This is a genomic window from Streptomyces lavendulae subsp. lavendulae (genome assembly GCF_002803845.1).
GTDB lineage: Bacteria > Actinomycetota > Actinomycetes > Streptomycetales > Streptomycetaceae > Streptomyces > Streptomyces lavendulae.
In genome coordinates, this window is the sequence record NZ_CP024985.1 from 2,463,193 (window position 1) to 2,578,535 (window position 115,343).

85 protein-coding genes and 1 riboswitch (2 of these 86 only partly in view) are annotated in these 115,343 nt (G+C 72.6%); of the genes, 30 read left to right on the top strand and 55 right to left on the bottom strand.

What is annotated here, in order from left to right:
* The 13 genes from SLAV_RS10250 to sbnA all read right to left on the bottom strand — a co-directional run.
* Nucleotides 1–15,708, bottom strand: partial view of a non-ribosomal peptide synthetase gene (locus SLAV_RS10250; RefSeq protein ID WP_100660855.1) — the 5' portion only. 7,923 nt of this gene lie to the left of the window's left edge; 15,708 of the gene's 23,631 nt are visible here — the first part of the coding sequence; its start codon is at nt 15,706–15,708; its stop codon lies off the left edge, out of view.
* On the bottom strand, nt 15,705–20,714 hold the full coding sequence (locus SLAV_RS10255; RefSeq protein ID WP_051841202.1) for a non-ribosomal peptide synthetase: 5,010 nt from the start codon (nt 20,712–20,714) through the stop codon (nt 15,705–15,707). Before SLAV_RS10255 ends, SLAV_RS10250 begins: the two co-directional genes overlap by 4 nt.
* Before the next feature lie 152 nt (nt 20,715–20,866).
* Nucleotides 20,867–21,097, bottom strand: a complete 231-nt coding sequence (locus SLAV_RS10260) for an MbtH family protein (protein ID WP_030235092.1) — start codon at nt 21,095–21,097, stop codon at nt 20,867–20,869.
* Between the two features lie 132 nt (nt 21,098–21,229).
* A complete protein-coding gene (locus tag SLAV_RS10265; protein ID WP_030235094.1) occupies nt 21,230–22,288 on the bottom strand; it encodes a MupA/Atu3671 family FMN-dependent luciferase-like monooxygenase in 1,059 nt (352 codons plus the stop codon).
* 132 nt (nt 22,289–22,420) lie between these two features.
* A complete protein-coding gene (locus tag SLAV_RS10270) occupies nt 22,421–23,788 on the bottom strand; it encodes a condensation domain-containing protein (RefSeq protein WP_051841203.1) in 1,368 nt (455 codons plus the stop codon).
* The gene (gene fabG, locus SLAV_RS10275) at nt 23,785–24,534 is read right to left on the bottom strand and encodes a 3-oxoacyl-[acyl-carrier-protein] reductase (protein WP_030235100.1); all 750 of its coding nucleotides are present in this window, start codon (nt 24,532–24,534) and stop codon (nt 23,785–23,787) included. Before fabG ends, SLAV_RS10270 begins: the two co-directional genes overlap by 4 nt.
* A 63-nt stretch (nt 24,535–24,597) precedes the next feature.
* A complete protein-coding gene (locus tag SLAV_RS10280) occupies nt 24,598–25,713 on the bottom strand; it encodes a beta-ketoacyl synthase N-terminal-like domain-containing protein (protein WP_030235102.1) in 1,116 nt (371 codons plus the stop codon).
* Nucleotides 25,710–26,975 (bottom strand): beta-ketoacyl-[acyl-carrier-protein] synthase family protein, encoded by a 1,266-nt coding sequence (locus SLAV_RS10285; protein ID WP_030235105.1) that lies wholly within the window; start codon nt 26,973–26,975, stop codon nt 25,710–25,712. The genes SLAV_RS10280 and SLAV_RS10285 overlap by 4 nt, the downstream gene beginning before the upstream one ends.
* The gene (locus SLAV_RS10290; RefSeq protein ID WP_051841204.1) at nt 26,972–27,241 is read right to left on the bottom strand and encodes an acyl carrier protein; all 270 of its coding nucleotides are present in this window, start codon (nt 27,239–27,241) and stop codon (nt 26,972–26,974) included. The genes SLAV_RS10285 and SLAV_RS10290 overlap by 4 nt, the downstream gene beginning before the upstream one ends.
* Nucleotides 27,242–27,457: 216 nt before the next feature.
* A complete protein-coding gene (locus SLAV_RS10295; protein ID WP_030235120.1) occupies nt 27,458–29,968 on the bottom strand; it encodes an ABC transporter permease in 2,511 nt (836 codons plus the stop codon).
* Between the two features lie 42 nt (nt 29,969–30,010).
* A complete protein-coding gene (locus SLAV_RS10300) occupies nt 30,011–30,721 on the bottom strand; it encodes a DUF4097 family beta strand repeat-containing protein (RefSeq protein WP_158740771.1) in 711 nt (236 codons plus the stop codon).
* A 67-nt stretch (nt 30,722–30,788) separates the two neighbouring features.
* On the bottom strand, nt 30,789–31,802 hold the full coding sequence (gene sbnB, locus SLAV_RS10305; RefSeq protein WP_030235125.1) for a 2,3-diaminopropionate biosynthesis protein SbnB: 1,014 nt from the start codon (nt 31,800–31,802) through the stop codon (nt 30,789–30,791).
* Nucleotides 31,796–32,920, bottom strand: coding sequence for a 2,3-diaminopropionate biosynthesis protein SbnA (gene sbnA / locus SLAV_RS10310; protein WP_078950494.1), 1,125 nt, complete (start codon nt 32,918–32,920; stop codon nt 31,796–31,798). The genes sbnB and sbnA overlap by 7 nt, the downstream gene beginning before the upstream one ends.
* 254 nt (nt 32,921–33,174) lie before the next feature.
* Between sbnA and SLAV_RS10315 the strand changes: the two genes are divergently transcribed.
* The 4 genes from SLAV_RS10315 (at nt 33,175) to SLAV_RS10330 (ending at nt 37,807) form a co-directional block, all read left to right on the top strand.
* On the top strand, nt 33,175–34,779 hold the full coding sequence (locus SLAV_RS10315) for a tryptophan halogenase family protein (RefSeq protein WP_030235131.1): 1,605 nt from the start codon (nt 33,175–33,177) through the stop codon (nt 34,777–34,779).
* Nucleotides 34,780–34,881: 102 nt separating this feature from the next.
* A complete protein-coding gene (locus SLAV_RS10320; protein ID WP_051841205.1) occupies nt 34,882–35,460 on the top strand; it encodes a flavin reductase family protein in 579 nt (192 codons plus the stop codon).
* A complete protein-coding gene (locus tag SLAV_RS10325) occupies nt 35,447–36,763 on the top strand; it encodes a cation:proton antiporter (protein ID WP_051841206.1) in 1,317 nt (438 codons plus the stop codon). Before SLAV_RS10320 ends, SLAV_RS10325 begins: the two co-directional genes overlap by 14 nt.
* Before the next feature lie 9 nt (nt 36,764–36,772).
* Nucleotides 36,773–37,807 (top strand): hypothetical protein, encoded by a 1,035-nt coding sequence (locus tag SLAV_RS10330; RefSeq protein ID WP_030235139.1) that lies wholly within the window; start codon nt 36,773–36,775, stop codon nt 37,805–37,807.
* Between the two features lie 523 nt (nt 37,808–38,330).
* Here SLAV_RS10330 and SLAV_RS10335 read toward each other — a convergent pair.
* Both SLAV_RS10335 and SLAV_RS10340 read right to left on the bottom strand, forming a co-directional pair.
* Nucleotides 38,331–39,662, bottom strand: a complete 1,332-nt coding sequence (locus SLAV_RS10335; RefSeq protein WP_030235142.1) for a class I SAM-dependent RNA methyltransferase — start codon at nt 39,660–39,662, stop codon at nt 38,331–38,333.
* Nucleotides 39,663–39,769: 107 nt separating this feature from the next.
* Nucleotides 39,770–41,824, bottom strand: coding sequence for an APC family permease (locus SLAV_RS10340; protein ID WP_030235145.1), 2,055 nt, complete (start codon nt 41,822–41,824; stop codon nt 39,770–39,772).
* A 211-nt stretch (nt 41,825–42,035) separates the two neighbouring features.
* Here SLAV_RS10340 and SLAV_RS10345 point away from each other — a divergent pair, with 211 nt between their 5' ends.
* Together SLAV_RS10345 and SLAV_RS10350 are read left to right on the top strand one after the other, a co-directional pair.
* Nucleotides 42,036–42,704 (top strand): potassium channel family protein, encoded by a 669-nt coding sequence (locus tag SLAV_RS10345; protein WP_030235148.1) that lies wholly within the window; start codon nt 42,036–42,038, stop codon nt 42,702–42,704.
* Nucleotides 42,701–43,363, top strand: a complete 663-nt coding sequence (locus SLAV_RS10350; protein ID WP_030235153.1) for a potassium channel family protein — start codon at nt 42,701–42,703, stop codon at nt 43,361–43,363. Before SLAV_RS10345 ends, SLAV_RS10350 begins: the two co-directional genes overlap by 4 nt.
* A 98-nt stretch (nt 43,364–43,461) precedes the next feature.
* Here the strand turns inward: SLAV_RS10350 and SLAV_RS10355 are convergent, their stop codons facing one another.
* From SLAV_RS10355 to SLAV_RS10385, 7 genes are all read right to left on the bottom strand, one after another.
* Nucleotides 43,462–44,199 (bottom strand): DUF3159 domain-containing protein, encoded by a 738-nt coding sequence (locus SLAV_RS10355; protein ID WP_030235156.1) that lies wholly within the window; start codon nt 44,197–44,199, stop codon nt 43,462–43,464.
* 3 nt (nt 44,200–44,202) lie between these two features.
* Entirely contained in the window at nt 44,203–44,622 is a 420-nt protein-coding gene (locus tag SLAV_RS10360; protein ID WP_078950496.1) for an OB-fold nucleic acid binding domain-containing protein, read from the bottom strand.
* 24 nt (nt 44,623–44,646) lie between these two features.
* Nucleotides 44,647–45,333, bottom strand: coding sequence for a response regulator (locus SLAV_RS10365; protein ID WP_030235163.1), 687 nt, complete (start codon nt 45,331–45,333; stop codon nt 44,647–44,649).
* Nucleotides 45,330–48,065, bottom strand: a complete 2,736-nt coding sequence (locus SLAV_RS10370; RefSeq protein ID WP_078950497.1) for a DUF4118 domain-containing protein — start codon at nt 48,063–48,065, stop codon at nt 45,330–45,332. The genes SLAV_RS10365 and SLAV_RS10370 overlap by 4 nt, the downstream gene beginning before the upstream one ends.
* A 230-nt stretch (nt 48,066–48,295) precedes the next feature.
* Nucleotides 48,296–49,072, bottom strand: a complete 777-nt coding sequence (locus SLAV_RS10375) for a DUF3710 domain-containing protein (RefSeq protein ID WP_030235180.1) — start codon at nt 49,070–49,072, stop codon at nt 48,296–48,298.
* A gap of 1 nt (nt 49,073) precedes the next feature.
* Nucleotides 49,074–49,610 carry a dUTP diphosphatase gene (gene dut, locus SLAV_RS10380; RefSeq protein ID WP_030235184.1) on the bottom strand — a complete coding sequence of 179 codons (537 nt, stop codon included), beginning with the start codon at nt 49,608–49,610 and terminating at the stop codon, nt 49,074–49,076.
* Nucleotides 49,610–50,194 (bottom strand): PaaI family thioesterase, encoded by a 585-nt coding sequence (locus tag SLAV_RS10385; RefSeq protein WP_030235187.1) that lies wholly within the window; start codon nt 50,192–50,194, stop codon nt 49,610–49,612. Before SLAV_RS10385 ends, dut begins: the two co-directional genes overlap by 1 nt.
* Nucleotides 50,195–50,252: 58 nt before the next feature.
* On the opposite strand from SLAV_RS10385, the gene SLAV_RS10390 reads away from it, so the two are divergent.
* A complete protein-coding gene (locus tag SLAV_RS10390; RefSeq protein ID WP_030235189.1) occupies nt 50,253–50,726 on the top strand; it encodes a DUF3093 domain-containing protein in 474 nt (157 codons plus the stop codon).
* A gap of 68 nt (nt 50,727–50,794) precedes the next feature.
* Here the strand turns inward: SLAV_RS10390 and SLAV_RS10395 are convergent, their stop codons facing one another.
* The 4 genes from SLAV_RS10395 to SLAV_RS10410 all read right to left on the bottom strand — a co-directional run bounded on the left by SLAV_RS10395 (nt 50,795) and on the right by SLAV_RS10410 (nt 54,320).
* Entirely contained in the window at nt 50,795–51,727 is a 933-nt protein-coding gene (locus SLAV_RS10395) for a hypothetical protein (protein ID WP_030235193.1), read from the bottom strand.
* 9 nt (nt 51,728–51,736) lie between these two features.
* Nucleotides 51,737–52,033: a DUF4193 domain-containing protein gene (locus tag SLAV_RS10400; protein ID WP_030235196.1), complete on the bottom strand. Its 297-nt coding sequence runs from the start codon at nt 52,031–52,033 to the stop codon at nt 51,737–51,739.
* A 384-nt stretch (nt 52,034–52,417) separates the two neighbouring features.
* Nucleotides 52,418–53,662 (bottom strand): sensor histidine kinase, encoded by a 1,245-nt coding sequence (locus tag SLAV_RS10405; protein WP_030235200.1) that lies wholly within the window; start codon nt 53,660–53,662, stop codon nt 52,418–52,420.
* A 4-nt stretch (nt 53,663–53,666) separates the two neighbouring features.
* The gene (locus tag SLAV_RS10410) at nt 53,667–54,320 is read right to left on the bottom strand and encodes a response regulator transcription factor (RefSeq protein WP_030235203.1); all 654 of its coding nucleotides are present in this window, start codon (nt 54,318–54,320) and stop codon (nt 53,667–53,669) included.
* A 282-nt stretch (nt 54,321–54,602) separates the two neighbouring features.
* Between SLAV_RS10410 and SLAV_RS41510 the strand changes: the two genes are divergently transcribed.
* A complete protein-coding gene (locus SLAV_RS41510) occupies nt 54,603–54,770 on the top strand; it encodes a hypothetical protein (protein ID WP_167456789.1) in 168 nt (55 codons plus the stop codon).
* An 89-nt stretch (nt 54,771–54,859) separates the two neighbouring features.
* On the opposite strand, the gene SLAV_RS10415 is transcribed toward SLAV_RS41510, so the two are convergent.
* Nucleotides 54,860–55,663, bottom strand: a complete 804-nt coding sequence (locus tag SLAV_RS10415; RefSeq protein ID WP_199922201.1) for an inositol monophosphatase family protein — start codon at nt 55,661–55,663, stop codon at nt 54,860–54,862.
* A gap of 12 nt (nt 55,664–55,675) precedes the next feature.
* Nucleotides 55,676–56,836 carry a ferrochelatase gene (locus SLAV_RS10420; protein WP_030235209.1) on the bottom strand — a complete coding sequence of 387 codons (1,161 nt, stop codon included), beginning with the start codon at nt 56,834–56,836 and terminating at the stop codon, nt 55,676–55,678.
* Between the two features lie 184 nt (nt 56,837–57,020).
* Here SLAV_RS10420 and SLAV_RS10425 point away from each other — a divergent pair, with 184 nt between their 5' ends.
* Together SLAV_RS10425 and SLAV_RS10430 are read left to right on the top strand one after the other, a co-directional pair.
* Nucleotides 57,021–58,277, top strand: coding sequence for an MFS transporter (locus SLAV_RS10425; protein ID WP_030235212.1), 1,257 nt, complete (start codon nt 57,021–57,023; stop codon nt 58,275–58,277).
* Nucleotides 58,228–59,556, top strand: coding sequence for a D-arabinono-1,4-lactone oxidase (locus tag SLAV_RS10430; RefSeq protein ID WP_030235215.1), 1,329 nt, complete (start codon nt 58,228–58,230; stop codon nt 59,554–59,556). Before SLAV_RS10425 ends, SLAV_RS10430 begins: the two co-directional genes overlap by 50 nt.
* 32 nt (nt 59,557–59,588) lie before the next feature.
* On the opposite strand, the gene SLAV_RS10435 is transcribed toward SLAV_RS10430, so the two are convergent.
* Nucleotides 59,589–60,425 carry a hypothetical protein gene (locus tag SLAV_RS10435; RefSeq protein WP_063760336.1) on the bottom strand — a complete coding sequence of 279 codons (837 nt, stop codon included), beginning with the start codon at nt 60,423–60,425 and terminating at the stop codon, nt 59,589–59,591.
* 531 nt (nt 60,426–60,956) lie between these two features.
* Between SLAV_RS10435 and sepH the strand changes: the two genes are divergently transcribed.
* Entirely contained in the window at nt 60,957–62,018 is a 1,062-nt protein-coding gene (gene sepH / locus SLAV_RS10440; protein ID WP_030235220.1) for a septation protein SepH, read from the top strand.
* Between the two features lie 46 nt (nt 62,019–62,064).
* Here the strand turns inward: sepH and SLAV_RS10445 are convergent, their stop codons facing one another.
* Complete coding sequence (locus SLAV_RS10445) at nt 62,065–62,898, bottom strand: sulfurtransferase (RefSeq protein ID WP_030235224.1); 834 nt, start codon at nt 62,896–62,898, stop codon at nt 62,065–62,067.
* A gap of 175 nt (nt 62,899–63,073) precedes the next feature.
* On the opposite strand from SLAV_RS10445, the gene SLAV_RS10450 reads away from it, so the two are divergent.
* Nucleotides 63,074–63,868 carry a VOC family protein gene (locus SLAV_RS10450; RefSeq protein WP_030235227.1) on the top strand — a complete coding sequence of 265 codons (795 nt, stop codon included), beginning with the start codon at nt 63,074–63,076 and terminating at the stop codon, nt 63,866–63,868.
* A 25-nt stretch (nt 63,869–63,893) separates the two neighbouring features.
* Here SLAV_RS10450 and SLAV_RS10455 read toward each other — a convergent pair whose 3' ends face one another.
* Together SLAV_RS10455 and SLAV_RS10460 are read right to left on the bottom strand one after the other, a co-directional pair.
* Nucleotides 63,894–64,679, bottom strand: a complete 786-nt coding sequence (locus SLAV_RS10455) for an SGNH/GDSL hydrolase family protein (RefSeq protein ID WP_030235230.1) — start codon at nt 64,677–64,679, stop codon at nt 63,894–63,896.
* The gene (locus tag SLAV_RS10460; RefSeq protein WP_030235232.1) at nt 64,666–65,235 is read right to left on the bottom strand and encodes a PadR family transcriptional regulator; all 570 of its coding nucleotides are present in this window, start codon (nt 65,233–65,235) and stop codon (nt 64,666–64,668) included. Before SLAV_RS10460 ends, SLAV_RS10455 begins: the two co-directional genes overlap by 14 nt.
* A gap of 116 nt (nt 65,236–65,351) precedes the next feature.
* On the opposite strand from SLAV_RS10460, the gene SLAV_RS10465 reads away from it, so the two are divergent.
* The 6 genes from SLAV_RS10465 to SLAV_RS10490 all read left to right on the top strand — a co-directional run bounded on the left by SLAV_RS10465 (nt 65,352) and on the right by SLAV_RS10490 (nt 68,494).
* Nucleotides 65,352–65,792: a nuclear transport factor 2 family protein gene (locus tag SLAV_RS10465; protein WP_030235235.1), complete on the top strand. Its 441-nt coding sequence runs from the start codon at nt 65,352–65,354 to the stop codon at nt 65,790–65,792.
* A gap of 121 nt (nt 65,793–65,913) precedes the next feature.
* Nucleotides 65,914–66,330 carry a hypothetical protein gene (locus tag SLAV_RS10470; protein ID WP_030235237.1) on the top strand — a complete coding sequence of 139 codons (417 nt, stop codon included), beginning with the start codon at nt 65,914–65,916 and terminating at the stop codon, nt 66,328–66,330.
* Entirely contained in the window at nt 66,327–66,683 is a 357-nt protein-coding gene (locus SLAV_RS10475; RefSeq protein ID WP_030235239.1) for a winged helix-turn-helix domain-containing protein, read from the top strand. Before SLAV_RS10470 ends, SLAV_RS10475 begins: the two co-directional genes overlap by 4 nt.
* A 126-nt stretch (nt 66,684–66,809) precedes the next feature.
* Complete coding sequence (locus tag SLAV_RS10480) at nt 66,810–67,214, top strand: DUF11 domain-containing protein (RefSeq protein ID WP_100660856.1); 405 nt, start codon at nt 66,810–66,812, stop codon at nt 67,212–67,214.
* Nucleotides 67,215–67,937, top strand: coding sequence for a DUF11 domain-containing protein (locus SLAV_RS10485; RefSeq protein WP_030235245.1), 723 nt, complete (start codon nt 67,215–67,217; stop codon nt 67,935–67,937). It begins immediately after the preceding gene.
* A 371-nt stretch (nt 67,938–68,308) separates the two neighbouring features.
* The gene (locus SLAV_RS10490; protein ID WP_030235248.1) at nt 68,309–68,494 is read left to right on the top strand and encodes a hypothetical protein; all 186 of its coding nucleotides are present in this window, start codon (nt 68,309–68,311) and stop codon (nt 68,492–68,494) included.
* Nucleotides 68,495–68,583: 89 nt separating this feature from the next.
* Here the strand turns inward: SLAV_RS10490 and SLAV_RS10495 are convergent, their stop codons facing one another.
* Complete coding sequence (locus tag SLAV_RS10495) at nt 68,584–68,955, bottom strand: cupin domain-containing protein (protein WP_030235251.1); 372 nt, start codon at nt 68,953–68,955, stop codon at nt 68,584–68,586.
* 150 nt (nt 68,956–69,105) lie between these two features.
* Between SLAV_RS10495 and SLAV_RS10500 the strand changes: the two genes are divergently transcribed.
* Entirely contained in the window at nt 69,106–69,735 is a 630-nt protein-coding gene (locus SLAV_RS10500) for a TetR/AcrR family transcriptional regulator (RefSeq protein WP_051841210.1), read from the top strand.
* Between the two features lie 14 nt (nt 69,736–69,749).
* On the opposite strand, the gene SLAV_RS10505 is transcribed toward SLAV_RS10500, so the two are convergent.
* The 4 genes from SLAV_RS10505 to SLAV_RS10520 form a co-directional block, all read right to left on the bottom strand.
* Nucleotides 69,750–70,400, bottom strand: coding sequence for a thymidine kinase (locus SLAV_RS10505; RefSeq protein WP_030235256.1), 651 nt, complete (start codon nt 70,398–70,400; stop codon nt 69,750–69,752).
* Nucleotides 70,401–70,461: 61 nt separating this feature from the next.
* On the bottom strand, nt 70,462–71,667 hold the full coding sequence (locus SLAV_RS10510) for an alkaline phosphatase family protein (RefSeq protein WP_030235259.1): 1,206 nt from the start codon (nt 71,665–71,667) through the stop codon (nt 70,462–70,464).
* Nucleotides 71,667–72,266: a DUF5998 family protein gene (locus tag SLAV_RS10515; RefSeq protein ID WP_030235262.1), complete on the bottom strand. Its 600-nt coding sequence runs from the start codon at nt 72,264–72,266 to the stop codon at nt 71,667–71,669. Before SLAV_RS10515 ends, SLAV_RS10510 begins: the two co-directional genes overlap by 1 nt.
* Before the next feature lie 47 nt (nt 72,267–72,313).
* Entirely contained in the window at nt 72,314–75,130 is a 2,817-nt protein-coding gene (locus SLAV_RS10520; RefSeq protein WP_030235265.1) for a bifunctional acetate--CoA ligase family protein/GNAT family N-acetyltransferase, read from the bottom strand.
* Between the two features lie 210 nt (nt 75,131–75,340).
* Between SLAV_RS10520 and SLAV_RS10525 the strand changes: the two genes are divergently transcribed.
* Complete coding sequence (locus tag SLAV_RS10525; protein WP_030235267.1) at nt 75,341–75,622, top strand: HPr family phosphocarrier protein; 282 nt, start codon at nt 75,341–75,343, stop codon at nt 75,620–75,622.
* Between the two features lie 268 nt (nt 75,623–75,890).
* On the opposite strand, the gene SLAV_RS10530 is transcribed toward SLAV_RS10525, so the two are convergent.
* The 4 genes from SLAV_RS10530 to SLAV_RS10545 all read right to left on the bottom strand — a co-directional run bounded on the left by SLAV_RS10530 (nt 75,891) and on the right by SLAV_RS10545 (nt 80,685).
* Nucleotides 75,891–76,556, bottom strand: a complete 666-nt coding sequence (locus tag SLAV_RS10530; RefSeq protein WP_030235270.1) for a GntR family transcriptional regulator — start codon at nt 76,554–76,556, stop codon at nt 75,891–75,893.
* A 197-nt stretch (nt 76,557–76,753) separates the two neighbouring features.
* Nucleotides 76,754–77,554 carry a M23 family metallopeptidase gene (locus SLAV_RS10535; RefSeq protein ID WP_030235273.1) on the bottom strand — a complete coding sequence of 267 codons (801 nt, stop codon included), beginning with the start codon at nt 77,552–77,554 and terminating at the stop codon, nt 76,754–76,756.
* A gap of 12 nt (nt 77,555–77,566) precedes the next feature.
* A riboswitch (cyclic di-AMP (ydaO/yuaA leader) is annotated at nt 77,567–77,725 on the bottom strand.
* Nucleotides 77,726–77,953: 228 nt separating this feature from the next.
* On the bottom strand, nt 77,954–79,321 hold the full coding sequence (locus SLAV_RS10540) for a M16 family metallopeptidase (RefSeq protein ID WP_037687912.1): 1,368 nt from the start codon (nt 79,319–79,321) through the stop codon (nt 77,954–77,956).
* Nucleotides 79,322–79,341: 20 nt separating this feature from the next.
* Nucleotides 79,342–80,685: a M16 family metallopeptidase gene (locus SLAV_RS10545; protein ID WP_030235279.1), complete on the bottom strand. Its 1,344-nt coding sequence runs from the start codon at nt 80,683–80,685 to the stop codon at nt 79,342–79,344.
* Nucleotides 80,686–80,923: 238 nt separating this feature from the next.
* Between SLAV_RS10545 and SLAV_RS10550 the strand changes: the two genes are divergently transcribed.
* Both SLAV_RS10550 and SLAV_RS10555 read left to right on the top strand, forming a co-directional pair.
* Nucleotides 80,924–83,380 (top strand): DNA gyrase/topoisomerase IV subunit A, encoded by a 2,457-nt coding sequence (locus tag SLAV_RS10550; RefSeq protein WP_030235283.1) that lies wholly within the window; start codon nt 80,924–80,926, stop codon nt 83,378–83,380.
* A 102-nt stretch (nt 83,381–83,482) separates the two neighbouring features.
* Nucleotides 83,483–85,654 carry a restriction endonuclease gene (locus SLAV_RS10555; RefSeq protein ID WP_030235286.1) on the top strand — a complete coding sequence of 724 codons (2,172 nt, stop codon included), beginning with the start codon at nt 83,483–83,485 and terminating at the stop codon, nt 85,652–85,654.
* Nucleotides 85,655–85,685: 31 nt separating this feature from the next.
* On the opposite strand, the gene SLAV_RS10560 is transcribed toward SLAV_RS10555, so the two are convergent.
* The 3 genes from SLAV_RS10560 to SLAV_RS10570 all read right to left on the bottom strand — a co-directional run bounded on the left by SLAV_RS10560 (nt 85,686) and on the right by SLAV_RS10570 (nt 88,844).
* The gene (locus tag SLAV_RS10560; RefSeq protein ID WP_030235288.1) at nt 85,686–86,462 is read right to left on the bottom strand and encodes a hypothetical protein; all 777 of its coding nucleotides are present in this window, start codon (nt 86,460–86,462) and stop codon (nt 85,686–85,688) included.
* A 67-nt stretch (nt 86,463–86,529) separates the two neighbouring features.
* Nucleotides 86,530–87,678: a CobW family GTP-binding protein gene (locus SLAV_RS10565; RefSeq protein ID WP_051841207.1), complete on the bottom strand. Its 1,149-nt coding sequence runs from the start codon at nt 87,676–87,678 to the stop codon at nt 86,530–86,532.
* 14 nt (nt 87,679–87,692) lie between these two features.
* Nucleotides 87,693–88,844 carry a citrate synthase gene (locus SLAV_RS10570; RefSeq protein ID WP_100660858.1) on the bottom strand — a complete coding sequence of 384 codons (1,152 nt, stop codon included), beginning with the start codon at nt 88,842–88,844 and terminating at the stop codon, nt 87,693–87,695.
* 70 nt (nt 88,845–88,914) lie between these two features.
* Between SLAV_RS10570 and SLAV_RS10575 the strand changes: the two genes are divergently transcribed.
* Nucleotides 88,915–90,165 carry a citrate synthase gene (locus SLAV_RS10575; protein ID WP_030235296.1) on the top strand — a complete coding sequence of 417 codons (1,251 nt, stop codon included), beginning with the start codon at nt 88,915–88,917 and terminating at the stop codon, nt 90,163–90,165.
* A 94-nt stretch (nt 90,166–90,259) separates the two neighbouring features.
* On the opposite strand, the gene SLAV_RS10580 is transcribed toward SLAV_RS10575, so the two are convergent.
* Nucleotides 90,260–93,901, bottom strand: coding sequence for an ATP-binding protein (locus SLAV_RS10580; RefSeq protein ID WP_100660859.1), 3,642 nt, complete (start codon nt 93,899–93,901; stop codon nt 90,260–90,262).
* Between the two features lie 152 nt (nt 93,902–94,053).
* Between SLAV_RS10580 and SLAV_RS10585 the strand changes: the two genes are divergently transcribed.
* From SLAV_RS10585 to SLAV_RS10605, 5 genes are all read left to right on the top strand, one after another.
* The gene (locus tag SLAV_RS10585; RefSeq protein ID WP_051841406.1) at nt 94,054–94,743 is read left to right on the top strand and encodes a hemerythrin domain-containing protein; all 690 of its coding nucleotides are present in this window, start codon (nt 94,054–94,056) and stop codon (nt 94,741–94,743) included.
* Between the two features lie 33 nt (nt 94,744–94,776).
* Nucleotides 94,777–95,232, top strand: a complete 456-nt coding sequence (locus SLAV_RS10590; protein WP_030239637.1) for a DUF4267 domain-containing protein — start codon at nt 94,777–94,779, stop codon at nt 95,230–95,232.
* Between the two features lie 13 nt (nt 95,233–95,245).
* The gene (locus SLAV_RS10595; protein ID WP_030239635.1) at nt 95,246–95,740 is read left to right on the top strand and encodes a cupin domain-containing protein; all 495 of its coding nucleotides are present in this window, start codon (nt 95,246–95,248) and stop codon (nt 95,738–95,740) included.
* A gap of 81 nt (nt 95,741–95,821) precedes the next feature.
* A complete protein-coding gene (locus tag SLAV_RS10600; protein ID WP_030239633.1) occupies nt 95,822–97,438 on the top strand; it encodes a sensor histidine kinase in 1,617 nt (538 codons plus the stop codon).
* Nucleotides 97,435–98,142 (top strand): DUF7342 family protein, encoded by a 708-nt coding sequence (locus tag SLAV_RS10605; RefSeq protein ID WP_030239632.1) that lies wholly within the window; start codon nt 97,435–97,437, stop codon nt 98,140–98,142. The genes SLAV_RS10600 and SLAV_RS10605 overlap by 4 nt, the downstream gene beginning before the upstream one ends.
* Nucleotides 98,143–98,146: 4 nt before the next feature.
* Here the strand turns inward: SLAV_RS10605 and SLAV_RS10610 are convergent, their stop codons facing one another.
* From SLAV_RS10610 to SLAV_RS10620, 3 genes are all read right to left on the bottom strand, one after another.
* On the bottom strand, nt 98,147–99,739 hold the full coding sequence (locus SLAV_RS10610) for a monocarboxylic acid transporter (RefSeq protein ID WP_030239630.1): 1,593 nt from the start codon (nt 99,737–99,739) through the stop codon (nt 98,147–98,149).
* Nucleotides 99,736–100,221, bottom strand: a complete 486-nt coding sequence (locus SLAV_RS10615) for a DUF485 domain-containing protein (protein WP_037688777.1) — start codon at nt 100,219–100,221, stop codon at nt 99,736–99,738. The genes SLAV_RS10610 and SLAV_RS10615 overlap by 4 nt, the downstream gene beginning before the upstream one ends.
* Nucleotides 100,222–100,370: 149 nt before the next feature.
* Complete coding sequence (locus SLAV_RS10620) at nt 100,371–102,491, bottom strand: DNA gyrase/topoisomerase IV subunit B (RefSeq protein WP_030239627.1); 2,121 nt, start codon at nt 102,489–102,491, stop codon at nt 100,371–100,373.
* A gap of 448 nt (nt 102,492–102,939) precedes the next feature.
* On the opposite strand from SLAV_RS10620, the gene SLAV_RS10625 reads away from it, so the two are divergent.
* Nucleotides 102,940–103,176: a DUF7455 domain-containing protein gene (locus SLAV_RS10625; protein ID WP_030239625.1), complete on the top strand. Its 237-nt coding sequence runs from the start codon at nt 102,940–102,942 to the stop codon at nt 103,174–103,176.
* 199 nt (nt 103,177–103,375) lie between these two features.
* On the opposite strand, the gene SLAV_RS10630 is transcribed toward SLAV_RS10625, so the two are convergent.
* From SLAV_RS10630 to SLAV_RS10660, 7 genes are all read right to left on the bottom strand, one after another.
* Nucleotides 103,376–104,230 (bottom strand): S1 family peptidase, encoded by an 855-nt coding sequence (locus tag SLAV_RS10630; protein WP_030239623.1) that lies wholly within the window; start codon nt 104,228–104,230, stop codon nt 103,376–103,378.
* Nucleotides 104,231–104,462: 232 nt separating this feature from the next.
* Entirely contained in the window at nt 104,463–106,040 is a 1,578-nt protein-coding gene (locus tag SLAV_RS10635; RefSeq protein ID WP_030239622.1) for an RNA polymerase sigma factor, read from the bottom strand.
* Between the two features lie 360 nt (nt 106,041–106,400).
* On the bottom strand, nt 106,401–107,342 hold the full coding sequence (locus tag SLAV_RS10640) for a FadR/GntR family transcriptional regulator (protein ID WP_269470899.1): 942 nt from the start codon (nt 107,340–107,342) through the stop codon (nt 106,401–106,403).
* 147 nt (nt 107,343–107,489) lie between these two features.
* Nucleotides 107,490–109,700 (bottom strand): ATP-binding cassette domain-containing protein, encoded by a 2,211-nt coding sequence (locus SLAV_RS10645; RefSeq protein WP_030239613.1) that lies wholly within the window; start codon nt 109,698–109,700, stop codon nt 107,490–107,492.
* Between the two features lie 158 nt (nt 109,701–109,858).
* A complete protein-coding gene (locus SLAV_RS10650) occupies nt 109,859–110,605 on the bottom strand; it encodes an NUDIX hydrolase (protein ID WP_030239611.1) in 747 nt (248 codons plus the stop codon).
* Nucleotides 110,606–110,716: 111 nt separating this feature from the next.
* Entirely contained in the window at nt 110,717–112,777 is a 2,061-nt protein-coding gene (locus tag SLAV_RS10655; protein WP_394298634.1) for a glycogen debranching N-terminal domain-containing protein, read from the bottom strand.
* A 440-nt stretch (nt 112,778–113,217) separates the two neighbouring features.
* Nucleotides 113,218–114,498 (bottom strand): DUF4192 domain-containing protein, encoded by a 1,281-nt coding sequence (locus tag SLAV_RS10660; protein WP_051841405.1) that lies wholly within the window; start codon nt 114,496–114,498, stop codon nt 113,218–113,220.
* Between the two features lie 124 nt (nt 114,499–114,622).
* Here SLAV_RS10660 and SLAV_RS10665 point away from each other — a divergent pair, with 124 nt between their 5' ends.
* On the top strand, nt 114,623–115,343 hold the beginning of the coding sequence (locus tag SLAV_RS10665) for a RecQ family ATP-dependent DNA helicase (protein ID WP_030239600.1). Its footprint extends 1,439 nt past the window's final position; the window shows 721 of its 2,160 coding nt (coding positions 1–721); it begins with the start codon at nt 114,623–114,625; its stop codon lies off the right edge, out of view.

Sequence of the window (115,343 nt, forward strand, 5' to 3'; positions counted from 1 at the left end):
TTCCTCGTCGTCCGCCCGGACCACGTAGGCGGCGATCCTAGGGTCGCCGGGGGCGGTCGAGTCGGTGACGACGGTGGCCTGACGGATCGCCGGGTGGGCGATCAGGACGGCCTGGATCTCCCCGAGTTCGACGCGGTAGCCGCGGATCTTGACCTGGTCGTCCACGCGCCCGAGGAAGTCGATGCCGCCGTCGGACATCATCCGGCCGAGGTCACCGGTGCGGTAGAGACGGCTGCCGGGCTCGCCGAACGGGTCCGGCACGAAGCGCTCCGCCGTGAGGGCGGGCCGGTTGACGTAACCGCGGGAGACCTGGGGGCCGCCGAGGTACAGCTCGCCGGGCACTCCCACGGGAACCGGGTGGCCCTCCTGGTCGAGGACGAGGACGGTGGTGCCGGGCAGCGGGTGGCCGAGCGGGATGCCGGTCGGAGCGGCCAGGTCCTCCTCGGTGATCCGGTGGTGGGTCACCTGGACGGTGGCCTCGGTCGGCCCGTACAGCTCGACGAGCTGCGGGCGCTCCAGCCCGAACTGATCGGTCCACGCCCGCAGATCGGCTCCGGTGTGCTTCTCGCCGCCGAAGAACATGGCGCGCAGGTTCAGCCGGGCGATCCGGTCGTCTCCCTGCTGGGCCGCGGCCGCCATGCCCCGGAAGGCCGACGGGCTGTTGAGGAGGATCGTGAACCCCTCGGCGACCGCGAGGTCGAGCAGCGCGTCCGGGTTGCGCGCGGTGTCCGCGTCGACGACGACGAGCCGGCTGCCGTGGGCCAGCGCCGACCAGATCTCGAACACGGAGACGTCGAAGGCGTAGCTGTGGACGAGCGGCCACACCTGGTGCTCGTCGAGCGGGAACCGCTCGTGGGTGGCGTTCATCAGCCGCACCGCGTTGGCGTGGCTGACGCCGACGCCCTTCGGCGTCCCGGTGGAGCCAGAGGTGTAGATGATGTAGGCGAGCTGTGCAGGGTCGGTGGCCCGCGCGGGGGCGGTGGCGGGGAGGGCGGCGAGCCGTCGTTCGTCCTCCTCGCCGTCGATAACGAGCAGGGCGCCGGTGTGGGCCGCCGCCGCGACCGCGACGTGCTCGGTGTCGGTGACGACCACCTTCGGGCCGAGGTCCTCGGCCATGAAGGCGAGCCGGGCGGCGGGCTGCGCCGGGTCCATCGGCAGGTAGGCGGCGCCCGCCTTCAGCACGCCCAGCAGGGCCGGAACCAGCGCGGCCCCGCGGCCCACGCACAGGCCGACGACGGACTCGGCGCCGACGCCCAGCTCCAGGAGCCGGTGCGCGATGCGGTTGGAGCGCGCGTCGAGCTCGGCGTAGCTGAGGGTGACACCGTCGGCGGTGACCGCCCCGGCGTCGGGGCGCAGCGCCGCCCGGGCCGCGAACAGGCCGTGCAGGGTGTCGGTGACCGGTGCGACGGTTGCCGCTGCCGGATGGATCAGCTCCCGGTCGGTCTGTGCCAGGAACGTGACGCGGGCGTCGCCGTCCGGGTCGCCGGCCATGGCCTCCAGTACCGCCCGGTACGTCTCGGCGAGCCGGGCGGCCTGGGAACGGCCGAGGTGGCGGGTGTCGGAGCGGAGCCCGATGTGCCCGCCGCGGGCCACGACGGCCAGCGGGAACTCGGTCGAGCCGATACCGGTGCTGGCTTCCTCGTCGACCACCGCGGTGTCCACCTGGTGGAAGTCGAGGTAGTTGAAGACAGCGCTCAGCAGCCGGTTGCCGCCCACCGCACGCTGGATGGCGGGCAACGGGTGGCGCCGGTGGGGCCACAGGGCGCTCTCGTGGGCGAAGACCTGCGCGACGAGCTCGCGCCAGGTGGCGGCGGTGCGGTCGTGGGCGAAGGGGACGGTGTTCAGGTGCATGCCCGCGACGCGGTCGGCTCCGAGCAGCTCGGGCCGGGCGTCGAAGGCGAGCCCGGTGAAGAAGGAGGTCTCCTCGGTGAGCTGGCTGAGGACCTTGAGGTGGGCGGCCAGGATCACGCTCTTGTACGAGGCACCGGCGGTCGTCGCCAGCTCGCGGAGCTTCGGCGCGAGGTCGTGGACCGGCACGTGGATCTGGTACGACTCGTACGCTTCCGGGTCTGCCCCGAGCTGGTCGCCCCAGGCCTCCGGCAGTTCGAAGCCGGCGTGGTCGGTGACGATGCCGCGCCAGTACGCCTGGTCGTCCTCGTCCTGGAGCGAGGCGAGCTCGCCCGCGATGAAGTCGGCGTACCGGCCGGGAGTCGGACGCGCTTCCTCGAAGGTGCCGGTCTCCACCAGCTGCCCGTAGAGGGAGACCAGCTCGTCCATGACGGAGTGGTAGCTCCAGCCCTCCAGGATCGGGTGGGCGTGGGTGAGCACGAGCCACCAGGACTCCTCGTCCTGGAGCACGGCGCGCACCCGGAGCAGCGGAGCCCGCTCCAGGTCGAACGGGGTGGCGCTCTCCTCCTCGTTCACCGCGCGCAGCGCGGCGCCGAACTCCTGCCCGTTCAGGTCGGTCAGGTCGGTGACCGTGACCGGGTTGGCGACGTCGACGCGGACGATCTGGAGGGGGACGGAGTATCCGGCCAGAGCGAAGCCGGTACGCAGGACCTCGTGGCGGGCGGTCAGTTCGTCCGTGGCGCGCTGGAGGGCCTCGGCGTCGAAGGGGCGGTCGTCACGGATCCGGAAGGCGTCCACGTTGTGGTAGGCGGCGCGCTCCTCGCCGAGGGACATCTCGACGAGCATGCCCAGCTGGACCTGCGAGACCGGATAGGCATCCGCGGCGTCGGCGGGCAGGAGCTCCTCGTCCTCGGCGCCGATCAGAGCGAAGGGCCGCACGTAGGTGAAGTCCTCGACGGGGGTGTCCTGGCCGGCGACGTGGCGGGCCAGTTCGGCGACCGTGCGGTGCTCGAAGACGTCCTGCACGGCCACCTGGAAACCGGCCGAGCGGATGGCGCCGACGAGGACGATGGCGCGGATGGAGTCACCGCCGAGGTCGAAGAAGCTGTCCTCGACGCTGACCTTCTCCAGCCCGAGCGAGGCGGCCCAGGCTTCGGCGATCCGCTCCTCGGTCTCGGTGCGCGGAGCGACGTACTCGGCCTGCACGGAGACCTCGGGGGCGGGGAGTGCCTTGCGGTCGAGCTTGCCGGCGGTGTTGAGGGGCCATGCCTCCAGCTCCACGAACGCGCCCGGAACCATGTAGTCGGGCAGGGACTCCCGCAGGAAGGAACGGACCTCTCCCTGGTCGACAGCCCCCGACCCGCCGCCGGGGATGAGGTAGCCGACGAGCCAGGTGTCACCCGACTCCTCGGTACGGGCGACCACCGCGGCGTCCTTGACCGCCGGGTGCGCCAGCAGACGGGACTCGATCTCACCCAGCTCGATCCGGTAACCACGGATCTTCACCTGGTGGTCCGTACGGCCCAGGAACTCGATCTCCCCGTCGGCCAGACGACGGGCGAGGTCACCCGTCCTGTAGAGACGGGTGCCCGGCGCACCGAACGGGTCCGGCACGAACCGGTCGGCGGTCAGGCCGGGCCGGCCGACGTACCCCTGGGCGACACCGTCACCGGCGATGCACAGCTCACCGACCACACCGACCGGGACCGGCTCCATGAACGAATCCACGATGTACAGCTGCGTGTTGTCGATCGGCGCACCGATCGAGACCGCCGCCGGCCCGGCCGGGACCTCCCAGGTCGCCGACCAGATCGTCGTCTCCGTCGGACCGTAGACGTTCACCAGCCGCGAAACCCTGCCGCGGAGTTCTCGGGCGAGTTCCACCGGCAGCGCCTCGCCACCGACCAGAGCGGTGACGGACGGGGTCGCGAATCCGGCCTCCAGGAGCAGCTTCCAGCCGGAGGGGGTCGCCTGGACGTGGGTGACCTGCTCGGAGGCGATCAGCCCGGCCAGGTCCTGGCCGTGCTCGGCGATGACGACGCGGTGGCCGCCGATGAGCGGCAGATAGAGCTCCAGCCCGGAGATGTCGAAGGACACCGACGTCGAAGCCAGCCACGACTCCACACCCCGCGCCTCACCCAGCACACGGCGCATACCCACCAGCAGATTCCCCAGGGCACCATGCGTAACCGCGACACCCTTCGGCCGCCCCGTCGAACCCGACGTGTACAGCACGTACGCCACCGACGCCGGATCCGTGACCCGGACCACGGACGGCACCGAAGCCGCACCGATCACCGCAGCATCCGCGTCCACCAGCACCCGCACACCGGAATGAATCCCGGCAGCCACCTCGGAAAGAGAACCCTGCGTCACCAGCACACGCGGAGCCGCATCCTCCACGATCCCCGCCAGACGGGCCACAGGATGCCCCGCATCCATCGGCAGATACGCGGCACCCACCTTCTGAACCGCAAGCAGAGCCACCAACAGCTCCACCCCACGCTCCAACAGCACACCCACCACATCACCAGGCACCACACCCAGCGAACCCAGGTGCGCCGCCAAACGCGACGAACGGGCATCCAACTCCCCGTACGACAACGACACCCCACCCGAGGACACCGCCACCGCATCCACCGACCCGGCAACCCGAGCCGCGAACAACTCCGGCACACAACCCGCCGGCTCCTCGGTGGCCGTCCCGTTCCAGTGGGAGACGACCAGTGCGTCCTCGTCTCCGGGCAGCCGCGCGGCGAGGGCGTCGCCGTCGGGGTCGTCGGCCATCGCCTCCAGCACCGCCCGGTACATCCCGGCGATCCGCTCCGCGTTCGGCCGCGCCAGTTCCTTCGCGTCGGCGGTCAGCATGAGGTGGCCGCCGAGCGTGGTGACGGCGAGCGGGAACTGGGAGGTGACGTCGCCCTGTTCGGCAGCGCCGTCGACGTCGATGAGGCCGGTGTCGACCTGGTGGTAGTTCTGGTACGTGAAGAGCACCTCGACCACGGACTGGCCGGTGTCGGCGAGCCGCTGGATGGACGGCAGCGGGTAGCGGCGGTGCTCCCACAGGTCCATCTCCCGCTCGAAGACCTGGCGCACGAGGGTCTTCCAGGTGGTCGCGCCCCGGTTGTGGGCGAAGGGCACCGTGTTGAGGTGCATGCCCAGCACCTTGTCGGCGCCGAGGAGCTCCGGCCGGGCGTCGAAGACGAGGCCGGCGGTGAAGGAATCCTCTTCGGTGAGCTGGCTCATCACCTTCAGATGGGCAGCGAGCAGCACGCTCTTCATCGAGACGCGGGCGCGCTCGGCGAGCGTCCGCAGACCGTCCTCCAGGTCGCCGTACGACACGGGCAGCCGGTAGGAGGCGGCATCGGTGGAGCCGTCGCCCCAGCCGGCGGGAAGGGTCACGGCCGGGTGGCTGTGCACGGTCTCCGCCCAGTACGCACGGTCGGCCTCGTCAGCGAGTGATGCGAGCTCGCCCGCGATGAAGTCGGCATAACGCACGCCTATGCTTTCGCGACCGGCGTCGGGGTCCCGCCCGTCGCGCACGGCGCGGTACACGTCGAGGAGTTCCATGAGGAGGGAGTGGTGGCTCCACCCCTCCAGCACGAGGTGGCTGTGCGTGAGCGCGAGTGACCAGGCGTCGTCGCTCTCCACCAGACCGGCCACCCGCAGCAGCGGGGCCGTCCCGAGGTCGAATCGCTGCTCCTCCTCGCCCTTGATGAAGGCGCGGACCGCGTCGGTCGTGGCCTGCTCGCCGAGGGCGGTGAAGTCCAGGGTCCTGAAGGGAATCCCGGCCTCGGCGTGCACCAGCTGCATGGGCACGGAGTACGTGGTCAGGTCGATGGACGTACGGAGGATCTCGTGACGGGCGACGACGGTACGGGCCGCGGTCTCCAGCGCCGCGTGGGAGAAGGCGTGGCCGTCGCGGATCCGGAAGGTGGTCACGCGGTGGTAGTCGTCTCCCGCGCCCTCCAGCAGTACCTCGACCGCCATGCCCGTCTGGACCTGCGACAGGGGGTAGGCGTCCGCCAGCCCGGCCGGTATTCGATCGCGGTCCTCAGCCGGTACGAGGGCGAAAGGGGCGGTACCCGCCTCCCCCCGGCCGTCGGTGGCCGCAGCAGCCACCGGCTCCGGAGCGGTCTGCTTCTGCTGGAGCAGGGCCAGCAGGTCCGCCACGGAGGTGTCTCCGGAGAGACCGCCGGACTGGAGGTCGATGCCGGCCGCGCGGAGCGCACCGGCCAGCGCCTCCGCCGCATCGGCGGGGGCCGTACGGATGTCGTTGTCCGACGGTGACACTCGGTCCTCCTGAGTTGCTTGTGCCGCGAGGTGATCGGCCAGCTCGGCGACGGTCTGGTACGTGAAGATCGTGCGGACGGTCAGCGTGTAGCCGATCGCCTTGAGCGCTCCGACCAGCGACACCGCACGGATGGAGTCGCCGCCGAGGTCGAAGAAGCTGTCCTCGACGCTCACGCGCTCAAGCCCGAGAGCCGTTTCCCAGGCACTGGCGATCCTCGCCTCCGCGTCTGTGCGCGGGGCTATATATGCCGATTCGTCACTCCGGTCCGGGGCGGGGAGTGCCTTGCGGTCGAGCTTGCCGGCGGTGTTGAGGGGCCATGCCTCCAGCTCCACGAACGCGCCCGGAACCATGTAGTCGGGCAGGGACTCCCGCAGGAAGGAACGGACCTCTCCCTGGTCGACGGCCCCGGACCCGACAGCGGGGATGAGGTAGCCGACGAGCCAGGTGTCACCCGACTCCTCGGTACGGGCGACCACCGCGGCGTCCTTGACCGCCGGGTGCGCCAGCAGACGGGACTCGATCTCACCCAGCTCGATCCGGTAACCACGGATCTTCACCTGGTGGTCCGTACGGCCCAGGAACTCGATCTCCCCGTCGGCCAGACGACGGGCGAGGTCACCCGTCCTGTAGAGACGGCTGCCCGGCGCACCGAACGGGTCCGGCACGAACCGCTCGGCGGTCAGGCCGGGCCGGCCGACGTACCCCTGGGCGACACCGTCACCGGCGATGCACAGCTCACCGACCACACCGACCGGGACCGGCTCCATGAACGAATCCACGATGTACAGCTGCGTGTTGTCGATCGGCGCACCGATCGAGACCGCCGCCGGCCCGGCCGGGACCTCCCACGTCGCCGACCAGATCGTCGTCTCCGTCGGACCGTAGACGTTCACCAGCCGCGAAACCCTGCCGCGCAGGGTCTGCGCCAGCTCGACCGGCAGCGCCTCGCCACCGACCAGAGCCGTCACCATGGCACCCTCGAACCCGGCCTCCAGCAGCAGCTTCCACCCCGAAGGCGTGGCCTGCACATGAGTGACGGACTCCGCGACGACCAGGTCGGCCGGCTCCTCGTCCGCCTGGGCGATGACGACGCGGTGGCCGCCGATGAGCGGCAGATAGAGCTCCAGCCCGGAGATGTCGAAGGACACCGACGTCGAAGCCAGCCACGACTCCACACCCCGCGCCTCACCCAGCACACGGCGCATACCCACCAGCAGATTCCCCAGGGCACCATGCGTAACCGCGACACCCTTCGGCCGCCCCGTCGAACCCGACGTGTACAGCACGTACGCCACCGACGCCGGATCCGTGACCCGGACCACGGACGGCACCGAAGCCGCACCGATCACCGCAGCATCCGCGTCCACCAGCACCCGCACACCGGAATGAATCCCGGCAGCCACCTCGGAAAGAGAACCCTGCGTCACCAGCACACGCGGAGCCGCATCCTCCACGATCCCCGCCAGACGGGCCACAGGATGCCCCGCATCCATCGGCAGATACGCGGCACCCACCTTCTGAACCGCAAGCAGAGCCACCAACAGCTCCACCCCACGCTCCAACAGCACACCCACCACATCACCAGGCACCACACCCAGCGAACCCAGGTGCGCCGCCAAACGCGACGAACGGGCATCCAACTCCCCGTACGACAACGACACCCCACCCGAGGACACCGCCACCGCATCCACCGACCCGGCAACCCGAGCCGCGAACAACTCCGGCACACAACCCGCCGCGGACTCCGTCGCAGAAACGTTCCAGCGGTCCAGCACCAGCTCACGCTCACCCGCAGGCAACAACACCGCCCGCGCGTCACCACCACCGTCCGCCGCCATACCCTCCAGCACCAACCGGTACATCGCAGCGATCCGCTCCGCATTCGCCCGGGACACCGAACGGCCGTCCGTGGTGAGGACGATGTAGCCGCTACGGGTGGCGACCATCAGCGGGAACTCCGTCGGGACCTCGTCGATGTCGCCGAGCTCGTCGACCTCGTCGCCGTCGACCTTGCTGAAGTCCTGGTAGTTGAAGTACACGTCCAGCAGGCGCGTGCCTCCCGCGTCCCGCTGGATCGCCGGGAGCGGGTAGCGGCGGTGGGGCCACAGCTCCGTCTCCTGGTCGAAGACCTGGGCCACCAGCTCCCCCCAGGTGGCGGAGCGGCCCGCGTCGAACGGGAACGGGACGGTGTTCAGGTGCAGACCGTAGACGCGGTCCGCACCCGGCAGTTCGGGACGGGTGTCGCACACCAGGCCGGTGTGGAACGCCGTCTCCTCGGTGAGCTGGCTCATCACCTTCAGGTGGGCGCCGAGCAGCACGCTCTTCATCGAGACGCGGGCCCGCCCGGCGAAGGCGCGCAGCCGCTCCTCCAGGTCGTGGACCGGGATCGGGATGCGGAACGCGGTGCCCTCGGCGACGGTGCCGTCGCCCCAGCCCGCCGGGACGGAGAACGAGGCGTTGTCGGCGACGATCCGCTGCCAGTACGCCCGGTCGGCTCCGGCGCCGACCGATTCCTGCTCGGCGGCGATGAAGTCCGCGAAGCGGCTGCCCTCACCGGTGGCCGACTCCGGCCGGCCGCCGTCCCGGAACGTCCGGTACAGGTCGAGGAGTTCGGTGAGCAGAGAGTGGTAGCTCCAGCCCTCCAGGATCGGGTGGGCGTGGGTGAAGACCAGCTGCCAGTCGGTGTCCTCGTGGACCAGGGCGTTGACGCGGATCAGCGGTGGGACCGCGGTGTTGAACGGGGTGGTGCGCTGCTCGTTCTCGCAGGCAGCGGCGGCCTCCTTCCGCGCGGCCTCGTCGAGGCCGGTGAGGTCGACGACGCCCACGGTCGCCTCCACCGCGGCGTGGACGATCTGGAGGGGGACGGAGTATCCGGTCAGGTCGAAGCCGGTGCGCAGCACCTCGTGGCGGGAGGTCAGTTCGTCGGTGGCCCGCTGGAGGGCCTCGGCGTCGAAGGGGCGGTCGTCACGGATCCGGAAGGCGTCCACGTTGTGGTAGGCGGCGCGCTCCTCGCCGAGGGACATCTCGACGAGCATGCCCAGCTGGACCTGCGAGACCGGATAGGCGTCAACTGCGCTTCCGGGCAGCATCTCCCGGTCGAGCGGGTCGATCAGAGCGAACGGCCGGACGAGCTCGACGGCCTCGACGGGGGTGTTCTGGCCGGCGACGTGGCGGGCCAGTTCGGCGACCGTGCGGTGCTCGAAGACGTCCTGCACGGCCACCTGGAAACCGGCCGAGCGGATGGCGCCGACGAGGACGATGGCGCGGATGGAGTCACCGCCGAGGTCGAAGAAGCTGTCCTCGACGCTGACCTTCTCCAGCCCGAGAGCCGTGGCCCAGGCTTCGGCGATCCGCTCCTCGGTCTCGGTGCGCGGAGCGACGTACTCGGCCTGCACGGAGACCTCGGGGGCGGGGAGTGCCTTGCGGTCGAGCTTGCCGGCGGTGTTGAGGGGCCATGCCTCCAGCTCCACGAACGCGCCCGGAACCATGTAGTCGGGCAGGGACTCCCGCAGGAAGGAACGGACCTCTCCCTGGTCGACGGCCCCGGACCCGACAGCGGGGATGAGGTAGCCGACGAGCCAGGTGTCACCCGACTCCTCGGTACGGGCGACCACCGCGGCGTCCTTGACCGCCGGGTGCGCCAGCAGACGGGACTCGATCTCACCCAGCTCGATCCGGTAACCACGGATCTTCACCTGGTGGTCCGTACGGCCCAGGAACTCGATCTCCCCGTCGGCCAGACGACGGGCGAGGTCACCCGTCCTGTAGAGACGGGTGCCCGGCGCACCGAACGGGTCCGGCACGAACCGGTCGGCGGTCAGGCCGGGCCGGCCGACGTACCCCTGGGCGACACCGTCACCGGCGATGCACAGCTCACCGACCACACCGACCGGGACCGGCTCCATGAACGAATCCACGATGTACAGCTGCGTGTTGTCGATCGGCGCACCGATCGAGACCGCCGCCGGCCCGGCCGGGACCTCCCAGGTCGCCGACCAGATCGTCGTCTCCGTCGGACCGTAGACGTTCACCAGCCGCGAAACCCTGCCGCGCAGGGTCTGCGCCAGCTCGACCGGCAGCGCCTCGCCACCGACCAGAGCGGTGACGGACGACGCCCCCTCGAACCCGGCTTCCAGCAGGAGCTTCCACCCCGAAGGGGTGGCTTGCACATGGGTGAGGCGCTCGGTCTCCACGAGCTCCACGAGGTCCTGGCCGTGCTCGGCGATGACGACGCGGTGGCCGCCGATGAGCGGCAGATAGAGCTCCAGCCCGGAGATGTCGAAGGACACCGACGTCGAAGCCAGCCACGACTCCACACCCCGCGCCTCACCCAGCACACGGCGCATACCCACCAGCAGATTCCCCAGGGCACCATGCGTAACCGCGACACCCTTCGGCCGCCCCGTCGAACCCGACGTGTACAGCACGTACGCCACCGACGCCGGATCCGTGACCCGGACCACGGACGGCACCGAAGCCGCACCGATCACCGCAGCATCCGCGTCCACCAGCACCCGCACACCGGAATGAATCCCGGCAGCCACCTCGGAAAGAGAACCCTGCGTCACCAGCACACGCGGAGCCGCATCCTCCACGATCCCCGCCAGACGGGCCACAGGATGCCCCGCATCCATCGGCAGATACGCGGCACCCACCTTCTGAACCGCAAGCAGAGCCACCAACAGCTCCACCCCACGCTCCAACAGCACACCCACCACATCACCAGGCACCACACCCAGCGAACCCAGGTGCGCCGCCAAACGCGACGAACGGGCATCCAACTCCCCGTACGACAACGACACCCCACCCGAGGACACCGCCACCGCATCCACCGACCCGGCAACCCGAGCCGCGAACAACTCCGGCACACAACCCGCCGCGGACTCCGTCGCAGAAACGTTCCAGCGGTCCAGCACCAGCTCACGCTCACCCGCAGGCAACAACACCGCCCGCGCGTCACCACCACCGTCCGCCGCCATACCCTCCAGCACCAACCGGTACATCGCAGCGATCCGCTCCGCATGGGCAGCCGACACCCAACGGCCGTTGGCCGTGACGATGATGTGGCCGCCGCGGCTGGAGACCGTCAGCGGGAATTCCGTAGGACTGTCGTCGATCGCGGCCTCGTGGTCGACGAGGTCGGTGTCGACCTGATGGAAGTCCTGGTAGTTGAAGTACACGTGCAGCAGCTGCTGGCCGCCGGAGAGTCGCTGGACCGCGGGCATCGGGAACCGGCGGTGCGGCCACAGTGCCACTTCGGCCTCGAAGACCTGGGTGACCAGCTCGCGCCAGGTGGCGGAGCGGCCCGCGTCGAAGGCGAAGGGCAGCGTGTTGAGGTACATGCCGTACACGCGGTCCGCACCCAGGAGTTCGGGGCGTGCGTCGCAGACGAGGCCGGTGTGGAAGGCGGTCTCACCGGTCAGCTGGCTCATCACCTTCAGATGGGCCGCCAGCATGACACTCTTCATCGAAACGTGGGCTCGGCCCGCGAAGGACCGCAGGCGCTCCTCCAGGTCGTGCGTCGGGATCGCCGCCTGGTGCGTGGCGCGCGGGGAATCCTCGCCGTCGCCCCAACCGGCCGGGACCTCAAGCGGGGCGTACTCCCCCACCACGTGCTTCCAGTAGGCCAGGTCGTCGGCGTCCTCCAGGGACTCCAGCTCGGCCGCGATGAAGTCGGCGAAGCGGATCGCGGGCAGTTCGTCCTGACTGGGGGTGCCGCCGTCGCGCAGGATGCCGTACACGTGCAGGATTTCCATCAGGAGGGAGTGGTGGCTCCACCCCTCCAGGACGGGGTGGCACTCGGTGATGGACAGCCACCAGCTGCCGTTGTCCGTGTCGTGTGCGTACAGCCGCATCAGGGTCGGTGCTGAAAGGTCGAAGACGTCCGCACGCTCGCTGCTCGTGTAGGCGCGGACGGCGTCGCGGATCGCCGCTTCGTCGAGTCCGCGCAGCGACCGGTGGCCGACCGGCATCTCGGCGCGCGCGTGGACCAGCTGCATCGGTACGGAGTAGCCGGTGAGGGAGAGCGAGGTGCGCAGGACCTCGTGGCGGGCGACGACGAGGCGGGCGGCCTCGACCAGCGCCCAGTGCTCGTAGGGGCGCTCGTCACGGATCCGGAAGCTGGTGACGTTGTGGTAGTTGTTCTGTCCGTTGTCGATCGCCATCTCGAGCACCATGCCGGCCTGTACCTGCGAGAGCGGGTAGGCGTCGGTGATCCCGTCGGGCAGCAGGGCTCGGTCGGCCTCGCCGATCAAGGCGAAGGGCCGGACGGGATCGGCGACGACCGCCGGTGCCGGGCGCCCGGTGAGGAGTTCGGCGAGCCGGGCGACGGTGCGGTGTTCGAAGACGTCGCGAACGGCGATGTCGTAGCCCGCCGCGCGGACCGCGCCGACGAGGGCGACAGCGCGGATGGAGTCGCCGCCGAGGTCGAAGAACCCGTCGTCGACGCCGACGCGGTCGGCCCCGAGGACCTCGGCCCAGACGTCGGCGAGCCGCTCCTCGGTGGGGGTACGGGGGGCGGTGTAGGTACCTCCGGCCCTGCGGGAGGCGCCGGCCGGGGCGGGCAGGGCGCGCCGGTCGAGCTTGCCGTTGGTGGTGAGCGGCAGCCGGTCCAGGTTCACGAAGGCGGCCGGCACCATGTAGGAGGGCAGGCTGCCGCCCAGGAGCTCGCGCAGTACGCCGGGGTCGTAGGAGGCCCCGGGGGCGGGCACGGTGTAGGCGACCAGTTCCTTCTGGCCGGGGCTGTCCTCGCGGAGGACGACGACGGCGTCGCGGATCCCGTCGAGTTCCATCAGCGCGGCCTGGATCTCGCCGAGTTCGACGCGGTAGCCGCGGATCTTGATCTGGCCGTCGGCGCGGCCGAGGAACTCCAGCGAGCCGTCGGCGCGTCTGCGGGCTATGTCACCACTGCGGTAGAGGCGGGAGCCGGCCGGACCGTACGGGTCGGGGACGAAGCGTTCCGCGGTGAGCGCGGGGCGGCCGAGGTAGCCGCGGGCGACGCCCGGGCCGGCGACGTGGATCTCGCCATACACGCCGATGGGCACCGGCCGGCCCCACTCGTCGAGCAAATGGACCCGCAGGTCGGCGAGCGGGACGCCGATGGGGTTGCCCGCGTCGGCGGCGAGGTCGGCGGGGCCCACCTGGTAGTAGGTGGTGTGGACGGTGGTCTCGGTGATTCCGTACATGTTGAGCAGGGCCGGCTGGTCGAGACCGACCCGGTCCACCCACGGTTGCAGGTCGGGGACCTGGAGCTTCTCGCCCGCGAAGACGACGGCGCGCAGCTTCAGCCGGCCGATGCGCTCGTCGCCGTCGCCGGCGGCGGCCACGAGGGAGCGGAAGGCGGACGGGGTCTGGTTGAGCACGGTGACCTGCTGTTCGACGAGCAGGTCGAGGAACTCGTCGGGCGAGCGGGTGACGGCGGCCGGGACCACGACGAGCTTGCCGCCGTGCAGCAGGGCGCCCCACATCTCCCAGACGGACACGTCGAAGGCGTAGCTGTGGAAGAGCGGCCAGACGTCGGTGGCGGCGAAGTCGTAGTGGCGGTAGGCCGTGGTGAGCAGCCGCAGGACGTTGCGGTGGCTGAGGCATACGCCCTTGGGGCGGCCGGTGGAACCCGAGGTGTAGATGACGTAGATCAGCTGATCAGGATGACCAGCCAGCGCCGGATTCGAGTCCGGAAGAGCGCTCCACTGCGGAGTCTCGCGTTCCTGGTCGAGTACGACGAGCTGCCCGTCATGGATGGCCTCCAGCATCGGAGCATGTGCGGATTCGGTCAGGACGACGGTGGCACGGGCGTCGCCGAGCACGTAGCCGAGCCGGTCGGCAGGGTTGGCCGGGTCCAGGGGCAGGTAGCCCGCGCCGGACTTCAGTACGCCGAGGATCGAGGGCAGCAACTCGGCGCCGCGCTCCACGCAGATGCCCACGAGCTGGTCCGGGCCGGCGCCCAGGGCCCGCAGCCGGTGGGCGATGCGATTGGCGCGCGCGTTGAGTTCGGCGTACGTGAGTTCGATGCCGTCCGCGAGAACGGCGACGGCGTCGGGAGTGGCTGCCACCTGGGCCTCGAAGACCTCGTGGACGAAGCGGCCGTCCGTGTCCTCGCTGTCCAGCCTGTCGACGACCACCGCCAGTTCGTCGTCGTCGAGGACGGCCAGTTCCGACAGCCGGGCCTGGGGGGTGGCGGCGACGGAGTGCAGCAGCCGGACCAGGTGGCGGGTGAAGCGTTCGACGGTCGGTGCGTCGAAGAGGGCCGTGGCGTACTCGAACTGTCCGCGCAGGGAGCCGTCCGGCGCCTCCTCGACCTGCAGCTGGAGGTCGAAACGGGCGACTGAGGCCCGGACGTCGAACGGCTCGACGCTCGCTCCGGGCAGGTCGTAGGCGGCGGTGCGGGACTCGTGGAGTGTGAAGGCGGCCTGGAAGAGGGGTGTACGGGAGAGGTCGCGCTCGGGCTGGAGTTCGTCGACCAGCCGGGCGAAGGGCATCTCCTGGTGGTCGAAGGAGTCGAGGACGACGTTGCGGTTGCGGTCCAGGAGTGCGCCGAAGCGCGGGTCGCCGTCCCAGGTGGCCCGCATGACAAGGCTGTTGATGCCGTAGCCGATGAGCTGTTGCAGCTCGGGGCGGACGCGTCCGGAGACGACTGTTCCGACGGCTATGTCGTTCCCGCCGCAGTACTTGGCGAGCAATGCCTGGTAGGCGGTGAGCAGGACCGTGAACAGGGTGGTGCGGTGGTGGCCGGCCAGGTCCCGCAGCTGAGCGGAGAGGGTGTCGGGCAGGGCGAAGCGGGCAGTGGCGCCCGCTGTGTCGCGGACGGGCGGGCGGGGCCGGTCGGTGGGCAGTTCCAGGGGGGTGATGCCGTCGAGGGTCGTGCGCCAGTGGTCGAGGTGTGCCTGGAGGACGGGGCCGGCCGTGCGTTCGGCCTGCCATTCCGCGTAGTCGGCGTACTGGAGCGGCAGGGCGGCGTCAGGAATCTCGCCTCGGTAGTAGGTGCTGAGGTCCCGGGCGAAGATCTGGGTGGACCAGGCGTCACAGGCGATGTGGTGGAAGACCAGCGCCAAGACGTGGTGTTCGGGGGCCAGCCGGACGAGGTGGACGCGCAAGGGCCATTCGCCGGCCAGGTCGAAGGGCCGGCGGGCGTGGCCGGCCAAACGGCGGGTGGCTTCCGCCTCGCGGGTGTCCTCGGGCAGACCGGTGAGGTCCTCCGTGGAGAAGGGCACGGGCCCGGCGGGGTCGACGAGCTGAACGGGCTGTCCGGCGAGGAAGTCGTAGCGGGTCCGCAGGATCTCGTGGCGGGCGGCGACGGAGTCGACGGCGCGGCGCAGGGTGTCCTCGTCGAGGGGCCCGGTCACGCGCAGGGTGAGTGGTACCAGGTACTCGTGGCTGTCGGGCTCCAGGCGCTGGAGGAACCACATCTGCTGCTGTCCCGGGGAGAGCCTCAGGGGCAGCTCCCGGTCGGCGGTGGGGATGGTGCTCGACGGGGCGGCGGTGCTTGCCGTACGGCTGCCGGAGAGGCGGCGCAGCAGTTCAGCGCGGAGCCGCTCGCTGGTGTGGGTCTGCTCGGCGCTGGTGGTCATGCGGACTGCTCCTTCGACTGCGAAGAGGTGACGAGCGTGTCGGGGGTGTCGAGGCGGTCGAGTTCGGCCTGGACCTGGGCCTCGACGGCGCGGGCGAGACGGGCCACGGTCGGGCCTTCGAAGAGGGCGCGCAGGGGCAGCGCGACCTGGAATTCGTTCTGGATGCCGGAGATCAGGCGGATGCCGAGGATGGAGTTTCCACCGCCGGTGAAGAAGTCCTCGTCCATGTCGGGTTCTGTACCGAGGAGTTCGGTCCAGATGGCGGCGATGCGCTCCTCGACGATGTCGCGGGGGCCGGTGCGCTCCTTCGCCTGGGCAGCCTCGGCCACCGGGTCGGGCAGGGCCGCGCGGTCGAGCTTGCCGTTGGCGGTGAGGGGGATGGCGGTGAGCTCGGTGAAGGCCGCGGGGACCATGTACTCGGGCAGGGTGCGGGCGCAGTGCGCGGTGAGTTCGGCACTGTCGGGCAGCCGGGCCCCGTCGGCGGGCACGAGGTGGGCGGTGAGGCCGCGGCCGGCGATCACGACGGCCTCGCGGACGGCGGGGTGGGCGGTGAGGACGGCCTCGATCTCACCGGGTTCGATGCGGTGTCCGCGGATCTTGATCTGGTGGTCGATGCGGCCGAGGAACTCGACGGTGCCGTCGGCGAGCTGGCGGGCCAGGTCGCCGCTGCGGTAGAAGCGGTCGCCGGGCGCGCCGTAGGGGTCGGGCAGGAAGCGTTCGGCGGTCAGTCCGGGACGGGCCGTGTAGCCGCGGGCGACTCCGGTGCCGCCGACGTAGAGTTCGCCGACCGCGCCGAGCGGTACGGGGCGCAGTTCGCCGTCGAGGACGTACATGGACAGGCCGGGCAGCGGCCGCCCGATCGGGACGGTGCCCTCGACGGGGGCGTCGACGGGGTGGATGCAGGTGCCGACGGAGCACTCGGTGGGGCCGTACTCGTTGACGAGGCGGCCGGGTCCGAGGAGCTTCAGCCAGCGGGAGGCCGCTTCGCCGGGGAAGGCCTCGCCGGCGACCAGGACCACTTCGGCGAGGCCGACGGCCTGCTCGTCGGTGAGCTGTTGGGACAGGATGTCCAGGTGCCCGGGTGTCAGCTTGACGAAGCTGTAGGGGGCGCGTGCGGTCAGGGCCGCGCCGAGGTGGGCGAGGTCCAGGTCGGCGGGCAGCAGGTGGAGGGGCTGTCCGGCGACCAGGGCGGCGTAGAGGTTGGGGACGACGAGGTCGAACGCGGTCGACGAGAAGAGGGCGGCCCCTCCGGTGCCGCGTGCGGCGAGGTCGCGGGCGGCCCAGGCCACGTGGTTGGCGAGGCCCCGGTGTTCGACGCGGACGCCCTTGGGGCGGCCGGTGGAGCCGGAGGTGAAGATGACGTAGGCGGTGGCCCGCGGGTCGAGTCGGCGCGGCGGGGGGCTCGTGGGCAGTGCGCGCAGGAGGTCGTGGTCGCGGTCGACGACGACGAGTTCGCCGGGGAAGACCGGGGCGAGGCGGGCCCCGTGCTCGGCCGAGGTGATCAGGACGCCGGCGCCCGCGTCGGCGAGCATCCCGGCGATCCGCTCGGCGGGGTGTTCCGGGTCCAGGGGCAGGTAGCCTCCGCCGGTCTTCCAGGCGGCGAGGAACGCGGTGATCTGCTCGGTGCCGCGGTCGAGGAGCACGCCGACGACCGACTCGGTGGTGGCGGCGGACGCGCGCAGCCGGTGCGCGAGCTGGTTGGCGGCGGCGTCGAGGGCCGCGAAGGTGACCTCGCGGGTGCCGGTGAGCGCGATCGCCGTGGGGTTCTCTGCGGCTCGTGCCTCGAAGAGTTCCAGAACGGTGATGCCGGCCGGTTCGGCGACGGTCCCGCCGGCGCCCTCGTTCCATTCGACGAGGTGGCGGTGGCGTTCCTCGGCGGTGAGCAGGTCGAAGTCGGCCAGGCGGGTGGACGGGGCCTGGGCGGCCTGCTCGGTCAGGCGCAGCAGCTGGGCGGCGAGCCGCTCGACGGTGGCCGTCTCGAAGAGTGAGGTGGCGAACTCCAGGACGCCGGCCACGGCCCCGTCGGGGCGGGGCCGCAGGAAGAGGCTGAGGTCGGTCTTGGCGATGCGCCAGGAGTCCGCGAGGCCGGCGAGGTCGCTGAAGTCGACTCCTGCGGTGGTCAGTTCCGCATCGAGGAGGTCGAAGGCGGCCTGGTAGACGGGGGTGCGGGACGGGTCGCGCCCCTCCTGGACCTCCTCGACCAGCCGGTCGAAGGGCAGTTCCTGGTGGGCGAAGGCGCCGAGGGTCACGGCACGGACCCGGTCGAGGGCCTCGGCGAAGGTGAGGTCGCCGCTGAGGTCGCAGCGCAGCGGAAGCGAGTTGAGGAAGAAGCCGACGAGGTTCTCCGTCTCGGGCCGGGTGCGGCCGACGACGGGGGTGCCCACGACGACGTCGTGTTCGCCGGTGTGCCGCGCGAGGAGCGTCGCGAAGGCGGTGAGCAAGGTCATGAAGAGGGTCGCGCCGTGTTCCCGGCCCAGTTCGGTCAGCGGCCCGGCCACGGATGCGGGGATGGTGAGGGGGACCACGGCACCGTGGTGGTCGCGCTCGGCGGGACGGCGGTGGTCGGTGGGCAGCGCCAGCGGGGTGTGTCCCGTGAGGGCCTCGCGCCAGTAGGCGAGGTCGTCGGCGAGGCGCTCGTCGGTGAGGCGGGCGCGCTGCCAGGCGGCGTAGTCCACGTAGCCGTGGGTGGCTTCGCGCAGCCGGGGCTCGAGGCCGGCGGCGAGGCGGTCGTGCAGCTCGGTGAACTCGCGCTCCAGGATCACCGAGGACCAGCCGTCGCAGGCGATGTGGTGGATGGTGACGACGAGCAGCGGGGCGCCGTTCTCGAAGCGGACGAGGGCGGCGCGCCACAGCGGGCCGTCGACGAGGTCGAACCCCTGGGCAAAACGGTCTGCGAGCAGCTCGGCGAGGTCGCGGCGGGCGATGGTGGTCTCGGTGAGCGCTACGGCTGCGGGTGCCGCGATGCGCGGCCCGTTCTCGGCGGCGTCGGCGGGGAACCGGGTGCGCAACGCCTCGTGGCGGGTTTCGAGGTGGTCCAGGGCCTGCTGGACGTGTTCGGTGCGGGCGCCCTCGGGCAGGGTGATCAGGAGCGGCGAGACCCATTCGGATCCGCCGGGGTTGAGCTGGTCGAGGAAGGAGAGCCGCTGCTGGCCGAAGGAGAGCGGGAGCACGCCGTCGCGGGGAACGCGCACGATGGGCAGGTCGGCGGAGGCCCCGGCGAGCAGCTGGGCCTGGGCCTCCAGGGTGGAGGCCGTGAAGAGGGAGGCGAGGTCGATCGCCCCGTCGGACAGTTCACGCAGTCCCGCCGCGAGCCGGGTCAGGACCAGGGAGGTCCCGCCGAGGTGGAAGAAGTCGTCGTGGACCCCGGGGTCGGTGACGCCGAGGAGCCGTTCCCACACCCGGGCGACGGCGTGCTCGTGCGCAGTGCGGGGTGCGACGTGGTCGGCGGCGCCGGTGTGCAGTTCGGGGGCCGGGTCGGGCAGCGCTCCGCGGTCGACCTTGCCGTTGGCGGTGAGCGGCAGCCCGGTGAGGGGAATCAGCTGGGCGGGCACCAGGGCCGCGGGCAGCCGCGCCGCGAGAAAGCCTCGCCAGTCCTGCGGGGCGCGACCGTCGGCGGTGACGGTGTACGCCACGAGGCGGTGGCCGCCGTCCGGGCCGGGAGCGGCGACGACCACGGCCGCTTCGATGCCGGGGTGCTCGACGAGGGCGCTGGTGACCTCGCCGGGCTCGATGCGGACGCCGTTGACCTTGACCTGGTCGTCGGCGCGGCCCCGGTACTCCAGGGTGCGGTCGGTGCGCCAGCGCACGAGGTCGCCGGTGCGGTAGAGACGGGAGCCGGGGGGGCCGTACGGGTCGGGGACGAAGCGTTCGGCGGTGAGGCCGGGGCGGCCGAGGTAGCCGCGGGCCACGCCCGCACCCGCGGCGTACAGCTCGCCGGGCACGCCTACGGGGACGGGGCGGCCGTTGCCGTCCAGGACGAGGACGCGCATGCCGTCGAGGGGGCGGCCGATGGGGACGGGGCCGCTCGTCTGTTCGGTGTCGTAGGGCTGCGCGGTGATGTCGATGGAGCATTCGGTGGGGCCGTAGGTGTTCCAGATGTGCAGGCCCTCGCTGCCGGTCCGGGCGAGGGCGCGGCGGCACAGTTCGGCGTGCAGCGGCTCGCCGGCGGAGAAGAGCAGGCGCAGGGTGGTGACATCCTGCCACCCGGGTTCGTCGACGAGGAGGCGCAGTACGGACGGGACGACCTGGAGGACGGTGACGTCGTGCTCGGCGGCGGAGGCCACGAGGAGGGCCGGATCGCGCTCCGCGCCGACGGGCGCGAGGACGAGGGTGGCGCCGCTGACGAGGGGGGCGAAAACCTCCCAGGCGGCGGCGTCGAAGCCCATGGTGGTCTTCTGCAGCACGCGGTCCCCGGCGCCGATGCCGTGCTCGCGCACGCTCCACTGCACCCGGTTCGCGATGCCCTCGTGGGTGACCAGGACGCCCTTGGGGCGGCCGGTGGAACCCGAGGTGTAGACGGCGTAGGCGACTCCGTCCGGCTCGGCGTAGGTGTCGGGGGCGTCGCCGGGCAGCGCGGCGAGCGTCTCTCGGTGCTCGGCGAGGCCGACGGCGGGGGTCCCGAAGACGGTGCCGCCGGAGGCGGTGGCGGTCACCACGAGGGTGAGGTCCGCGTCGCCCGCCATCCACTCCAACCGCTCGGCCGGCAGGGACGGCTCCAGCGGCACGTAGGCTGCGCCGGCCTTCCAGACGGCCAGGAGGGTGACGACGAGGTCGAGGCCGCGGTGCAGGTGGACTCCGACGAGGGATTCCCGTCCGACGCCGCGGCCGCGCAGCAGCTGCGCGAGGCGGCGGGCCCGGGCGTCGATGTCCGCGTAGCCGTGGGCCGTGCCGTCGGCGGTGAGGACGGCGGTGGCGTCCGGAGTCCACGCAGCCCGCCGGGCGACGATCTCGGCGAGGGTCGCGAGGTGGATGTCGGTTACATCGTCCTGACGTATCTGCGTGGTCATCGGATTTCCTCTACTGGACTGCTGCGGCCGAACGGAGACAAAGGAAGGCGGAACGAAGGAAGGCGGGGCGTGAAAGGCGGGGGGCGAAGGACGGGGCGAAGGAAAAGGGGGCGCCGGCCCGAGGGGGGATCCCGGGCCGGCGCGGTCAGGGGTCAGATGGCGATGAGCGCCTGATCCTGCTGCTGCATGCGGCGGCGCAGGCTCAGCGGCCGCATGTCGGTCCAGACCTCCTCGATGCGCTGGAGGCAGGCGTCCTTGGGGCCCTCGGTGCCCTCGGCGTGCCATCCGGCGGGGAGGTCGCGGTCGGCCCACCAGATCGAGTACTGGTCCTCGTCGTTGCGGACCACGCGGTAGGCACGCTCATCGTTCTGGCTCTCGCTCATGGGGAATTGCTCCTTGTCGGAAGGGTGGTGTGGTGGCCGGCTGCGCGACCGGCGCCCAGGACGACTGTTCTGGGCGGGGCTATATGAGGCCCATACGGCCGGGGCTGCGGAGCGGGGGCGCCGCGGCTCCGTTCAGGACCCGCAGCGGTCCTTCAGCCGGGCCAGGAACTCAAGGCTTTCGAGGGTCTGCTTGGTGCTGACGCCGAAGTCCACGAGGCAGCCGATCTCGTCGACGCCGGTCCGCGCCAGCAGTTCCACCACGCGCTCGCCCTGCTCGACGGTGCCGAACATGCCCTGGCGTTCGAAGAACCGGGCGAAGCCCCGTTCGACGAGATAGTCGACGTCGGCGTCCTGGATCTCGGCAGAGTCGAAGGTGCCGGGCTTCTTGCTGATGGAGCCGGAGATCAGCCCGAAGGAGGTCTTGAGGTACTCCGACAGCGGGCTGCGCACCAGTTCGCGCACCTCGTCGGTGCTGGATCCCAGGAAGGTGTGCAGCATCAGGACGACATGACCGGCGCGGCCGTCGCGGTTCGTGCCGTGGTGCTCCCGATAGGAGTCGCGGTAGGCCGCGATCTTGACACGGAGTTCGTCGATGTCCTGGCTGAGCAGGTGCGTGAGGATGCCACCGCCCTGGGCGCCGGCTTTGCGGAACGTGTCGACGCTGCCGGCACTGGTGATCCAGAAGGGCAGTTCGCGCTGGACCGCCGGAGGGAAGACCTTCACCTCGGCCGGTGCGCCCTTGCCATCCGGGAGGGTCACGGACTCGCCGCGCCACAGGGCGCGCACGGTCTCGACGGTCTCGTCCATCACCTCGCGGCGGCCCTCGTACCCGTCCGGGCGCATCACGAAGTCGGCGGGGTGCCACCCGGAGGCGAACGAGATGCCGACACGGCCTCCGGAGAGGTTGTCGACGACCGACCAGTCCTCGGCGATCCGCAGCGGGTGGTGCAGGGGGGCGACGACGCTGCCCGCCCGGATCTGGACCCGCTCGGTGGTCGCGGCGAGCGCGGCACCGGTGACCGCCGGGTTGGGGTAGAGGCCGCCGAAACGGTGGAAGTGGCGCTCGGGCGTCCACACGGCCGTGAAGCCGTGCTCGTCCGCGAACCGGGCACCGTCCATCAGCAGTTGGTATCGGCCCGCATCACCTGATTCGTCACTGTCGTTGGCGAAATAGAAAAGACTGAAATCCACCCCGGCTCCTCGGTCCTTGTCGGGCGCGGAAGGTGTTTCCGTTCCCGTCGAAGACCGTAGGAGCCGGGGCTTTCGGCTTGATTTCGCTTCTCTTTCAGGGCGTCCGGCGGTTCGGGCGGGCGGCCCGGGGCATCAGCCGCCGCCGAGGGCCAGGAGCGTCGCGAGCTCGTCCTCGTCGGTCATGGGGACCTCGCGGGTCTCCCGGCCCGGGTCGTCCGCCGCGGCCCGCAGGAAGCGCTCGTAGCAGCGTGCGAAGCGTTCCACCGTCTCGTGCTCGAAGAGGTCGCCGTCGTAGGTGAGGACCCCCGTCAGGCCGTGCACCCCCTGGTGCAGGGTCAGCATCAGGTCCAGCTGCCCCTCCTGGTTGGGCTCCGCGAGCCGGCTGACACTGAGCCCGCAGAAGCGGGCGGGTTCGCCTTCGTACCGGCCGGGCGCTGGCTGCGGGAACTGCGCGTCCAGCCCGTCCATCTGGAGCAGCAGCGCCCCCATCCGCACCAGCGGCCCCCGGCCTCGCTGCCTGGCCTCGACGCTGGGCAGCCGGGAGTGGCGCATGCCCTGGAGCAGCTGCCTGCCGGTCTCGGCGGCGAGGGAGGCGAAGGTGGTGCCGGGACCCGGGCGGGTACGGACCGGGATGGTGTTGAGGTAGCACCCGAAGACGCCGCGGTCCGAGCGGGTCCGGGTGCTGGCCGGGGTACCGATCACGACCTCGCTCTCTCCCGTCCAGCCGGCGATGACCGCCTGGTAGGCGGCCACCAGCAGCGGGAAGGGGCGTAAGCCTGCGGACTTGGCGGCCCGCTGAAGGTCGTCGGAGAGCGGGGCGAGGTCGAGCTCGACGGTGCCGCCGCGGTGCCGCGGAACGGCCGGCCGGGGCCGGTCGGTGGGCAGTTCGGTGGCGATGGCACCGTCGAGGACCCCGGACCAGTAGGCCAGGTCGCGCTGCCCGGCCGGGGTCGACGGATGCGCGGCCTCCTCGGCGACGTACTCCTCGTAGGTCCGGCCGGGCGGGGCGAGGTCGGGCTCCTCCCCGGTCACCAGGGAGCGGTAGAAGGTGAACAGTTCGCTGAGCAGCAGCCAGTACGAGGTGAAGTCGCCGGCGATGTGGTGGGCCGCGGTGGACAGCACGAAGTCCTCGGGCGTGCGGCGGTACAGCACGATCCGCAACGGCCCTCCGGACTCCAGGACGAAGGCTCGTCGGCCGGCCTCCCGGGCCAGCCGGCGCAGCTCCTCCTCGGAGGCGCCGGGTACCTCGACCACCTCCAGCCGGGCCGGCGGCACGTCCTGCGGCAGCCGTACCGGCACCCCGTCGATCTCGTCGAAGAGCGAACGCAGCACCTCGTGCCTGCGGGCGACCTCCTCCACGGCCCGGCCCAGCAGCGCGGTGTCGAGGGGGCCGCGCACGCGCAGCGGCAGGATCATGTTGTAGGCGGAGCCGTCGGGTGCCATCCGGTAGGCCGTCCACAGGGAGCGCTGTGCCGCGCTGAGCTGTCGTACGGCGGTCACCAGGCCAGCCCCCCGTCGACCTGGATCACCTGTCCGGTGATGTAGCCGGCCCGGGGGGAAGCGAGGAACGCCACCAGGTCGGCGACGTCGTCGGGCCGGCCGAAGCGGCGCATCGGGATCGAGCCGAGGATGTCCTTGGTGACCTTCTCGGAGAGCCCGGCGGTCATGTCGGTCTCGATCAGGCCGGGGGCGACTGCGTTGGCGCGCAGGCCGCCGCGGCCCATTTCCTTGGCGAGGGCCTTGGTGAAGCCGATGATGCCCGCTTTGGAGGCCGAGTAGTTGGTCTGGCTGGCGTTGCCGTTGACCCCCGCGACGGAGGACAGGGTGACGATGGAGCCGGCACGCCGGCGCATCATCGAATAGGCGACCGCACGGCAGAAGTTGAAGGTGCCGTCCAGGTTGGTGCGCAGGACCTGGTCCCACTGCTCGTCGGACATCCGTACGAGCGGTGCGTCGCGGATGATCCCGGCGGCGGTGACCAGGACGTCGACGGGACCGAGCACGCGCTCGGTCTCTTCTGTGAACTCCTTGACCGCCGCCCGGTCGGTGACGTCCACACGGCGCACGAGGACACTCGCCCCGAGCTCGCGGGCCTCCTTGGCCGCCGTCTCGGCGGCCTCGTGGTCCGAGGCGTAGCAGAACGCCACGTCGTGTCCGTCGCGGGCGAGCCTGAGTACGACCGCACGGCCGATGCCGCGCGATCCGCCGCTGACCAGCGCTACCGGTCGGTTTCCGGTCTCGCTCATTTCGTACCTCTTCCTGTGTGTGGTGTGTTCGGTGTGGTCTGGGCGGACCGCGCTCGGATCGGCTCAGTCGGTGGGCGGGCCCAGCAGGACGGCCGCCACGCGGCCTTCCTCCACCGAGGTGACCAGTACGGGTGCCCGCAGCGGCCCGTTCCCGTCGGCGCCGAGCGCGGCCGCCGTCTGGAAGGCGGAGGCGGCGCTGCCGCCGTGGCCCATGCGGTGCCGCAGGGCGATCCGCCGGCGGGGTGCGCCGGCCTCGGCCCCGGGACGTGCGAACACCTCGGCCAGCGCCGCCGCTTCCTCCTCGGCCAGCGGTCCGGCGGGTTCCGAGCAGACCGTGAGGACGATGTCCGCCGCGTCGGTCCCGGTGTCCCCCAGCAGGTCGGTGACGCAGCGCAGGAGAGCCCCCGCCGCGCTCCCCCCGCGCTGCCGGTGGTACGCCCTGAAGCGGGAACCCCGCAGCACGGCCAGGGGGGTACGGCCTCGGGCGGCGGCCCCCTCAGCGGTCTCCATCAGGAACAGGGCCCCGCCCTCGGCGAGCGGCGGGGCCTGGCCGGGGCCCCCGTGCAGGGCGTCCTCCAGCAGGACGCGATCCTCGCTGTACTCCTCCCCGGCCCCGGCGAGCAGCACCTCGGCCCGGCCCTGGCCCAGCAGTCTGGCCGCCTGGGCCAGCGCGAGGAGGCCACCCGCGTCCCCTCCGGTGAGGGTGGTGTTGGGGCCCTTGAGCCCGTACCAGATCGCGCTCCGGCTGGACGCGCAGTTGGCCGCGGTGGACGGGAACCGGGCCGGGTCCACGTGGAAGGGCTTCGCCTCGGCGTAGGAGGCCGTGGTGAAGTCCAGGCCCGACTTGGCGCTGCCCGAGGTGGCGAACACCATGCCGGTGTCCTCCGGTTCAGTGCCGGTCGAGCCGCCCAGCTCGTCGAGCAGCAGTCCGCTGAGCAGCAGGGTGAGGCGGGTGAGCCGGTCCAGGGAGCGCACCCCTCGGGTACCGGCGTACTCCATCCGTACGCCCGGCACGATGCCCGCGCGTACGGGTGTCCCGGGCCAGTGATGGCTGTCGACGAGGGTGACCGCCTCCCAGCCGGTGTCCAGGCCTTCGCGGAAGGCGGCGGCTCCCTCCCCCCAAGGCGAGAGCGCCGACCACGCGGTGATCACCGGTCGCCCGGCGGTGATGGGCCTCATGTCCCCTCCTGTGGCGTGGCCGCCGGTACTGGCAGGTCGAAACGTGCCAGGACCAGTACGGCGTTGTTGCCCCCGAACGCCATGCCGTTGTTCTGGGTGATCACCGGCTCGGCGGCGACCGCGACGTTGGGCACGCAGTCGACGGCACAGTCCGGGTCGGTCTCCCGGTGGTTGGCGGTCGGCGGCAGGAACCGCTGGTTCATGGCCAGGACGCAGGCGATGGCCCCCAGTGCGCTGGCGGCCCCCATGCTGTGTCCGAGCATGGACTTGATCGCACTGGTGGGCGGCAGCTCCGCGCCGAACACATCGCGCAGGGCGGCCGTCTCGACCTTGTCGTTGGCCTTCGTCCCGGTGCCGTGGGCGCAGATGTAGTCGATCTGCGCGCCCGTCACCCGGGCGTCACGGTGAGCGGCCGCCACCGCACGGGCCACGCCGTCCCGCTCCGGCGCCACCGGATGGGACGCGTCGCAGCTGAGTCCGTAGCCGAGCACTTCGGCGTGGATCCGGGCGCCGCGCGCCAGTGCCGACTCCAGGGTTTCGAGGACGAGCATTCCGGCGCCCTCGCCGACCAGCATGCCGGCGCGGCCGGTGTCGAAGGGCCTGCACAGGTCCGGCGCCATGGCGCCGAGCCGGTAGAACCCCGCGAACGTCTTGCGCGTGAGCGCGTCCGCGCCACCGCACAGGGCCAGGTCGTACTCTCCCGAGCGCAGGGCGTCGACGCCCTGTCCCACCGCGTAGTTCCCGGCGGCACAGGCGACGGGCACCGTGACCGACTCGACGTCTTCCAGGTCGAGTTCGTCGACGACCGCGTCCGAGAGGCGCTGCGCCCCCGTCTTGGCGGCGATCTGCGGGTCCGGCCTGATCTCCCCCGTGGTGAAGCGGAGTTCGGCGAGCCGGTCGAGATCGCGGGTGCCGCCGTCGGTGGTACCGACGGAGACGAGCATCCGTCGTGCGCGCAGTTGCCCGTCCTCCAGGCCGGCGTCCTGAATCGCCTGCCGGGAGGCCGCCACCGTGAACTGCGCGGCCCTTCCGTAATCCTGCGGGTCAGCTCTGCGGAACCAGTCCGCCGCTTCGAAGTCACCGACTTCGCCCGCGTTGCCGTGGGCGAAGCCGGTGGGGTCGAATGCCTTGAGGGGGCCGATGCCACTGCGCCCCGCGCGCAGTGAATCGGCGAAGTCGGGGATTCCTGTTCCGAGGCTCGTGACCGCGCCCATCCCAGTGACCACGACCCGCCGGTCGTCCGCCCGCTGGCCGACCGTCACTTCGCTTCGGACTCCGCGACGACGGCGTAGACGCCGTCCAGGTTGACCATGCCTTCGATCGGCGCCTCGGCGAGATCGATGCCCAGGGTCCGTTCCAGGCCGGCGAGCATCTCGATGGTGCGAAGCGAGTCCGCGTCGAGCTCCTCGATGAAGAGGGTGGAGTCGAGGACCTCGGCGGGGTCCACCTCCAGCACCTCGCAGACGATCTCCTTGACCTGAGCCTTTCTCTCCGGGCTCAGCTCCACGCCGGATCTGGTCGCGCTCATGTCTGCCTCCAGGTTTCCTGAGATCGAGCTCGGGATGAGCTCATGGAGACAGTGTGGGATCCGGAGCTATGACTGGCCTATAAATGGCTGAGAACCACCTTGCATTCAGGCCAAGTTAGATAAATGCACCATACAATCGAAAGAGAGCGGCGACCCTTTCGGCAGGGTCGCCGCTCTTCGTCGTCCTTCCCGTGGCCGGCGTACGCCGACCACGGCTCATTCCGTCGCCGTGAGCCTCACCGCGGGAGTGCGCAGCGCCACGAAGGCGGGCACGACCGTGGCCAGCAGGGCCACGACGGCACAGGCGGCCGCGGTCGCGGCGAACGGCAGCGTCGGCACGGTGACCTCCGTGCTCACCACCAGCCGGCTCAGTCCCGCCCACAGGCCGGCGAGGTTGAGTGCCACCACGCCGGCGGCCATCAGCACACCGGTGCCGACAACCAGCAGGCTCTCCCCGGCCACCATCCGCAGCAGCTGCCGCGGGGTGGCGCCGCCCAAGCGGAGCACGGCCAGTTCGCGGGCCCGTTGACCGGTCGACATGACGAGGGTGTTGGCGACCGCCACCCCGGTGTAGAGCATCGCGATCCCTCCGACGATCAGCAGGGCGAGCCGGGTCTGCTCGTTGATGGTGTCGTCGACCGCCGCGGTGAACTTCGCGATGGGGAGGGTACGTGCCGCGGTGCCCCGGGTGGCCTCGGTCAGGGCCCGTTCGACGGCGCCCCGGTCGGCGCCCTCCGCGACCTTGGCGAAGACCGCGTCGGGCATGCCGCGGCCGGCGTACTTCGGCGTGAGGACCGCACCGCCCGCGCCGGAGCTGGCCTTCATGACGGCGGCGACCTTCAGCTTGGTCTCGGTCCCGTCGGCGAGCCACACCGTGACCCGTTCACCGGCCCGCCGGTTCCAGGTCTCATCGACCACGATGGAGTCGTCGTCCAGCTTCGTCGGGTCGCCCTCCACCACCGGGAGGGTCAGCAGGCCGCCGATCGCCTTGGGATCGACGCTCAGCGCGGTGTAGGGCAGCATCGGCGCCCCGGCGGGAAACACCAGCAGGTTCGGGCCCGGGATGGTGTAGATGCCGGTGCGCACTGTGGCCGCCGTCTCCAGGCCGGGTACCGCCTTCACCTTGTCCAGCACGTCCTGGCCGAGGCCCGGGGCGTGGTCGGGGGCGACGACGTAGTCACTGGTGCGGACCCGTTCGTACGCCTCGCTCTGCGCCACGCCGCTGAGGGTGCCGGAGGTGCTCCACAGCGCGGAGAAGAGGCCGACGGTGATCAGGACGGGTGCGGCCGTGGCCGCGGTGCGGCGCAGCGCGGTCACGGTGTTGGCGTGGACCAGCAGCGGGACGGCCCCCCGCAGCAGGGCGAACGGAGCCGTGGCGATCCGGGCGAGGACGGGGATGACCACCGGGCACAGCAGCGCGCCCGCCAGGATCAGCGCGGGGGCCGCCATGGGGGTGATGTCGCCCCAGTAGGCGGGCGGCAGCAGCGGGGTGGACACGAGCAACAGACCGCCGACGGCGAGGGCGGCGATCCCGAGGATCCAGCGCAGCACGTTCATGGCACGCTTCTCGACGACGGATTCGCGCAGGGCCTCCAAGGGGCGGATCCGCCCGGCCCGAACGACGGCCACTCCGGAGCCGAGGACGGCGAGGACCACGCCGATGACGAAGGCGAGGAACAGCACCAGGAGGCTGCTCCAGCCCAGTTCCACCTCGAACCACTCGGGGGCCAGACCCCAGGCAGTGATCCGCCCGGCCAACAGCGGGCCGCCGACGAGGCCGAGGAGGCTCCCGGTACCGGCGGCCAGGACACCGACGAGGACGGCCTCGGCGAGGACGAGCTTGCCTACCTGCACGGGGGTGGCCCCGTTGGCGCGGAGCACGGCGAGTTCCCGGCGGCGCTGGGCCACGGAGAAGGCGAAGGTGGTGCCGACGACGAACACGGCGACGAAGGACGCGACGCCGGTCGCCATGCCGAGCATGGTGGTGACGCCGATCAGCGCGACCTGGTCGGCGTGGGCCCGCGGGTCGGCCTGCGCCCGGTCGTCGCCGCCGAGCACCTGGCCGCGGCCCTTCAGGGCGGTGCGGACGCGGTCCTCCTCCCCGTAGCTGACGAGGGCGTCGACACGGGGGGAGAGTGCGGCGGCCTGCTGGTCGGAGAAGAACAGCGCGGACTCGAATGAGACGTCGTCGGTGACGCCGGAGACGGTGAAGGGACGCGGGCCGGCCTGGGTCAGCACGGTCACCCGCTGCCCGGTCCGCACGCCGGCGGAGCGGGGCACGGCCACCTGGTCGTCCGCTGCGGGCGCGGCGCCCTCGGCGAGGCGGTAGCCGCCGTACTCGGCGGAGGACCAGGGGTGACCGATCTGCTCGGCGGGCCCCCGTCCGCCGTCGGGTCCGCCCGCGAGCTGGGCGTAGAAGGTGCGATCGGGCACGACGCGGCCGACGGCGGAGAGATCGGCGACCACGTCGGACGGCAGGCCCCGGGGCTGCACCAGCGGCTCGCGCTGGGTGCCTCCCCAAGGGTCCGCCATGCTCAGGTCGGGCTCGGCCCGGACGATGAGCGGCGCCTGGGCGAGCCGGCCGGGGCCGTGCTGCGAGGAGGTGACACTCGCCGCGAGCACGACCCCCATCGTGGACAGCAGCGCCGCTCCGAGCATCAGCGCTATGAAGGTCCCGGTGAAGGCGGACCATCGGCTCCGCAGTGTGTACCAGGCGATGTTCAGCATGAAGAGGATTCTCCAGATTGTTCCGGGCGAGGACTACCGCCGTCAGCCGGCTACGAGGACCTTGACGTCTCCGGCGAACGTGTGGGCGACGATCCTGCGCGAGGCGGTGGAGCTCGACTTCACCTCGACCTTCTCCGAGCCCAGCGAGGTGTTGGCCGAGACGTTGTAGCTGTCGTCCGGGACCCGCACCGTCACGTTGCCGCCCTTGGCCTCGACGTTGACGTCGTCCGGGGGCTTGACCCAATTGACGTCGATGGTGCCGCCGCTGGAGACCGCCTTGAGCTTCGAGGCCGCCAGCCCCTTGGCCTTGACCTCACCGCCGCCCGAGCTGACGTCCACGGCCCCCGTGACCCCGGTGAGCCCGACGGTCCCCCCGCCGCTGCGCACCGTGACGGCCACGCCGCTGGGCACCTCCACCTTGTAGTCGACCGAGCAGTCGGCGTCCGAAATGCCGTCGCGGCAGTCGCTGCCCACCTTCAGCGTGAGCTTACCGTCCGTCACATAGTGTTCGGTCTTGGGCTTCTTGCCCGAGGCGTACTTGGCGTCCTCGGTCACCTTCACCGTCTCGCCGTCGCCTTGGACGACCTGGACGTTGCCGCCACCGGAGTCGACAGACACGCTGGTGGCCTTCTCGCTGACGTCGAAGGTCTTGGATTCGGACTCGTCGTACTGCTCGCAGGCGGTGAGGAGGGGAACCAGGACACCGAGGGTGACGACCCCCGCGACCAGGGACATGCGCATACGGATCTTCATTGACCGGAACTCTCCATGTGTGGGGTCGGATGGTCCTGCCATCCGCTGATCATGGGGGTGGCGCGCCTCACGCTGCCGAACGCACCACGTCGAGTGGCAGGAAGTCGTCCACCTTTGTCCCGATCGAGAACTCCTCGGCCTGCTGCTTGACCCACTGGGCGAGCGCGAGGTCGAGGATGCCGAGACCGAACGGCGAGAAAACGGCGACACGGTGGGGATCACGCCGGAAGGAGTCGGGGGCGCGCAGCATCCCGCCGATCGTCGCGTCGACGAACTCACGTCCCCCCGTGGCCTGCTCGGCGAGGTGCAGCGAGGTCCGCTCGCGGCAGACGTGGTCCGCGTCGTCGACGACGTTCTGGGCGCCGAGGATCGACTCGACGGTGAGGTCGCGCAGCGAGACGTGCAGCACGGTGGTGCCGGGTCCGGCCGCGCCGAGGTCCAGGTGGGGGGTGCCGGCGGTGGTGGCGAGGGAGACCAGGCGGTGTGCGGCGACGGCCTCGCCGGCGCTCGCGGCGTAGTGCACTGCGGCACCAGGGATGATCTTGCGGACCTTGGATCCGAAGGCGTGGGCGCGCTCGGTGTCCAGGTCGAAGAGGGTGACCTCCAGCAGCGAGGGCAGCTGCGCCTTGGCGAAGCGCAGCACCTCCAGGTTGATGGGACCGAGGCCGATCAGGGAGATGCCGGAGGGCTCGCGCTCGGTGGAGAGCAGCCCGGCGGCCACCGCGGCGGAGGCGGCGGTCCGCTTCGCGGAGACGAGGGAAGCCTCGATGAAGGCCTCGGGGGTGCCGTCCGCCATGGAGTTGAGCACGATGCTGGCGCTGGCCCGCTCCTTGCCCTGGGCCACGTTGCCGGGGAAGCTGGCGATCCACTTCATCCCGGATACGGGCTCCTGCCCACCCAGGTGGGCGGGCAGGCCGATGATGCGGTTGCGGTCGTCGCCGGGGAAGCGCAGGAAGACGGAGTGCGGCAGCGCCGAACGGCCCTCGTCGTGCAGCCGGTAGGCGTCCGCGACGAGCGAGATGATCTCCCGCTCACGCCCCTTGAGGATGTCACGCACCTCGCGGTGGCCGATGATCAGCACAGCACTGTCTCCTTCTTCGTGTTCTTCACGGTGTCGTCGAGCAGCGGACCCCACGGGCCGGCGTGCCGGGGTGCGCCGGGGCCGCGCTCCGGCTCCTTCCAGAGGTGGAAGATCTCGCCGAAGTTGGCGCGCACCCAGGTGTCGTCGTAGATGGTGTCGAGGTACCTGTCGCCGCCATCGGGCAGCACGAGCACCACGTTGGAACCCGGCCGGATCGTCGGTGCCAGCCGCTCCAGGGCGGAGACGACGGCGCCCGAGGAGCCGCCGGCCAGGATGGCTTCGCGGCGCACGAGCCTGCGGCACCCCACCACGCACTCCATGTCCGTGACGTGCAGGACGTCGTCGGCGTCGGAGCGGTCAAGCAGCGGGGGGACCACGGAGGCCCCGTGACCGGGGATCAGCCGGGAGCAGGAGACGGGCGATTCGAAGAGCCGACTGCCGACCGCGTCCACGGCGTGGACGGTGGTGCGCAGGCCGGCCGTGCGGATGTACTCGGCGCAGCCGCTGAGCGTTCCGGTGGTACCCACCGTGAGGATCAGGTGGTCGACCTCGCCGTTCAGCGCGTCCGCGATCTCCCGCATGGTCGTCTCGTGGGCGCGGGTGTTGAGCGGATTGGAGTACTGGTCGGGGCAGTAGGCGTACGGGATGCGCTCCAGCAGCTCCGCGACCCGTCGCAGCCGTTGCGGCAGCAGCTCTCCGGTCTTCGGGTCGGGCTGCGTCACCACCTCGACCTCGGCTCCGTAGGCGCGCAGGATGGCGATGTTCTGCTCGGTGGTGCGGGCGTCGACGACGCAGATCAGCCGCAAACCGAAGTACCCGCAGATCTGGGCGAGCCCGATGGCGAGGTTCCCCGAGCTCGACTCGACGACCGTGGACCGGCCCGGCACCAGCTCGCCCGAACGGATCCGGCCGAGCACCATGCCGAGCGCCGAGCGGTCCTTGATGCTGCCACCGGGGTTGAAGCGTTCGGCCTTCGCGTAGACGCGCGAGGTGAACCCTGGAACGAGACGCTCCAGCTCAATCAGCGGAGTGCCGCCCACGGTCGAGAGGATGCCCTTCACCCCCGGGGCGGGGTGCTGGCGCTCGACTGCTGCGGCTTTCCCTTCGTCGTACGGCATGTGATGGAGCCATCCTCTGCTGCGGGGTCCGGGAGGTCGGCTGACTCGGCCCGTCGCTGAACGGATCTTCAGCCCGTACAGGTTCGCCGGGGGGGCTATATCCCCTCCATACGGCCCGGCCCCCCTGCGGATAGAGGCGTCATAGCCGCACTGACGAGGGTGGCGTCCATCGGTTGCTCCGCTGCCCGCCGTGGGCACGCACGGAGCCCACACCCGTCCACCTTCCCGCTCTCACCCGAAGAAATGAGCCGTACATGACCGGCACCGACAACCGCATCCAGAAAGTCGTCATCCTCGGTGGAGGCACGGCAGGCTGGATGACGGCCGCCTACCTCGGCAAGGCACTGCAGAACACCGTGGAGATCACGGTTCTGGAGGCGCCGACCATCCCCCGCATCGGCGTGGGCGAGGCAACCGTACCCAATCTCCAGCGCGTGCTTTTCGACTACCTCGGGATCAACGAGGACGAGTGGATGCGCGAATGCAACGCCAGCTTCAAGATGGCGGTCCGCTTCGTCAACTGGCGCACCGGCGGCCAGGGCGAGGCCGAGGCCCGTGAGCTGGAGGAGGGCGGCCCGGACCACTTCTACCACCCGTTCGGCCTGCTCCCCGACTACGACCAGACGCCGCTCTCCCACTACTGGTACAAGCGCAAGTTCGAGGGCGAGACGAACGAGCCGTTCGACTACGCCTGCTTCCGCGAACCCCCGGTCATGGACGCCAAGCTGGCCCCGCGCTGGATGGACGGCCGCCCCGCCACCCGCTACGCCTGGCACTTCGACGCCGCGCTCGTCGCCAAGTTCCTGCGCAGATTCGCCACCGAGAAGCAGGGCGTCCTGCACGTCGAGGACGAGATGACGCGCGTGGAGCAGGACGAGCGCGGCTTCGTCACCGCCCTGCACACCAAGTCCGGCCGGGTCCTCGACGCCGACCTGTTCATCGACTGCTCCGGTTTCCGCGGCCTGCTGATCAACGAGGCCATGGCGGAGCCCTTCATCGACATGAGCGACCACCTGCTGTGCGACTCGGCCGTCGCCACGGCGGTGCCGCACGACGACGAGGCCAACGGCGTCGAGCCGTACACCTCCGCCATCGCGATGTCCTCCGGCTGGGCCTGGAAGATCCCCATGCTGGGCCGCTTCGGCAGCGGTTACGTGTACTCCAGCAAGTTCGCCTCCCAGGACGAGGCCACCAAGGAGTTCAGCGAGCTCTGGGGCCTGGACCAGGAGAACACGAAGTTCAACCACATCCGCTTCCGGGTCGGCCGCAACCGCCGCGCCTGGGTCAAGAACGTGGTCAGCATCGGCCTGTCCTCCTGCTTCCTGGAGCCGCTGGAGTCGACCGGCATCTACTTCATCACCGCGGCCATCTACCAGCTCGCGAAGCACTTCCCGAACAAGGACTTCAACGAGTCGCTCATCGGCGCGTTCAACAACGAGATCGAGCTGATGTTCGATGACACGCGCGACTTCATCCAGGCACACTTCTACTACGCGCCGCGCAACGACACGCCGTTCTGGCGCGCCAACAAGGAGCTGACGCTCCCCGACAACATCCAGAAGAAGATCGCCGCCTACCGCGCCGGTCTGCCGATCAACTCGCCGGTGACCGACGAGTCCACGTACTACGGCAACTTCGAGGCCGAGTTCCGCAACTTCTGGACCAACGGCAGCTACTACTGCATCTTCGCCGGCCTCGGCCTGGTCCCGGACGAGCCGCTGCCCGCGCTCGCCTACAAGCCGGAGTCCGTCGCCGGGGCCCAGCCGCTCTTCCAGACGGTCAAGCGCCAGCAGCAGGACCTGCTCGACACCCTGCCCAGCACCTACGACTACCTGCGCCAGCTGCACGGCGCCTCCTGAATCCGGCACAGCCCGTCGAAACCCGTCCTCCAGCGGCCCGTACGCCCCGCACGGCGCACGGGCCGCTGGCTCCCTTCCGGAGTGACCCCCACGGAGTCAGCCATGCCGAGACCGGTATCCGCACCGACCGAAGAAGCCGACATACGCCCCCTGATGGCCTCGTTCCCCTCCGGGGTGTCCGTGGTCACCGCCCTCGACGCACACGGCACCCCGCGCGGTATGACATGCAGCTCGCTGGCGAGCGTCGCGCTCTCTCCCCCCACGCTCGTGGTCTGCCTGCGCAACGGCAGCCCGACCCTCGACGCCGCCGTGAACAGCGGCCGGTTCGCCCTCAACCTGCTCCATGAGGAAGCCCGTTCCGTCTCGGACCTGTTCGCCTCCGCGGTGCCCGACCGCTTCGCGCGGGCCGACTGGCGACTGCCGCTCGGCGCCGGCGGGCCGCACCTGACCGAAGCCGCACACGCCACCGCCGACTGCGCCGTGGCCCGCACGGTCGTCATCGGTGACCACACCGCCGTCTTCGGCGAGGTACTGCGGGTCACGGTTGCTGAATCCGCCCCCGATCCCCTGCTCTACGGCAGGCGCCAGTACGGCAGCTGGTCGGCGGCTGCGGCCCGGGTACCCGGCGCGTCGCCGGTACCGGCGGCGGCGTCCGATGGAGTCGGCCATGGCCGCGGCTGACCCGTTGCCCCTGCTGCTGGTGGCGCTGCCCGCAGTGATCCTCGCCTGCCGGGCGGGCGGCGCCCTCGTTCAGCGGATCGGCCAGCCGCCGGTGGTGGGCGAGATGTGCGTCGGCATCATGCTGGGCCCCTCGCTCCTGGGTTGGCTGTGGCCATCGGCTCAGCACTGGCTGCTGCCGCCCGCGGTCCTGCCCTTCACCGGTGTCCTCGGCCAACTCGGCCTGCTCGTCTTCATGTTCCTGATCGGCCTGGAACTGGACCTGCCGTCCCTGCGCGGCAACCGCCGCGGAGCACTCGCCGTCAGCCAGGCCTCCATCGCCCTGCCGCTGCTGCTCGGGTCGGCACTGGCCCTGGTGATGTACGGGCCCCTGGCACCTGAGGGGGTCGGGCGGCTCCCCTTCGTCCTCTTCATCGCCGTGGCCATGAGCATCACCGCCTTCCCGGTGCTCGCCCGCATCCTCGGCGAGCGGGGTCTGTACGCCACGCCCACGGGCGCGCTGGCCCTGGCCTGCGCCGCCATCGACGACGTGACGGCGTGGTGCCTGCTCTCGCTGGTGGTCGCCCTGACGGTGAGCAGCTCCCCGCTGGACGCGGCGGCCACCGCGGCCCTCACGGCGGCCTTCACCGCCGCGATGGTCTGGGTGGTGCGGCCGCTGCTCGCCCGCCTGGCCGCCCGCAGCGCGCGGCCCTCCGGTTCCGGCGAGCACCACGAGAGCACGCTGATCGTGGCCCTGTTCAGCGCCATCTGCCTGGCCGGTCTGGCCACCGACCGGATCGGCGTGCACACCGTTTTCGGGGCGTTCCTGCTCGGCACGGTCATGCCGCGCGGCTCGCTGCCGATCGAGCGCGCCGCCAGCCGGATGCGTTCGGTGGCCGTACCGGTGCTGCTACCGCTCTTCTTCGTCCAGACCGGCCTGCGGACCGATCTGGCGGGCCTGACCGAGGCGTCCCAGTGGCTGTGGGCCGCGGCGGTCCTGGCCGTGGCCGTGCTCGGCAAGTGGGGCGGCGCGACCCTGGCCGCCCGCACGGTGGGCCAGGACTGGCGCTCCTCCCTGACCATCGGCGCGCTGATGAACTGCCGCGGCCTCACCGAACTGATCATCCTGAACATCGGCTACGAGCTCGGGGTCATCGGCCCCCAGCTGTTCACGATCCTTGTCGTGATGGCCCTCGTCACCACCGCGATCACCGGCCCGGCCCTCGGCCTGCTGCACCGTCCGTCGGCCAAGAGCACCCGGCCGACGCCACCGGTCCCGGCCGGTCGGGGAACCGGCCGCCCGAAGAAGCAATTCGAAACCCGCTGAAGGAAAGTCATGCCCCAAAAGCGCGTCCTCGCCCTGTCCCTCTCCCTCGCGGCGGCCGTGGCCGTATCGGGTCTCGGGGCCCCGGCCGCCCACGCCGCCCCGGCGGCCGGCTGCGTCTACAAGCCAACCATCCTGCCCCTCCCGGCCGGCGCCACCGGCGGCAACGCCACCCGCTCCGGCGCCAAGGACGTCTTCGGCGGCACCGTCACCATCGCGGGCGCGGCGGACGCCCATGCCGCGGTGTGGAAGGACGGAACGGTCACCGACCTCGGCACGGTCCCGGGGGCCAACACCGCCCCCAACGTCAACGCCGTGAACAGCAGCGGCGTCGTGGTCGGATCCGCCTTCAACATCACCGGCGGCGACGACGGCTGGCCGAGCGGCTACCTCGTACCGTTCCGCTCCCGTGACGGCAAGCTGGAAGCCCTGCCGCTGCCTGGAGGAGTCTCGGGCCTCGCCCCCACGGCCATCAGCGACGCGGGCGACATCTACGCCAGCACGCGCAGTGAGAACCCGAACCTCGACACCGTCTACGTTTGGCCGGCCGACCGGCCCGGCACCGTGATCAAGGCCCCGGGCTTCCCGGCCGGCAGCAAGGTGAAAGGGGTCGACTCCGACGGCACGGTGGCGGTCACCGTCGAGTCGGACGTCGACGCCACCTGGCGCCCGTACACCGTGAAGAACGGCGTCGCCAAGGCCCTCCCCCTGCCGGTCGGTGCCCCCAACGCACAGGTCACGGGCATCTCCAACGGCCGCGCGGTCGGCATCGGCCTGACCTCGCGCAGCTCGTTCGGCGTCGTGTGGGACCAGGACGGCACCGCAAAGAAGCTCACCGGCAGCATCGAGGCCTACGGCATCAGCCCGACCGGCCTGATCTTCGGCTACGGCAAGAGCAACACCCTCTGGCAGCTCACCACCCCCAAGGGCACCGTCCCCGGCGACGGCTACGTCAACGCCCTCACCCCGGACAACGCCCTCATAGGCCACGCCCCCGTCCCGGGCACCCCGGACAGCATGTACCCGGCCATCTGGCACTGCTCCTGATCCGTCTTCTCCGGCTCGACCCCACCCCGCCCGGGATGCCGTTGGCCAATCCGGACCGGGCGTGACGTCGGCCTTCAAGGCCTGGTTGTGGTCTTGGAGGCCGACGTCGTCGTTCGGGGAGGGTGTCGACGACGTTGCAGCGGGAGCAGCCGGGGGCTACTCCGTGCTGTGCGAGTTCCGTGCCTGGCCGGCCGAGGTCGAGGCGGATGGCCTTCGACCGGGTCCTGGACGCCGCCCGGCAGGCAGGTGTGCCGAAGCCGCCGGGGCGAGCGCGGACGGGCTCCGTGCATGTGCCGGCCGCGATCCGGTCGCTGAACCGGCCGGAGGACTCCCGGCTGATGGGGCACGGCAACGCCCGTACGCACCCGGGGCGAGACCATGCCCTCCGAACACGCCACCCCGTCCCGCATGATGACCGTCGGAATCCGGGCCGCTCAAGCGTCAAGGTGCGTCGGACACCTGCCGGGACACCGCGCCGAACGCACGTAACACCCATCTAGCGCACACTCGGAGAAACGGCAGGTCAGGCGCCCTTTTCGGCAGGCTCCAGGATCGCGACGCACTCCACGTGGTGGGTCATCGGGAAGAGGTCGAAGACACGGAGGGTGCGGACCTTGTAGCCGTTGTCGGCGAAGTACGCCAGGTCGCGGGCCAGGGCCGCCGGGTCGCAGGCGACGTAGGCGACGCGGCGGGCGGAGAGGCCCGCGATGTGGCGGACCGTCTGCTTGCCGGCGCCCGCGCGGGGCGGGTCCAGGACGACCAGGTCGCATTCGGTGATGCCGGTCTTCGGGAGGACGGCTTCGACCTTGCCCTGCTCGATGCGGACCCGGGGGAAGTCCGCCAGGTTGTGGCGGGCGTCCTCGACGGCGCGCTTCGTCGTCTCGATGCCGAGGACGGCCCCGGTGTCGCCCAGGCGCTCCGCCAGGGCGCCCGCGAAGATGCCGACGCCGCAGTACAGGTCGAGGGCCATCTCGCCCTTGCGCGGCATCAGGCCCTGCATGACGGCCTTGATCAGGGTGTCGGCGGCCTGCGGGTGGACCTGCCAGAAGCCGCCCATGCCGACGCGGTACGTGCGGCCGTCGGCACGCTCGCGGACGAAGGGGCGGCCGTGGACGCGGTGGACGCCGCCGTCCTTCTCCTCGACCCGCAGGACCGAGACGGGCTTGTCGAGTTCCACGAGGGGCAGGCGGCCGCCGGGGCGCGGGGTCAGGACCACCTGGCGGTCGCCGGAGCCGGAGGCGGCGATGGCCTCGACCGACGCCATCTGGGGCCAGTCCTGCTTCTCGATGCCGAGTTCCGAGACGCCCGGGGCCGCGATCATGCAGTGGTCGATCAGCTCGATGTCGTGCGAGCGGTGCTTGCGCAGGCCCGCGTTGCCGTCCTCGTCGATCGCGAACTGGACGCGGGTGCGCCACTGCGGGACCTGCCCGGCCGGGAGCTTGTCGCCCTCGGCGGGCATGACGGTGCCGTCCCAGCCGGCCTCCTCCGGGGTGAGCCCGGCGAGCCGCTTCAACTGCTCGGCGACGACCTCGCCCTTGAGCCGGCGCTGGGCGCCCGGCTTGGCGTGCTGCCAGTCGCAGCCGCCGCACTTGCCGGGGCCGGCGTACGGGCAGGGGGCCGGCACGCGGTCCTTCGAGGCGTCCAGGACCGTGATCGCGTCGGCGCGCAGGAAGCGGGAGTCGCTCTCGCCCTCCGTGACGCGGGCGACGACCTTCTCGCCGGGCAGGGCGTGGCGGACGAACAGGACCCGGCCGTCGGCGGTGCGGGCGATGCAGTGGCCTCCGTGCGCGACGGGGCCGATCTCGACCTCGTACTCCTCCCCGACCAGTGACTGCTTCTCGTTCTGCTCGGTCATGGTGGGGAGACTCCAAAACATAAATGGGAACGGCCGGACGACCGACCCACCAGTTTACGTGGATCTCGTCCGGCCGTTCACCAACCCCTGCGGCAACCCTTGCGGCGCTACTTGCCCGCCGGATCCCTGGGCCGCGGCCGCGGGCTGTCGACGGGGCCGCGGCGGACGGCGCCCGGGGCGTTCCAGTCCTGGCGCTTCTTGGCCCGCCGCTTGGCGAGCTCCGAGGACTCCAGCTGGTAGGGCACCGAGGTGACCATCACACCGGGGGTGAAGAGCAGGCGGCCCTTGAGGCGCAGCGCGCTCTGGTTGTGCAGCAGGTGCTCGTACCAGCGGCCGACGACGTACTCGGGGATGTAGACGCTGACGGCGTCGCGCGGGTTCTCGCTGCGCAGCCCCTTGACGTACTCGACGACCGGCCGGGTGATCTCGCGGTACGGGGAGTCGAGGATCTTCAGCGGGACGTTGATCCCCCGCCGCTCCCACTCGGCCTTCAGCGCCTTGGTCTCGTCCGCGTCGACGCTGATGCTGAGCGCCTCCAGGGTGTCCGAGCGGGTCAGCTTGGCGAACGCGAGGGCGCGCAGGGTCGGCTTGTGGACCTTGGAGACCAGGACGATCGAGTGGACCCGGGAGGGGCGCACGCTGTCGTCGCTGGGGCCCTCCGCGGCGGCGATCTCGTTGGCGACCCGGTCGTAGTGCTTGCGGATCGCGGTCATGGTTCCGTAGAAGATCACCATGCCGAGCAGGGCGACCCAGGCGCCGTGGGTGAACTTCGTGGCCAGGACGACGACCAGCACCATGCCCGTGAAGAAGGCGCCGAAGGTGTTGATGGCCCGGGAGCGCTGCATCCGGCGGCGGGCGGCCTGGTCGCGCTCGCTGCGCAGGTGGCGGTTCCAGTGCCGGACCATGCCGATCTGGCTCAGCGTGAAGGAGACGAAGACGCCCACGATGTAGAGCTGGATCAGCTTGGTGGAGTCGGCGTCGTAGATCCACACCAGCAGCATGGCGGCGCCCGCGAGCAGCACGATGCCGTTGGAGAAGGCGAGCCGGTCGCCGCGGGTGTGCAGCTGGCGGGGCAGGTAGCGGTCCTGGGCGAGGATCGAGCCGAGCAGCGGGAAGCCGTTGTAGGCGGTGTTCGCGGCCAGGAACAGGACGAGCGCGGTGGCGGTCGCCAGCAGGATGAACAGGAAGCTGCCGTTGCCGAAGACGGCCTCGGCGACCTGGGAGATCACCGGGTGCTGGACGAAGTCGGGTCCGACGGGGACGCCGTTGTCGAGCAGGTTGGTGGCGGGCGACTCGGCCATCCGCACGTTGGTGGACATGGCCAGGCCGATGATCCCGCAGAACATGGTGACGGCCAGGATGCCCATGAGCGCGAGGGTGGTCGCGGCGTTCTTGCTCTTGGGCTTGCGGAAGGCGGGCACGCCGTTGCTGATCGCCTCGACGCCGGTCAGGGCGGCACAGCCGGAGGAGAAGGCCCGTAGCAGCAGGAAGACCAGGGCGAAGCCGGCCAGCCCCTGGTGTTCGGCCTTGATCTCCAGCCCGGCGGTGGGTGCCTCCATGGTGTCGCCCATCACGAGGCCGCGCCAGGCGCCCCACGCGATCATCACGAACACGGCCCCGACGAACACGTACGTCGGAATGGCGAAGAGTTTCCCGGATTCCTTGACCCCGCGCAGATTCATCAGCGTGAGGAGCAGAATCATGATCATCGCCGAGAGCACCTTGTGCTCGATGACGAAATCGACGGCGGAGCCGAGATTTTCGACACCGGAGGAGATCGACACGGCCACGGTGAGCACGTAGTCGACGAGCAGGGCGCTCGCCACGGTGAGACCGGCCCGGGGTCCGAGGTTGGTGTTGGCGACCTCGTAGTCGCCGCCGCCGCTCGGGTACGCGTGGACGTTCTGCCGGTAGGAGGCGACCACCGTGAACATCAGCACGACGACCGCGACCGCGATCCAGGGGCTGAAGTGGTACGCCGACACACCCGCGATCGACAGGACCAGCAGTACCTCGCCGGGGGCGTAGGCCACCGAGGAGAGCGGGTCGGATGCGAACACAGGAAGGGCGATCCGCTTGGGGAGGAGGGTTTCCCCGAGGCGGTCGCTGCGTAGCGCCCGGCCAATCAGGATCCGTTTGGGCACGTCGGTCAGTTTGGACACGCAGAGGATCGTAAGCGTTCGAAATCCGGCTGACGAACCCCCCGCCCCCTTATCCGCGGCCACGGGCCCCAATGCGGCACCCCCGCGAACCCCAAAAGGCCGCACTGGTGACCGCCCGTGTGTAGCTTGGGCCATGGTCTGAGACCCTGTTTAGCCAGAGCATGCAATGAGGCTGGAAACCAGCGAGCCGCTGTCAGCCGGAAGGACGGCCGTGCACATCGTCATTATGGGCTGCGGAAGAGTGGGCTCCGCCCTCGCGCAGACCCTGGAACAGCAGGGGCATACGGTCGCGGTCGTCGACCAGGACCCCACCGCATTCCGCCGGCTCGGGGCTTCCTTCGGCGGCCGCCGGGTCACCGGGGTCGGCTTCGACCAGGACACCCTGCGGGAGGCCGGGATCGAGGACGCGGGCGCCTTCGCCGCGGTCAGCAGTGGTGACAATTCCAACATCATCGCCGCCCGCGTGGCCCGGGAGATGTTCGGCGTCGAGAACGTCGCCGCCCGCATCTACGACCCCAAGCGCGCGGAGGTCTACCAGCGCCTCGGCATCCCCACCGTCGCGACCGTGCGGTGGACCGCCGACCAGATGCTGCGCCGTCTGCTGCCCTCGGGCGCCGAGCCGCTGTGGCGCGACCCCAGCGGCGGTGTGCAGCTCGCGGAGGTGCACACCTCGGACGCCTGGATCGGGCACAAGGTGAGCCGGCTCCAGGAGGAGACGGGCGTGCGTGTCGCGTTCCTCACCCGCCTGGGCGAGGCGATGCTGCCGACTTCGCAGACCGTGCTGCAGGAGGGCGACCTCGTCCACGTGATGATGCGTACGGACGAGATCGACAAGGTTGAGGCGGCCTTCGCCGAGGGCCCCGAGGAGGCACACGCATGAGGGTCGCGATCGCCGGAGCCGGCGCCGTGGGCCGCTCCATCGCGGGCGAGCTGCTGGAGAACGGCCACGAGGTGCTCCTCGTGGACAAGGCGCCGACCGCCATCTCGGTGGAGCGGGTCCCCCAGGCCGAGTGGCTGCTGGCCGACGCCTGCGAGATCACCTCGCTGGACGAGGCCGCGCTGCAGCGCTGCAACGTGGTCATCGCCGCCACCGGTGACGACAAGGTCAACCTGGTCGTCTCCCTCCTCGCCAAGACCGAGTACGGGGTCCCCCGGGTCGTGGCGCGGGTGAACAACCCGAAGAACGAGTGGCTCTTCAACGAGTCCTGGGGCGTCGACGTCGCGGTGTCCACCCCGCGCTTGATGTCGGCCCTCGTCGAGGAGGCCGTCAGCGTCGGCGACCTGGTGCGGCTGCTGCGCTTCAGCCACGGCGACGCCAACCTCGTCGAGCTGACCCTGCCGGCCGACTCCTCGGTCGCGGGCACCCAGATCAGCGAGATCTCCTGGCCGGAGGACACCTCGCTCGTCACGATCATCCGGGGCAACCGGGTGCTCACGCCGCACGGCGAGGAGACCCTGGAGCCCGGCGACGAGCTCCTCTTCGTGGCCGCGCAGGCCCGCGAGGAGCAGCTGGAGGAACTCCTCCAGGCCCGTCACTGAGGCACCCGTAGGGGCACCGGCACCCGCAGCCGGTACGACGAAAGGGGCGGGGCGACCGAATGGTCGCCCCGCCCCTTCGTGCCGTGCCGGCCGGTGTGTCAGACGCCCCGCTCGCGCGCGGCGGCCTTGGCCGCCTTCTCCGCGGCCTCCTCGGCCTCGTACTCGGCGATGACGTCGATCGGCGGCGGCGCCTTCGCGAGGAAGACCCAGGTGAAGTACACGGCCAGCACCATCGGCGGCAGCTTCAGCGCGATCAGCACCCAGCCCAGCTGCGTCGCGTCACCCCACCAGTACAGCGGGAAGAGGATCGCGTACTTGGCGAGGAAGATGATGCCCCAGGCCAGGCTGGCCTTGGTGTAGGCCTTCTTGCGCCCCGGGTTGCGGGTGCGCCAGGAGAGGTTCTCCTTGAAGACCGGTCCGAGGATCACGCCCAGCAGGGGGAAGCCCACGAGCGCCGACAGCGTGAACGCCACGCCCAGGCCGGCACCGTAGATCATGCCGGGCAGGTAGAAGCCCTTGGCGCTGCCCGTGAAGAGGGCGAAGGCCACGCCCACGCCCACGCCGAACACACCGCTGAAGGCGTGTTTGACGGTGTCCTTGCGCAGCAGCCGGACGATCACCAGCAGGACGGCGACCGCGCCCGCCGCGATGGCCGAGGACCTCACGTCCTTGTTGATCGTGTAGATCATCACGAAGAGCAGGCCGGGGAGCATCGTCTCCACGGTGCCCCGGATGCCGCCGAACGCGTCGAAGAGGGCCGCCTGCGTCACGGCCTTCTGGTCGGCCGCGGGGTCCTGCGGGTTCGGCGGGGGGGACGAGCGGTCGAATGACGTCACCGGTCAGTGCTCCTGTCCGAGCGGTCGGAGTTCGTACTTCGGGTTGAAGAGGACCCGGCGCCCATGACTCATCGAGATCCGTCCGGAGGCGATCATGCGCCGCCCGGGTTCGATTCCCACGATCGAGCGACGTCCGAGCCACACCACGTCCAGCGGGGCCGAGCCGTCGAAGAGCTCCGCCTCCAGGGCGGGGACGCCCGCCCGGGGACGCAGGGTGACCGTACGCAGGGTTCCGGTCACCTTGACTATCTGGCGGTCGTGGCAGTCGCAGATCCGCGTGCACCCCGCGGCTTCTGCGTCCTCCTGCAGCTCCGCCGAATGCAGCTCCTCCTGGGAGGTGGACAGCCGTTCGATCATCCGGCGGAACCGGCCCGCCGGCCGGGCCGGCTTCGCGGGCTTCTCGGGACGCGGTTCAGCACTCATACCGGAAGCCTACCGGCGCCCCCGCTACCTCTCGAAGCGGTATCCCATGCCCGGTTCGGTGATGAAGTGGCGCGGGTGCGAGGGGTCGGCCTCCAGCTTGCGGCGCAGTTGGGCCATGTACACCCGCAGGTAGTTGGTCTCCGTCCCGTACGAGGGGCCCCAGACCTCCTGGAGCAGCTGCTTCTGGCTGACGAGCTTCCCGCCGTTGCGGACCAGCACCTCCAGCAGGTGCCACTCGGTGGGGGTCAGGCGTACGTCGCGTCCCTCGCGCACCGCCTTCTTGGCGGCGAGGTCCACCGTGAACCCCTCGGTCTCCACCACCACCTCGTCCTCGCCCGCCCCCGCCGTCGGCTCGGCCCGGCGGACGGCCGCGCGCAGGCGGGCCAGCAGCTCGTCCATGCCGAAGGGCTTGGTGACGTAGTCGTCGGCGCCCGCGTCGAGGGCCTCGACCTTCTCGTCGGAGCTGTGCCGGGCGGAGAGCACCAGGATCGGCACCCGGGTCCAGCCCCGCAGCCCCTTGATCACCTCGACCCCGTCCATGTCGGGCAGGCCGAGGTCGAGGACGACCACGTCGGGGTGGCGGGCCGCGGCGAGCTCCAGGGCCTGGGCCCCATCGGCCGCGGCGTCGACCTCGTACCGGCGCGCCTTCAGGTTGATCACGAGGGCTCGGACGATCTGCGGCTCGTCGTCCACCACGAGCACCCGGGTCATTGGGGTCCTGCTTTCTGTCGTTCGGAGTGGTCCCCGGCTCCCGTCGGATCCGGGGCCGCTGTCTGTCCTGTTCCCGCCGCGGACGCCGCCCCCACGGCCGCATCCCGGTCCGGGGGCGGTCCGCCCGGGGGCCGCGCGGCGCCCTGCGGGCCTCCCCCGCGGTCGACGCCGCCCGGGCCCGGCCCGGTTCCGGCGGCCTCCCGCGGCGGCCCGTCCCCGGCCGGGGCGTCCCGGCCGGCCGCGCGCAGCGTGAGCACCATCGTCAGTCCGCCGCCGGGGGTGTCCTCGGCGGTGAGGGTGCCGTCCATCGCCTCGGCGAAGCCCCGGGCCACGGCCAGACCGAGGCCCACGCCGGCGCCGCGCGGGGCGTCCCCGTACCGCTGGAAGGGGGCGAAGATCCTGTCCTTGGCCGCGTCCGGCACCCCGGGCCCGCGGTCGACGACCCGGACCTCGACCCGGTCGCCGAGGAAGCTGGCCGCGACGAGCACGGGCTGTCCGCGGGGGCTGTACTTGACGGCGTTCTCCACGACGTTGGCCACGCTCCGCTCCAGCAGCCCCGGGTCCACGGCCACCATCGGCAGGGATTCCGGCACGTCCAGCAGCACGCTGTCCTCCGGTACGCCGCCGAGCGCCATCGGGACCACCTCGTCGAGGTCGATCTCCCGGATCAGCGGGGTCACGGTGCCGGTCTGGAGGCGGGACATGTCCAGCAGGTTGCCCACGAGGTGGTCCAGCCGGTCGGCGCCGTCCTCGATCCCTTCGAGCAGCTCGGCCCGGTCCTCCTCGGACCACTCCACGTCGTCCGAGCGCAAGGACGACACCGACGCCTTGATGGAGGCCAGGGGCGTACGCAGGTCGTGGCTGACGGCGGCCAGCAGGGCCGTCCTGATCCGGTTGCCCTCGGCCAGCCGTCGGGCCTCCTCGGCCTCCCCGACGAGCCGCTGGCGGTCCAGCACCACGGCGGCCTGGGCGGCGAACGCCCCGAGCACCCGGCGGTCCTCGGCCGGCAGCACCCGGCCGGACAGGGCCAGCGCCATGTGGTCGCCGATCGGCATGTCCACGTCGGCGTCCTCGGGCCGGGCGGCCGGGCTCGGGCCGACGCTCCCGGCGCGGGTCCAGGGCTCGACGTCCCCGGCCCGCTCCAGCAGGGCCACGGACTCCATCGCGAAGGTCTCGCGCACCCGTTCCAGCAGCGCGTCCAGGGCGGTCTCGCCGCGCAGCACGCTCCCGGCGAGGAAGGAGAGGATCTCGGACTCCGCGCGCAGCCGGGCGGCCTGGTGCGTGCGCCGGGCCGCCAGGTCCACCACGGAGGCGACCGAGACCGCGACCCCGAAGAACACGGCGATGGCCATGATGTTGCGCGGGTCGGAGACCGTGAACCGGTGTAGCGGAGGGGCGAAGTAGTAGTTGAGCAGCAGCGAGCCGAAGGCGGCCGAGGCCAGGGCCGGCCAGAGCCCGCCCACCAGCGCGGCCGCCACCGTCAGGGCCAGGAAGAGGAGCATCTCGTTGGCCAGGCCCGGGTTCGCGGTGATGTGCGTGAGCAGGACGCACAGCAGCGCCGGGAGGACCACCCCGACCAGCCAGCCGGCCACGATCCTGGGCCGTCCGAGCCGGGTGGTGGAGCGGGGCCCCGGCAGCCCGCGGCCCTTGGCCACCTCCTCGTGGGTGACGATGTGCACGTCGAGGTCGGGACCCGAGTCGCGGGCCACGGTGGCGCCCACGCCCGGCCCGAGCACGTATTGCCAGGCCTTGCGGCGGCTGGAGCCCAGGACGACCTGGGTGGCGTTGACCCCGCGGGCGAATTCCAGGAGGGATTCGGGGATGTTGTCGCCGATCACATGGTGAAACGTTCCGCCAAGGTCTTCGACCAGGGTCCGCTGGACCGCGAGCTCCTTCGGCGAGGCCGAGGTGAGCCCGTCGCTGCGGGCGATGTAGACGGCGAGGACCTCGCTCCCGGAGGCCTTGGCGGCCATCCTGGAGGCCCGCCGGATCAGCGTGCGCCCCTCCGGCCCGCCGGTGAGCCCGACGACGATCCGCTCACGGGCCTGCCAGGTCGAGCGGATGCCGTGCTCGCCCCGGTACTCCTGAAGGTAGTCGTCCACCCGGTCGGCCACCCACAGCAGGGCCAGCTCGCGCAGCGCGGTGAGGTTCCCGGGCCGGAAGTAGTTCGACAGGGCCGCGTCGACCTTGTCGGGCCGGTAGATGTTGCCGTGGGCCATCCGGCGGCGCAGGGCCTGCGGGGACATGTCGACGAGCTCGATCTGGTCGGCCCGCCGGACCACCTCGTCCGGGACGGTCTCGCGCTGGCGCACCCCGGTGATCGACTCGACCACGTCGCCGAGCGACTCCAGGTGCTGGATGTTGACGGTGGACACGACGTCGATCCCGGCCCGGAGCAGTTCCTCCACGTCCTGCCAGCGCTTGGCGTTGCGCGAGCCGGGGACGTTGGTGTGGGCGAGCTCGTCCACCAGCGCCACGGCCGGCCGCCGCGCCAGCACCGCGTCCACGTCCATCTCGGTGAAGGACGCGCCGCGGTACGCGAGCTCCTGGCGCGGCACCTGTTCGAGTCCGTGCAGCATCACCTCGGTGCGGGCCCGCCCGTGGTGCTCGACGAAACCGACGACACAGTCGCCGCCCCGCTCCACCCGGCGGTGGCCCTCCGAGAGCATGGCGTACGTCTTGCCCACACCGGGTGCCGCGCCGAGATAGATCCTTAGCCTGCCGCGTCCCATGCGCTCATTCTCCGGGACATCTCCGCAGTTCACGCACCGATCGCCGGCCCCGGACCCATCCCTGACGCATCCCTGACGCGCCGGTGGGCCCGGCGCGTCAGGGACGCGCAGGCCGGTGGGACCGGCGCGCGGAGCACGAAGGCCGGTGGGCCCCGCACTGCGGAGTGCGGGGCCCACCGGCCACGTGCGGTACCCCGATGGACCTCACGGTCCTCCGGGATACCGGGAGGTCAGCGGACCTCGGTGATCTCCGGGCCGCGCTCCAGCTGGCCCATGCCGCCGGAGAAGCGGGAGCCCTCCTGGTCCTCGGCCGTCTGCACGCCGTCCGGCACCATCTGGGCGTCGTTCGGCAGCTTCAGGACGATGGGGTCGCGCGGGGCCATCGGGCCCTCGCCGCGCAGGACGACGGTCTCCCGGAAGATGTTCTCCAGCACGCCCGCCGACTCGGGGCGCACCGCGCCCTGGCCGGAGATGACACCGCGCAGGAACCAGCGGGGGCCGTCGACGCCGACGAAGCGCACCAGCTGGGCGCCCGTCTGGCCGTCGGGCAGCGGAACGGGGACCTGCGCGCGCAGCTCCCAGCCCAGCGGGCCCTCGACCTCGTCGATGATGCCGCCCTGCTGGGTGATCCCCGAGGCGATCTCCTCGCGGACCTCCCCCCAGATGCCCTCCTTCTTGGGCGCGGCGAAAGCCTGAAGCTGCACCGCGCTGTCGCCGAGGACCACGGTCGCGGCCACGATCGCGTCCCCGGCGACCTCGACGCGCAGTTCCATGCCCTCGACACCGGGTACGAGGATGCCGCCCAGGTCGACGCGGCCGTCGGCCGGGTTCCCGGGCACCTCGGAAACGTCCCACGGGCCGTCGGGACGCGGAGCCGGAGGCAGGTTCAGCCTGCGCGGCTTGGTGGAGTCGAGTCCGTCGGCCGGCTCATCGGCGCGCACGCCGTCGACCTGCTCGGCCGCGCCGCCGTCCTTGACGGAGTCGTTCTTCTTGCGACGTCCGAACACGTCACTGTCCTTCCCGGTCGGTTACGACCGAAGCGTAGCCATTCCCACCCTGCTGACCAGCGCCGGATCCGGCCACGGCCGCATGACCGCCGGTGGAGCCGAACCCCCCGTCGGCCCGGGCCGAGCCGGGAAGCTCCTCCACCTCGTGGAAGCGCACCTTCTCGACCCGCTGGACAACCAGCTGGGCAATGCGGTCGAAACGCTCGAACCTGACGCTCTCGCGAGGGTCGAGATTGACCACGATCACCTTGATTTCCCCACGGTACCCGGCATCCACCGTCCCCGGGGCATTCACGAGCGCGAGCCCGCAGCGGGCGGCCAGGCCCGAGCGCGGGTGCACGAAGGCGGCGTACCCGTCGGGCAGCGCGATGGAGACGCCGGTGGGCAGGACGGCCCGCTCCCCGGGTTCCAGCTCGGCGGCGACGGTGGTCACCAGGTCGCAGCCGGCGTCGCCGGGGTGACCGTAGGACGGGAGGGGCACCTCGGGGTCGACGCGGCGGATCAGCACGTCGACGGGAGCATGGTTGTTCTGGGACATCAGGGGTTCACCTCGAAGGCGCGGGTGCGCCTGACCTGGTCCGGGTCGGCCATCGCCGCCCGGATCTCCTCGGGCCGACCGTTGTCGATGAAGTGGTCGACCTTCACCTCGATGAAGAGCGCGTCCGCGCGGACGGCGACCGGGCCGTCCGGGCCGCCTATCCGGCCCACCGCCGTGGAGTAGATCTTCCGTCCCGCGACGGCGGTGACCTCGGCCTCCAGGTACAGCACGGTGTCCACGGGCACGGGCCGCACGAAGTCCGTCTCCAGCCGGCCGGTCACCGCGATCACGCGCAGCAGCCAGTTCAGCGAGCCGAGCGTCTCGTCGAGAGCCGTGGCCAGGACCCCGCCGTGGGCGAGTCCGGGCGCGCCCTGGTGAGCGGGCCTGACGGTGAACTCGGCGGTGATGCGCACGCCCTCGCCCGCGCGGGCCTCCAGATGGAGCCCGTGCGGCTGTCCCCCGCCACACCCGAAACAGTGTTCGTAGTGCGCGCCGAGGAGCTCGCCGGGGGCCGGGGCGTCGGGATGCCGGACCGGCGCGGCGGCATCGGCCGGGGGCGTCAACGCTGTGTTTCGTCCACTCACAGCCGCTGACCTTACCCGCGCGGCTACCCGCCGGTCGCCTCGTGGCAGGCTTGCGTGTATGCAGCTCTCCCCCGCGCACCACGACGAACGACTGTCCGCCCCCCGCTCCTGGTGGGGCATCGCCGCCCTGACCGGGCTGGCGTGCGCGCTGACGCTGCTCCCGCTGGGCACCCTGCCGATGCTGGCCGGGCTGGTCGGGGGCACGGCGCTGGCGGCGCTGCTGGTCAGTTCGTACGGTTCCGCGCGCGTGCGCGTCGTCAACGGCTCGCTGGCGGCGGGCGAGGCCCGGATCCCGGTGACGGCGCTGGGCGAACCGGAGGTCCTGGACGCGGAGGAGGCCCGCGCCTGGCGCACGTACAAGGCCGACGTCCGCGCCTTCATGCTGATGCGCAGCTACGTGCCCACGGCGGTCCGCGTCGAGGTCACCGACCCGGCGGACCCGACGCCCTACGTGTACCTCTCCACCCGCGAACCCCGGGCCCTGGCGGCGGCGATCCGCGCGGCGCAGGCGGTCCCGGCGACCGGCGCCTGAGGGCCGGGCCGGGGCGTCCGGGGAGGGTCCCGGTCCGAGCGTCCGTGGGCTTCCGCCACGGCGAAGGCTCAGCGCGGCTCGTGCTCCGGACCCTCCAGTGCGGCTCTGCGTGCCCCGGGAAGGGGCTGGGAGGGGTCGTCAAGGGGCCGGGGCTGCGGGAGGTACTCCCAGGGCGCGGCCCGCCTGCGCAGGTCCGTACGCACCTTCTCGGCGAGTTTCCTGGTGTCCCGGCGGTTCATGACCGCGCCGACGGCCGCTCCGACCATGAACGGCATCAGGTTGGGCAGGTTGCGGAACATCCGCTTCATGATCTGCTGGCGCAGTTCGCGCTTCATCTGCCCGCCGAGCGCCGCGTTCAGCGTCGTCGGCTTGGTGAGGTCGATCCCGCGCTCCTCGGTCCATGCCGTCAGGTAGGCGGTGCTGCGGTCCTTCAGGGTGCCGGGCGGCCGCTGCCCGTAGACCTCGTGGAGTTCGGCGACGAGCTTGAGCTCGATCGCGGCGACGGCGGTGATCTCCGCGGCCAGCTCCGCCGGCATGGCGGGCGGAACCGGCAGCATCGCCGCGGCGCCGATGCCCGCGCCGACCGTGGAGGTGGCGTGGGCGGCCCCGGAGATCAGCTTGTCGGCCAGCTGATCGGGGTCCAGACCCGGGAACTGCGCGCGCAGGGTCGCGAGGTCCCGTACGGGAACGCGCGGTGCGTTCTCGATGATGCGGTCGGCGATGTACAGGGCGGCGGCCTTGGCGCCCTCGCCGCCCTTGCGCACACCGTTCTTGACGGCTTGCATCCGGCCGGCCCCGGGCTTGCGCTCCCGGGACCCCTCGTCGGCCGCTGTGGCCGGCGGCACCGCCTGGGCGGTGCCGTAGGGCACGACGGTCGTGTCGAGGGGCGGGGCGGCGGGGGTGCCGGGGCCCGTTTCCGGGCCCGTGGCCACCGCGCTCGTCTCCGCCGGACCGCCGGATTTCCGGAAGCGTCGCTTCCGAAAGGGCGTCGAGCCGGTCACCGCCGAGCCTCAGTCGCAGTCGCGACAGATCGGCTGACCGTTCTTCTCCCGTGCCAGCTGGCTGCGGTGGTGCACCAGGAAGCAGCTCATGCAGGTGAACTCGTCCGCCTGCTTGGGAAGGACCCGGACGGCCAGTTCCTCGTTGGAAAGGTCCGCACCGGGAAGCTCCAGGCTCTCGGCGCCGTCGAAGTCCTCGACGTCGACGTTCGAGGACGACTTCTCGCTGCGCCGGGCCTTCAGCTCTTCGATGCTGTCGTTGTCGACGTCATCGTCGGTCTTGCGTGGGGTGTCGTAGTCCGTTGCCATTTTTTCGCTCTCCCCCTCTGGGATTTAGCGGTGTCTCAGCGCACGTAACGCGCGAGAGGCCGGACTTGTGCCCGACCTGAGGCGGAGATTTTGCCTCACATCAAGGTCTGTTACTCAATCGACACCCAGCCGCACGCCCGAAGGAGCTTGTGGCTGGGATGACGACCGGGACCGTACACGGTCCGGGGGCCGTCTTGCACAAACGCCACCCCGTGTATTTCCCGCCACCAGGGGGGCCGGAAACCCGGACTTCCCGGGCTTTCCGGCCTCACCGGCATCACCGAACGCACATGACCGGACACTCGACACTGTGATCGATCACACAACTACCACCCGTCGCCCCACCCGGCCATTCCGCTGACAGCGAACAGGGTCCCGGGTGGATCAAAGGGGCAACGTGACACGCATCACGAGGCCACCACCCTCGCGCGGCGTCGCGAGGATGCGGCCGCCGTGCGCGCGCGCCACGGAGCGCGCGATCGACAGACCGAGCCCGACACCCTTGTCGCTGCCCGTGCGCTCCGTACGCAGCCGTCTGAAGGGCTCGAAGAGGTTGTCCACCTCGTAGGCGGGAACCACGGGACCCGTGTTCGAGACGAGGAGCACCGCCTGGCCGTGCTGGACCTCGGTCGTGACCTCCACCCAGCCGCCCTCCGGCACGTTGTACCGGACGGCGTTCTGCACCAGGTTGAGGGCGATCCGCTCCAGCAGGACGCCGTTGCCCTGGATCACGGCCAGTGCCCGCTCGCCGCGGATCTCCACGCCCTTCGCCACGGCCTCCGCGCGCGCCTGGTCGATGGCGCGCGAGGCGACCTCCGCCAGGTCGACCGGTTTGCGCTCGACGATCTGGTTCTCGCTGCGGGCCAGCAGCAGCAGGCCCTCGACCAGCTGCTCGCTGCGCTCGTTGGTGGCCAGCAGGGTCTTGCCCAGCTGCTGGAGCTCCACCGGTGCTCCGGGATCCGAGAGGTGGACCTCCAGCAGCGTCCGGTTGATCGCCAGGGGGGTCCGCAACTCGTGCGAGGCGTTGGCCACGAAGCGTTGCTGGGCCGTGAAGGCCCGCTCCAGGCGGTCCAGCATCTCGTCGAAGGTGTCGGCCAGCTCCTTCAGCTCGTCGTCCGGCCCGTCCAGCTCGATCCGACGGGTCAGGTCGGAGCCGACCACGCGGCGGGCGGTACGGGTGATCTTGCCCAGCGGCGAGAGCACCCGGCCGGCCATCGCGTAGCCGAAGGCGAAGGCGATGATGCTGAGGCCCAGGAGGGCCATCAGGGACCGGCGCAGCAGGTCGTCCAGGGCGTGCTTGCGCTGGTCGAGGATGCACTGTCCGATCGCGGCGTTGAACTGGTCGATCGACTGGTCGATGCCCACCCCGGAACAGGTGGTGCTGGAGACCTCGACCTTCTGACCGCCGACGATCTTGAACGGGAGCGCGTTGCCCTCCCGCAGCGCCTGGGCGGCCAGCAGGTAGATGATCGACAGCAGCAGGATCCCGGCGATCAGGAACATGCCGCCGTACAGCAGCGTGAGCCGTATCCGGATGGTCGGTCTCAGCCAAGGGAAGGGACCCTCGGGCTGGCCGGGGTCCCAGGTCGGTTTCGGTGGCGCCGTCGGTGGCGCAGGGGTCGCGGCCATCCGGTCAGATCCGGTATCCGGAGCCGGGCACGGTCACGATGACCGGCGGCTCGCCGAGTTTGCGGCGCAGGGTCATGACGGTGACGCGGACCACGTTGGTGAACGGGTCGGTGTTCTCGTCCCAGGCCTTCTCCAGCAGCTGCTCGGCGGAGACCACGGTCCCCTCGCTGCGCATGAGCACCTCCAGCACCGCGAACTCCTTCGGTGCCAGCTGGACCTCCTTGCCCTCCCGGAACACCTCGCGCCGGTTGGGGTCCAGCTTGATCCCGGCCCGTTCCAGCACCGGCGGCAGCGCCACCGTCGTGCGCCGTCCCAGGGCCCGGACGCGGGCGGTCAGTTCGGTGAAGGCGAAGGGCTTGGGCAGGTAGTCGTCCGCCCCCAGCTCCAGGCCCTCGACCCGGTCGCTCACGTCGCCGGAGGCGGTGAGCATGAGCACCCGGGTGGGCATGCCGAGTTCGATGATCCGGCGGCAGACGTCGTCCCCGTGCACCAGGGGAAGGTCCCGGTCGAGCACCACCACGTCGTAGTCGTTCACCCCGACGCGCTCCAGGGCCGCGGCGCCGTCGTACACGACGTCCACGGCCATGGCCTCCCGGCGCAGGCCGGTGGCCACCGCATCGGCGAGCAGTTGCTCGTCCTCGACGACGAGTACGCGCACGTCGTTTCCTTCCTTCGAGCCCAGAAGGGCACACGTGTATTGCGCCTCCATCCTGCCGGTTTCCGCCGTAAACCGGCTGTAAGGCGCCCCTGGGGCCGTCCGGGGACGGGTTTGCGGGGTGGATGAGGGGTGTGGATGGGGTGGAGGTGAGGATTCCCTCGTCTTACGAGGTTTCTGGGACCGGGGTGCCGGGGAGGACGTCAGCACACCCCAACCACTCCATGACGGCGGACTGCTCCGTGCTCGTCCGCCGCCGACCCACGAAGAGGGGGCGCACCCACCATGGACGCATTCACCGCGGGTCTTCTGCAGCGCATCAAAGCCACGCAGTCGGACCTCAGCAAGGCCCGTGAGACGGGCGACGACTACCTCGCGGATGTGGAGCAGGCCGAGCTGGAAGATCTCCAGCGGCTCGCGGCGGAACACGGCGTCGCCGTGACCGCCGCCTGACCCGTCGGCACCGGCACAGCAACACCCGGCACGAAAGCTCGAACGGGCCCCGGCCGCCGTCCGTGGCGGCCGGGGCCCGTTCCATGCCGTCAGTCGTGCCAGGCCCCGGCTTCCTCCAGCAGCGGCTGGAGCGAGGCGAACACCGCCGGGGAGGCCGCGAGCGTCAGCTCGCCGGAGGCGGGCTCCCCGGGCCGGCCGCCCGTCAGCGCGCCTGCCTCCCGCGCGATCAGCTCGCCCGCGGCCAGGTCCCACGGGTTGAGCCCGCGCTCGTAGTGCCCGTCGAGGCGCCCCGCGGCCACGTCGCACAGGTCCAGCGCCGCCGAGCCGCCCCGCCGGATGTCCCGCACCAGCGGGATGATCCGCCGCACGACCTCGGCCTGGTGGGCCCGCCGGGTCTGGACGTACGCGAAGCCGGTGCTCAGCAGCGCCTGGTCCAGCGGTGCGTCGGCCCGGCAGGCCAGCCGCTCGCCGCCCAGCCATGCGCCGCCCCCGAGCACCGCGTGGTACGTCTCGCCGCGCATCGGCGCCGCGACGACGCCGACCACGGTCTCGCCGCGGTACTCGGCGGCGATGGAGACGCCCCAGCTCGGCAGCCCGTAGAGGTAGTTCACGGTGCCGTCCAGCGGGTCGACGACCCAGCGGACCCCGCTCGTGCCCGGGGTGTCGGCACCCTCCTCGCCGAGCAGGCCGTCCTCGGGCCGGCGCTCCGCGAGCAGGCCCGTGATGAGCTTCTCGGCCGCGATGTCCATCTCGGTCACCACGTCGATCGGACTGCTCTTCGTCGCCGCCACCGCCAGGTCGGCGGGGCGCCCGTCGCGCAGCAGCTCACCCGCCTGCCGGGCGGCCTCCAGGGCCACTTCCAGCAGTTCGGCCTTCGACTCTTCGGAGATCACGTTCCCACTCCCTCACGCGTACGGGCTGTCCGCGCCCGCGGCGGCGGGCCGGGGCCCCCGCGCCGGGCAGCAGCCCACGGCACACAGATCATGACTCGGGCCCAGCAGGCCCAGCGCACAGCGCTCCACGCCCTCGCCCCGCTCCGCCGCGGCCCGCTCCAGCACGAGGTCGCGCACGGCCGCCGCGAACCGCGGGTCCGCGCCGACCGTCGCCGACCGGGCGACGGGCAGGCCCAGTTCGGCGGCCTTCGCCGTGGCCTCGGTGTCGAGGTCGTACAGGACCTCCATGTGGTCGGAGACGAAGCCGATCGGCACCATCACCGCCGCGGGGGCGCCCGCCGCGTGCAGGGCCTCCAGGTGGTCGCAGACGTCGGGCTCCAGCCACGGGACGTGCGGGGCGCCGCTGCGCGACTGGTAGACGAGCTCCCAGGGCCGCCCGGTTCCCGTCTCCGCCCGGACCGCGTCGGCGATCACCCGGGCCACGTCCAGGTGCTGCCGGACGTAGGCGCCGCCCTCGCCGTGCTCCTCGACGGGGCCCGAGGTGTCGGCGGCCGCGGTCGGGATGGAGTGGGTGGTGAAGACCAGGTGCGCGCCGTCGCGGACCTCCTCCGGCAGACCGGCCAGCGAGGCGAGCACGCCGTCGATCATGGGCTGCACGAAGCCGGGGTGGTTGAAGTAGTGCCGCAGCTTGTCGACCCGGGGCAGTTCGGCCACGCCCTCCTCCGCGAGGGTGGCCAGGGCGTCCGCGAGGTTCTCCCGGTACTGGCGGCAGCCCGAGTACGAGGCGTAGGCGCTGGTGGCCAGGACGGCGATGCGGCGCCTCCCGTCGGCGGCCATCTCGCGCAGCACGTCGGTCAGGTACGGGGCCCAGTTCCGGTTGCCCCAGTACACCGGCAGGTCCAGCCCGTGCCCGGCGAAGTCCTTGCGCAGCGCGTCCAGCAGCTCGCGGTTCTGCCCGTTGATGGGGCTGACGCCGCCGAAGCCGAAGTAGTGCTGCCCGACCTCCTTGAGCCGCTCGCGCGGGATCCCGCGCCCGCGGGTGACGTTCTCCAGGAACGGCACGACGTCGTCGGGTCCCTCGGGGCCGCCGAAGGACAGCAGCAGGAGGGCGTCGTAGGGGGCGGCGAGGCCTTCGGCCACGGGCGCTTCGGGGGCACGGAGCTGGTCTGACATGCCTCGAATCCTGCCACCCGGGGTTCGCCGTGGAGAACCGCCCGGTCCGCATCGCGGACGCGTCGCAGGTAAGGTGACCCTAAGTTCAATTGGCCGGACGGGGCTCCCGCGTCCGGTCCCCGTGCGGGTCCCGTGTCGGCGGTCGTAACCTGTATGGGCCGACGACGTCCCTTACGGAGACACCTTGCCCAGTCCCTATCGCGCGATCTTCGCGGCCCCCGGCACCAAGGGCTTCAGTGCCGCCGGCCTCATAGGCCGGCTGCCGATCTCCATGGTGGGCGTCGGCATCCTGACGATGATCTCCGAGATAACCGGGCGCTACGCGATGGCCAGCGCCCTCACCGGCACCCTGGCCCTCGCCGCCGCGGTCATCGGCCCCCAGGTCTCCCGGCTGGTGGACCAGTACGGGCAGCGCCGGGTCCTGCGCCCCGCCACGCTGATCTCCGTCGCCGCGGTCGCCGGGCTCCTGCTGGCCGCCGCGAACGGCCTCCCCGACTGGACCCTCTTCGTCTTCGCCGCGATCGCGGGCTGCGTACCGAGCGTCGGCTCGATGGTCCGCGCCCGCTGGACCACGCTCTACCGGGACTCCCCCCGCGAGCTGCACACCGCGTACTCCTTCGAGTCCGTCGTCGACGAGGTCTGCTTCATCTTCGGCCCGATCCTCGCCATCGGGCTCTCCACCACCTGGTTCCCCGAGGCCGGACCGCTGATCGCGGCCGTCTGCCTGCTCGTCGGCGTCTGGCTGCTCACCGCGCAGCGCTCCACCGAGCCCGCCCCGCACCCGCGCGAGGCGCAGGCGAAGCGCACCTCGGCCCTGCGCTCCCCCGGTCTGCAGGTGCTGACGGCCACCTTCGTGGCCACCGGAGCGATCTTCGGCTCCATCGACGTGTCCACCCTCGCCTTCGCCGAGGAGCAGGGCAACAAGTCTTCCGCCAGCTTCATCCTGGCCATCTGGGCGGCCGGATCCTGCCTGGCCGGCATCGTCTTCGGGCTGCTCCATCTCAAGGGCCGGACGGAACGCCGGTGGGTACTGGGCATCTGTGCGATGGCCGTGAGTATGATCCCCCTCCTACTGGCCGGGAACCTTCCGTTTCTGGCCGTGGCGCTCTTCGTCTCGGGCCTCGCCATCGCTCCCACGATGATCACCACGATGGCCCTGATCGAAGCGCACGTCCCACGCGCGAAGCTCACCGAGGGCATGACCTGGATCAGCACCGGCCTGGCGGTCGGGGTCGCGGTCGGCTCCTCCGTGACCGGTCTCGTCATCGACGCGGCCGGCGCCCAGCGCGGGTACGTCGTCTCGATCGCGGCGGGGACGGCCGCGGCGGCGGTGGCGTTCGCGGGTTACCGCCGGCTGACGAGGCCGGCGCAAGGGGAGGAGCCTTCCACCGATGGCGACGGGGACAGCAGCGCAGAAGCACCGGCGGACCACGTGGCATAACTGGGCGGGCAACATCACCGCCACGCCCGCGCGGGTGGTGAGCCCGGCCTCGGTCGGGGAGCTCCAGGAGGCGGTCCGCAGGGCCGCCGAGGAGGGGTTGCGGGTGAAGGCGGTCGGCACCGGCCACTCCTTCACCGCGGCGGCCGCGACCGACGGCGTGCTCGTACGGCCCCAGGCCCTGGCCGGGATCCTGTCCGTCGACCGGGCCGCCGGGACGGTCACGGTGGCGGCCGGCACGGCCCTGAAGGACCTCAACCGGGCCCTGGCCGCCCAGGGGCTGTCGCTCACGAACATGGGCGACATCATGGAACAGACCGTGTCCGGCGCCACGAGCACCGGCACCCACGGCACCGGCCGGGACTCGGCCTCGATCGCCGCCCAGATCCGCGGCCTGGAACTGGTCACCGCGGACGGCCGGGTCCTGGCCTGTTCGGAGAAGGAGAACCCGGAGGTCTTCGCCGCCGCCCGGCTCGGCATCGGCGCCCTCGGCATCGTCACCGCCATCACCTTCGCGGTCGAGCCGCTCTTCTTCCTGACCGCCCGTGAGGAGCCCATGGCCTTCGACCGGGTGACCGCCGAGTTCGACCAGCACGTCGCGGAGAACGAGCACTTCGAGTTCTACTGGTTCCCGCACACCGGCAACTGCAACACCAAGCGGAACAACCGCAGCCAGGGCCCGGCCGCCCCGCCCGGCGCCGTCAGCGCCTGGGTGGAGGACGAACTGCTCTCCAACGGCGTCTTCCAGGCCGTCAACTCGCTGGGCCGCGCCGTCCCCGCGGCCGTCCCCGCGATCGCCCGGGTGGCCAGCCGCGCCCTGTCGGCGCGCACCTACACGGACATCCCGTACAAGGTGTTCACCAGCCCGCGCCGGGTGCGCTTCGTGGAGATGGAGTACGCCCTTCCGCGCGAGCGGCTGGTCGAGGCGCTGCGGGAGCTCAAGGCGATGGTCGACCGCTCCCCGCTGCGGATCAGCTTCCCCGTGGAGGTGCGCACGGCACCGGCCGACGACATCACCCTGTCCACGGCGTCGGGCCGGGAGAGCGCGTACATCGCGGTGCACATGTACAAGGGCACCCCGTACCAGGCCTACTTCACGGCCGCGGAGCGCATCTTCACCGCGCACGGCGGACGGCCGCACTGGGGCAAGGTGCACACCCGGGACGCGGAGTACCTCGCCGGGGTCTACCCGCGCTTCGGGGAGTTCACCGCGCTGCGCGACCGGCTGGACCCGGACCGGGTGTTCGGCAACGACTACCTGCGGCGCGTGCTCGGCGCGTGAGCCCCGGGGGGCGCCCCGCTCAGGGGGTGCGCTCAGGGGGTGCCCCCGCCCTGCGGCTGCGGCTGCGGGCCGTCGGAGCCCGATCCCGTTCCGGTGCCGGAGCCGGAGTCCGTTCCCGTGCCGCCGGTACCGGCTGTCGGGCCGGGCGGGGTGGCGGACTTCGAGGGCGCGGCGTCCGGGGAGGCCGACGGGGCCGGGGCCGAGGGCGTCGTGGAGGGCGTCGCTCCCGGGCCGGGGCTCCGTCCGCCGGAACCGCGGGAGGCCGAGGGGTCCGGGGAGGTCCCGGACCCGGGGGTCTTCCCGTCCTTGCCCCCGCGCTCGCCGGCGCCGCCGCCGTCCCGCCCGTCCCCGGAGGGCGCGGGGCGGTGGTCGGGGGCCTTGCGCGAGCCGCCCGACAGCAGGGTGCCGCCGTCGCTGCTGATCGAGGTTCCGGCGACGGCCTCGTAGGTCCCGAGGCCGCCGATGGCGAGGGCGAACGCCGCCCCGGAGGCCAGCGCCGTCCGCTTCCAGCCCCGTACGCGGGTGCCGTGCACGGTGGCCTCGCCGAACTCCTCCGGGATCCCGCCGGGGCCGGGCGCCCCTGCGGCCTCGGACGACGGCGCCCGGCGGGCCGCGGGGCGGGCGCTCCCGCGCAGTTGGTCGCCGGTGCGCCGGAAGACGTGCTGGATGACCGGGCCGCCCGCGGTGGCGACCACGCTCACCACGCCGGCGCCCAGGATGGTCCCGTAGACGCCCAGTTTCGAGGCGAGCAGGGCCGCCGCGACGGTCGCCAGGGAGGAGCCCGCGATCTGGGTGACGCTCAGATCGAGCTTCCGGCCTCCGGACTCCTCCGGTTCGCTTTCCCCCGCCGCCTTCTGACCCATCGCCATCCCGGGTGTGTCCTGCCTCTCGCGCTTCTCCTCTTCCAGCAGTTACTGACACCTGGGCGAAAGGGATAGTTCCGTTTCTGGGGATTCTGTGAAGCAAGACACCCGAAAACGGACCGGCGTGCAGGTGGGCCCCCTCGCGGACCCGATTTCGGGCAGCCCAACTCCCGCCACCCCGGACAAGTTCGGCGGCGCGGCGGTCCACCCAGGTGGCCCGAATGGAGTACTGTGGCGAGCCCTGGGGCCGTCCTTCCTTACGGATGTCCGGACTCGGGAGAGGGGCCGACTGATGGAGAAACGGCACTCAAGACCGGTGATGCCGCGGTATCGCACGGGCTCCTGCTGCGCACAGTAACCATTCGGTCACTGTGCGTGCCCAACAGGTAACCGTGCCATAACGTCGATCAAGGGCGCATGCCCGACACGCCGGTTTAACTCGGCAAGGTTGTGGCAGGCTGCACCCGGGCAGGCCACACTCGACTAGCGGAAGCAGCGACGCACGTGACGTCGGCAGGCACCACCCGGGAGGTCCCCATGCCCGAACTGCGTGTCGTGGCCGTCTCAAATGACGGCACACGACTGGTGCTCAAGGCTGCGGACAGCACGGAGTACACGCTTCCGATCGACGAGCGGCTGCGGGCTGCCGTGCGCAATGACCGCGCGCGCCTGAACCAGATCGAGATCGAGGTGGAGAGCCACCTCCGCCCCCGCGACATCCAGGCACGGATACGGGCCGGTGCCTCCGCGGAGGAGGTCGCGCAGCTCGCCGGCATCCCGGTCGACCGGGTCCGCCGCTTCGAGGGTCCCGTCCTGGCCGAGCGCGCCTTCATGGCGGAGCGGGCCCGCAAGACCCCCGTGCGCCGCCCCGGCGAGAACACCGGACCGCAGCTCGGCGAGGCCGTGCAGGAACGGCTCACCCTGCGGGGGGCCGACAAGGACTCCGTCCAGTGGGACTCCTGGCGCCGCGACGACGGCACCTGGGAGGTGCTGCTGGTCTACCGGGTGGCCACCGAACCGCACTCCGCGAGCTGGACGTACGACCCGCCGCGCCGGCTGGTCGTGGCCGTGGACGACGAGGCGCGCTCCCTGATCGGCGAGGCGGACGACCTGCCCTCGACCCCGGAGCCGACCTTCCCCTTCGTGCCGAGGATCGCCCGGCTGCCGCGCGACCGGCCGCTGGACCGCACCCTGGACCGGCCGTTGGACCGTGCCCTCGACCGGCAGCTCGAACGGGTCGAGGGGCGTGCCGTCCCCGCACCCGTCCCGGAACCGGAGGAGGAGCGGGACACGCTGACCAGCCTGCTGGAAGCGGTCCCGAGCTTCCGGGGCGACCTGGTGGTCCCGGACCGCACCGACCGGACCGAGGTCCCCGCCGAGGAGGCCGAGAGCGAGGAGCCCCCGGCCGCCGCCTCGGCCGGCGCCGGCACCGCGTACGCCGACGTGCTGATGCCGCGTACGGTGGCGGGCCACCGCGACCGGCTGACCGGAACGACGGACCGGCAGGCCGAGGCCGACGGGGTCCGCCCCGGGCGCCGTGCGGCGGTGCCCAGCTGGGACGAGATCGTCTTCGGCACCCGGCGCAAGAAGCAGGAGTAGCCGCCGGGCCGGCGCCCCCGAGGGAGCGCCGGCCCGGCGCGCACCGTCAGGGGTTCGGGCCGGTGGCCACCGGTCGCGCCGGGTCCGAGGACCAGTGCGACCAGCTGCCCGCGTAGAGGCCGGACCCGATTCCCGCCACTTCCAGGGCCAGTACCTCGTGCGCTCCGGACACCCCGGAGCCGCAGTACACGCCCACCTCGGTGTCCCCGGTGGCACCCATCCGGGCGAACCGTGCGCGCAGGGTCTCGGCCGGCAGGAACAGGCCGTCCGGGCCGACGTTCTCCGTGGTCGGGGCCGATACGGCGCCCGGGATGTGGCCGCCGACCGGGTCGATGGGCTCCACCTCGCCGCGGTACCGCTCGCCGGCGCGGGCGTCGAGCAGCAGTCCCGTACGGGCGAGCGAGGCCGCCGCGTCGGCGTCCAGGAGCCCCCGAGCACCCGGGTTTGGCTTGAAATCGCCCTCCACGGGAGTGGGCGTGTCGGCGGTCACCGCGCCGCCCGCGGCCGTCCACGCCGCCAGGCCCCCGTCCAGGACGCGCACGTCGGGGTGACCCGTCCAGCCCAGCAGCCACCAGGCACGTGCGGCGGCCCAGCCCTGCCCGCCGTCGTACACGACCACCGGCACGTCCGAGCGGACCCCGGCGCGGCGCATCACGGCGCCGAAGGCCTCCGGGTCCGGCAGCGGGTGACGGCCGCCCGACCCGGGCGGACCTGCCAGTTCACGGTCGAGGTCGACGTACACCGCGCCGGGCAGGTGCCCGGCCTCGTAGGCGGGGCGCTGGTCGGGGCCGCCCAGCTGCCAGCGGATGTCCAGGAGCACGGGCGGCCGGGAACCGGCCATCTCGCTCATCAGTTCGGAGGCCGAGAGGATCGCAGTCATGGGCTCATCTTCCTCCCCCGCCCGGACCCGCGTAACAAGCCGGACATGGACGGGCAGCAGTGATTCGGTCACTCTGCTCCGGGCCGTCGCCGCCCGGCCAGGTCGGGGCGCGCCGGGTCCCGCGGAGTGGAAGCATCAGCGGGTAACAGGGACACGACGGCAGGAGACGGCTGACATGACGGCGGCAGCGGGGGTTTCGCAGCGCCCGCCCGGCACACCGTGCTGGGTGAGCCTGATGGTGCACGGACTCGGGAACACCGAGGACTTCTACACGGACCTCTTCGGCTGGGAGTACGAGCCGGGCCCGAACCAGCTGGGGCCGTACGTACGGGCCCTCCTCGACGGCCAGGAGGTGGCGGGCGTCGGGGAGATGCCGCCGGACCGGCACCTCCCGGTGGCCTGGACCACGTACTTCGCCACCGATGACGCGGACGCCACCGCCGAGGCGATCCGCTCCTGCGGCGGAACGGTCGCGGTCGGACCGCTGGACGCCGGGGCGGCGGGCCGGATGGCGATCTGTTCCGACCCGCTGGGCGCGATCTTCGGCATCTGGCAGGCCGGCGCCCATCCGGGCACGCGCCGGCCGGGGGTGCCCGGCACCCCGGTGTGGAACGAGCTGGTCACCCAGGACACCTCGACGGTCGGCAAGTTCTACCAGCACGTCTTCGGGCACGAGACGGAGGAACACCCGGCCTCGTCCACCGACTTCGACCACGTGACGCTGCTCCTGGGCGGACGTCCGGTCGCCGCGGTGCACGGGGTCGGCCGGTCCCTGCCGCACGACCGGGGGCCGCACTGGATGACGTACTTCGAGGTGGCGGACACCGACGCGGCCGCCGCCCGGGTGACCGAGCTGGGCGGCCGGGTCGTCACGCCGCCCCGGGACGGCGTCCGCGGCCGGGTGGCCACCGTCGCGGACCCGGAGGGCGCGGTCTTCTCCCTCGTCCGCACGGACGTCCCGGCCGGCTAGTCCACCGGAGCCGGGCGCCCCGGGATCAGGACGCGGGGGCGTCGAGGGCCCGCAGGTCGGGACGTTTGGCGCTGCGGCCGTCCCCGGAGGACGCGCCGCGCAGGCGGCGGCCGAGCCACGGGCCGAGGAACCCGGCCGTCCAGCCGACTTCGGCCGCCGCGCTCCGGAGCAGGCCCGGGGCCGGGCGGGGCGGCAGCGGGTGGGCCCAGGTGCCGTCGTACCCGGGCACGGCGAGGGCTTCGGCCAGGGCGGCGGCGATCCTCGCGTGGCCGAGGGGGCTGGCGTGGAGCCGGTCCGTGCTCCACATCCGGGGGTCGTGGGCGGCGTCGGCCCGACCGGTTTCGGCCACGGCGACCCCGTGCCGGGCGGCCGCGGCACGGATGTGCTCGTTGATCTCGGCCACCCGGGGCGCCAGCGGCCGGGCCATCGGCGCGATCCGTGCCACGTCGGGGAAGGTCACGGTCGCCACCCGGGTTCCGGCGGCCGTGAGCGCGGCGAACATCTCCTCCAGGTGCCCGGCCGTGGCGGCCGCGTCGAACCGGGGCCTGAGCAGGTCGTTGACCCCGGCGACCACGGTCGTCACGTCGGGGCGCAGGGCGAGGGCGGGGCCCAGCTGCTGCGCGTGGACCTGGCCGGCGAGGCGGCCGCGCACGCCGAGGTTGGCGTAGAGCAGGCCGGGGTGGGCGGTCGCGAGGTGCGCGGCGAGCCGGTCGGCGAAGCCGCGCAGGCCGGTCGCGTCGTCCCCGTCCCCGAGCCCTTCGGTCTGGCTGTCGCCGAGGGCGACGTAGCGTACGGGTTCAGCGTTCGGCACGGGCTGCCTGCCTCTCCTTGAGTACGGCCGCGATCCTCAGGCACCAGTCCCGGTGGCCCTGTTCGAAGGCCAGGCCGCGCAGGCAGGTCAGGTAGCCGCCGATGCGCTCGCCCCGGAGCAGGTACTCCGCCTCGTCCACGGGGCCGCGCATGGTGCGCAGCATCGCGCCGAGCAGTTCGATCTTGGCCGCCGCAGCGGCGGCCCGCTCTTCGAGCTGTTCGATCACCGGTCCGGTGCCGATGCGGTCGGCGCTCTGCACCTTGACCAGCAGGTCGTCACGGATGAAGGAGGGTTTCGGCGGCGCCTCGGCGAACCGCTCCAGCTCGGCGCGGCCGGCGTCGGTGACCCGGAACAGCCGCTTGTTGGGCCGGCTCTCCTGGACCACCTGCCGGCCCTCGACCAGTCCGTCCTGTTCGAGCTTGGCCAGTTCGGCGTAGAGCTGCTGGGGCAGGGCGTGCCAGAAGTTCGCGACGCCCACGTCGAAGGCCTTCGCCAGCTGGTACCCGCTGTACTCGCCGTCGAGCAGCGCCGCCAGGACCGCGTGTTTCAGGGCCATCCCGCCCGGCCCCCTTCCCTTTGATCGTCCGCCGCTGCATCATACTCAAAAAACTGACTAGTCACATTCTTGAGTAGCTGCCGCATTCCCGTGTGTTCCGAGCACCTGGAGGGGTCATGGAGACCGCCGAACGCTTCCGCACCGCCGTGGAGAAGCGCGATCTCAGCGCGCTGGACGATCTGTTCACCGAGGACGTCCGGTTCTACAGCCCGGTGAAGTTCACCCCCTTCGAGGGCAGGCCGATGGTGCTGGGCCTGTTCGGCGTGCTCCTGCGCGTCTTCGGGGACCTGCGCTACCTGGGCCGGCTGGACGGCGCCGCCGAGACGAGCGCCGACGGCGGGGAGGCCCCGTCGGTGGTCCTGCCGTTCCGGGCCGTCGTGGACGGGAAGCAGATCCACGGCATCGACCTGCTGCAGTTCGACGGGGCGGGCCGGATCAAGGAGTTCACGGTGATGGTCCGCCCCCAGTCGGCCGTCCACGCCCTGGGGCAGGCGGTCCTGGCGGGCCTGGTGGCCGACGGCCTCGTTCCCGATCCCGCGGCCGGCCAGGGCGCCTGACGGACCGACACGCGCGCGGAAGGCCTTTCCTGCCGGCCCGGCATCTACTTGCTAATGTGGCAAGTAGATGCCGGGCCGGCACGTTTCAGGGAGGCCCGGCGACGAGCGGGAGGACTTCGTCATGGGGGAACGGGCCGACGCCATCGCGTCGTTGAAGGGCATCGCGCGGATCGAGGACCGCGCGCGCGGGAGGAGCGGCTGGTACGCCGCCTACCTGTGGGTCTTCGCCGGATGGCAACTCTTCCTCGTTCCGGTGGTGTTGCTGTGGCACGGACGGACGGGCACCCTCGTCGGCACGGTGGGCAACGTGGCCGTCGTCATGGGCCTGTCCCTGTTCGCGACGCGGCAGCCCGTGGTCCCGCGCGGCCACGGCGGCCGCCACCTCCGGGTGATCGGCACCTGGGCGGTCGCCTACGTCACGAGCCTGCTGCTCGGTTACGCCGTCTTCCGCGACTCCACGGCCTTCGCGGTCGTGGCCGCCCTGGCGTGCGCACTGCCGGCGGCCGCCGCGGCCCGGCGTGAGGCGCGTTCCGCGTGACGGACGGGACCTCGGCGGGCGCGGAGCGGGTTCCGCACCCGCGCCACGCGCTCGCCCCGCTGCTGGGCTCGGCCGTACGCCTGTCGGTCGTCGCCGCGCTCGCCCCGGTGCAGAAGGCCGAGTTCGGCTACGTACGGGACCTGGTGGAGATCACCGACTCCGCGCTGTCGAAGCAGGTCTCGCGGCTGGAGGAGGCGGGCTGGGTGACGGTGGAGAAGGGGCAGGTCGGCCGGCGGCCGCGGACCTGGCTGGCGCTGACCGAGGAGGGGCTGGCCCGCTACCGGCGCCACCTCGCCGCCCTCACCGCCATCGCGGGCACGGACGGCCCCGGCCCCGGCGCCGCCCGGGACTGACCCCGGGGACCCGGGGGCGCAGGCGGGACCGGGGTGCCGGTCGGGGCGCGGGCCCGCAACCCGGTTTGTGTGAATAGCCGACCACGTGATCAACCACGGCGAGTCGGCTTCTGCGAAGGGCATCCGATGCCACGTTCACCGAGGAAGTCCCCCGGTCGCTCCCGCCGGCGGACGCTGGGCGCCGTCGGCGTGGCGGCGGCGTACGGACTCCTGCCCCTGACCGCCGCCTTCGCGGCCGTGCCGGCCCCCGGGGACGCGGACCTGGCCGTGGCGGGCGCGCTGCGTCCGAACGCCGCCGCGGGCGCCGCCCGGGAACACCGGGAGGCGGCGGGCGCGGTGGCGCGGGAGACCTACGACTACGTCCTGACGGTGACCAACCGGGGGCCGTCCGCGGCCCGGCAGGTACGCGTCACCGACCGGCTGCCCGCCTCGCTGGAGTTCGCCGCCTCCCGCGACGGCTGCTCGGTCAGCGGCCGAACGGTGACCTGCGGTCCGCCGGCCGCCCTGCCGGTGGGCCCGTCGCACAGCTGAGTGATCACCGTACGGCTGGCGGCCGACTACCGCAGCGACGGCGGCGACATCGTCAACGATGCGGTCGTCGGAGCCGACACCCCGGACCCGGACGGGCTGGACAACACGACCTCGCTGACGGGGCTGAAGATCCCGCCGATCGCGCGGGCGGCCGACCTGTCGCTGCGCAAGACCGCCCTGCTCGCGAAGGGGCGCGAGGACGTCCGTCCGGGCGAGAAGTTCACGTACCTGATCACGGTGCACAACCAGGGCCCGGCGACGGCGCGGCAGGTCACGGTCACCGACCGGCTGCCGTCCTCGCTGGCCCTGCTCTCCTCACCGGACGACTGCGCGGTCCCGAAGGGCGAGGACCGGCTGGTGGTGTGCCCGCCGCTCGCCCGCCTGGCGGCCGGTGGGAGCGCGGAGTTCAGGATCACGGTCCGCGCGGTCACCGGGGAGCGGGGCCGTCCGCCGGGCCGCTCGTGCGCGCCGATCGAGAACGTCGCCCGCGTCACCTCGGCGAGCTTCGACCCCGACCCGTCGGACAACGCCAACGAGCGGGGTACGACGGGCCCCGGCGGCGGCCGGCTGTGCCTGGTGTCCGACCGGGACGAGGGCCACCACGGCGGCCGTGGCGACCTCGCCGATTCGGGGGCCCGGGTCCCGGTCGGACTGCTGTGGGTCTCGGCCGCTCTGGTGACCGGTGGCGCGGCCCTGCGGACGGCCTTCCGCCCCCGCGCGTGACCGCCGGTCCGCGGACGGGGCCCTCACCGAGCGAGCAGACGAGGAACGTTCCGGAATGACCATGCCCTGGAGTGCCCGGTGGCGCAGGGCCGCCGCCCCCTACTGTGCGCGGCGGCGCTGCTGCTGCCGTCACGCGGCGGCGGACGGCCGGCCCGACGGCCCGGGACCGCGTGCGCTGGCCTACGGCAGCGACCTGAGGAACACCGCCCAGGTCACGGCCGACAACATCGACCCCGCGAGCGAGAACGACGAGAGCACCGCCGCCGTGCCCGGCGGCCACGTCACGGATCCGTCCGCGGACCTCGCCCTCACCAAGGACCGTCACCTGCGGTCCGCTGCCCCGCCTGGCGCCGGGCGCCTCGATCACCTGGGTGATCAAGGTGAAGCTGGATCCGGAGTACACGGGCAACGGCTCTGACATCCGCAACACCGCGACCGTCGACGCGCTGACCGCCGACCCGAGGCCCGCGAACAACACGAGCGCGGCCGCCGGTCCGCCCGAAGGCACGGTCAAGACCCCGACGGCCGACCTGGAGGTGGGCAGGACGACCCCGTGACCCGCTGATCCCCTGATCCGCTGATCGCCGGAAGGCCGGCGGGGCTCCGCGCCCCGCCGGCCTTCCTCACGCGCGGGTGCGGTGCGTCCTCACCGGGCCCACGGCAGGACGCGGGTGCCCTCGACGCCGGGCACGGAGGCCACTCCGTCCGCGCGCATGGCGACGTGCGCCCGGGCCGCCCGCGGGGCGTGGACCTGGCGGACGACGTCCGGCGGCAGGACGACGGTCTGCCCGGCCCCGACCTCCTCGATGCGGCCCGCGCAGGTGATGTGCAGGGCGCCCTCGGTCACGGTCCAGACCTGCTCGCGGCTGACACTGTGCTCGGGGCCGGTCCTGTCGGCCTCGATCTCCACGGTCCAGGTGCTGAGTTCCGCGCTGCCCCGGCTGGGGGCGGCCAGCCCGGTCATCCGGGCGTTCGGGGACTCGACGACGTTCTCGGCGGTGGGGGTGATCACGTGCACGGCGGGCTCCTCGGTGGAGGTGGTGACGTTCAGGGAGTCTCCCTGGATGCGCTCGGGCTATTTTTACTACGGACGTAAATTTAGCCAGCCGCAGAAGGTCGGTCAAGAGCATTTTTACTACGAGGGTAAGATTTGCCCATGGGCACCGAGATGGGACTCCGCGAGTCCAAGAAGCAGGAGACCAGGCGGCTGATCTCCGACTGCGCGACCCGGCTCTTCATCGAGCAGGGCTTCGAGCAGACCACCATCGCCGAGATCGCCACCGCGGCCCGCGTGGCCAAGAAGACGGTGACGAACTACTTCCCGCGCAAGGAGGACCTGGCCCTCGACCACTACGAGGTCTTCACCCAGGGCCTGGCGCGCAGCGTCACGGAACGCCTGCCCGGCGAAGAACCGCTCACCGCCCTCAAACGGACGTTCCGCGCCGCGCTGCTGGAACACGACCCGGTCGTCGGTTTCACCGGACCCGCGTTCGCCCGTATGGTCGCCGACAGTCCCACCCTCACCGCCCGCCTGCGCGAACTGCACGACGAGCGCGAGGAAGCCCTGGCCGCGGCGCTCGGCGCCGCCGTCCCGGACACCACCGCGGCGATCGCCCCCCGGGCCGCCGCCGCCCTGATCTCCGCGGCGGACCGGCTGCTGTTCCGGCGCATCCAGGAACTCACCCTGGCCGGCCACGACGACGACCGGATCGAGGCCGTCCTCCTCACGGAGGCCGACCACCTGCGCGCCCTCCTCGGAGCCGCGCTCGGCAACGACCCCACCGGCACCGTCTGGTGACCCGGCCGGTCCGGTCAGGCGGGGTTGACCGGGAGGACGTCCGGGGAGAGGGCGCCGGCGCGGGCCGCGGCCGAGGTCATGCGGCGGCGGTGGTGGCGGCGGCACAGGACCTCGTAGCCGATCTCCCCCGCCGGGCGGTTCACGTCACCGACCACCACCTGGGCGCCCTCGACCACCATCTCCCCGCCCACCGTGCGGGCGTTGTGCGTGGCGCGGGCCCCGCACCAGCACAGGGCCTCCACCTGGAGCTGCTCCAGGCGGTCCGCCAGCTCGATCAGGCGCTGCGAGCCGGGGAACAGCTTCGTGCGGAAGTCCGTCGTGATCCCGAAGGCGAACACGTCCAGGCCCAGGTCGTCCACGATGCGGGCCAGCTGGTCGATCTGCTCCGGCGCGAGGAACTGCGCCTCGTCCACGATCACGTAATCGGCCTTGCCGCCCTTGGAGAGCTGCGCCACCAGGTACGCGTACAGGTCCATGCCCTCCGGCGCCTCCACCGCCTCCGTCACCAGGCCGAGGCGGGAGGACAGCTTGCCCTCCCCCGCCCGGTCGTCACGCGTGAAGATCACACCCTGCAGACCCCGCGCATCGCGGTTGTGGGCGATCTGGAGAGCCAGAGTGCTCTTTCCGCAGTCCATCGTTCCGGAGAAGAACACCAGCTCGGGCATGGGAGGTACGGGACCTTTCAGGTCTGGGAGGGGGAAGGGGAAGCAGGGCGGGCGGGGCGGCTCAGGTGCGGACTTCGAGCAGCGGGACCAGCTGTTCGGCCGCGGTCATGGAGCCGTGCATGCCGGTGAGGGCCGACTCGTTGGGCTCGTTGCGCGACGCGGTGATCGCGACGTCGGCCTGGGCCGCGGCGATCACGTCGCCGATCCGTCCGAGCACCCGCTCGTCGCACTCCCCCGGAGCCCCGAACCAGCCCAGTTCCAGGGCCTCTTCGCGGCTCGCGACCCAGAAGCGGTCGCCGAGCACCTCGCGCCACACGGTCAGGACGTCGGCCTCGGCGCCCGGTACCGCGTAGACGTGCCGGGCCCGGCCCTCGCCGCCGAGCAGGGCCACGCCCGCACCCAGCTCCCAGTCCTCGTCGAAGTCGATCCGGGAGTCCTCGTCGAAGGGGACGTCGACCATGCCGTGGTCGGCGGTCACGTACAGGGCGGTGCGCGGCGGCAGCTGCTCCGCGAGCCGCTGCACGAGCCGGTCGACGTACATGAGCTGGCCCCGCCAGGCGTCCGAGTCCACGCCGTGCCGGTGGCCGGCCCCGTCGAGCTCGCTGTAGTACGTGTACACGAGCGAGCGCTCCCCGGCGGCGAGCTGGATCGCGGCGAGGTCCATCCGCTCCTCCCCGGTCATCCGGCCGTGGAAGGTGCCGCCGCTGAGGGCGATCTGGGTGAGCGGGGTCCTCTGGAAGTTCGGTGCGGACACCTGGGCGGTGTGCACCCCGGCCGCGTCGGCGAGCTGGAACACCGTCGGGTACGGCTGCCAGGGCTTGGGCGGGGTCCACGGCTGCCAGCGGAGCTGGTTCATCAGTTCGCCGGAGGCCGGGTTGCGCACGGCGTAGCCGGGCAGGCCGTGCCGGGCGGGGGGCAGGCCGGTGCCGACGGAGGCCAGCGAGGTGGCGGTGGTCGCCGGGAAGCCCGCGGTGATCGGACGGCCGGTGCCGCCGCGGGAGCTCGCGAGGAGGGAGGTGAGGAAGGGGGCGTACTCCGGGTGGGCCTTGATCTGCTCCCAGCCCATGCCGTCGACCAGGAAGACGCAGTTCCGGTCGGCCGGGGCCAGCTCGGTGATCCCCGCGGCGAGACCGGGCACGCCCTGTCCGGCCGCCAGGGTCGGCAGCAGGTCGGCGAGGGAGCCGGTCCCGTAGTGCGGGACCGGGGCGCCGGCGAGGTCGAGGATTTCCGGGTCGTCCTGCCAGTTCGGCGGCGCGGAGTACGACATCAGCGGGCGGGGGTGGCGGTCGCCGCCGTGGCTTCCGAGAGGGCCTGGGCGAAGACGAGGGTCTGGCGGACCGTCTCCGGTCCGTCGCCCGCCTCGCTGACCCGCAGGCTGAGGTCGTCGGCCGTGGAGTTGCCGGTGTAGCCGTGGTCGGAGTCGCAGTTCGGGTCGCCGCAGGCGGCGGGCTCCAGGTCGATGCGCGAGACCGCGCCCCAGCCGATGGTCAGCACGACCTCGCGCGGCAGCTGGCCCGGGGTGTAGGACTCCGGGTTGGCCACGACGCGGCTGAGGACCACGGAGGAGATGCTGGACAGCTTGACCGACTCGGTGGAGGTCGTCGCGTACGGGGACGGGGACCCGGCGTCGGCGGCCTGCTCGTCGGTGTGGCTGACGATGAAGCGGTTGCCGGTCAGGACCAGCACGGTCACGTGCCGGCGCACCTCGTTGGAGTCGAAGGTGGTCTCCTGGTGGACCAGGTACGACGAGATCGGCTCGCCACCGACGGCGGCCTCCACCGCCTCGGCCACGAGGGCCGGGTAGTAGCCGCTGCGCTCGATCGCCGCGCGGAGCAGCCCCTGGGTCGTCGTACCGGATTTCGCCATGAGGTCCATCCTAAGGCCCGTACGGCGTCCCCCTACCTGCCCGGCGCTCAGTAGCTGGGCAGGGTGCGCGGGCCGAGGTCGGTCCGGGCCGGCGGGTGGGCCACGCGGACGGTGGCGCTGAGCACGGAGAGGCCTTCCGTGGCGACGACGACCGGCTCCAGGGCGACCGCGGTCACCTCGGGGTGGTCGTCGACGAGCCGGGACAGGCGCAGCAGCAGTTCCTCCAGGGCGGGGGTGTCCACGGGGTCGCTTCCGCGCCAGCCGAAGAGGAGCGGCGCGGTACGGATGGAGCGGATCAGCGCGGCCACGTCGCGGTCGGTGGCGGGGACCAGGCCGTGCGCGGTGTCGCCGAGGAGCTCGGAGGCGACTCCGGCGAGCCCGAAGGACAGGACGGTTCCGGCGGCGGGGTCGACGACGGCGCGGACGACGGTGTCCACCCCGCGCGGGGCCATCGCCTGGACGACGGGGAGCAGCTCGCCGGGCTTGCCGAGGGCCTCGGTGAGCTCCTCGTAGGAGCGGCGCAGCTCGGCCTCGGTGGTCAGGTCGAGACGTACGCCTCCCAGGTCCGCGCGGTGGCGCAGGTGCGGGGCGGTGGTCTTGAGGGCGACCGGGTAGCCGAGGACCCGGGCGGCGCGGACGGCGGCGTCGGGGCTCGGGGCGGGCAGGACGGGCCGGACGGGGATCCCGTAGCGGCCGAGCAGGTCGCGGGCGTCGGCCTCGTCCAGGGTCAGGGCGGTCCCCTCGGGCACGCCGTCCAGCAGGGCGGCGAGGCGGGCCGCGGCGCCGCTCTCGTCGATGTCCTCGTACTCGGGGACCTGTCCGGCCTCGGAGTTGGCCCGGCGCCACTCGGCGTACCGGACGGCCTCGGCGACGGCCTTCACGGCCCGCTCCGCGGCGGGGTAGGCCGGGATCCGGCGGGCCGCCTCCCGGGGCGCGCCGCCGGGGGCCGGGGCCTGCGCCGGTGCCGGGGCGGTGGCGGCCGTCTGGTCCGGCGCGGCGGGGCCGGGCGGGGCGGGGGGCGCGGCCCGGACGGCGGACAGGGCCTCGACCAGCTCGCTCAGCTCCACGTGGACCACCGCGACGGGCTTGCCGGGCACCTCGGCCGCGGCCTGCCGCAGCGCCTCCGCGAGGTCGTCGGCGAGCGTGCGCTCGCTCACCCACGGGATGGCGTTGACGACAACGGTGTCGCAGTCGTCCGAGGCCAGGGCGGCGGACAGGGCGGCGCGGAAGTCGGCCGGGGTGGCGGCGGTGGTCAGGTCCTGCGGGGGCAGCGGGCGCAGCCCCTCGGTCAGGCAGGCGTCGTAGGTGAGCACGCCGAGGGACTCGGAATTGCCGAGGATGGCCACGCGGGGGCCCGCCGGGAGGGGCTGTCCGGCCAGCAGCAGGCCGACGTCCACGAGCTCGGTGACGGTGTCGACGCGGATGACGCCGGCCTGCCGGAGCAGGTCGGAGACCGTGGTGTCGGGGAGCCGGGTGCCGGGGACGAGGTGTCCCGCGGGGGTGTGCCGGCCGCCGCGGGCGACGACCACCGGCTTGACGGCGGCCGTGCGGCGGGCGAGGCGGGTGAACTTGCGCGGGTTCCCGAGGGTTTCCAGGTACAGCAGGGCCACGTCGGTGGCCTCGTCGTCGTACCAGTACTGGAGGATGTCGTTGCCGGAGACGTCCGCCCGGTTCCCGGCGGAGACGAAGGACGACAGCCCCTCGCCGCGCCGCAGCAGTCCGGACAGCAGGGCGATCCCGATGGCGCCGGACTGGGTGAACAGGCCGATCCGTCCGCGGGCGGTGGCGGGGGCCGGGGCGAGGGAGGCGTTGAGTTCCACGGCGGGGGCGGTGTTGATCACCCCGAAGGCGTTGGGGCCGATCAGGCGCATCCCGTAGGAGCGGACCTGGCGGACCAGTTCCCGCTGGCGGGCCAGTCCGGCGGGGCCGCTCTCGCCGTACCCGGCCGAGAGCACCACCAGGCCCTGTACGCCGTGCTCCCCGCAGGCGGCGACCGCGTCGGGGACCCGCTCGGCGGGGACGGCGATCACGGCGAGGTCGACCGGGGCGTTGATGTCGGCGACGGTGCGGTAGGCCCGTACGCCGTCCAGCAGGTCCCCCTCCATGCCGGGGGCGCGGGCCTCGTTGACGGCGTAGAGGTGTCCGTGGAAGCCGCCGTCGCGCAGGTTGCGCAGGGTGGCGGAGCCCACGCCGGATCCGGAGCGGCTGACGCCGACCACCGCGACGGAGCCGGGGGCCAGCAGGCGCTGTACGGAGCGGGCCTCGGCGCGCTGCTCGCGGGCCCGCTGGACGGCGAGGGACTCGGCGGTGGGTTCGAGGTCGAGGGTGAGGTGGACGGAGCCTTCCTCGAAGCTGCGCTTCTGCTGGTAGCCGACGTCCGTGAACACCTTGATCATCTTGGTGTTGGCGGGCAGCACCTCGGCGGCGAACCGGCGGATGCCGCGTTCGCGGGCCACCGCGCCGATGTGCTCCAGCAGGGCGGAGGCCACCCCGCGGCCCTGGTGGGCGTCCTGGACGAGGAAGGCCACCTCGGCCTCGTCGGCGGGCGCGGAGGCGGGACGGCCGTCGGGGCCGATGCGGTCGAAGCGGACGGTGCCGATGAACTCTCCGCCGATGGTCGCGGCGAGGCCCACGCGGTCGACGTAGTCGTGGTGCGTGAAGCGGTGCACGTCGCGGTCGGAGAGGCGGGGGTAGGGGGCGAAGAACCGGTAGTACTTCGACTCGTCCGAGACCTGCTCGTAGAAGCTGACCAGCCGGCCCGCGTCCTCGGTGGTGATGGGGCGGATCCGGGCGGTGCCGCCGTCGCGCAGCACGACGTCCGCTTCCCAGTGGGCCGGGTACGAGGGGTCCGACGCGGTGGTCATGGAGCCACCCTAAGGGGCGATGCGCCCCGGTGGACGGGCGTGCCCGACGGGTGGGACCGCATGCGCGCGGCGGATACGACACACCGGGGCGAACCAGTGCAAGCTGGGGAGGGTCGAACGGCGGTGGATCCGGGCCGGAAGTCGGTCCGAGCAGTCCGGGTGTCGTGAGAGACTGGTCTAGACAACCGTAAGAACCTGAAGGGCATCACCATGGCAGAGCGCCGCGTCAACGTCGGCTGGGCCGAGGGCCTGCACGCTCGTCCCGCCTCGATCTTCGTCCGCGCGACGACCGCTTCCGGCGTCCCGGTGACCATCGCGAAGGCGGGCGGCGACCCCGTCAACGCCGCGTCCATGCTGGCGGTCCTGGGCCTGGGCGCCCAGGGCGGCGAGGAGATCGTGCTCGCTTCCGAGGCCGACGGCGCGGACGCCGCGCTGGACCGCCTCGCGAAGCTGGTCGCCGAGGGCCTTGAGGAGCTCCCGGAGACCGTCTGACCCTTCGGGTCCGGTACCCGTGAAGCCGCAGTCCCCCACCCCGGGACTGCGGCTTCACTGTTTTCCGTACGGTTTTCCGCCCCGCCCGGCCGCGCGCATTCACCGCTACGGACCGACCACGGGAATTCAGCCGCCCGAATTGGGCGCCGCAGGAATTCCCACCCAGGAATTCAAGGACGGCAGGACGGCGGGCGGAATCACCTGTGGCCGGAAAGCGCGCACGCCGCATTCGCCCGCCCGGCATATCCCTTTGTATACGCCGGGATTGTTAATGCCGGCCGCTCGCCGTGTGTACGGCAGGTTGCGAAGTCCTCACCCGCGGCCGGTGCGCCGCGGCCGCCCGTTCCGCGTGCTGCGCGGTGAGGGCCGCGGCCCGCTCCGCGTCCCCGCGCGCCACCGCGTCGACGATCGCCGCGTGCTCCGCCCAGGAGTCCACGGGCCGCGCCGGGGCCTCCACCACGTACATCCAGGCGATCTTGTGCCGGGTCTGGGTGAGCAGGGCGATCAGCCCGGGGCTGCCGGACGCCTGGGCCAGCGTCTCGTGGAACCAGCCCCCCAGGGCCCGCAGGTCCTCTCCCTGCGCCTTGCGGGCCCGCTCCCGGCCCAGCCTGACCAGCCCGCGCAGGACCTTCAGGTGGGCCTCGGTGCGCCGGCGGGCGGCCCGTGAGGCGGCCAGCGGCTCCAGCAGCATCCGCAGCTCCAGGAGGTCGGCGGCCTCCTGCGCCGTCGGCTCGGCCACACAGGCGCCGGCGTGCCGACGGGTGGTGACGAAGCCCTCGGACTCCAGGGTGCGCAGCGCCTCGCGGACGGGGACCCGGGAGACGCCGTAGCGGCGGGCCAGGACTTCCTCGGTCAGCCGGCCCCCCGGCCCGAAGAAACCGGAGACGATGTCGTCGCGGATCGCTGTGCATACCGCGTGCGCAGGAATACGCAAGGCCGGACCTCCGCAGGATTAACCGCCGGCACCGTCGCCGGATTCTTGACCGTGCTGCGACTCTATTGCAGCACACGATAATTTCCGATGACGGCCCGATATCCGAAACATTTCACTGCGCCGGGGGACGCGAAGAAGGCCCCGGCTCGGAGAGCCGGGGCCTTCTTCGTACTGCCGCAGTGCGCGGTGCGTGCGAGTCAGATGCCCACGCCGTGCTGGCGCAGGTACGCCAGCGGGTTGATGTCCGTGCCGTAGGTGGCGCCGGTGCGGGCCTCGAAGTGCAGGTGCGGGCCGCTGGAGTTGCCCGTGGAGCCCGACAGGCCGATCTGCTGGCCCGGGGTGACGGTCTCGCCGACGGAGACGCTCAGCGAGAGCAGGTGCCCGTACTGGGTGTACGTACCGTCGTTGTGCTTGATGACGATGTTGTTGCCGTACGCGCCGCCCCAGCCCGCCTCGACGATGGTGCCCGCGCCGACGGCGTGGACCGTGGTGCCCTCGTCCGCGTGGAAGTCGATGCCCGTGTGGCTGCCGGAGGACCACATGCCGCCACCCGCGCCGTACTGGGTGCTGACGTAGGAGCCGTCGACGGGGGCCACGAAGGTGTTGAGGCGCTTGCGGGCCTCCTCGCGGGCGGCGCGCTCGGCGGCCTCGCGCTCGGTCTTCTCCTTGGCCTCGGCGGCCCGCTTGGCCTCGGAGGCCCGCTGCTTGGCGTCGGCCTCGGCCTGGGCCTGGGCGGCGACGGCCTCGGCGGCGACCTGCTGGGACTCGGCCTGGACCTCGATGTCGTCCTGGAGGCCGTCGGCGACGACGACGGCGTTCTGGCCGGTGTCCTCGACGGAGGGGGCGCTGTTGTCCGCGGCGAAGGCCGGGGCTGCAACGGCGGCGACCACACCCGTGGTGGCGAGGGCGGCTATGCCGGCGTAGCCGGCGGTCTTGCGGCTCAGACGGCTGGAACCACGGTGCTTGCCGGGAGCGGCGGTACGACTGCCAAACGCCATGAAGGGGCTGGTCCTTTCCTTCCCTCTCGCCTACCGGGTTAGCTGACGGGTTCGGAGCAGGAAGGTCTCCTACGGGCCCCTCTTGCGAGGTGGTCCGATTCACCCCAGGGACACATGTGGGTCCCCGGCTCCCCAGGCTCGCGCCTGACGGGGACTCGGCGATTGCTGCCCGGTGCCGCGAGTGCGGCGCGCACAACTGACGGACAGCAAGGGCGACGCTAGGCGGATCATCAGTCGATCGCCAAACAGACGAGCGCTTTTGTTGCGTACGCCACACCGCATAACCGCAACCACGGCGGTAAAGCGGACAAAAGGGGTCCCGGCGGTGACACTGCCGGGACCCCTTGTCGTACTCCGGTGCCAGGGGGTCTTCAGCCCCGAACACCGACGCCACGGACGTCAGTTGGTGACGACGGTGACCTCACCGATGCCGAGGGCCCGCACCGGCTCCTCGATCTGCGCGGCGTCGCCCACCAGGATCGTGACGAGCCGGTCCACCGGGAAGGCGCTCACGACCGCCGAAGTGGCCTCGGCCGTACCGGTTTCGGCCAGCCGGGCGTACAGCCGCGCCTGGTAGTCGTCCGGCAGCTCCTGCTCCACCTGGTCGGCGAGGGTGCCCGCGACGGACGCCGCCGTCTCGAACTTCAACGGGGCCACGCCCACCAGGTTCTGCACGGCCACGTCGCGTTCGGCGTCGGTCAGGCCCTCCGCGGCGAGCGTGCGCAGCACCTTCCAGAGGTCCTCCAGCGCCGGACCGGTGTTGGGGGTGTCCACCGACCCGCTGATGGCGAGCATCGAGGCGCCCTTGCCGTCGGCGGTGGAGCGCAGCACCTGGCCGAAGGCCCGCACCCCGTAGGTGTAGCCCTTCTCCTCGCGCAGCACCTTGTCCAGGCGGGAGGTGAGGGTGCCGCCGAGGCAGTACGTGCCGAGCACCTGGGGCGCCCAGACGATGTCGTGCCGGTCGGGACCGGTCCGGCCGATCAGCAGCTGCGTCTGGACCGCTCCGGGCCGGTCCACGATGACCACGCGGCCGGTGTCGTCGGCCGTCACGGGCGGAACGGGCAGCGGCTCGGCGGAGTTCCCCGTCCAGGTGCCGAGGGTGTCGGCCAGCACGGCGTCCAGGTCGATGCCGGTCAGGTCGCCGACGACCACCGCGGTGGCGGTGGCGGGGCGCACGTGGGCCTCGTAGAAGGCCCGTACGGCCGCGGAGTCGATCCGGGCGACGGTCTCCTCGGTGCCCTGGCGCGGGCGGGACATGCGCAGGGTGGCCGGGAAGAGCTCCTTGGAGAGCTGCTTGGCGGCACGGCGCTGCGGGTTGGCCAGCTCGTGCGGGATCTCGTCGAGCCGGTTGCGCACCAGGCGGTCGACCTCGCTGTCGGCGAAGGCGGGGGCGCGCAGCGCCTCGGCGAGCAGACCGAGGGCCTTGTGCAGGCGGGAGGCGGGCACCTCCAGCGAGACCCGCAGGCCGGGGTGGTCGGCGTGCGCGTCGAGCGTGGCGCCGCAGCGCTCCAGCTCGGCGGCGAACTCCTCCGCGGAGTGCTTGTCGGTGCCCTCCGACAGGGCGCGGGCCATGATGGTCGCCACCCCGTCGAGGCCCTCGGGCTCGGCGTCCAGCGGGGCGGCGAGGTTGATCTCGACCGCGACGACCTGCTGGCCCGGGCGGTGGCAGCGCAGCAGGGTGAGGCCGTTGTCGAGGGTGCCGCGCACGGGGGCCGGGAAGGCCCAGGGCTTGGCCTCGCCGGCCTGCGGGCGCGGGTGGAAGGTCATCGTGACGGCTGCGGTGTCGCTCACTGCTCCGCCCCCTCGTTCTCGTTCTCGTCGGACTCGTCGGAACCGGGCAGCGGCTCGTAGACCAGCACCGCGCGGTTGTCGGGGCGCAGCCGGGCGGCGGCCACGGCCTGCACCTCCTCGGCGGTGATGTCCAGGACCCGCTGGACGGCGGTCAGCGCCAGCTGGGGGTCACCGAACAGCACCGCGAAGCGGCACAGTTCGTCGGCCCGGCCGGCGACGGTGCTCAGCCGGTCCAGCCACTCCCGCTCCAGCTGCGCCTGGGCGCGCTCCATCTCCTCGGCCGTGGGGCCCTCGGCGGCGAACCGCGCGAGCTCCTCGTCGACGGCCGCCTCGATGGCGGGCACCTCGACGCCGCTGGAGGTCTTGACGTCCAGCCAGCCCAGCGAGGGCGCGCCGGCCAGGCGCAGCAGGCCGAAACCGGCCGCGACGGCGCTCTGGTCGCGGCGCACCAGGCGGTTGTGCAGGCGGGAGGACTCGCCGCCGCCCAGTACGGTCAGCGCCACGTCGGCGGCGTCGCACTCGCGGGTGCCGTCGTGCGGCAGCCGGTAGGCGGCCATCAGCGCGCGTGCCGGGACCTCCTCGACGATCTCCTCGCGCAGCTGAGCGCCCATGACCTCGGGGAGCGAGCCGTCGCGCGGCGGCTGCTTGCCGTCGTGCGCCGGGATGGTGCCGAAGTACTTCTCGACCCACGCGAGCGTGGTCTCGGGGTCGATGTCGCCCACGACCGACAGGACGGCGTTGTTGGGCGCGTAGTACGTACGGAAGAAGTTGCGCGCGTCCTCCAGGGACGCGGCGTCCAGGTCGGCCATCGAGCCGATCGGGGTGTGGTGGTACGGGTGGCCCTCGGGGTAGGCGAGGGCGGTCAGCTTCTCGAAGGCGGTGCCGTACGGCACGTTGTCGTAGCGCTGGCGCCGTTCGTTCTTGACGACGTCGCGCTGGTTCTCCATGGACTCCTCGTCCAGGGCGGCCAGCAGCGAACCCATGCGGTCCGCCTCCAGCCACAGGGCGAGCTCCAGCTGGTGGGCCGGCATCGTCTCGAAGTAGTTGGTGCGCTCGAAGCTGGTGGTGCCGTTCAGGGAACCGCCGGCGCCCTGGACCAGCTCGAAGTGCCCGTTGCCCGGCACGCTCGCCGAGCCCTGGAACATCAGGTGCTCGAAGAGGTGAGCCAGACCGGTCCGGCCCTTGACTTCGTGGCGCGAGCCGACGTCGTACCAGAGGCAGACGGCGGCGACCGGGGTGAGGTGGTCCTCGGACAGCACCACGCGCAGGCCGTTGGCCAGCCGGTGCTCGGTCGCTGTCAGGCCGCCGGAGCCGGCCTGAGCTGTGGCCGTGTGACCCATGGGCATGTGGTCCCTTCGATCGCGATGCAGAGATTTCTGTCAGACCTGCCACTGTATGCAAGCGCGTCGGCCACCGGAGAAGTTCCCGGGTCACGCCCCGGACCTCGTCCGGGGTGTCCCCGGGGTCGGAGTCGGCGTTGTCGGCGCCTCGGGCCACAATGGTCCGCGTCGACACCCGCCCGGACGGACCCGTCCGGCACCCGTACACCCCGAACCTTGGTTAAGGAGCCGCGCAGCGATGGCCCGCCGCAGCACGAAGACCCCGCCGCCGGAGGACTTCGAGGAGAAGATCCTCGACATCGACGTCGTCGATGAGATGCAGGGCTCCTTCCTTGAGTACGCGTACTCCGTGATCTACTCCCGTGCCCTGCCCGACGCCCGGGACGGCATGAAGCCGGTGCACCGGCGCATCGTCTACCAGATGAACGAGATGGGCCTGCGCCCCGACCGCGGGTACGTCAAGTGCGCCCGTGTCGTCGGCGAGGTCATGGGCAAGCTCCACCCGCACGGTGACGCCTCGATCTACGACGCCCTCGTGCGCATGGCCCAGCCCTTCTCGATGCGGCTGCCGCTGGTCGACGGCCACGGCAACTTCGGCTCGCTCGGCAACGACGACCCGCCGGCCGCGATGCGTTACACCGAGTGCAAGATGGCCGACGCCACGTCGCTGATGACGGAGTCGATCGACGAGGACACCGTCGACTTCACCGCCAACTACGACGGCCAGGAGCGCGAGCCCGTCGCCCTCCCCGCGGCCTACCCGAACCTGCTGGTCAACGGCGCCTCCGGAATCGCCGTCGGCATGGCCACCAACATGGCCCCGCACAACCTCGGCGAGGTCATCGCGGCCGCCCGCCACCTGATCCGCTACCCGGAGGCCGACCTGGAGGCGCTGATGCGCTTCGTGCCGGGCCCCGACCTGCCCACGGGCGGACGGATCGTCGGCCTCTCCGGGATCAAGGACGCCTACGAGAACGGTCGCGGCACCTTCAAGATCCGCGCCACCGTGGCCGTGGAGGACGTGACCCCGCGCCGCAAGGGCCTGGTCGTCACCGAACTGCCCTTCACGGTCGGCCCCGAGAAGGTCATCGCGAAGATCAAGGACCTGGTCGGCTCGAAGAAGCTCCAGGGCATCGCCGACGTCAAGGACCTCACCGACCGCTCGCACGGCCTGCGCCTGGTCATCGAGATCAAGAACGGCTTCCACCCGGAGGCCGTACTGGAGCAGCTGTACAAGCTGACGCCGATGGAGGAGTCCTTCGGCATCAACAACGTCGCGCTGGTCGACGGGCAGCCGCTGACGCTGGGCCTCAAGGAGCTCCTGGAGGTCTACCTCGACCACCGCTTCGAGGTCGTGCGGCGCCGCAGCGAGTTCCGCCGCGGCAAGCGGCGCGACCGCCTGCACCTGGTCGAGGGCCTGCTGGTGGCCCTGCTCGACATCGACGAGGTCATCCGGATCATCCGGGACAGCGACAACTCCGCGCAGGCCAAGGAGCGCCTGATGGAGCGCTTCTCCCTGAGCGAGATCCAGACCCAGTACATCCTCGACACCCCGCTGCGCCGCCTCACCCGCTTCGACCGGATCGAGCTGGAGTCCGAGCGCGACCGGCTGACGGGCGAGATCGACGAACTGACCGGGATCCTCGACTCGGACAGCGAACTGCGCAAGCTGGTCTCCAGCGAACTCGCCGCCGTCGCGAAGAAGTTCGGCACCGAGCGCCGCACCGTGCTGCTGGAGTCGGCGGGCACGGCGGTCGCCGCGGTCCCGCTGGAGGTCGCGGACGACCCCTGCCGGGTGCTGCTGTCGTCCACCGGTCTGCTGGCCCGTACGGCCAATGCCGACCCGCTGCCCGAGGAGGAGGGCGGCTCCCGCGCCAAGCACGACCTGATCGTCTCGCAGGTCGCCGCCACCGCACGGGCCGACGTGGGCGTGGTGACCTCCTACGGCCGCCTGCTGCGGCTGTCGGTGATCGACCTGCCGCAGCTCCCGGACACCCACGCCGCACCGAACCTGGCGGGCGGCGCCCCGGTCGCGGAGTTCGTCTCCGGGCTGGAGGCCGACGAGACGGTGATCTGCCTGACCTCGCTGGACGAGTCCTCTCAGGGCCTGGCCCTGGGCACCGAGCAGGGCGTGGTCAAGCGGGTCGTGCCGGACTACCCGGCGAACAAGGACGAGCTGGAGGTCATCACCCTCAAGGAGGGCGACCGGATCGTCGGCGCGGTCGAACTGCGCACCGGCGAGGAGGACCTGGTCTTCATCACCGACGACGCCCAGCTGCTGCGCTACCCGGCGGGCCAGGTGCGCCCCCAGGGCCGTCCGGCGGGCGGTATGGCGGGCATCAAGCTCGCCGAGAACGCCAAGGTGATCCACTTCTCGGCCGTCGACCCGGCGCGGGACGCCGTGGTGTTCAGCGTGGCGGGCTCGCACGGCACCCTGGACGACTCGGTGCGCTCCGGCAAGCTGACCCCGTTCGACCAGTACCCGCGCAAGGGGCGCGCCACCGGTGGTGTGCGCTGCCAGCGCTTCCTGAAGGGCGAGGACCTGCTGGTGCTGGCCTGGGCGGGCAACGCCCCGGTCCGCGGCGCCACCGCGAACGGCGCTCCGGCCGCACTGCCCCCGGTCGACCCGCGCCGCGACGGCTCGGGCGCCGCACTGCCGGCCGACGTCCAGGCACTGGCGGGCGCCGCGCTGTAACGGCGGGTGCGGGGCGGGCGGTCCGTGCGGATGCCGGGCCGCCCGCCCCGCGACCCGACTACTGTTTTCCCGGTACACGCGGGTGGGGGGAGAACAGAGCTGATGAGTCGTCGGTCGAGCGGATTGATCGGGGTCTGGGCGGAGGCCCAGCGGCAGCAGCAGCGGACGCAGCTGATCCAGCAGCGCGAGGCCGAGCGCCGGCAGCGGGCCTACGAACGGGACGCCGCCCGGGACCGGCGGGAGCAGCAGGCCGCCTACAGACAGCACCGGGAGGCCGAGGCGCGCCGGCGCACCGAGCAGCTCGAAGCCGAGGTCGCCGCCCTCCAGGGGCTGCTGGCCACGGGCTGCCGGGCACCGGCGTTCCGGATGGCCTCCCTGGTCCGTGACGAGCGGCTCGAACCCTTCAACCCCGGCACCCTCGCCCACCCGGTGCCGATGCCCCAGCTGCACCAGTTCCAGCAGCAGAGCAGCGGCTGGACCCTCGGCTCGGGGCGTCGCGCCCAGGCCGAGCGGGAGGCCCACGACCGGTATACGCAGGCGTGGCAGGCCGCGCACGCCGCCGAGCAGGAGCGGCTGCGGCAGCTGGCCGCGTACCGGCAGCAGTACGACCGGTGGGCGGCGGAGCAGCTCGCCGGGATCCGCCGCCACAACGGCGGTCTCACCGAACTGGCCGACGCGCTGCGCGCGGGCGATCCCGAGGCGGCGGTGGAGTACTTCTCGGCGGCGCTGTACGCCTCCACGGCCTGGCCCGAGGAGCTGCCCCGCCAGGTGTCGGCGGCGTACGACCCGGCGGCGCGGCAGCTGGTGCTGGACTGGGAGCTGCCCCGGTACGAGGCGGTGCCGGAGACGAAGTCCGTGCGGTACGTGGCGGGCACGGACCAGGACAAGGAGACCGCCCGGCCGGCGACGCAGCGCCGGGCGCTCTACCGCGACCTGCTGGCCCAGTGCGTCCTGCTGGTGCTGCGCGAGGTGTACGCGGCGGACGAGTTCGGGGCGCTGGAGTCGGTGGTCGTCAACGGGTTCGTGGACGACCACGATCCGGTGACCGGCCGGGAGGCACAGCTGGTCCTGACGACCGTGCAGGCCCCGCTCTCCGCCTTCTCCGGGCTGCGGCTGGAGCAGGTGAGCGCGGTGGACTGTCTGACGGACGGCCTGCGCGGGCAGTTGTCGGCGCGGCCGGACCAGCTGACGGCCGTACGGGCGGGCCGCAGGCCGGGTGAGGTCGGCGGCGCCGGCGGTGTCGTCAGCCACGGCGGGCACGCGGACGGGGAGGAGGAGCCCGACCTCTTCCAGATGGACCCGATCGCCTTCGAGAACCTGGTCGCGGAGCTGTTCCGGGCGATGGGCATGGAGGCGGTGACCACGCAGCGGTCGGGAGACGGCGGTGTGGACGTGGAGGCGCTGGACCCGGCTCCGATCCGGGGCGGGCGGATCGTGGTGCAGGTCAAGCGCTACCGGAACACGGTGCCGCCGACGGCCGTGCGTGATCTGTACGGCACGGTCCAGGACAAGGGGGCGAACAAGGGGGTGCTGGTCACCACCGCGTCCTTCGGGCCCGGGTCGTACACCTTTGCCAACGGCAAGCCGCTGGAATTGGTTCCCGGGGCCGAACTGGTCGAGCTGCTGCACCGGTACGGGCTGCGGGGGCGGCTGGGCGGGGGCGCCCGGGAGGCCGGCGTACCGGCGCAGCGGGGGGCCGGACGGAACGCGGGGACGGCCGCGCGGAGCTCGGATCCGGCCGCCGACACGGTCCCGGCCCTGCCCCTGGCACCGCCGCCGCCCGTCGCGGCCGACCGGAACGTGCTGGGGATGTCCTGGTCGGGCCGGGTCGCGCTCGACGTGTGCGCGCTGGTCTGCGAGGGCAACCGGGTGCTGAGCGAGGACCACTTCGTGTTCTTCAACAACCCGCAGACCCCGGACGGTTCGGTGCGCTCCCGTCCGCACACGGCGCCCGACAAGGCCGCCGTCGAGGTCGGCTTCGACGCCCTGCCCCGGCGTGCCGACCGCCTGGTCCTGGTCGCCGCGATCGACCCGGAGGCCGATCCCGACGCGGACCTGGCGGGCTTCACCGACGCCCGGATCCGGCTGCTGGACGCGGCCGGAGGGGAGATCGACCAGCTGGAGGTCTCGGACGGCAGGGCGGGCGAGACGGCCCTGGTCCTCGGCTCCTTCCGGCGCCGTCCGAACGGCGACTGGAAGTTCGTGATCGGCGGCAAGGGCTACCGCGGCGGCCTGGAGGACCTGCTGCGGGAGTACGGGGTCGAGGTGGCCTGACCGGCGCGGTCGCCCGGTGCGGCCGTGGCCGTCAAGTCCCGCCGGGGCCCGTCCCGTCGCGGAGTCCACGGCCGTGGGGGACCGCGTCCCGGGGCCCGGGTTCCCGGGCCCGCTGTGCGCGGCGGGTCGCGGTGCGGGCGCCCAGGGGGAGGGCCGCCGCCAGGGAGGCCGCGGCCAGTGCCCCGGCCCCGGCGGCCGGCCAGCCCACGGCGGCGCCCGTCGGCGGGGGCCCGAACCGCGGCTGGGCCACGCCCTCCGGGTCCAGGGTCACCTGCGCCGTGCTGCCCACCGGGTGCTCCCGGGCCCAGTCGGCCCCGCGGAAGAAGCTGGGTGACGCGGCGAGGGTGAGGTCGCGGCCGTCCTCCAGCCGTACGTCCGCCAGGTGCACCTCCCCCGTGTCGGGGTTCCCACGGGTCCGGACGGCGGTGACCACGGCCGGGTGGGCCACCCCCCGGTCCCGCAGGATCTCGTCGGCGGCCCGCGCCGACCAGCCGTACGCCAGCGTGACAGTCCCGGCGTAGAGCACCCCGGCGGCGACCCCGGCCGTCCGCACCCCGCGCGGGCTCAGCCCCGCGGAGGCCGCGAGGAGGCCGAAGCCGACGATCCCCGCCAGGGCGAGGTACATCCAGGCCAGTCCCTGGACGCGCGACAGGCCGGAGTCGGCCCGGGTGTGCAGGTCCCACAGCATGAACAGCCGTGCCAGCCCGGTGAAGACGCCGATGAGGGCCGCCGCCCACACGCCCGCCCAGATCCCGGTCCACGTCCCCGCCCGGCCCGCGAGCCGCCGGTCTTCCCCGTCCGCGCCCATCCGCCCAGCGTCCCGGCGACACCCGGCGGGCGTAAGGGCGCCGACCGGACCGGCCGTCGGGCCCGGCTCACCCGCCGGATCCGGGGTCCCCGTCCGGCCCGTCCCCGTCCGGCCCGTCCCCGTCCGGCACGCCCTCCGCCCGGTCCGCCCGGTCCACGTACCGCAGCACGCCCCACATGCTCTCCGGCGGCACGCTCCGCGGGTCCGCCTCCTCGCAGTCGGCCAGCTCGTGCAGCAGCCCCGGCCCGTCGAGGGCGGAGCCGATCAGGACGAGCTGCGTCCGGCGCGGCTCCCCCCGCCCCCAGGGGCCGGGGGTGAAGCGCAGGAAGCGGCCGACCGAGTGGACCTCGTAACGCTCCTGGTGGCCGGGGACGCCGAACCAGACGAAGCCCTTGATCCGGTAGAGGCCGGCCGGGCGGCGGTCGAGGAAGTCGATGAGGCGGCGCGGGGAGAGCGCCTGGTGCGAGGTGAACTCGACCGCCTCGTAGGCCGCGTGCAGGTGCCCCTGGTGGTCCTCCCCGTCGGCGTGGTCGTGTTCCGCGGCCTCCGCGAGCAGGTCCTCGAAGGAGAGCTGTCCCCGGGTGCGCGACCAGGGCCGGCGGTCGAAGAGCAGCTCCGGGTCGATCCGCCCGTGTTCGGCACCGACCACGGGGATGCCCGGGGCGCAGAGCGCGGCGAGTTCCCCCTCGACGCGGGCCCGTTCGGCGGCGTCCACGCGGTCGGTCTTGTTCAGCACCACGAGGTCGGCGACGGCCAGGTGGCGGTCGGTCTCGGGGTGCGCGGCCCGGGTCGCGTCGAACTCGGCCGCGTCGACGACCTGCACCAGGCCGCCGTAGCGGATGGCCGGGTTCTCGTTGGCCACGAGCATCCGGACCATCTCCTGCGGCTCGGCGAGTCCGCTGGCCTCGATGACGATCACGTCGATCCGGTGGACGGGTGCGGCGAGCTTCTCCAGGTACGCGTCCAGTTCGCTGCCGTCGACCGCGCAGCACAGGCAACCGCCGCCGAGCGAGACCATCGAGTCGCCGACCTGGCCGGCCACGGACATCGCGTCGATCTCGATCGACCCGAAGTCGTTGACGACGACCCCGACGCGGGTTCCCGCGCGGTGGGCGAGCAGGTGGTTGAGCACGGTGGTCTTGCCGGAACCGAGGAATCCGGAGAGGACGACGACCGGAACGGTCCGGGCGGGGGGAGCGGGCTGCCTGCTGTTCACCCGGACGATCGTAGTCAGCCCAGCGGGGGGACCGGCCGGGGCGGGGTCGGGCCGGCGTAGCGCGCGGCCGGCCGGATGATCTTCGAATCGGCGGCCTGTTCAAGGATGTTCGCGCTCCAGCCGACCACCCGGGCCGCGCAGAAGGTGGGGGTGAACATCTCGCGCGGCAGCCCGCACAGCTCCATGACCACCCCCGCGTAGAACTCCACGTTGGTGTGCAGCTCGCGGCCCGGCTTGAGTTCGGCGAGGATCTCCTCCACCTGCCGCTCGACCTCCACGGCGAAGTCCACGAGCGGCCCGCCGAAGTCCCGCGCGATCCCCCGCAGCATCCGCGAACGCGGGTCCTCGGTGCGGTAGACGGGGTGCCCGAAGCCCATGATCCGGTCCCCGGCGAGGACCCGCTCCCGGATCCACGGCCCGATCCGGTCCACCGTGCCGATGGCGTCCAGGGTGTCCAGGGCCCGGCTGGGCGCGCCCCCGTGCAGCGGTCCGGAGAGTGCGCCGATCGCACCGGTGAGGCAGGCCGCGACGTCCGCGCCGGTGGAGGCGATCACCCGGGCGGTGAAGGTGGAGGCGTTGAAGCCGTGGTCGACCGTGGAGACGAGGTACCGCTCGACGGCGCGGGCCCGGACCGGGGCGGGCTCCTCGCCGGTCAGCATCCACAGGTGGTTGGCGGCGTACGGGAGGTCGTCGCGCGGCTCGACGGGATCCAGGCCGCGGCCCAGCCGGTGCAGGGCCGTGAGCAGGGTCGGCACGGCGGCGCAGGCGGCCAGCGCGTCGGCGGCGCGGGCCTCGGGGGTGAGGTCGTAGACCGGGCGGAAGCCGGCGGTGGCGCCGAGCAGCGAGAGGGCGGTGCGCAGCCCGGCGAGCGGCCCGGAGGCGGCGGTGGCGCGGGCCAGGGCGGGCAGGGCGTCCCGGACGGCGGCGGGCAGGTGGCGCAGCGGCGCGATCTCGGCGGCGAAGGCGTCCCGCTCGGCGCGGTCGGCGGGCAGGGCACCGCGGAACATCAGGTGCCAGACGTCCTCGAAGGTGCGGCTCTCGGCGAGCTCGACGGCCGAGTACTCGCGGTAGTGGTAGAAGCCTTCCAGGCCCCGGACGTCACCGAGCTGGGTCTCGGTGACCACGACTCCCGCGAGACCGCGGGGTACTTCGGCAGTGGTGTTCATGGATCGACCATCCATCCTTGACTTAATCCTTGTCAATATTGATTGAATCAATGTATGTAGGCTGTGTGTCATGTCTGATCACGCAGCCGACGTCCCTCCCGCCCCCGAGGGGACGCGGCGGCTCACGACCCAGGAGGCCGCCCGCCTCCTGGGGGTGAAGCCGGCCACCGTGTACGCCTACGTCAGCCGCGGCCAGCTCAGCAGCCGGCGCGACCCGGTCGGCCGGGGCAGCAGCTTCGACGCGCGCGAGGTGGAGGCCCTGGCCCGGCGCAGCCGCCGCGAGGCGGCGGGCCCTCCCGGGGAGCTCTCCGTCCGCACCTCGCTCACCCTCATCGAGGCCGACCGGTACTACTTCCGGGGCGTGGACGCCGTCGAACTGGCCTCGCGGTACGCCTACGAGGAGGTCGCCGAGTGGCTCTGGACGGGAAGCCTGCCCCACGGGGCCCGGTTCGCCGCTCCCCCGGAGGCGCTCGCCGCGGCCCGGCGGGCGGTGGCGGCCCTGCCGGAGCACAGCGGCCCCCTGGACCGGCTGCGGGTCGCCGTCACGGCGGCGGCGGTGGTGGACCCGCTGCGCTTCGACCTGTCCGAGGAGGCCGTACTCGGTTCGGCGCGCAGCCTGGTGCCGACGCTGGTCGGCGCCCTGCCGGAGGCCGCCCCGGCCCGCGTCGGGGACGGACGGCTCGCCTGGGAACTGTGGTCCCGGCTGACGGCCGTGGATCCCGACCCCGCGGCCCTGGACGTGCTGGACCTGGCGCTGGGCCTGCTGGTCGACCACGACCTGGCCGCCTCCACCCTCGCGGTGCGGGTGGCCGCCTCCGCGCGGGCCCATCCGTACGCGGTGGTCTCGGCCGGGCTGGGCGTGCTGGAGGGTCCCCTGCACGGGGCGGCCGGGCGGCTCGCGCACCGGATGCTGGCGGAGGTCCTGGAACGGGGCGGCGCCGCGCCGGTGGTGGCGGACCACCTGCGCGCCGGGCGGCGGGTACCCGGCCTCGGCCACCGCCTGTACCGGGGGGAGGACCCGCGGGCCCGGGCCCTGTTCGGCCGGCTGGAGGGGCTCCCCCAGGCCGGTCCGGCGCTGGGCGCGGCCCGGGAGGTGGCCGCCGTGATGGCCCGCCACGGACTGCACCCGAACGTGGACCTGGCCCTCGCGGTGCTGACGGTGTCCTGCGCCATGCCCGCCGAGGCCGGGGAGACGGTGTTCGCGGTGGCCCGGACGGCGGGCTGGATCGCGCACGCGCTGGAGGAGTACCAGGAGCGGCCCCTGCGCATGCGGCCTAGCGGCCACTACGACGGCCCCCGCCCGCCCCGGCCCCTGCCGTGACCTGACCGGGCGGCGACCGGCCCGCGCGGCCCCGGCGGTGACGACACCGGCGGCGTCGTATCCGGCCGGCGTCGTCACCGGCCGGCGGGCGGACTCACAGCGGGCTGCCCCACCGCGCGGCGATGGCCCGGGCCCGGGCGAAGTGCCCGGCGGCCTCCGCGTCACGGCCGAGGAGGCGGGCCAGTTCGCCGAGCGTGCGGGCGACGGGGCGGACCGCCACGGTGAACCCGGAGGAGGGCGGCGGGGCGTCCCGGTAGGGCAGCAGGGCCTCGTACAGATCCCCGGCGCCCCGCCGTTCCCCGAGCGTCACCAGCGTCATCGCCCGGAAGGTGGCGAAGACCTTGAACAGGTAGTCCGTGCGCAACTCCCCCGCCGCGGCCAGCACCTCGCGGGCCTCCCGCCCCTCCCCGGCCGCCGCCAGCGAGACCGCGAGCAGGTCCCCGGCGAGCGGCCCGTACCCGGCGTACACCCGCCGGGCCCACGGCAGCGCCTCGGCGAGCCTGCCCTGGCTCGCGCGAAGGGTGGCGGTCGCGATCACCAGATGACCCTCGGCGTGCGGTGATCCCTGCCGGGCCATCCGCTCCGAGGACCGCCGGTAGAGGCGCTCCGCCTCCTCGGTGCGGCCCTCGATGTGTGCCAGCGTGGCCGCCGCGGTCTCCGCGACCGCCATCGGGCCGGGCATGCGGTAGGTCTCGGCGAATCCGGACCAGCACTCCACGAGGCGGCGCGCGCCGGGAACGTCGCCTTCGGCCGCGAGCGCGGTGGAGCGGACGAACATCCCGTACCAGCGGTGGGCCGGCAGGTCGTGGGCCGCGCCGAGCCCTTCGAGTTCCTCCCCGAGCTGGGCCCGTTCCGCCCACTCCCGGTCGGCGTCCAGCTCCTTGACCAGTGTGGCGAGCGCGCCGGCCCGCAGCACCGGATCGCCCAGTCCCCCGGCGAGGGCCAGCGCCTCGCGTGCGGCGGCCCGGACGGCCGGGATCCGCGCGTCGGAGAGCTCGGCGGCGTACGCGCCCAGCAGCCGGCACCGTACGGCCGGGTCCGGGCCGGACCCGGCCAGCAGGCCGTCGAGCAGCTCCACCACCGGCTCGTCCACCGCTCCGTACGGGCGGGTCTGCCACGGCGTCGGCTCGTCCCAGGCGGTGAAGGCGCGGACCAGCAGGTCCTCACGGCCCGCTTCGACCGCCCTGCCGATGGCCGTGGAGCGGGTGGTGCGGGCGGCCATGACCGCGCCCGCGCGCACCTGGGCCCGGAGCAGGCGCCCCAGCAGCCCGGCGCGCTCGGCCTCGCGGTCGCCGGGACCCGCCGGGATCCGGTCGGCGCTGGTCACGGCGTCGGCCAGCAGGGCGGCGGCCACCTCGTGGGCGTAGCGGGCCTCGGCCAGGCCGGCCGCGCGCAGGCAGTACTCCACCGCCTTGGCGGCCGTCGCCGCGGAGGCCGCGCGGGTGTAGTGGTGGGCGAGCAGGGAGACCTCGTCGGGGCCGAGCCGTTCCAGGCACTGCGCGATCCGGCCGTGCATGCGGGCGGAACGCAGCCGGCTGAGTTCGGCGAGCAGGGTGTCGCGCACCAGGGCGTGGGCGAAGCGGATCCGGCCCGGTGCGGGCTCGACGAGCAGACCGGCGAGCAGTCCGGCCTCCAGAGCGGCCAATACGGCGTCCTCGTCGGCGTCGGCCGCCTCCACGAGCACGTCGACCCAGGACTCCCGTCCCGCGACGGCTGCCAGGCGCAGTACGGACACCACCGCGTCGGGCAGCCGGCCCAGGCGGCGGCGCAGCACGTCCCGCACCCCTTCGGGTACCTCCGAGAGGGCGACCAGTGAGCCCTCGCTGCCGAGCAGGCGGGCGCTCTCGCGCACGTAGAACGGGTTGCCGCCGGTGCGTTCGGCCAGGGCGGTCAGGGTGTCGCGGTCCACGCGCGGACCGCCCAACGCCCGTACGACCTCGGCCACGGCCGCTTCCGGGAGCCCCCGCAGCGCGATCCGGAGCGGCGAGCGGCGGGCCAGACCGGCGAGGGTGTCGCCGAGGCGGCCCTCCACTTCGTCGGGGCGGTAGGCGCCCACGACCAGCAGCGCGGTCCCCGACGGCAGGTCCGCGACCCCGGCCAGCAGGGCGAGGGTCTCGTGATCGGCCCAGTGCAGGTCGTCCAGCACGATGGCGACGGGCCGCTGCCGCGCCGCCTCGGCCAGCCACCGCCATACGGTCCGGTGCAGCCGGAACCGCCCCGCGGCGACGTCACCGCCCGGGGGCGGCGGCGCGGGTTCCGCCTCCCCGAGCAGTGGCGCCAGTACGGCGGCCGCCCCGGGGCCGGGCGCGACGGCGCCCGCGACGGTGCGCAGCGCCTCGACCCAGGGCCAGGCGGGCGGCGCCCCTTCGGCCTCGGTGGTACGGCCCACCGCGACGAGCCAGCCGTCGGCGCTCAGCCGGGCGCCGAACCGGCGCAGCAGGGCGGACTTGCCGAGCCCCGCCTCCCCGGTGACCAGCGCAACGGCGGGCCCTCCGGCCAACGCATCCCGAGCCACCCCACCCAGCCGAGCCAACTCGGCCCCCCGCCCCACGAACAACGCCCCGCCCCCACCCCCGAGTTCCCACCCACCGAGGTCGCCCCCCGCCACGGGCTCCCACCCGCCGACGCCCGCCGCTCCGGCTCCCCCTGCGTCCGCCGCCCCGGCAGCCCCCGATCCCCCGGCCGCTCGGCTCCCGTTCCCGGGCCGCAATTGGGCCCCTCCCACGCCACCCGCAGATTCCGGGACCCCGTTCCCCGCAAGCACACCCGTCGGGCCGCCCCACGCCGCCGACGCGCCCGCGTGCCCGGGGCCGCCGTTCCCGCTCCGCCCGAGGTCTGCCGTCCCGGCAGCCTGCCGGGCCGGGTCCGGCCCCGGCCACTCCCCCGCCCGCGCACCGGCCCCGCCCCCGGAGGTACCCGGCGCCTCGGCACCTACGGACGCCGCACCCCGCGCCGGGCGCCCCAGCGCCTCCCGCAGCGGGGCGTCGTCCTGCGTCAGGACCGCCCGTTCCAGTGCGACGAGCGCCGGCCCGGGGTCCAGCCCCGCCTCCTCCGTCAGTACGGCACGCGCCCGCCGCAGCGTCGCCAGCGCGTCGGCCTGCCGCCCGGCGGCCCAGAGGGCGAGCGCGTGCAGCCGCCAGGCCTCCTCCCGCAGCGGCTCCTCCCCCGTCAGCAGCGCCGCCTCCGAGACGGCCCCGGCGATGTCGGACCCCCGCAGCCCGGCGGCGACGCCGAGTTCGCGCGCGGCCAGACGGAGTTCCCCGAGCCGCATGATCTCGGGGTGGCTCCACGGTTCGTCGGCGGAGTCCGCGTACGCCGGTCCGCGCCACAACGCGAGCGCCTCGCGCAGCAGCCCGCGCGCGGCGTCCGGATCGGCGGCCAGCCGCTCGCGGGCCTCGCCCAGCAGCCGCTCGAACCGCCGGGCGTCGACCGCCTCCTCGGGCAGCCGCAACGCGTAGCCGGGCGGCGTGCTCACGAGCAGCCGGGCCGGGGTGCGCGGGGCGCGCCCCGGCTCCAGGAGCCGGCGCAGGTTGGAGACGTAGGCCTGGAGGGAGGAGATCGCCCGGGCCGGCGGAGCACCCTGCCAGAGCTCCTCGATCATCCGGTCGACGGAGACCACGCGACCGCGCGCCGCGACCAGCAGGGCCAGGACGGAACGCTGGCGGTGGCCGCCGAGCGGGATCGGCTCGCCGTCCCGTTCGGCCGTACAGGATCCCAGTACGCGTATGTACACCATGACCGGACCAACCTAAGCCGGACCGATCAATTCCCGCCAGGAAAGGGGCAGATGGGGAACGGGCGCCGCCCCCAAAAGCACGCCGGCCCCCTCCAAGACCGTTCCAAGAGGGTTCCATGCCCGTTCCATGACCCCCCGGCGAGTCTCGTTCCATGAAGACGACACGGAAACACCCCGCCACGGCGGCGCCCGACACCCACGAGATGGTGGTCATCCACCGCGGCCTGCGCCGCGAGGCCCGTCTGCTGGTCGAGCTGATCGCCGCGACGGCGCCGGGCGACACGGACCGCGCCCGGGTACTGGCGGACCACTTCCGGGACTACCGCCTCGGTCTGCACCAGCACCACCACGGCGAGGACGAGCACCTGTGGCCCAGGCTGCTGGCACGCGTGGACCTCGAAGCCGATCAGGTCCTCCTCATGGAGGCCCAGCACGAGCGGATCGCCGCCACGCTCGCGGCGGCCGGGGAGGCCCTGACCGGCTGGGAGCACGGCGCGGACGAGGCCGCCCGCGACGCCCTGGTGGCCGTCCTCGCCGAGCACCGCGCGGTCCTGGTCGAGCACCTCGACCAGGAGGAGGAATCGCTTCTCCCGCTCGCCGCCCGCCACCTGTCGGCCCACGAGTGGAACGCGCTGGGCGAGCTTTTCATGACGCACACCCCCAAGCCCAAGCTGCTGTTCTTCCTCGGCATGGTCCTGGAGGAAGCCGACCGCGCCGAGCGCGCCGCGATGCTCTCCGCCCTGCCGCTCCCGGCGCGCCTGCTCTGGTACGCCGTCGGCCGCCCCGCCTACGCCCGCCGGATCCGGACCGTCCGCGCCGCCCGCGCCGCCCGCGCCCGCTGACCGGCACTCGCCCTCCCCCGAAGGAGAAACGCCATGTCCCTCAAGCACGTCACCACCGCCCTCGCCGCCGCCGGAGCCGCGCTCATCCTCTACGTCGGCCTCAGCTACCTGTTCGCCCCGCAGGCGACCGCACCCGACTTCGGCGTCCCGACCTGGCCCCGCCAGGAGGGCACCGCGTTCCTGGCCGTCAAGGGCGTACGGGACGTCGCGACGGGCCTGGTCATCCTGGCGCTCCTGCTCACCGGCCACCGCAGGGCCCTCGGCTGGGCGATGGCGGCGATCGCCTTCGTCCCCGTCGGCGACATGGTGATCGTCCTGAACAGCGGCGGGCCGGCCGGCACCGCGTACGGGGTCCACGGCGCCACCGCCCTGGCGGTCGCGGTCACCGCCGCGCTGCTGCTGCGCGAACGCCCCGCCCGCCCCGCTTGCCTCCCCGCCGACACCGCGCCCCCGGCCGGGACCGCCCCGTCCCCCGTCCCCTCCGCCTGAGAGCGAGCCTCCCGTGTCCCTGATCGTGCCCGCCTTCGACGACTCCGTGATCGTCCGCTCGTCCGAGGCCGAGACCATCGGCGCCGCCCCCGTCACCGTCCGCCTCCTCGCGGACAGCGGTTCCACCGGCGGAGCCCTGTCGACGCAGCGCGTCACCCTCCGCAACGGCGCGAACGGCGCCGCGCCCCACCGCCACACCCGCTCCGCCGAGATGTTCTACCTGCTCGACGGCACCGCCCAGTTCCTGTCGGGGGAACGGGTGGTGACCGCGGGGCCCGGTGACCTCGTGGTCGTACCGCCCGGCCTCGACCACGCCTTCGCCGCCGCGCCCGGCGAGGACGCCGACATCCTCATCGTCATCACCCCGGGCGTCGAACGCTTCGAGTACTTCCGCCACCTGGAACGCATCGCCTACGGGAAGGTTCCGCCGGAGCCCCTCCTCGACGTGCAGGAGCTCTACGACACCCACTTCGGCCGCAGCGAACCGTGGGAGCGGGCCCGCGCCTGACGGCCGCCGTACCGGCCGCCACCCACACCAAGAGAACCCAGGCATTCCGCTTACGCCCGCGCCGACCTACGGTTACTGGTCATGCGGTTCCTCCCCACGAGTACACGGCGCCTCGGGCTGCCCCGACGGGCCGTCTCGCAGATCCTGCTCACCCAGCTGGCCATCGCCGCCGGGGTCCTCGTGCTGGCCACCGGGCTCTTCCTCGCCCCGCTCAGCGCCCAGCTGGACGACCAGGCCATGCGCCGCGCGCTGGCCATCGCCCAGAGCGCGGCGGCGGACCCCTCCCTGGCCTCCGACCTCCTGAGGTCGGGGCCGTCCCCGGACAGCCCCGTACAGGCCGCGGCCGAGCGGATCCGCAGCGCGACCGGAGCGGAGTACGTGGTCGTCATGGACCTGAAGGGCATCCGCCGCTCCCACCCCAGTCCCGACCGCATCGGACTGCCCGTCTCCACCGACCCCGGCGACGCCCTGGCGGGACACGACGTCATGGAGATCGACGAGGGCACCCTCGGCCGCTCGGCCCGCGGCAAGGTGCCCCTGGTCGCCGCCGACGGCGAGATCGTCGGCGCCGTCTCCGTAGGCATCCCCTACGACAGCGTCCGCGACCGGCTGCTCGGCGCCATCCCCGGACTGCTCGCCTACGCCGGCGGGGCCCTCGCCGCCGGCGCGCTCGCCGCCTACCTGCTGTCCCGCCGGATCCAGCGGCAGACCCGCGACCTCGCGTTCTCCGACATCGCCGGTCTCCTCGCGGAACGCGAGGCCATGCTGCACTCCATCCGCGAGGGCGTGATCGCCCTCGACGGGGACGACCGCGTACGGCTCGTCAACGACGAGGCCGCCCGGCTGCTGGGGCTCTCCCCGGGCGCCGCCCGCACCCTCACGGGGCGCCCGCTCGACGAGCTCCTCGGTCCGGGCCGCACCAGCGACGTCCTCGCCGGCCGCGTCACCGGGCGCGACCTGCTCACCGTCCAGGGCCCGCGGGTGCTGGTCGCCAACCGGATGCCGACCGCCGACGGCGGGGCCGTCGCCACCCTGCGCGACCGGACCGAGGTGGAGCACCTCAGCCGCGAGCTGGACTCCACCAAGGGGCTGATCGATGCCCTGCGCGCCCAGGACCACGAGCACGCCAACCGCCTCCACACCCTCCTCGGCCTGCTCGAACTGGGGCTGCACGAGGAGGCCGTCGCCTTCGTGAACGAGGTCGCCGGAGTGCACCGCAGCACCGCCGAGCAGGTCACCGAGAAGGTCCACGACCCCCTGCTGGCCGCCCTGCTGGTCGGCAAGGCCACCGTCGCCGCGGAGCGGGGCGTCCCGCTGCGGCTGGCTCCCGCCTCCTTCCTCCCCGACCGGCTGGTGGACCCGGGCGGCCTCGTCACGATCCTCGGCAATCTGGTGGACAACGCCCTGGACGCGGCGGCGGGCTCGGCCGCGCCCGTGGTGGAGGTCGACATCCGCGCGGAGGGCCGCACCGCCGTGCTGCGGGTGCGCGACAGCGGTCCGGGCGTCCCCGCCGGGCGCCACGAGGAGATCTTCACCGAGGGCTGGTCGACCAAGCAGCCCGAGGCCCACCGCGAACGCGGCCTCGGACTCGCCCTCGTACGCCGTCTCGCGGAGCGGCAGGGCGGCAGCGCCAGGGCCGGGGAAGCCTCGGACGGAGGGGCGGAGTTCTCCGTCGTGCTCCCGGAGGCCCTGCGGTGAGCGGGACCCCGAGCGGTGAGCTGGCCGTACTGGTCGTCGACGACGACGTGCGTGTCGCCCGGATCAACGAGGCGTACGTGGACAGGGTTCCCGGATTCCGCGTGGCCGGCCGGGCCCACTCGGCGGCCGAGGCGCTGGAGTTCCTCACCGGCCGGCCCGTGGACCTGGTCCTCCTCGACCATTACCTGCCGGACGAGAACGGCCTCGACCTGGTGCGCCGCATGCGCCAGCTGGGCCACCACACCGACGTGATCATGGTCACGGCCGCCCGGGACCTGGCCACCGTCCAGGCGGCCATGCGGCTCGGCGCCCTCCAGTACCTGGTCAAGCCGTTCGCCTTCGCCGGGCTGCGCGCCAGACTGGAGGCCTACGCCGCCCTGCGCCGCTCCCTCTCCGGCGGCGGCGAGGCCGAGCAGGCCGAGGTGGACCGGATCTTCGGCGCGCTGGCCGCGGCCGGTACCCCGAACGAGCTCCCCAAAGGCCACTCCCCCACCACCGCCGAGCTGGTCCGCGGGGTCCTGCGCACCGCGGAAGGCCCCCTGTCCACCCAACAGGTCGCCGACCGCGCCGGCATCAGCCGCCAGACCGCCCAGCGCTACCTGAAGCTCCTGGACCGCTCCGGCCGCGTCACCCTGGCCCTGCGCTACGGCGAGACCGGCCGCCCGGAACACCGCTACGCGTGGGTGCCCTCGGCGGGCCCCTGAGGGCTCAGACCGCGCCGGCCCCCGTCAGGGAGCGGACCTCCGTCTCCGCGTGCCTGCGCTCGTCCGGCTCCTCGCCCGAGGTGACCGTCCCCAGCCAGCCCGCGAGGAACCCGAGCGGGATGGAGACGATCCCCGGGTTCTGCAGCGGGAAGTACTGGAAGTCCACACCGGGGAAGAGCGATTCGGGGCTCCCCGAGACCACGGGCGACAGGACGACCAGCAGCACCGCCGGGACCAGCCCCCCGTACACCGACCAGACCGCCCCCCGCGTGGTGAACCCCCGCCAGAACAGCGAGTACAGCAGCACCGGCAGGTTCGCCGAGGCCGCCACCGCGAAGGCCAGCCCCACCAGGAAGGCGACGTTCAGGTCCTGGGCGACCAGCCCGAGGCCGATCGCCACCGCCCCGATCCCCACGGCCGCGACGCGCGCCACGGCGACCTCGCTGCGCTGCCGGGCGTGCCGCCGCTTGAGGGAGGCGTAGAGGTCGTGTGCGACGGAGGCGGACGAGGCGAGGGTGATCCCGGCGACCACGGCGAGGATGGTCGCGAAGGCGATGGCGGCCACGAACGCGAACAGCACCGCGCCCCCGGTGGACTCCGCGCCCCCGCCGAGGAAGGCCGCCAGCAGCGGTACGGCCGTGTTCCCGGAGGCGTTGGAGGCCCGCACCCGGTCCGGCCCGAGCAGGGCCGCGGCCCCGAAGCCCAGCACGATGGTCATCAGGTAGAAGCCGCCGATCAGCCCGATCGCCCAGACCACCGACCGGCGGGCCGCGCGCGCCGTGGGCACGGTGTAGAAGCGGGACAGGATGTGCGGCAGCCCCGCCGTGCCCAGGACCAGGGCGAGCCCCAGGCTCATGAAGTCGACGCGGGCGGTCCAGTCGCCCCCGTACCGCAGGCCGGGGCCCAGGAAGCGGGCACCGTACCCGCTGCGCTCGGCGGCGCTGGTGAGCAGCTGGCCGAAGTTCCCGTGGAAGCGCAGCAGGACCAGCACGGTCAGGGTGATCGCCCCGCCCATCAGGAGGACGGCCTTCACGATCTGGATCCAGGTGGTGGCCCGCATCCCGCCGAAGGACACGTAGACCACCATCAGGGCGCCCACGCCGATCACGGTGAGCGTCCGCGCGGCGGCGCCCGAGCCGCCGAGCAGCAGGCCCACCAGGCTGCCCGCACCGACCATCTGCGCGACCAGGTAGAGCACCGAGACCACGACGGAGGAGATCCCGGCCGCGATCCGTACGGGCCGCTCGCTCATCCGGGCGGCGACCACGTCGGCGAGGGTGAAGCGCCCGCAGTTGCGCACCAGCTCGGCGACCAGGAAGAGGACCAGCAGCCAGGCGACGAGGAAGCCCACGGAGTACAGCAGGCCGTCGTACCCGAACAGGGCGATCAGGCCGGAGATCCCGAGGAAGGAGGCGGCGGACATGTAGTCGCCGGCGATGGCGAAACCGTTCTCCATGGGGGAGAACAGCCTCCCGCCCGCGTAGAACTCCTCGGCTGAGCCGTGCCGGTTGCGGCTGACCCAGGTGGTGATGCCGAGGGTGACGGCGATGAAGACGCTGAACAGGATCAGCGCGAGGGTCTGGTGCTCGCTGTTCACCGGCCCTCCTCCCGGGCCCCGGTGCGCTCCCGGTCACGTTCCTGCTCGAAGACCGTCCAGCGCAGGTCGAGTGCGGCCCGGTCCCGCCGCAGGCGGGCGTGACGGGCGTAGGCCCAGGTCAGCAGGAAGGTGCTCAGGAACTGCCCGAGCCCCGCGAGCAGGGCCACGTTCACCGGGCCGAAGACGGGCCGGGCCATCAGCCCGGGTGCCGTGGTGGCGGCGGCCACGTACGCGACGTACCAGAGGAGGAACCCGGCGGTCGCGGGGACGACGAACCTTCGATAGCGGCCGCGGACCTCCTGGAAGGCGGCGCTCCGCTGCACTTCGAGGTAGATGTCGGCCGCGCCGGGCCCGGTCCGGCCCGCGGCGTCCGGGCGGGCCGGGACCGTTTCGCCGCCCTCGCCCCAGCCCACGGCCAGCGCGTCGTACCAGGGGTCGTCCAGCCGGATCGTTCCGGCATCGCGACCGTCGTGCTTGTCCACCGAACTCTCCTTGTCCGCCGCCGCATTGGCCGCGTGCCCACAAGGATGTGCTCAATGGTCGATTTCAGGACCGATGTCCCGGCGCTCTTCACTCCTTCAGGTGAGGGAGGGAAGAGCGCCGGTGTGCCGGGACCGCGTCCCGGCCCGGGTCAGGCGTCGATGCGCGAGCGGTCCAGGGTGGCCGCCGAGCCCGTGATGAACTCCTTGCGCGGGGCGACCTCATTGCCCATGAGCAGGTCGAAGACCTGCTCGGCGGAGTCCAGGTCGCCGATGTTGATCCGGCGCAGGGTGCGGAAGCGGGGATCCATGGTGGTCTCCGCGAGCTGGTCCGCGTCCATCTCGCCGAGGCCCTTGTAGCGCTGGATGGCGTCCTTGTACCGGATGTTCTTGCGCTGGTACTCCAGCAGGGTCTGGCGCAGCTCGTTGTCCGAGTACGTGTACACGTACTTGTCCTGGCCCCGCTTGGGCTGGACCAGCTCGATGCGGTGCAGGGGCGGGACGGCCGCGAAGACCCGGCCCGCCTCGACCATGGGCCGCATGTACCGCTGGAAGAGCGTCAGCAGCAGGCAGCGGATGTGCGCGCCGTCCACATCGGCGTCGACGAGCAGGACGATCTTGCCGTAGCGGGCGGCGTCGAGGTCGAAGGTGCGGCCCGAGCCGGCCCCTATGACCTGGATGATCGCTCCGCACTCGGCGTTCTTGAGCATGTCCGAGACCGAGGACTTCTGGACGTTGAGGATCTTGCCGCGGATCGGCAGCAGGGCCTGGAACTCGGAGTTGCGCGCGAGCTTGGCCGTACCGAGCGCGGAGTCGCCCTCGACGATGAAGAGCTCGCTGCGGTCCACGTCGTCGCTGCGGCAGTCGGCCAGCTTGGCCGGCAGCGAGGAGGACTCCAGCGCGGTCTTGCGGCGCTGCGCGTCCTTGTGCTGACGGGCCGCGATCCGGGTCCGCGCGGCCGCGACGATCTTCTCCATCACGGCGCGGGCCTGCTGCTTGTCGTCGCGCTTGGTGGAGGTCAGGAAGGCCTTGAGCTCCTTGGCGACGACGGCGGCGACGATCCGCGTCGCGGCGGAGGTGCCGAGCACCTCCTTGGTCTGGCCCTCGAACTGCGGCTCGGCGAGGCGGACGGTGACGACGGCCGTCAGGCCCTCCATCGCGTCGTCCTTGACCACGTCGTCCTCGGCGACGCGCAGCAGCTTCGCCGAGCGCAGGACCTCGTTGACGGTCTTGGCGACCGAGCGCTCGAAGCCGGAGACGTGGGTGCCGCCCTTGGGGGTGGCGATGATGTTCACGAAGGACTTGAGGTTGGTCTCGTACCCCGTGCCCCAGCGCAGGGCGATGTCCACGCCGAGCTCGCGGGTGACCTCGGTCGGGGTCATGTGGCCGCGGTCGTCGAGGACCGGGACGGTCTCCTTGAAGGTGCCCGTGCCGGTCAGGCGCAGCACGTCGCAGACGGCCTTGTCCTGGGCGAGGTACTCGCAGAACTCGCTGATGCCCCCGTCGAAGCGGAAGGTCTCCTCGGTCTTGCCGGCGCCGTCGATGGCCCGCTCGTCGCGGACCACCAGGGTCAGGCCGGGGACGAGGAAGGCGGTCTGGCGGGCCCGCTGGTAGAGGGTCTCCAGGTTGAGCCGGGCGTCCTTGAGGAAGATCTGGCGGTCGGCCCAGTAGCGGATCCGGGTGCCGGTCCTGCCCTTGGGGATGCGCTTGATCTTGCGCAAGCCGTTGGCGGGGTCGAACGGGCTGTCGGCGCCCTGCTCGGTGAACATGCCGGGGACGCCGCGGCGGAAGCTGATGCCGTGGGTGGAGCTGCCGCGGTCGACCTCGACGTCGAGGCGGGCCGAGAGGGCGTTGACCACGGAGGCGCCGACGCCGTGCAGACCGCCGGAGGCGGCGTAGGAGCCGCCGCCGAACTTTCCGCCCGCGTGCAGCTTGGTCATGACGACCTCGACCCCGGACAGGCCGGTCTTGGGCTCGACGTCCACCGGGATGCCGCGGCCGTTGTCGCGGACCTCGACCGAGGCGTCCTCGTGGAGGATCACCTCGATGTGGTCGCAGTAGCCGCCCAGGGCCTCGTCGACGGAATTGTCGATGATCTCCCAGAGGCAGTGCATCAGGCCTCGGCTGTCGGTGGAGCCGATATACATGCCGGGGCGCTTGCGAACGGCCTCAAGGCCTTCGAGGACGAGCAGGTGCCGCGCGGTGTAGTTGGAACCGTCCCGGTCTGCTCCGGACAGCAGCGCGCTGGAAGGCACGGACGTGTCGGCGGTCACGCAGTTCGCTCCTCGCTGAATTTCTTTTCTGGCCCGGTCGGGCGCAGGGGTGGCTCGGCTGCCGGTCAGAGGGTACCGAGGCCTGGTAGAGCCGATGCAACGCCACCCTCGTCGCTTCACCAGCCTAGTGCAGATCCGCACGGGTGTTCGATCCCCCGTGAGGGTGAAGCAAACATCACGTTCCCTTCCAGGCATGAACCATTTAGGGTTCGGGCACGTCCTCATGCACAACCGGCACTCACGCCGGGGAGGACGGGAACTGCTACACAGCGAACGACTGACAACGCGAAACCGTAAAGCAACGCAATACGGCTCCTTCGCCGCCAACCGGCAGCAGCCGGCCAGCTTCGGAAGGAAGTTTCGAGGAAAAGCCGCGAGCGGGAACGTTTTCGGCCTGGTTGGATGTTGACCCTGGTACGACAGCTCGTCGAGCTAGAGAAGAGGCGACGTGACTACTGTTCTGACACCCGCGACCCCGCTGACGGCCGCTGACCGATGCGACCGTTGCGGCGCCCAGGCATATCTGCGCGTCGTCCTCCTGAGCGGTGGTGAACTGCTCTTCTGCGCCCACCACGGGCGTAAGTTCGAGCCGGAACTCAAGAAGATCGCCGCGGAAATACAGGATGAGACCGAGCGGCTCACGTCCGCTCCGGCCGCTAACGCTGCCGACACCGAGGACCGCTGACACAAGGCCTAACCTCGCATCCGACGAGCCAGGACCGGCCAGGCCGGTCGACGGGCGGCATCTCTGAGAACCAGGGACGCCGCCCGTCCTCATATCCGAGGCACTTCCCGGCCCCATGGGCGAGGCCCGTACATCCCCGCACCCCCGTGCAGGGCCGTACGGGCCCCTTGGAGCCCCTCCGGACACCCCGTGCGGTGTCCTACGCCCCGCCGGGCCGCGCGGCCCTCTCGGCGCCGCTCACGAATCCGACCAACGGGGCGATCCGGGTGTACACGCCCGGACTGTCGGCGCGCCCGCAGCCGCGCCCCCACGACACCAGCCCGATCAGCCGCCCCCCGGCCACGAGCGGGCCCCCGCTGTCCCCCTGGCAGGCGTCCTTGCCGCCGTCCCGGTCCCCGGCGCACACCATGGAGTCCGCCCGGTACTGACCGTCCGAGTCCCCCGGGTACGCCCGCCGGCAGACGTCGTCGGCGAGCACGGTGACCTGCGCCGCCCGCAGCCCGTACGCGTAGTCCCCGAAGCCGCTCGTGTCGCCCCACCCGTACACGGCCGCGTCGGTGCCCGCGGCGTACGCCGGGTGGCCGTCCCCGGCCATGGGGAGCACGTACTGCGCCGGAACGGCCTCGGCCAGTTCCAGCACGGCCAGGTCCCCGGCGTTGCTCCCGGGGTCGTAGGCCGGATTCACCCGGGCGGCGCGCACCGCGATCTCCCGGCCCTCGTCGGCGCGCAGCTCCGTACGCCCGGTGATCACACGGAAGTCGGCGACGGATTCGACCGGCCCGCCCAGCACCTGCCGGCCCAGGCAGTGGGCCGCGGTCACCACCGTGGTCGGGGCGACGACGACGCCCCCGCAGAACTGTCCGTCCCGGGTACCCCCGAACCGGTCACGACTGGCGAGGGCCACGACCCACGGGCTGTCGGCCACGTTGACCGGCTTCCCGCCTATGACCACGCTGTCCGCGGCCACCCCGGGGGCCTGGGCCAGCGGCAGCACGGCCGCTCCCGCCACCAGGGTCAGCGAGCCCGCCAGAGCACGGGCGAAGGAACGACGCATGAGGCCTCCTGACTCTGAGTGTGCATGACTCCACCCAGAGTGGGTCGCCCGGTGGCCGGGCGCACCCGCGCGGCCACCGTCGCGCGCCCCCGCGCCCCGGCCGGTGGAGATCCGGTACGGGGCCGCTCGGGATCCGCTCAGGACCCGGTCGCCGTCCGCCCCGGTCCCGGCCCGGGGCGCACCCGTGCCGGGCCCGGACCGGCGGCACCGGACCCTTCGGCCGTTCCGTCGGTCAGTCCAGGTAGTCGCGCAGGACCTGGGACCGGGACGGGTGGCGCAACTTCGACATGGTCTTGGACTCGATCTGGCGGATGCGCTCGCGGGTGACCCCGTAGACCTTGCCGATCTCGTCGAGGGTCTTGGGCTGGCCGTCGGTGAGGCCGAACCGCATCGAGACCACCCCGGCCTCGCGCTCGCTCAGCGTGTCGAGGACCGAGTGCAGCTGCTCCTGCAGCAGCGTGAAGCTCACGGCGTCGGCCGGGACGACCGCCTCGGAGTCCTCGATCAGGTCACCGAACTCGCTGTCGCCGTCCTCGCCGAGGGGGGTGTGCAGGGAGATCGGCTCGCGGCCGTACTTCTGGACCTCGATGACCTTCTCGGGGGTCATGTCGAGTTCCTTGGCCAGCTCCTCCGGGGTGGGCTCGCGGCCGAGGTCCTGGAGCATCTGGCGCTGCACGCGGGCGAGCTTGTTGATCACTTCGACCATGTGCACCGGAATGCGGATGGTGCGGGCCTGGTCGGCCATGGCGCGGGTGATCGCCTGCCGGATCCACCAGGTCGCGTACGTGGAGAACTTGTAGCCCTTGGTGTAGTCGAACTTCTCCACCGCGCGAATCAGGCCCAGGTTGCCCTCCTGGATCAGGTCCAGGAAGAGCATGCCGCGGCCGGTGTAGCGCTTGGCCAGGGAGACCACGAGACGGAGGTTGGCCTCCAGCAGGTGGTTCTTGGCGCGGCGGCCGTCCTCGGCGATGATCTCCAGCTCGCGCTTGAGCTTGGGCGCCAGCTTGTCGGAGTTGGCCAGCTTGTCCTCGGCGAACAGGCCCGCCTCGATGCGCTTGGCGAGCTCGACCTCCTGCTCGGCGTTGAGCAGCGGGACCTTGCCGATCTGCTTGAGGTAGTCCTTGACGGGGTCGGCGGTGGCGCCGGCCACGACGACCTGCTGGGCGGGGGCGTCGTCCTCGTCGTCCGAGATGACGAAGCCCTTGTTCTCCCCGCCCTCCTCTTCCTCCTCGGCCTCGGCCTTCGGGGCGTCGGGGCCCTCGTCCGCGGTCTCCTCGCCGTCCTCGTCCGCGTCCTTCTTGGCCGCGGTCTTCTTCGCGGCCGTCTTCTTCGCCGCGGTCTTCTTGGCGGGAGCGGCCTTCTTCGCGGCCGTCTTCCGGGCTGCGGTCTTCTTCGCGGCGGGCTCGGCCACGGGCTCCTCGGCCAGGGCGTCGGTGATGTCCGGCTCCGCCGTCCCGGTCCCGGTGTCCGCGACGATTCCGGCCGCGGCCGGAGGGGCCGCCGTCTTCGCCGCGACGGTCTTGGTCGCCGTCCGCTTGGCGGGGCTCTTCGCCGCGACGCTCTTGCGGGGGGTGCGCCTGGGCGACTCCGCGGCACTGACCATCAGTGTCACACCCTCTTCCTCAAGGATCTGGTTGAGGCTGCGCAGAACATTCTTCCACTGGGTCGCAGGAATCTGGTCAGCCTCGAAGGCCCGACGCACGTCATCGCCGGCGATCTGCCCCTCGGCCTTGCCCCGCTCGATGAGCGCCATCACAGACTCGGAATCGGCGATCTCCGGCGGGAGCGTACGGGATGTGCTGGCCGACACGAACAACCTCTCGGAACGATGGGAACGGCTTCCGACCCCGGCCTGGTGCTGGACCGGAGCCGACGACCACCGACTGGGGATGGGCCGGGGGCGCGGGCAGGGGCCGGGGAGCTGCACAGCACCCCCAAGGGCTGCTGTCTTCCCTCCGTCGGCCATCACCTCTTACGTCATCGCGTGACGTCGCGGAGCGTTACGCCCAATCTTCGTGGCCCGAATCACATCGGGTTCCCGTCCGTGCCCGTCCCACGGTCGTACGCCTGCTTCCGGCAGGCCCGGGAAGGCCCCGCACGCCGGAGTCGCCGGACCCGAAACGGGCCCGGCGACCGGTGGTGCACCCCCGCGCCCCCGCGCGTCGACGCCTCAGTGCTCGCGCGGGGCGGGCACCACGCGCTCGACCTCCGGATGCACCGTCAGGAGCTGACGCATGGCGCTCTCGGCACCCGTCGCGTCACCGGCCGCGAGCGCCTCGACCATCCGCGCGTGGTGCGCGACGCAGGTCTCGCCGGGACGGTCGCAGGCGGTGACGGGACTGCCGGAGACCTGGAGGGCTGCGGAGACGATGCCCGACAGGTGTTCCAGCATGCGGTTGCCGGCGACCTGGATCAGCAGTGCGTGGAACTCGTTGTCGGCGCGCGCGAAGGTGATCGCATCACCCTGCCCGAGGGCGTGTCCCATGATCTCGACCATGTCGGCGAGGCGCTGCTGGACGTCCGGGCGGCCGTGGCCGGCCGCGAGGCGCGCGGCCAGCGGCTCGATGGTCCAGCGGAGCTCGTTGAGCTCGCGGCGCTGGTCGTCGCGCTGGGGCCCGAAGGCGCGCCACTCGATGATGTCGGGGTCGAGCAGGTTCCAGTCGGCCACGGGCCGGACGCGGGTGCCCACGTTGGGGCGGGCGCTGACGAGGCCCTTGGCCTCCAGGACCCGCAGGGATTCACGGACGACCGTGCGGGAGACCTCGAAGCGCTGGCCGATCTCCTCGGGGACCAGGGGCCGGTCCGCGCCGAGGTCGCCCGAAACGATCATCTGGCCGAGCTGCTGGACGAGTTGGCCGTGCAGACCGCGGCCGCGGCTGCCTGCCGCCCGGCGGCCGACGCGGCTGAGCTCGACGTCGCCCCCGTCCCAGTGGGGCGGTCCGACCCGGTCGGACCCGGAGGCCTCCGGGTAGGGGTAGCGGTCGAGTTCGCCCGAGCCGGCGAGGCCGGTGTCGGCATGGCGGGCGGCGGTCATCATGGTGTGCGCAAGGGTACTCACGAATCCTTTGTCGGCCGTGCCCCCATCACCCTTGAGGTCTTTGGTGAAAAGCACACGAAAGGGTGATCGGTGCCACCTACGCAATTGACGACTTATCGTAAAGAACCGGGCCTTTTGCGCGGAGTTGCGGTCCGCTTCGGGTGATCCGGCCCGATCCGGACTTCTACGGTCCAGGCGAAGTCGCCTCCCGCACCGGAACGATCACCAACGGACGCGCCCGCGCAGTCCTGTGAACGCATAGGCGCACAACAGGACCATCAGCGACAACACCAGTGCGGTGCCGACGGGTTGAACCATCACCCGAAGGACCCCCAGCACGATCCGGTCCGCCTCCGGGGGCCACGGCGACCAGATCAGGCCGCGCAGCCGGGAGGCGATCCCGGTCACCGGGTACGCGGACGGCCCGTCGAGGACCTTGCGCACCAGCGGTACGACGGCCACCGGTACGGCGAGCACCGCCGCGAAGCCCGCGGACGCGGCGCGGAACACTCCGGAGGCGAGGACCCCGGCCCAGGCGCAGCCGACGAGCAGCCCGGCCCAACTCGCCGCGGGGGAGATCCATTCCACCGGCGGACTCAGCGGCCCGGAACCGAAGACGAGCCGGAGCGCGGTGCTGTCGGCGGCGACCGCGAGGATGCCGAGGGCCAGGGCGAGGGCGGCGCTCACTGCGAGTTTGGCGGTGAGCAGCCCCAGCCGGCGGGGCACGGTGCCCCGGTCTGCGGCGAGGGCGGGGTAGCGGTACTCCTCGCCGAAGGCCAGGGAGCCGAGCAGCCCGGCGCCGAGCGCGGCGGGCGGCAGCGGGAGGAGCTCCGGCCAGGCGGCGAGCAGCCGGTTCCGGGGGGTGTGGCCCGCGCGTGCCAGTACCAGGGAGGTGAGCGCGGAGACGGTGACGACGAGGGCGGCGGTCAGCAGCGGGGTGGCGGTGCCGAACACCCGGCGGAGCTCGTAGCGCAGCGGCCACAGCGGGCCGCCCACCCGCCGCACCCTCCGCAGTCCGGAAGAGCCCCGCCCGGGACGGGCATGACTCGGCCCGGCGCCACCGCCACCCTCGGGGCCGGGGCGCTCGGACGTGTCGGGGCCCCCGGCCGCCGCGGCGTGAGCGACCGCGGCGTCGGCGACCGCGGGGAGGAGCCGGGCCGGGACCCGTGCCGCAGCCGGGCCCTGCCCTGCGGACCGGGCCGGTTCCGGGGGCGGAGCCAGGTCGGGTGCCGCCTCCCGGGCAGGGGGAGCGGCGCGGACCGGGGTCACGCCTGGTTCGCCCTCGGGACCGGCTCCGGTACCGGGGTCGGCGCACGCCGGCCCGGTGAGGAGCGCGGCGCGGTGGTCGGGGCGGGGGCCCCCGTGGACCGAGGCCTCGGCTCCCCCCACGAAGCCCGCGGCGGAGGGCGGAACGGAGCCCTGCGCGGAACCCGGGACCTGGCGGGCCGGGGCCTCGGCCCGAATGTCCGCGCGCGCCTCCGCCCGGACGTCCGCCCGGACGTCCAGCCGGGCCGTGGTCCCGACGCGGGTCCGGGCCTGCGGCACCGGCGGCACGGGCGCGCCGGCGTCCCCGGTCTCGTCCGCGAGCTGATGGACGAGCACGCCGTGCCGGAACGCCGCCTCGCCGATCTCGGCGCAGTTGCTGCCGTACACCGACAGGCGGCTGCCGCTCTCCTCGACGATCTCCACCACTCTGTGGGCGGAGCGGGCCTCACGTCCGAGCACGTCGGCGAGCCGGGCTGCGTGCGGGGTCCGCACGGCGACCCGCGGCCGCAGCCGGGTACGGGCGAAGTCCGCGGCTTCCTGATCGGCGACGAGGCGGCCCGAGGCGATGGAGACGACCCGGTCGGCGTACCGGGCGGCCTCCTTCGCATCGTCGGTGGTGAAGAGCACGGCCCCGCCGAGGGAGGCGTGACCGCGCAGCAGCCCGTGCAGCCAGGCCCGCTCGCGGGAATGCAGCCCGGCGGCGGGTTCGTCGAGGAGCAGGGTGCACGGATCGGCGAGCAGGGCGGCGGCGAGGGCGGCGCGGCGCTCCATGCCGGTCGAGAGCGACCCGAGCCGCCGGTCGCGCAGACCGCCGATGCCGACGACCTCCATCAGGACGTCCGCCCGGGAGGCGGGTACCCCGACGGCGGCACTGAGCATCCGCAGTTGGTTGCGGACCGTCCTCGACGGGTGTCCGGGAACGTCTCCGAGGAGCACGCCGACCTCACGGCCCGGATGCGGGATCCGGTGCAGCGGGCGGCCGCGGAAGTAGGTGACGCCCCGTCCCGGTTCGAGTTCGAGCATGAGCCGCAGCGCGGTGGTCTTGCCCGAACCCGGCTCGCCGAGCAGGGCGGTCACGTACCCCGGGCGGGCCTCGAAGGTGAGGTCGTTCACGACGGGCGGGAGTTCTCGACGGGGTGTGCTGGTGAGTCCGATGGCCTGGAGCATCGCTTCTCTCGCGGGGGGTGAGACCGCTTTGCGGCAGGGAGAGTACCGCAAGCAAGATAACGCGATATGTCCGATTTTCTACGCAACCGGTCCGGTCCGGTGCCGTGATTGCCGCCCGAGACCACCCGGGCGGACGCCGGAGGTGCCCCCGGGGAGGATCAGACTTCCGGCCGCAGCATCGGCGGGTTGAGCAGGGTCGCCCCGCCCGCCCTGAACAGCTGGGCCGGCCTGCCGCCCTGACGGGTGGTCGTCCCACCGGCCGGCACCAGGAAACCGGGGGTGCCGGTGACCTTGCGGTGGAAGTTGCGGGGGTCCAGCGCCACCCCCCACACCGCCTCGTACACCCGGCGCAGCTCTCCGACGGTGAACTCCGGCGGGCAGAAGGCGGTCGCCAGGGAGGAGTACTCGATCTTCGAGCGGGCCCGCTCCACACCGTCGGCGAGGATCCGGGCGTGGTCGAACGCCAGCCCGGCGGAGGCCTGGTCGGCGCTCTCCAGCAGTTCGTCGACGGGCGCCCAGCGGGCGCTGTTGGCATCCCCGCCGGCCCGGGGCGCGGGCAGGTCGGGGGCGAGGACCAGGTGGGCCACGCTGACGACCCGCATCCGGGGGTCGCGCTGCGGGTCCCCGTACGTGGCCAGCTGTTCGAGATGGGCGCCGTTGTCCACGCCGGGCGCGGCCGGGTCGTGCGCGCACAGCCCGGTCTCCTCGGCGAGTTCCCTGGCGGCCGCGGCCCCCAGGTCCTCGTCCCCGCGGACGAACCCGCCGGGCAGCGCCCAGCGGCCCTGGAACGGCTGCTCACCCCGTCGGACGACCAACGCGCAGAGCGCGTGGCGCCGCACGGTGAGCACGACCAGGTCGACGGTGACGGCGAAGGGCGGAAAGGCCGACGGGTCGTAGGGCGACATGCCGCGATCATAGTCGTCTGCCTGACGATAAACAGAGCTTTGGTGATCCCGGAGACGGTGATCTGGAACCCAGACCGGATCCTCGCGACCACCCCGGACGGCCGCGCGGGGCTAGCCCCGCAGTTGGAGCCCATCGGCGGCCTCCTCCACCATGCCGACACCGAGGCGGCTGATCCGGACGGCGAACGGTTCCTCCGCCACCCTCAGGCCGGACAGGCGCAGCGCACCGAGGGGGGCGCCCGCCCGCGGGGTGACGGCGACGGTCGCCGCCGGGGCGTCCGGGCGGATGCCCGCGAGCGCGGTGAGGGCGTGGATCCCCGCGGCGGCGGCCACCGCCGCCGGCCTGCAGGCCGCGGGGTGCGGGAGCGGGGCGCTGCCGGCGGTGCGCTGCTCGGCCGCGTACATCTCGGGCAGGCGGTACCCGAAGGACTCCGCCGCGTCGAGCAGCCCCCGCAGCAGCCCGGCGGCCTCCTTGTCGAACCCGGCCTGGGCGAGCCCGGCCACGGCGAGGGCGCTCTCGTGGGCCCGTACCGCTCCGGCCCGGTGCCCGAAGGGGTTGTGGCCCGGTTCGCGCGCGGCCATGCTGCGCAGCCCCCATCCGGAATCCATGGCCGGAGCTCCGAGCAACCGGGCGAGGTGCTCGGTCCGGACGGGGTCCAGCAGGCCTGCTGCATACTGTCCGCCGCCCAGCAGGCCGGTGTCCAGCAGGTGCGCGGCCGACCCGGTCAGCCGGGGCAGCGGACGGCCGTCCGGGTGCAGGGCGGCGGCGGGGCGGCCCCCGTCCGGTCCGTCGATCCAGAACCGGGCCCGGAACCGTTCCCGCAGGGCGGCTGCCCACTCCCGCCATTCCGCGGCTCCGGGCCGCCCGCAGTCGGCGAGCAGGTCGGCGCCGAGCAGCGCGGCCCGGTGCGCGTGGGCCTGGGTCTCGCAGCGCCGTGGCCCGGGATCGGGGTCGGCCAGGAAGCCGTCCTCCCCGAGCGCGGAGCGCAGCCAGCCCAGGCAGCGCTCCGCGGCGGGCAGCAGCCGGGCCACTTCCTCCTCGGGCAGCCCCCACCTGCGGGCCTCGGCGAGCACCACCGGGAAGCCAAGGGTGGCCTCGGTACCGGTGCAGCCCGGTGGGAGCTGCGGCCCGGCGGCGCGCAGCGGCCCGGGGATCTTCCCCGCTCCGGGGCCCCGGCCCCCGGCCTGGCTCCGCGCCAGAGTCCGCAGGGTGGCGGCGGCCAGCCCGGTGCCGAGCGGGAGCGCCATCCGCGCGGCCCACAGCGACTCGGCCGGGGCCAGCCCGAGCCGCCAGGGCACTCCGGCCGCGGCGAAGGCGTCCGCCGGTGCCCCGGGATCCCTCAGGAGCAGTGCGCGCAGGTCGTCGAGGCTGGTCCGGAACCAGGCGTCGGCCCTCGGGTCGTCCCCCTCGGCGCGAGCGGCGGAGAGCGGGTTCGCGGCCTGTCCGGCGGGGGACCGGGCCGAGCGGTCGCGTGTGGTCCGCAGCTCGATGCTGCGGGACTCCCCCGGCGCCAGTTCGAGCTGCCAGCGCAGCAGCCCGGCCGAGGCGAGGGCGTCGTCGGGGGCCGGTTCGGCGGTGGTGACGGCGAGGGCGTCGCCCGTGCTCCAGCGCAGTCCGGCGGCGTGCACCCCGGCGGCGAGTTCCGGTCCGGCCCGCCCGGCCGCCACGGCGGCGAGCTCGGCCAGGTCGGTGCCGAGGGAGACCTCCACGGGGAGGCGCAGCGGGCGGGTGGCGAAGCTGCGCAGGGTGATGCGCTCGGTGCCGTCGGCGTGGCGGACGCGCTCGATTCCGATGTCGGGGTCGGGGCCTGCCTCGATGCCGGTGCGGACGGTGGCGGTGAAGGAGGCCCGGTCGGCGGCGAGGCTGCGTCCCTGGACGGCGACCGGATCCCGTCCGCCGACGCGCAGGACGCAGCGTGACAGCAGGCGCCGCCCCGAGCGGTAGATGCCGTCGATGCCCTGCCCGGTCAGCTGGCCGTGTTCGGGAGAGATGACCAGGCAGGGTGCGGCGACGCAGATGACGGCGCTGTGCACCGGCGGCAGTTCGGGGCGGCGCGCGGGCCCCACGGCGGACTGCCGCGGCGGGGGCGTTCCCGTCGGCCGCGCCTGCGGTTCCGGCTCGGGCGGGGCACCTGCCGGGCGTTCCGTGGATGCTGCGGGCACCCGCTCCACCGCCGCCCCCACGGCCGGCCGGCCGTACGGCGGTCCGTCCGGCCGGATGTCGGGGCCCCTGGCGGGGGCACCGGGCCCGGCCTCGGTGGCCACTGCGGTGCGGTGTCCCGGGACGTCGGGCGGAAGGGACCTGGGAGGGTCGGTTTCAGGTACGGGGGGAGCCATGTGCCGCCTTGTCTGCGCTCCGGCCGGTTCCGCTGGGCGGCGGCGCGGCCGGGCGCCCACCTCCCCCCAGCTGAACGCCCTCACCCCCGCCCGGGTCACGGGCCCCGGTGGCGGCTGCCCGCATGGGGTACCGCGCCGACGGCGCAGTGCCGCGCCCACCGCGCTCCAGAGGCGCCGTACGGAACCGTGGTCCCGGTGCCGCCGTAAGCGGCTCCGGCAGCCGGGGGTCCGACGCGGACTCACTGCTCGGAGCGGGCCCACTGCTCGGCGCGGGCTCACTGGTCGCTCCCCTCGGGGCGGCGGGCCGGGCGGCGCTTGCCGTCCCGGCGGCCGGGCGGACGGGTGGTGGCGGCGGAGCGCTTGCGGCGGGGTTCGCGGCGCCGGCGCTCCTCGCGCAGGCACTGCCGCAGCCCTTCGGGGTCGATGCCCTCGTTGCAGGCGTGGTGGAGCAGCTGGGCGAAGCGGTACTCGGAGTCGGCCCGCAGGGCGAGCCCGAGGGCGATGCGTGCGGTCGGCTCGTCCCCGCCGGACCAGCAGACCCAGCCGGCCAGGGTGAGCGGCGCCGCCGCGTGCTCTCCGTACGCGCCGACGCAGCGCCGGGCCAGGGCCCGCCACAGGCGCAGGGCGGGGGCGGCCTCGTCGCCCTCCATCCACTCGGCGGCGATGTCGCGGATCTCTCGGTCCTGGAGGCCGAGGATCACGGCGGCGGCCTCGTCGTGCCCGAGGAGGGCGTCGTCCCAGTCGTCTGCCCGGGGACCACCTTCGACGGGCGGCGCGAGGGTCAGCCGGCGCATGAGGGTCTTGGCGAGGGCGATGGTCTCCGCTCCGACCTCCTGCCGGGTGGCCCCGTCGAGGATCTTCGGGACGAGGGCGACGGCCGCCCGGTCGAGTGCTTCCTCCTGTTCCGCGGCCCCGGCTCCGACAAGGGGCGCGAGCCTGCTTTCGATCTCCTTCAGCGAGCCCCGGACCTGGAGTCCGGCGAAGGTCGCCGCCGCGGCCATGACCGAGGTGCCGGGCGGGGCGAGCGGGTTGCCCTCGGCCGGGCAGCAGCCGGAGTCGTCACAGGTGTAGGACCAGTAGCGGCCGCCGGACAGGCACAGGGCCTCCAGGACGGGCACGTCCAGGGCGCCGCAGGCGAGGCGCACCCGCTGGGCGAGGGGCCGCAGCCGGGTCATCACCCGCTGCCCGCTCTCCCCGGCCCGCGGGTCCTGGCACAGGAAGACCACGATGCCGTCGGGCTTGCCGCCGCGCCGCTCGCTGCCCCTCACGAGGCACTCGGCGACCTGCCGGGCGGTGTCCTCCCACTCGGCTGGAGTGGAGGGGATGCCGACGCGCAGCCGTCCGCCGAAGCGTCCGCCCTCGCCGTGCACGGCGACCATGACGAGGGAGTCGGTCGGATGGAACCCGAGCATGTAGGGCAGCGCGTCGGCCAGTTCGGCCGGGCTGCGCAAGGTGATCCGGGATGCTTCGGGAGTTCCGGAGGGATTGAGGGAAGAGTCGGCGGGGGTGGCGGAGGGGCGGTCGGACTGGCTGCGCGATTCGTGGTTCGTCGTCATGGCTCGACGGTCCCGTGTGCCGAACGATCGCGAAACCCCTGTGGATAACTCGCTTGAACCTTCAATATCCACAGGTTGAGAGCGCCATTGGCGCGATGTCGGAACCATCGGGTTGCATGGGGGCATGAACGCAGACCTGAGGTCCTCCGCCGATTCCGTACTCGCCCGCCTCGTGGGCGACCCCACGGGCACCGCACGGCTGCGCGAGGACCAGTGGCGGGCGATCGAGGCCCTCGTCGCGCACAAGCGGCGAGCCCTGGTCGTCCAGCGCACGGGGTGGGGCAAGTCCGCCGTGTACTTCGTGGCCACTTCCCTGCTGCGGGCGAGCGGTGCCGGCCCCACCGTCATCGTCTCCCCCCTGCTCGCGCTGATGCGCAATCAGGTCGAAGCCGCCGCCCGGGCCGGAATCCGCGCCCGCACCATCAACTCCGCCAATCCTGAGGAGTGGGAGGGCATCCAGGCCGAGGTCGCTGCGGGCGAGGTCGACGTCCTCCTGGTCAGCCCCGAGCGCCTCAACAACCCCGACTTCCGCGACCAGGTGCTCCCCAAGCTCGCGGCCGCCACCGGCCTCCTGGTGGTCGACGAGGCCCACTGCATCTCCGACTGGGGACACGACTTCCGCCCCGACTACCGCCGGCTGCGCACCATGCTGGCCGATCTCCCGCCGGGAGTCCCGGTCCTCGCGACGACCGCCACCGCCAACGCCCGGGTGACGGCGGACGTCGCAGAGCAGCTCGGCACCGGAGCCGGTACGGACGCCCTCGTACTGCGCGGCCCGCTGGACCGCGAGAGCCTGAGCCTGGCCGTGCTGACCCTGCCCGACGCCGCTCACCGGCTCGCCTGGC

Bases quoted from the DNA above. Each gene is read 5' to 3' on its own strand.
- SLAV_RS10255 (WP_051841202.1), bottom strand. From the start codon at position 20,714: ATGACCACGCAGATACGTCAGGACGATGTAACCGACATCCACCTCGCG.
- SLAV_RS10260 (WP_030235092.1), bottom strand. From the start codon at position 21,097: ATGAGCGAGAGCCAGAACGATGAGCGTGCCTACCGCGTGGTCCGCAAC.
- fabG (WP_030235100.1), bottom strand. From the start codon at position 24,534: ATGAGCGAGACCGGAAACCGACCGGTAGCGCTGGTCAGCGGCGGATCG.
- SLAV_RS10280 (WP_030235102.1), bottom strand. From the start codon at position 25,713: ATGAGGCCCATCACCGCCGGGCGACCGGTGATCACCGCGTGGTCGGCG.
- SLAV_RS10290 (WP_051841204.1), bottom strand. From the start codon at position 27,241: ATGAGCGCGACCAGATCCGGCGTGGAGCTGAGCCCGGAGAGAAAGGCT.
- SLAV_RS10295 (WP_030235120.1), bottom strand. From the start codon at position 29,968: ATGCTGAACATCGCCTGGTACACACTGCGGAGCCGATGGTCCGCCTTC.
- SLAV_RS10300 (WP_158740771.1), bottom strand. From the start codon at position 30,721: ATGAAGATCCGTATGCGCATGTCCCTGGTCGCGGGGGTCGTCACCCTC.
- sbnA (WP_078950494.1), bottom strand. From the start codon at position 32,920: ATGCCGTACGACGAAGGGAAAGCCGCAGCAGTCGAGCGCCAGCACCCC.
- SLAV_RS10315 (WP_030235131.1), top strand. From the start codon at position 33,175: ATGACCGGCACCGACAACCGCATCCAGAAAGTCGTCATCCTCGGTGGA.
- SLAV_RS10320 (WP_051841205.1), top strand. From the start codon at position 34,882: ATGCCGAGACCGGTATCCGCACCGACCGAAGAAGCCGACATACGCCCC.
- SLAV_RS10325 (WP_051841206.1), top strand. From the start codon at position 35,447: ATGGCCGCGGCTGACCCGTTGCCCCTGCTGCTGGTGGCGCTGCCCGCA.
- SLAV_RS10330 (WP_030235139.1), top strand. From the start codon at position 36,773: ATGCCCCAAAAGCGCGTCCTCGCCCTGTCCCTCTCCCTCGCGGCGGCC.
- SLAV_RS10335 (WP_030235142.1), bottom strand. From the start codon at position 39,662: ATGACCGAGCAGAACGAGAAGCAGTCACTGGTCGGGGAGGAGTACGAG.
- SLAV_RS10350 (WP_030235153.1), top strand. From the start codon at position 42,701: ATGAGGGTCGCGATCGCCGGAGCCGGCGCCGTGGGCCGCTCCATCGCG.
- SLAV_RS10360 (WP_078950496.1), bottom strand. From the start codon at position 44,622: ATGAGTGCTGAACCGCGTCCCGAGAAGCCCGCGAAGCCGGCCCGGCCG.
- SLAV_RS10365 (WP_030235163.1), bottom strand. From the start codon at position 45,333: ATGACCCGGGTGCTCGTGGTGGACGACGAGCCGCAGATCGTCCGAGCC.
- SLAV_RS10370 (WP_078950497.1), bottom strand. From the start codon at position 48,065: ATGGGACGCGGCAGGCTAAGGATCTATCTCGGCGCGGCACCCGGTGTG.
- dut (WP_030235184.1), bottom strand. From the start codon at position 49,610: ATGTCCCAGAACAACCATGCTCCCGTCGACGTGCTGATCCGCCGCGTC.
- SLAV_RS10390 (WP_030235189.1), top strand. From the start codon at position 50,253: ATGCAGCTCTCCCCCGCGCACCACGACGAACGACTGTCCGCCCCCCGC.
- SLAV_RS10400 (WP_030235196.1), bottom strand. From the start codon at position 52,033: ATGGCAACGGACTACGACACCCCACGCAAGACCGACGATGACGTCGAC.
- SLAV_RS10405 (WP_030235200.1), bottom strand. From the start codon at position 53,662: ATGGCCGCGACCCCTGCGCCACCGACGGCGCCACCGAAACCGACCTGG.
- SLAV_RS41510 (WP_167456789.1), top strand. From the start codon at position 54,603: ATGGACGCATTCACCGCGGGTCTTCTGCAGCGCATCAAAGCCACGCAG.
- SLAV_RS10420 (WP_030235209.1), bottom strand. From the start codon at position 56,836: ATGTCAGACCAGCTCCGTGCCCCCGAAGCGCCCGTGGCCGAAGGCCTC.
- SLAV_RS10430 (WP_030235215.1), top strand. From the start codon at position 58,228: ATGGCGACGGGGACAGCAGCGCAGAAGCACCGGCGGACCACGTGGCAT.
- SLAV_RS10435 (WP_063760336.1), bottom strand. From the start codon at position 60,425: ATGGCGATGGGTCAGAAGGCGGCGGGGGAAAGCGAACCGGAGGAGTCC.
- sepH (WP_030235220.1), top strand. From the start codon at position 60,957: ATGCCCGAACTGCGTGTCGTGGCCGTCTCAAATGACGGCACACGACTG.
- SLAV_RS10445 (WP_030235224.1), bottom strand. From the start codon at position 62,898: ATGACTGCGATCCTCTCGGCCTCCGAACTGATGAGCGAGATGGCCGGT.
- SLAV_RS10450 (WP_030235227.1), top strand. From the start codon at position 63,074: ATGACGGCGGCAGCGGGGGTTTCGCAGCGCCCGCCCGGCACACCGTGC.
- SLAV_RS10460 (WP_030235232.1), bottom strand. From the start codon at position 65,235: ATGGCCCTGAAACACGCGGTCCTGGCGGCGCTGCTCGACGGCGAGTAC.
- SLAV_RS10465 (WP_030235235.1), top strand. From the start codon at position 65,352: ATGGAGACCGCCGAACGCTTCCGCACCGCCGTGGAGAAGCGCGATCTC.
- SLAV_RS10470 (WP_030235237.1), top strand. From the start codon at position 65,914: ATGGGGGAACGGGCCGACGCCATCGCGTCGTTGAAGGGCATCGCGCGG.
- SLAV_RS10480 (WP_100660856.1), top strand. From the start codon at position 66,810: ATGCCACGTTCACCGAGGAAGTCCCCCGGTCGCTCCCGCCGGCGGACG.
- SLAV_RS10500 (WP_051841210.1), top strand. From the start codon at position 69,106: ATGGGACTCCGCGAGTCCAAGAAGCAGGAGACCAGGCGGCTGATCTCC.
- SLAV_RS10505 (WP_030235256.1), bottom strand. From the start codon at position 70,400: ATGCCCGAGCTGGTGTTCTTCTCCGGAACGATGGACTGCGGAAAGAGC.
- SLAV_RS10510 (WP_030235259.1), bottom strand. From the start codon at position 71,667: ATGTCGTACTCCGCGCCGCCGAACTGGCAGGACGACCCGGAAATCCTC.
- SLAV_RS10515 (WP_030235262.1), bottom strand. From the start codon at position 72,266: ATGGCGAAATCCGGTACGACGACCCAGGGGCTGCTCCGCGCGGCGATC.
- SLAV_RS10520 (WP_030235265.1), bottom strand. From the start codon at position 75,130: ATGACCACCGCGTCGGACCCCTCGTACCCGGCCCACTGGGAAGCGGAC.
- SLAV_RS10525 (WP_030235267.1), top strand. From the start codon at position 75,341: ATGGCAGAGCGCCGCGTCAACGTCGGCTGGGCCGAGGGCCTGCACGCT.
- SLAV_RS10535 (WP_030235273.1), bottom strand. From the start codon at position 77,554: ATGGCGTTTGGCAGTCGTACCGCCGCTCCCGGCAAGCACCGTGGTTCC.
- SLAV_RS10540 (WP_037687912.1), bottom strand. From the start codon at position 79,321: ATGACCTTCCACCCGCGCCCGCAGGCCGGCGAGGCCAAGCCCTGGGCC.
- SLAV_RS10545 (WP_030235279.1), bottom strand. From the start codon at position 80,685: ATGGGTCACACGGCCACAGCTCAGGCCGGCTCCGGCGGCCTGACAGCG.
- SLAV_RS10550 (WP_030235283.1), top strand. From the start codon at position 80,924: ATGGCCCGCCGCAGCACGAAGACCCCGCCGCCGGAGGACTTCGAGGAG.
- SLAV_RS10555 (WP_030235286.1), top strand. From the start codon at position 83,483: ATGAGTCGTCGGTCGAGCGGATTGATCGGGGTCTGGGCGGAGGCCCAG.
- SLAV_RS10560 (WP_030235288.1), bottom strand. From the start codon at position 86,462: ATGGGCGCGGACGGGGAAGACCGGCGGCTCGCGGGCCGGGCGGGGACG.
- SLAV_RS10570 (WP_100660858.1), bottom strand. From the start codon at position 88,844: ATGAACACCACTGCCGAAGTACCCCGCGGTCTCGCGGGAGTCGTGGTC.
- SLAV_RS10575 (WP_030235296.1), top strand. From the start codon at position 88,915: ATGTCTGATCACGCAGCCGACGTCCCTCCCGCCCCCGAGGGGACGCGG.
- SLAV_RS10580 (WP_100660859.1), bottom strand. From the start codon at position 93,901: ATGGTGTACATACGCGTACTGGGATCCTGTACGGCCGAACGGGACGGC.
- SLAV_RS10585 (WP_051841406.1), top strand. From the start codon at position 94,054: ATGAAGACGACACGGAAACACCCCGCCACGGCGGCGCCCGACACCCAC.
- SLAV_RS10590 (WP_030239637.1), top strand. From the start codon at position 94,777: ATGTCCCTCAAGCACGTCACCACCGCCCTCGCCGCCGCCGGAGCCGCG.
- SLAV_RS10600 (WP_030239633.1), top strand. From the start codon at position 95,822: ATGCGGTTCCTCCCCACGAGTACACGGCGCCTCGGGCTGCCCCGACGG.
- SLAV_RS10630 (WP_030239623.1), bottom strand. From the start codon at position 104,230: ATGCGTCGTTCCTTCGCCCGTGCTCTGGCGGGCTCGCTGACCCTGGTG.
- SLAV_RS10645 (WP_030239613.1), bottom strand. From the start codon at position 109,700: ATGCTCCAGGCCATCGGACTCACCAGCACACCCCGTCGAGAACTCCCG.
- SLAV_RS10650 (WP_030239611.1), bottom strand. From the start codon at position 110,605: ATGTCGCCCTACGACCCGTCGGCCTTTCCGCCCTTCGCCGTCACCGTC.
- SLAV_RS10660 (WP_051841405.1), bottom strand. From the start codon at position 114,498: ATGACGACGAACCACGAATCGCGCAGCCAGTCCGACCGCCCCTCCGCC.